107 protein-coding genes, 1 tRNA gene and 1 pseudogene (2 of these 109 running past the window's edge) are annotated in these 109,321 nt (G+C 69.3%); 50 read left to right on the top strand and 59 right to left on the bottom strand.

Annotation, left to right across the window (positions count from 1 at the left end; genetic code table 11):
* The 3 genes in view from pgeF to lgt are tightly spaced (each overlapping or abutting the next) and all read right to left on the bottom strand, a layout consistent with a single transcriptional unit that may run on beyond the window.
* Positions 1–761 carry the 5' portion of a peptidoglycan editing factor PgeF gene (gene pgeF, locus NJQ99_RS13760; protein ID WP_269333445.1) on the bottom strand. Its footprint begins 34 nt before the window's first position, so the window shows 761 of its 795 coding nt (coding positions 1–761); the start codon lies at positions 759–761; its stop codon lies off the left edge, out of view.
* On the bottom strand, positions 758–1,894 hold the full coding sequence (locus tag NJQ99_RS13755; RefSeq protein ID WP_269333444.1) for a class I SAM-dependent methyltransferase: 1,137 nt from the start codon (positions 1,892–1,894) through the stop codon (positions 758–760). The genes pgeF and NJQ99_RS13755 overlap by 4 nt, the downstream gene beginning before the upstream one ends.
* Positions 1,891–2,727, bottom strand: coding sequence for a prolipoprotein diacylglyceryl transferase (lgt, locus tag NJQ99_RS13750; protein ID WP_269333443.1), 837 nt, complete (start codon positions 2,725–2,727; stop codon positions 1,891–1,893). Before lgt ends, NJQ99_RS13755 begins: the two co-directional genes overlap by 4 nt.
* 177 nt (positions 2,728–2,904) lie before the next feature.
* Here lgt and NJQ99_RS13745 point away from each other — a divergent pair, with 177 nt between their 5' ends.
* The 5 genes from NJQ99_RS13745 to NJQ99_RS13725 all read left to right on the top strand — a co-directional run bounded on the left by NJQ99_RS13745 (position 2,905) and on the right by NJQ99_RS13725 (position 5,956).
* Positions 2,905–3,213 (top strand): accessory factor UbiK family protein, encoded by a 309-nt coding sequence (locus NJQ99_RS13745; protein WP_269333442.1) that lies wholly within the window; start codon positions 2,905–2,907, stop codon positions 3,211–3,213.
* 215 nt (positions 3,214–3,428) lie between these two features.
* Positions 3,429–3,944: a type III secretion system chaperone family protein gene (locus NJQ99_RS13740; protein ID WP_269333441.1), complete on the top strand. Its 516-nt coding sequence runs from the start codon at positions 3,429–3,431 to the stop codon at positions 3,942–3,944.
* 7 nt (positions 3,945–3,951) lie between these two features.
* The gene (gene proC / locus NJQ99_RS13735) at positions 3,952–4,821 is read left to right on the top strand and encodes a pyrroline-5-carboxylate reductase (protein ID WP_269333440.1); all 870 of its coding nucleotides are present in this window, start codon (positions 3,952–3,954) and stop codon (positions 4,819–4,821) included.
* Positions 4,822–4,886: 65 nt separating this feature from the next.
* A complete protein-coding gene (locus NJQ99_RS13730; protein WP_269333439.1) occupies positions 4,887–5,594 on the top strand; it encodes a TetR/AcrR family transcriptional regulator in 708 nt (235 codons plus the stop codon).
* Complete coding sequence (locus NJQ99_RS13725) at positions 5,591–5,956, top strand: tRNA-binding protein (RefSeq protein ID WP_269333438.1); 366 nt, start codon at positions 5,591–5,593, stop codon at positions 5,954–5,956. Before NJQ99_RS13730 ends, NJQ99_RS13725 begins: the two co-directional genes overlap by 4 nt.
* A gap of 6 nt (positions 5,957–5,962) precedes the next feature.
* Here NJQ99_RS13725 and NJQ99_RS13720 read toward each other — a convergent pair whose 3' ends face one another.
* Positions 5,963–7,306: an ATP-binding protein gene (locus NJQ99_RS13720; RefSeq protein WP_269333437.1), complete on the bottom strand. Its 1,344-nt coding sequence runs from the start codon at positions 7,304–7,306 to the stop codon at positions 5,963–5,965.
* Between the two features lie 163 nt (positions 7,307–7,469).
* On the opposite strand from NJQ99_RS13720, the gene NJQ99_RS13715 reads away from it, so the two are divergent.
* On the top strand, positions 7,470–8,381 hold the full coding sequence (locus tag NJQ99_RS13715) for an MBL fold metallo-hydrolase (protein WP_269333436.1): 912 nt from the start codon (positions 7,470–7,472) through the stop codon (positions 8,379–8,381).
* Here NJQ99_RS13715 and NJQ99_RS13710 read toward each other — a convergent pair.
* From NJQ99_RS13710 to NJQ99_RS13695, 4 genes are all read right to left on the bottom strand, one after another.
* Positions 8,378–9,919: a lipopolysaccharide biosynthesis protein gene (locus NJQ99_RS13710; RefSeq protein WP_269333435.1), complete on the bottom strand. Its 1,542-nt coding sequence runs from the start codon at positions 9,917–9,919 to the stop codon at positions 8,378–8,380. The genes NJQ99_RS13715 and NJQ99_RS13710 overlap by 4 nt on opposite strands.
* A gap of 100 nt (positions 9,920–10,019) precedes the next feature.
* Positions 10,020–11,657 (bottom strand): long-chain-fatty-acid--CoA ligase, encoded by a 1,638-nt coding sequence (locus NJQ99_RS13705; RefSeq protein WP_269333434.1) that lies wholly within the window; start codon positions 11,655–11,657, stop codon positions 10,020–10,022.
* An 84-nt stretch (positions 11,658–11,741) separates the two neighbouring features.
* Positions 11,742–12,689, bottom strand: coding sequence for a sulfotransferase family protein (locus NJQ99_RS13700; protein ID WP_269333433.1), 948 nt, complete (start codon positions 12,687–12,689; stop codon positions 11,742–11,744).
* 300 nt (positions 12,690–12,989) lie between these two features.
* Entirely contained in the window at positions 12,990–13,649 is a 660-nt protein-coding gene (locus tag NJQ99_RS13695) for a hypothetical protein (RefSeq protein WP_269333432.1), read from the bottom strand.
* Positions 13,650–14,028: 379 nt separating this feature from the next.
* Here NJQ99_RS13695 and NJQ99_RS13690 point away from each other — a divergent pair, with 379 nt between their 5' ends.
* The gene (locus NJQ99_RS13690; protein WP_269333431.1) at positions 14,029–15,417 is read left to right on the top strand and encodes an aminotransferase; all 1,389 of its coding nucleotides are present in this window, start codon (positions 14,029–14,031) and stop codon (positions 15,415–15,417) included.
* An 85-nt stretch (positions 15,418–15,502) separates the two neighbouring features.
* On the opposite strand, the gene NJQ99_RS13685 is transcribed toward NJQ99_RS13690, so the two are convergent.
* Entirely contained in the window at positions 15,503–16,246 is a 744-nt protein-coding gene (locus NJQ99_RS13685; RefSeq protein WP_269333430.1) for an SDR family NAD(P)-dependent oxidoreductase, read from the bottom strand.
* 152 nt (positions 16,247–16,398) lie between these two features.
* On the opposite strand from NJQ99_RS13685, the gene NJQ99_RS13680 reads away from it, so the two are divergent.
* On the top strand, positions 16,399–17,538 hold the full coding sequence (locus NJQ99_RS13680) for a hypothetical protein (RefSeq protein ID WP_269333429.1): 1,140 nt from the start codon (positions 16,399–16,401) through the stop codon (positions 17,536–17,538).
* A 203-nt stretch (positions 17,539–17,741) separates the two neighbouring features.
* Here NJQ99_RS13680 and NJQ99_RS13675 read toward each other — a convergent pair whose 3' ends face one another.
* Together NJQ99_RS13675 and pdxH are read right to left on the bottom strand one after the other, a co-directional pair.
* Positions 17,742–18,698, bottom strand: coding sequence for a cation diffusion facilitator family transporter (locus tag NJQ99_RS13675; protein ID WP_269333428.1), 957 nt, complete (start codon positions 18,696–18,698; stop codon positions 17,742–17,744).
* Positions 18,699–18,806: 108 nt separating this feature from the next.
* The gene (gene pdxH / locus NJQ99_RS13670; RefSeq protein WP_269333427.1) at positions 18,807–19,454 is read right to left on the bottom strand and encodes a pyridoxamine 5'-phosphate oxidase; all 648 of its coding nucleotides are present in this window, start codon (positions 19,452–19,454) and stop codon (positions 18,807–18,809) included.
* A 249-nt stretch (positions 19,455–19,703) separates the two neighbouring features.
* Between pdxH and NJQ99_RS13665 the strand changes: the two genes are divergently transcribed.
* The 7 genes from NJQ99_RS13665 (at position 19,704) to NJQ99_RS13635 (ending at position 27,114) form a co-directional block, all read left to right on the top strand.
* Positions 19,704–20,180 (top strand): RT0821/Lpp0805 family surface protein, encoded by a 477-nt coding sequence (locus NJQ99_RS13665; RefSeq protein ID WP_269333426.1) that lies wholly within the window; start codon positions 19,704–19,706, stop codon positions 20,178–20,180.
* 274 nt (positions 20,181–20,454) lie between these two features.
* Positions 20,455–22,794 carry a hypothetical protein gene (locus NJQ99_RS13660; protein WP_269333425.1) on the top strand — a complete coding sequence of 780 codons (2,340 nt, stop codon included), beginning with the start codon at positions 20,455–20,457 and terminating at the stop codon, positions 22,792–22,794.
* A 138-nt stretch (positions 22,795–22,932) separates the two neighbouring features.
* Entirely contained in the window at positions 22,933–23,751 is an 819-nt protein-coding gene (gene fabI, locus NJQ99_RS13655; RefSeq protein WP_269333424.1) for an enoyl-ACP reductase FabI, read from the top strand.
* 141 nt (positions 23,752–23,892) lie between these two features.
* On the top strand, positions 23,893–24,900 hold the full coding sequence (locus tag NJQ99_RS13650) for an NADP-dependent oxidoreductase (protein WP_269333423.1): 1,008 nt from the start codon (positions 23,893–23,895) through the stop codon (positions 24,898–24,900).
* A 44-nt stretch (positions 24,901–24,944) separates the two neighbouring features.
* Positions 24,945–26,045: a chorismate synthase gene (aroC, locus tag NJQ99_RS13645; RefSeq protein ID WP_269333422.1), complete on the top strand. Its 1,101-nt coding sequence runs from the start codon at positions 24,945–24,947 to the stop codon at positions 26,043–26,045.
* Between the two features lie 60 nt (positions 26,046–26,105).
* On the top strand, positions 26,106–26,606 hold the full coding sequence (locus NJQ99_RS13640) for a hypothetical protein (protein WP_269333421.1): 501 nt from the start codon (positions 26,106–26,108) through the stop codon (positions 26,604–26,606).
* Positions 26,596–27,114, top strand: coding sequence for an ImmA/IrrE family metallo-endopeptidase (locus NJQ99_RS13635; protein ID WP_269333420.1), 519 nt, complete (start codon positions 26,596–26,598; stop codon positions 27,112–27,114). The genes NJQ99_RS13640 and NJQ99_RS13635 overlap by 11 nt, the downstream gene beginning before the upstream one ends.
* Before the next feature lie 261 nt (positions 27,115–27,375).
* On the opposite strand, the gene NJQ99_RS13630 is transcribed toward NJQ99_RS13635, so the two are convergent.
* Both NJQ99_RS13630 and NJQ99_RS13625 read right to left on the bottom strand, forming a co-directional pair.
* Positions 27,376–28,239, bottom strand: coding sequence for a DUF3800 domain-containing protein (locus tag NJQ99_RS13630; protein WP_269333419.1), 864 nt, complete (start codon positions 28,237–28,239; stop codon positions 27,376–27,378).
* Positions 28,236–29,756: a class I SAM-dependent RNA methyltransferase gene (locus NJQ99_RS13625; RefSeq protein WP_269333418.1), complete on the bottom strand. Its 1,521-nt coding sequence runs from the start codon at positions 29,754–29,756 to the stop codon at positions 28,236–28,238. Before NJQ99_RS13625 ends, NJQ99_RS13630 begins: the two co-directional genes overlap by 4 nt.
* 130 nt (positions 29,757–29,886) lie before the next feature.
* Here NJQ99_RS13625 and NJQ99_RS13620 point away from each other — a divergent pair, with 130 nt between their 5' ends.
* Positions 29,887–30,279 carry an MAPEG family protein gene (locus NJQ99_RS13620; protein WP_269333417.1) on the top strand — a complete coding sequence of 131 codons (393 nt, stop codon included), beginning with the start codon at positions 29,887–29,889 and terminating at the stop codon, positions 30,277–30,279.
* On the opposite strand, the gene NJQ99_RS13615 is transcribed toward NJQ99_RS13620, so the two are convergent.
* From NJQ99_RS13615 to NJQ99_RS13595, 5 genes are all read right to left on the bottom strand, one after another.
* Entirely contained in the window at positions 30,255–31,016 is a 762-nt protein-coding gene (locus NJQ99_RS13615; RefSeq protein ID WP_269333416.1) for a TlyA family RNA methyltransferase, read from the bottom strand. The genes NJQ99_RS13620 and NJQ99_RS13615 overlap by 25 nt on opposite strands.
* 82 nt (positions 31,017–31,098) lie before the next feature.
* The gene (gene dxs, locus NJQ99_RS13610; protein ID WP_269333415.1) at positions 31,099–33,030 is read right to left on the bottom strand and encodes a 1-deoxy-D-xylulose-5-phosphate synthase; all 1,932 of its coding nucleotides are present in this window, start codon (positions 33,028–33,030) and stop codon (positions 31,099–31,101) included.
* Between the two features lie 224 nt (positions 33,031–33,254).
* A complete protein-coding gene (locus tag NJQ99_RS13605; RefSeq protein ID WP_269333414.1) occupies positions 33,255–34,166 on the bottom strand; it encodes a polyprenyl synthetase family protein in 912 nt (303 codons plus the stop codon).
* Positions 34,163–34,429 (bottom strand): exodeoxyribonuclease VII small subunit, encoded by a 267-nt coding sequence (locus NJQ99_RS13600; protein ID WP_269333413.1) that lies wholly within the window; start codon positions 34,427–34,429, stop codon positions 34,163–34,165. Before NJQ99_RS13600 ends, NJQ99_RS13605 begins: the two co-directional genes overlap by 4 nt.
* Before the next feature lie 53 nt (positions 34,430–34,482).
* A complete protein-coding gene (locus NJQ99_RS13595) occupies positions 34,483–35,412 on the bottom strand; it encodes a histone deacetylase family protein (RefSeq protein WP_269333412.1) in 930 nt (309 codons plus the stop codon).
* Positions 35,413–35,613: 201 nt separating this feature from the next.
* On the opposite strand from NJQ99_RS13595, the gene NJQ99_RS13590 reads away from it, so the two are divergent.
* Positions 35,614–36,492, top strand: coding sequence for a mechanosensitive ion channel family protein (locus NJQ99_RS13590; RefSeq protein WP_269333411.1), 879 nt, complete (start codon positions 35,614–35,616; stop codon positions 36,490–36,492).
* 112 nt (positions 36,493–36,604) lie between these two features.
* Here NJQ99_RS13590 and NJQ99_RS13585 read toward each other — a convergent pair whose 3' ends face one another.
* Both NJQ99_RS13585 and NJQ99_RS13580 read right to left on the bottom strand, forming a co-directional pair.
* Entirely contained in the window at positions 36,605–37,324 is a 720-nt protein-coding gene (locus NJQ99_RS13585; RefSeq protein WP_269333410.1) for a response regulator, read from the bottom strand.
* Entirely contained in the window at positions 37,321–37,851 is a 531-nt protein-coding gene (locus NJQ99_RS13580; RefSeq protein WP_269333409.1) for a MarR family winged helix-turn-helix transcriptional regulator, read from the bottom strand. Before NJQ99_RS13580 ends, NJQ99_RS13585 begins: the two co-directional genes overlap by 4 nt.
* A 171-nt stretch (positions 37,852–38,022) precedes the next feature.
* On the opposite strand from NJQ99_RS13580, the gene NJQ99_RS13575 reads away from it, so the two are divergent.
* On the top strand, positions 38,023–38,907 hold the full coding sequence (locus NJQ99_RS13575; protein ID WP_269333408.1) for a branched-chain amino acid aminotransferase: 885 nt from the start codon (positions 38,023–38,025) through the stop codon (positions 38,905–38,907).
* A 99-nt stretch (positions 38,908–39,006) separates the two neighbouring features.
* Here the strand turns inward: NJQ99_RS13575 and NJQ99_RS13570 are convergent, their stop codons facing one another.
* The 11 genes from NJQ99_RS13570 to NJQ99_RS13520 all read right to left on the bottom strand — a co-directional run bounded on the left by NJQ99_RS13570 (position 39,007) and on the right by NJQ99_RS13520 (position 49,100).
* On the bottom strand, positions 39,007–39,903 hold the full coding sequence (locus NJQ99_RS13570; protein ID WP_269333407.1) for a HupA family protein: 897 nt from the start codon (positions 39,901–39,903) through the stop codon (positions 39,007–39,009).
* 218 nt (positions 39,904–40,121) lie between these two features.
* Positions 40,122–41,018, bottom strand: coding sequence for a HupA family protein (locus NJQ99_RS13565; RefSeq protein WP_269333406.1), 897 nt, complete (start codon positions 41,016–41,018; stop codon positions 40,122–40,124).
* 92 nt (positions 41,019–41,110) lie between these two features.
* Positions 41,111–41,581 carry a molybdopterin synthase catalytic subunit MoaE gene (moaE, locus tag NJQ99_RS13560; RefSeq protein ID WP_269333405.1) on the bottom strand — a complete coding sequence of 157 codons (471 nt, stop codon included), beginning with the start codon at positions 41,579–41,581 and terminating at the stop codon, positions 41,111–41,113.
* Positions 41,582–41,585: 4 nt separating this feature from the next.
* Positions 41,586–41,837 (bottom strand): molybdopterin converting factor subunit 1, encoded by a 252-nt coding sequence (gene moaD / locus NJQ99_RS13555; protein ID WP_269333404.1) that lies wholly within the window; start codon positions 41,835–41,837, stop codon positions 41,586–41,588.
* A gap of 5 nt (positions 41,838–41,842) precedes the next feature.
* The gene (pgsA, locus tag NJQ99_RS13550) at positions 41,843–42,439 is read right to left on the bottom strand and encodes a CDP-diacylglycerol--glycerol-3-phosphate 3-phosphatidyltransferase (protein ID WP_269333403.1); all 597 of its coding nucleotides are present in this window, start codon (positions 42,437–42,439) and stop codon (positions 41,843–41,845) included.
* A 159-nt stretch (positions 42,440–42,598) separates the two neighbouring features.
* A complete protein-coding gene (locus NJQ99_RS13545) occupies positions 42,599–43,822 on the bottom strand; it encodes an OmpA family protein (RefSeq protein WP_269333402.1) in 1,224 nt (407 codons plus the stop codon).
* 171 nt (positions 43,823–43,993) lie between these two features.
* Positions 43,994–44,359, bottom strand: a complete 366-nt coding sequence (locus tag NJQ99_RS13540) for a hypothetical protein (RefSeq protein ID WP_269333401.1) — start codon at positions 44,357–44,359, stop codon at positions 43,994–43,996.
* A gap of 150 nt (positions 44,360–44,509) precedes the next feature.
* On the bottom strand, positions 44,510–46,420 hold the full coding sequence (gene uvrC, locus NJQ99_RS13535; RefSeq protein ID WP_269333400.1) for an excinuclease ABC subunit UvrC: 1,911 nt from the start codon (positions 46,418–46,420) through the stop codon (positions 44,510–44,512).
* 372 nt (positions 46,421–46,792) lie between these two features.
* Positions 46,793–47,212: a dihydroneopterin aldolase gene (gene folB / locus NJQ99_RS13530; protein ID WP_269333399.1), complete on the bottom strand. Its 420-nt coding sequence runs from the start codon at positions 47,210–47,212 to the stop codon at positions 46,793–46,795.
* 131 nt (positions 47,213–47,343) lie between these two features.
* The gene (locus tag NJQ99_RS13525; RefSeq protein WP_269333398.1) at positions 47,344–48,102 is read right to left on the bottom strand and encodes an SDR family oxidoreductase; all 759 of its coding nucleotides are present in this window, start codon (positions 48,100–48,102) and stop codon (positions 47,344–47,346) included.
* A complete protein-coding gene (locus NJQ99_RS13520) occupies positions 48,099–49,100 on the bottom strand; it encodes a calcium/sodium antiporter (RefSeq protein WP_269333397.1) in 1,002 nt (333 codons plus the stop codon). The genes NJQ99_RS13525 and NJQ99_RS13520 overlap by 4 nt, the downstream gene beginning before the upstream one ends.
* Before the next feature lie 365 nt (positions 49,101–49,465).
* Here NJQ99_RS13520 and NJQ99_RS13515 point away from each other — a divergent pair, with 365 nt between their 5' ends.
* Positions 49,466–50,434, top strand: a complete 969-nt coding sequence (locus tag NJQ99_RS13515; protein ID WP_269333396.1) for a DMT family transporter — start codon at positions 49,466–49,468, stop codon at positions 50,432–50,434.
* A 112-nt stretch (positions 50,435–50,546) separates the two neighbouring features.
* Positions 50,547–51,752 carry an MFS transporter gene (locus NJQ99_RS13510; RefSeq protein WP_269333395.1) on the top strand — a complete coding sequence of 402 codons (1,206 nt, stop codon included), beginning with the start codon at positions 50,547–50,549 and terminating at the stop codon, positions 51,750–51,752.
* A 6-nt stretch (positions 51,753–51,758) separates the two neighbouring features.
* Here the strand turns inward: NJQ99_RS13510 and NJQ99_RS13505 are convergent, their stop codons facing one another.
* The 3 genes and pseudogenes from NJQ99_RS13505 to uvrB all read right to left on the bottom strand — a co-directional run.
* Positions 51,759–52,385: a glutathione S-transferase family protein gene (locus NJQ99_RS13505; protein WP_269333394.1), complete on the bottom strand. Its 627-nt coding sequence runs from the start codon at positions 52,383–52,385 to the stop codon at positions 51,759–51,761.
* 44 nt (positions 52,386–52,429) lie between these two features.
* The gene (locus NJQ99_RS13500) at positions 52,430–53,125 is read right to left on the bottom strand and encodes a ribonuclease T2 family protein (protein WP_269333393.1); all 696 of its coding nucleotides are present in this window, start codon (positions 53,123–53,125) and stop codon (positions 52,430–52,432) included.
* Positions 53,126–53,168: 43 nt separating this feature from the next.
* Positions 53,169–55,547: pseudogene (gene uvrB, locus NJQ99_RS13495) on the bottom strand (excinuclease ABC subunit UvrB); the annotation flags it as partial.
* 220 nt (positions 55,548–55,767) lie between these two features.
* Between uvrB and NJQ99_RS13490 the strand changes: the two are divergent.
* The gene (locus NJQ99_RS13490) at positions 55,768–56,346 is read left to right on the top strand and encodes a CAP domain-containing protein (protein ID WP_269333392.1); all 579 of its coding nucleotides are present in this window, start codon (positions 55,768–55,770) and stop codon (positions 56,344–56,346) included.
* Between the two features lie 9 nt (positions 56,347–56,355).
* Here NJQ99_RS13490 and NJQ99_RS13485 read toward each other — a convergent pair whose 3' ends face one another.
* Positions 56,356–56,895, bottom strand: coding sequence for a DUF1499 domain-containing protein (locus NJQ99_RS13485; RefSeq protein WP_269333391.1), 540 nt, complete (start codon positions 56,893–56,895; stop codon positions 56,356–56,358).
* Positions 56,896–56,910: 15 nt separating this feature from the next.
* Positions 56,911–57,831 (bottom strand): hypothetical protein, encoded by a 921-nt coding sequence (locus NJQ99_RS13480; RefSeq protein WP_269333390.1) that lies wholly within the window; start codon positions 57,829–57,831, stop codon positions 56,911–56,913.
* Between the two features lie 171 nt (positions 57,832–58,002).
* Here NJQ99_RS13480 and NJQ99_RS13475 point away from each other — a divergent pair, with 171 nt between their 5' ends.
* The 5 genes from NJQ99_RS13475 (at position 58,003) to NJQ99_RS13455 (ending at position 61,977) form a co-directional block, all read left to right on the top strand.
* On the top strand, positions 58,003–58,698 hold the full coding sequence (locus NJQ99_RS13475) for a pyridoxamine 5'-phosphate oxidase family protein (protein WP_269333389.1): 696 nt from the start codon (positions 58,003–58,005) through the stop codon (positions 58,696–58,698).
* 138 nt (positions 58,699–58,836) lie between these two features.
* Positions 58,837–59,283, top strand: a complete 447-nt coding sequence (gene lysM / locus NJQ99_RS13470; protein ID WP_269333388.1) for a peptidoglycan-binding protein LysM — start codon at positions 58,837–58,839, stop codon at positions 59,281–59,283.
* A 222-nt stretch (positions 59,284–59,505) separates the two neighbouring features.
* Positions 59,506–60,003 carry a GNAT family N-acetyltransferase gene (locus tag NJQ99_RS13465; protein ID WP_269333387.1) on the top strand — a complete coding sequence of 166 codons (498 nt, stop codon included), beginning with the start codon at positions 59,506–59,508 and terminating at the stop codon, positions 60,001–60,003.
* Positions 60,004–60,108: 105 nt separating this feature from the next.
* The gene (locus NJQ99_RS13460; protein ID WP_269333386.1) at positions 60,109–60,711 is read left to right on the top strand and encodes an FMN-binding negative transcriptional regulator; all 603 of its coding nucleotides are present in this window, start codon (positions 60,109–60,111) and stop codon (positions 60,709–60,711) included.
* Between the two features lie 63 nt (positions 60,712–60,774).
* Positions 60,775–61,977, top strand: coding sequence for a pyridoxal phosphate-dependent aminotransferase (locus NJQ99_RS13455; protein WP_269333385.1), 1,203 nt, complete (start codon positions 60,775–60,777; stop codon positions 61,975–61,977).
* A gap of 97 nt (positions 61,978–62,074) precedes the next feature.
* On the opposite strand, the gene NJQ99_RS13450 is transcribed toward NJQ99_RS13455, so the two are convergent.
* The 3 genes from NJQ99_RS13450 to NJQ99_RS13440 all read right to left on the bottom strand — a co-directional run bounded on the left by NJQ99_RS13450 (position 62,075) and on the right by NJQ99_RS13440 (position 63,897).
* Positions 62,075–63,103 carry a magnesium transporter CorA family protein gene (locus tag NJQ99_RS13450; protein WP_269333384.1) on the bottom strand — a complete coding sequence of 343 codons (1,029 nt, stop codon included), beginning with the start codon at positions 63,101–63,103 and terminating at the stop codon, positions 62,075–62,077.
* Between the two features lie 211 nt (positions 63,104–63,314).
* On the bottom strand, positions 63,315–63,521 hold the full coding sequence (locus NJQ99_RS13445; RefSeq protein ID WP_269333383.1) for a cold-shock protein: 207 nt from the start codon (positions 63,519–63,521) through the stop codon (positions 63,315–63,317).
* Positions 63,522–63,687: 166 nt separating this feature from the next.
* Positions 63,688–63,897 (bottom strand): hypothetical protein, encoded by a 210-nt coding sequence (locus tag NJQ99_RS13440; RefSeq protein WP_269333382.1) that lies wholly within the window; start codon positions 63,895–63,897, stop codon positions 63,688–63,690.
* Between the two features lie 188 nt (positions 63,898–64,085).
* On the opposite strand from NJQ99_RS13440, the gene NJQ99_RS13435 reads away from it, so the two are divergent.
* Positions 64,086–66,176 carry an elongation factor G gene (locus tag NJQ99_RS13435; RefSeq protein ID WP_269333381.1) on the top strand — a complete coding sequence of 697 codons (2,091 nt, stop codon included), beginning with the start codon at positions 64,086–64,088 and terminating at the stop codon, positions 66,174–66,176.
* Positions 66,177–66,344: 168 nt separating this feature from the next.
* Here NJQ99_RS13435 and chrA read toward each other — a convergent pair whose 3' ends face one another.
* Positions 66,345–67,655: a chromate efflux transporter gene (chrA, locus tag NJQ99_RS13430; protein WP_269333380.1), complete on the bottom strand. Its 1,311-nt coding sequence runs from the start codon at positions 67,653–67,655 to the stop codon at positions 66,345–66,347.
* A 170-nt stretch (positions 67,656–67,825) separates the two neighbouring features.
* Between chrA and msrP the strand changes: the two genes are divergently transcribed.
* The 3 genes from msrP to NJQ99_RS13415 all read left to right on the top strand — a co-directional run bounded on the left by msrP (position 67,826) and on the right by NJQ99_RS13415 (position 69,944).
* Entirely contained in the window at positions 67,826–68,836 is a 1,011-nt protein-coding gene (gene msrP, locus NJQ99_RS13425) for a protein-methionine-sulfoxide reductase catalytic subunit MsrP (RefSeq protein ID WP_269333653.1), read from the top strand.
* Positions 68,837–68,914: 78 nt separating this feature from the next.
* Complete coding sequence (locus tag NJQ99_RS13420; protein ID WP_269333379.1) at positions 68,915–69,229, top strand: hypothetical protein; 315 nt, start codon at positions 68,915–68,917, stop codon at positions 69,227–69,229.
* A gap of 43 nt (positions 69,230–69,272) precedes the next feature.
* Positions 69,273–69,944 (top strand): HAD family hydrolase, encoded by a 672-nt coding sequence (locus NJQ99_RS13415; RefSeq protein WP_269333378.1) that lies wholly within the window; start codon positions 69,273–69,275, stop codon positions 69,942–69,944.
* Positions 69,945–69,953: 9 nt separating this feature from the next.
* Here NJQ99_RS13415 and NJQ99_RS13410 read toward each other — a convergent pair whose 3' ends face one another.
* The 3 genes from NJQ99_RS13410 to NJQ99_RS13400 form a co-directional block, all read right to left on the bottom strand.
* Positions 69,954–71,297, bottom strand: coding sequence for a DUF2264 domain-containing protein (locus NJQ99_RS13410; protein ID WP_269333377.1), 1,344 nt, complete (start codon positions 71,295–71,297; stop codon positions 69,954–69,956).
* Positions 71,294–72,214, bottom strand: a complete 921-nt coding sequence (locus NJQ99_RS13405) for a glycosyltransferase family 2 protein (protein ID WP_269333376.1) — start codon at positions 72,212–72,214, stop codon at positions 71,294–71,296. The genes NJQ99_RS13410 and NJQ99_RS13405 overlap by 4 nt, the downstream gene beginning before the upstream one ends.
* Before the next feature lie 137 nt (positions 72,215–72,351).
* Positions 72,352–74,463 carry a PAS domain-containing sensor histidine kinase gene (locus NJQ99_RS13400; protein ID WP_269333375.1) on the bottom strand — a complete coding sequence of 704 codons (2,112 nt, stop codon included), beginning with the start codon at positions 74,461–74,463 and terminating at the stop codon, positions 72,352–72,354.
* Positions 74,464–74,718: 255 nt separating this feature from the next.
* Between NJQ99_RS13400 and trxB the strand changes: the two genes are divergently transcribed.
* Positions 74,719–75,681, top strand: coding sequence for a thioredoxin-disulfide reductase (trxB, locus tag NJQ99_RS13395; protein ID WP_269333374.1), 963 nt, complete (start codon positions 74,719–74,721; stop codon positions 75,679–75,681).
* A gap of 152 nt (positions 75,682–75,833) precedes the next feature.
* Positions 75,834–76,724 (top strand): LysR family transcriptional regulator, encoded by an 891-nt coding sequence (locus tag NJQ99_RS13390; RefSeq protein WP_269333373.1) that lies wholly within the window; start codon positions 75,834–75,836, stop codon positions 76,722–76,724.
* A gap of 171 nt (positions 76,725–76,895) precedes the next feature.
* Here the strand turns inward: NJQ99_RS13390 and NJQ99_RS13385 are convergent, their stop codons facing one another.
* Positions 76,896–77,945 (bottom strand): mitochondrial fission ELM1 family protein, encoded by a 1,050-nt coding sequence (locus NJQ99_RS13385; protein WP_269333372.1) that lies wholly within the window; start codon positions 77,943–77,945, stop codon positions 76,896–76,898.
* A gap of 107 nt (positions 77,946–78,052) precedes the next feature.
* On the opposite strand from NJQ99_RS13385, the gene NJQ99_RS13380 reads away from it, so the two are divergent.
* On the top strand, positions 78,053–78,550 hold the full coding sequence (locus NJQ99_RS13380; RefSeq protein WP_269333371.1) for an Lrp/AsnC family transcriptional regulator: 498 nt from the start codon (positions 78,053–78,055) through the stop codon (positions 78,548–78,550).
* A 20-nt stretch (positions 78,551–78,570) separates the two neighbouring features.
* Here NJQ99_RS13380 and NJQ99_RS13375 read toward each other — a convergent pair whose 3' ends face one another.
* The 4 genes from NJQ99_RS13375 to carA form a co-directional block, all read right to left on the bottom strand.
* On the bottom strand, positions 78,571–79,455 hold the full coding sequence (locus NJQ99_RS13375; RefSeq protein WP_269333370.1) for a VOC family protein: 885 nt from the start codon (positions 79,453–79,455) through the stop codon (positions 78,571–78,573).
* Positions 79,456–79,517: 62 nt separating this feature from the next.
* Complete coding sequence (greA, locus tag NJQ99_RS13370) at positions 79,518–79,991, bottom strand: transcription elongation factor GreA (protein WP_269333369.1); 474 nt, start codon at positions 79,989–79,991, stop codon at positions 79,518–79,520.
* A gap of 122 nt (positions 79,992–80,113) precedes the next feature.
* Positions 80,114–83,419, bottom strand: a complete 3,306-nt coding sequence (gene carB / locus NJQ99_RS13365; protein ID WP_269333368.1) for a carbamoyl-phosphate synthase large subunit — start codon at positions 83,417–83,419, stop codon at positions 80,114–80,116.
* A gap of 220 nt (positions 83,420–83,639) precedes the next feature.
* The gene (gene carA / locus NJQ99_RS13360) at positions 83,640–84,845 is read right to left on the bottom strand and encodes a glutamine-hydrolyzing carbamoyl-phosphate synthase small subunit (RefSeq protein ID WP_269333367.1); all 1,206 of its coding nucleotides are present in this window, start codon (positions 84,843–84,845) and stop codon (positions 83,640–83,642) included.
* 235 nt (positions 84,846–85,080) lie between these two features.
* Between carA and NJQ99_RS13355 the strand changes: the two genes are divergently transcribed.
* Together NJQ99_RS13355 and NJQ99_RS13350 are read left to right on the top strand one after the other, a co-directional pair.
* Positions 85,081–85,539 carry a GatB/YqeY domain-containing protein gene (locus NJQ99_RS13355; protein ID WP_269333366.1) on the top strand — a complete coding sequence of 153 codons (459 nt, stop codon included), beginning with the start codon at positions 85,081–85,083 and terminating at the stop codon, positions 85,537–85,539.
* Positions 85,540–85,543: 4 nt separating this feature from the next.
* The gene (locus tag NJQ99_RS13350) at positions 85,544–86,176 is read left to right on the top strand and encodes a pyridoxamine 5'-phosphate oxidase family protein (RefSeq protein WP_269333365.1); all 633 of its coding nucleotides are present in this window, start codon (positions 85,544–85,546) and stop codon (positions 86,174–86,176) included.
* A gap of 7 nt (positions 86,177–86,183) precedes the next feature.
* Here NJQ99_RS13350 and NJQ99_RS13345 read toward each other — a convergent pair whose 3' ends face one another.
* The 3 genes from NJQ99_RS13345 to NJQ99_RS13335 are packed head-to-tail and all read right to left on the bottom strand — an operon-like array spanning position 86,184 to position 87,474.
* Complete coding sequence (locus NJQ99_RS13345; protein ID WP_269333364.1) at positions 86,184–87,056, bottom strand: pirin family protein; 873 nt, start codon at positions 87,054–87,056, stop codon at positions 86,184–86,186.
* The gene (locus NJQ99_RS13340) at positions 87,053–87,316 is read right to left on the bottom strand and encodes a hypothetical protein (RefSeq protein WP_269333363.1); all 264 of its coding nucleotides are present in this window, start codon (positions 87,314–87,316) and stop codon (positions 87,053–87,055) included. Before NJQ99_RS13340 ends, NJQ99_RS13345 begins: the two co-directional genes overlap by 4 nt.
* 11 nt (positions 87,317–87,327) lie before the next feature.
* Positions 87,328–87,474, bottom strand: a complete 147-nt coding sequence (locus tag NJQ99_RS13335) for an entericidin A/B family lipoprotein (protein WP_269333652.1) — start codon at positions 87,472–87,474, stop codon at positions 87,328–87,330.
* A 125-nt stretch (positions 87,475–87,599) separates the two neighbouring features.
* Between NJQ99_RS13335 and dnaG the strand changes: the two genes are divergently transcribed.
* Positions 87,600–89,609 (top strand): DNA primase, encoded by a 2,010-nt coding sequence (dnaG, locus tag NJQ99_RS13330; RefSeq protein WP_269333362.1) that lies wholly within the window; start codon positions 87,600–87,602, stop codon positions 89,607–89,609.
* A gap of 151 nt (positions 89,610–89,760) precedes the next feature.
* Positions 89,761–91,785: an RNA polymerase sigma factor RpoD gene (gene rpoD / locus NJQ99_RS13325; RefSeq protein WP_269333361.1), complete on the top strand. Its 2,025-nt coding sequence runs from the start codon at positions 89,761–89,763 to the stop codon at positions 91,783–91,785.
* Between the two features lie 82 nt (positions 91,786–91,867).
* Here the strand turns inward: rpoD and NJQ99_RS13320 are convergent, their stop codons facing one another.
* Positions 91,868–92,623, bottom strand: a complete 756-nt coding sequence (locus NJQ99_RS13320; RefSeq protein ID WP_269333360.1) for a class I SAM-dependent methyltransferase — start codon at positions 92,621–92,623, stop codon at positions 91,868–91,870.
* A gap of 118 nt (positions 92,624–92,741) precedes the next feature.
* The gene (locus NJQ99_RS13315) at positions 92,742–93,503 is read right to left on the bottom strand and encodes a hypothetical protein (protein WP_269333359.1); all 762 of its coding nucleotides are present in this window, start codon (positions 93,501–93,503) and stop codon (positions 92,742–92,744) included.
* A 167-nt stretch (positions 93,504–93,670) separates the two neighbouring features.
* Here NJQ99_RS13315 and NJQ99_RS13310 point away from each other — a divergent pair, with 167 nt between their 5' ends.
* Positions 93,671–94,258 (top strand): GNAT family N-acetyltransferase, encoded by a 588-nt coding sequence (locus NJQ99_RS13310; protein ID WP_269333358.1) that lies wholly within the window; start codon positions 93,671–93,673, stop codon positions 94,256–94,258.
* 71 nt (positions 94,259–94,329) lie between these two features.
* Here the strand turns inward: NJQ99_RS13310 and NJQ99_RS13305 are convergent, their stop codons facing one another.
* Both NJQ99_RS13305 and NJQ99_RS13300 read right to left on the bottom strand, forming a co-directional pair.
* Positions 94,330–94,800: a DUF2852 domain-containing protein gene (locus NJQ99_RS13305; protein ID WP_269333357.1), complete on the bottom strand. Its 471-nt coding sequence runs from the start codon at positions 94,798–94,800 to the stop codon at positions 94,330–94,332.
* 121 nt (positions 94,801–94,921) lie between these two features.
* Positions 94,922–95,566: a TetR/AcrR family transcriptional regulator gene (locus NJQ99_RS13300; RefSeq protein ID WP_269333356.1), complete on the bottom strand. Its 645-nt coding sequence runs from the start codon at positions 95,564–95,566 to the stop codon at positions 94,922–94,924.
* Positions 95,567–95,666: 100 nt separating this feature from the next.
* On the opposite strand from NJQ99_RS13300, the gene NJQ99_RS13295 reads away from it, so the two are divergent.
* The 6 genes from NJQ99_RS13295 (at position 95,667) to NJQ99_RS13270 (ending at position 99,447) form a co-directional block, all read left to right on the top strand.
* Positions 95,667–95,742 (top strand) — tRNA-Ile (locus NJQ99_RS13295).
* A gap of 104 nt (positions 95,743–95,846) precedes the next feature.
* A complete protein-coding gene (locus tag NJQ99_RS13290) occupies positions 95,847–96,629 on the top strand; it encodes an SDR family oxidoreductase (RefSeq protein ID WP_269333355.1) in 783 nt (260 codons plus the stop codon).
* A 93-nt stretch (positions 96,630–96,722) separates the two neighbouring features.
* The gene (locus NJQ99_RS13285; RefSeq protein WP_269333354.1) at positions 96,723–97,049 is read left to right on the top strand and encodes a hypothetical protein; all 327 of its coding nucleotides are present in this window, start codon (positions 96,723–96,725) and stop codon (positions 97,047–97,049) included.
* Positions 97,050–97,191: 142 nt separating this feature from the next.
* Positions 97,192–97,977, top strand: coding sequence for a DUF169 domain-containing protein (locus tag NJQ99_RS13280; RefSeq protein WP_269333353.1), 786 nt, complete (start codon positions 97,192–97,194; stop codon positions 97,975–97,977).
* A 39-nt stretch (positions 97,978–98,016) separates the two neighbouring features.
* Entirely contained in the window at positions 98,017–98,631 is a 615-nt protein-coding gene (locus tag NJQ99_RS13275) for a LysE family translocator (RefSeq protein WP_269333352.1), read from the top strand.
* A 12-nt stretch (positions 98,632–98,643) separates the two neighbouring features.
* Positions 98,644–99,447, top strand: coding sequence for an enoyl-CoA hydratase/isomerase family protein (locus NJQ99_RS13270; protein WP_269333351.1), 804 nt, complete (start codon positions 98,644–98,646; stop codon positions 99,445–99,447).
* Here the strand turns inward: NJQ99_RS13270 and NJQ99_RS13265 are convergent.
* Complete coding sequence (locus tag NJQ99_RS13265; RefSeq protein WP_269333350.1) at positions 99,444–100,664, bottom strand: CaiB/BaiF CoA transferase family protein; 1,221 nt, start codon at positions 100,662–100,664, stop codon at positions 99,444–99,446. The two genes, NJQ99_RS13270 and NJQ99_RS13265, sit on opposite strands and share 4 nt — an antisense overlap.
* 160 nt (positions 100,665–100,824) lie before the next feature.
* Here NJQ99_RS13265 and modA point away from each other — a divergent pair, with 160 nt between their 5' ends.
* The 4 genes from modA to NJQ99_RS13245 all read left to right on the top strand — a co-directional run bounded on the left by modA (position 100,825) and on the right by NJQ99_RS13245 (position 104,379).
* Positions 100,825–101,571, top strand: coding sequence for a molybdate ABC transporter substrate-binding protein (gene modA / locus NJQ99_RS13260; RefSeq protein ID WP_269333349.1), 747 nt, complete (start codon positions 100,825–100,827; stop codon positions 101,569–101,571).
* 17 nt (positions 101,572–101,588) lie between these two features.
* Positions 101,589–102,272 carry a molybdate ABC transporter permease subunit gene (gene modB, locus NJQ99_RS13255; RefSeq protein ID WP_269333348.1) on the top strand — a complete coding sequence of 228 codons (684 nt, stop codon included), beginning with the start codon at positions 101,589–101,591 and terminating at the stop codon, positions 102,270–102,272.
* The gene (modC, locus tag NJQ99_RS13250) at positions 102,269–103,384 is read left to right on the top strand and encodes a molybdenum ABC transporter ATP-binding protein (RefSeq protein WP_269333347.1); all 1,116 of its coding nucleotides are present in this window, start codon (positions 102,269–102,271) and stop codon (positions 103,382–103,384) included. The genes modB and modC overlap by 4 nt, the downstream gene beginning before the upstream one ends.
* Before the next feature lie 425 nt (positions 103,385–103,809).
* Positions 103,810–104,379 (top strand): thermonuclease family protein, encoded by a 570-nt coding sequence (locus tag NJQ99_RS13245; protein WP_269333346.1) that lies wholly within the window; start codon positions 103,810–103,812, stop codon positions 104,377–104,379.
* A 4-nt stretch (positions 104,380–104,383) separates the two neighbouring features.
* Here the strand turns inward: NJQ99_RS13245 and NJQ99_RS13240 are convergent, their stop codons facing one another.
* Positions 104,384–105,118: an SDR family oxidoreductase gene (locus tag NJQ99_RS13240; protein ID WP_269333345.1), complete on the bottom strand. Its 735-nt coding sequence runs from the start codon at positions 105,116–105,118 to the stop codon at positions 104,384–104,386.
* A gap of 144 nt (positions 105,119–105,262) precedes the next feature.
* Between NJQ99_RS13240 and NJQ99_RS13235 the strand changes: the two genes are divergently transcribed.
* Both NJQ99_RS13235 and NJQ99_RS13230 read left to right on the top strand, forming a co-directional pair.
* Positions 105,263–106,552 (top strand): chondroitinase-B domain-containing protein, encoded by a 1,290-nt coding sequence (locus NJQ99_RS13235; RefSeq protein ID WP_269333344.1) that lies wholly within the window; start codon positions 105,263–105,265, stop codon positions 106,550–106,552.
* Positions 106,553–106,656: 104 nt separating this feature from the next.
* Positions 106,657–107,433, top strand: a complete 777-nt coding sequence (locus tag NJQ99_RS13230) for an SDR family oxidoreductase (RefSeq protein WP_269333343.1) — start codon at positions 106,657–106,659, stop codon at positions 107,431–107,433.
* A 36-nt stretch (positions 107,434–107,469) separates the two neighbouring features.
* On the opposite strand, the gene NJQ99_RS13225 is transcribed toward NJQ99_RS13230, so the two are convergent.
* Positions 107,470–108,666, bottom strand: coding sequence for an MFS transporter (locus NJQ99_RS13225; RefSeq protein WP_269333342.1), 1,197 nt, complete (start codon positions 108,664–108,666; stop codon positions 107,470–107,472).
* A gap of 16 nt (positions 108,667–108,682) precedes the next feature.
* On the bottom strand, positions 108,683–109,321 hold the 3' portion of the coding sequence (pcaD, locus tag NJQ99_RS13220; RefSeq protein WP_269333341.1) for a 3-oxoadipate enol-lactonase. The gene runs 180 nt beyond the window's last position; only the last 639 of its 819 coding nucleotides appear in the window; the start codon falls outside the window, past its right edge; the stop codon is at positions 108,683–108,685.

The raw sequence follows: 109,321 nt of genomic DNA, 5'->3' as shown, positions 1-109,321 counted from the left end.
TAATCGGGCTCTCCCCGGTGCGTCGCGCGGCGGTAGCTGTAGAAGAGCGCGTCCTCGCCATAGGTGCAATCGGTCAGGCGGTCGACGCGGGGAAGGCCCAGCGCCTCGAGCTGCCAGAGGACAAGCTCCGGCAGGTCGAAGAGGAAATGTCCCTCGCGCGCGGACGGGCGGAAGAAGCGGGCCGCGCCCGCCGCGTCGCCGGTGAAGGCGTCGCGCACCTCTGCGCCCACCTCGTAGGCCGGGCCGGAGATCGCGGGGCCGACCGCGGCGTGGATGCGGGCAGGGTCGGCGCCGAGCGCGGACATGGCCTCCACCGTCGCCTTGAGCACGCCGGCCTTCGCGCCGCGCCAGCCCGCGTGCGCCGCGCCGATCACGCGGGCCTCCGCGTCGGCGAACAGCACGGGCACGCAGTCGGCGGTGAGGATGCCGAGCGCGATCCCGGGCGTCGCGGTGACGGCGGCGTCGGCGCGGGGTGCGTCCTCGCGCGCCCAGGGGGCGGTGACGGTCGCGACGTCGGCGCCGTGCACCTGGTAGACGGTCAGCAGGTTGGCGGGCGCAACACCCATCGCGGCGGCGACGCGGGCACGATTCTCCGCCACGTGGATCTTGTCGTCGTTCGAGCCGAAGCCGCAGTTGAGGCCCGCGTAGAGGCCCTGCGACACGCCGCCTGCGCGGGTGAAGAAGCCGTGGCGGATGCCGGCAAGGCCCGACAGCGCGCTGGCGGTGCGGGGCGAGGGGCGCGGGGGGGCGGGGGCTGTCATGCGGGGTCTCCGAAACCGGGAGGCGGGGGGGAACCTGGCGGCAGGATGGCGAGGGCCTTGAAGGCCTCGCCCATGTCCGCGGCATCGGTCAGGCGGGCAAGTCCGCTGCGCAGCTTCCCGGCTTGCGCGGGCGTGGCGCGGGCGCAGAGCGCAGCGGTGCGTGCCTCCGCCCCCAACGCCAGCAGCAGGTCGCGCTGCGTCACCGGGCCGAAGGCGGCGGCCCCGGCGGCGCGGGCCGTCTCCGCGAGCGCGGCGAAATCGACCGAGGCGGTAAGGTCCGCCGTGCCGGGCGCGGCAAAGGGGTCGGCGTGGTCGTGGCCGCGATAGGCGCGGAACGTCGCGCGGCCCGGCCTCTCCCCATAGCCATAGTCGACGAGAAGGGCGGCCCCTCCGCCTGCGGCGATGCGGGCGGCGATGGCGGCGACGGCGGCCTCGGCCGCGGGGCACCGCTCGACCACCGCGCCGCCGGCCGCGGGAAGGGGGGCGGTGCCGGGCGCGCGGACGGCGCTTTCGGGCACAGGGTCGGGGGCGAGGACGGGCGCGAGTGCGCCGTTAGGGGCCAGTCCCACCAGAACCTCGTGCCAGCGGTCCCCCTCGCGGCGGAACTGGCGGATGGGCAGGGCGTCCAGGAACTCGTTGGCGAGCAGGAGGAGCGGGCCGCCGCCCGCGTCGAGCGCGGCGTCGAGCGTTTCTGCCCAGCCGAGGTCGATGCCGGCGGCAAGGGGGGCGAGCGTCGCCTCCTGAACTGTACACAGGCGCGGGCTCGCCTCGACGAGACGGACGCGCAGCCCCTCGCGCAAGGGGGGCACGGCCTTCAGAGCGCGCAAGGCATCCGCCATCAGCGTGCCGCGCCCGGGGCCGGGCTCCACCAGCAAAGGCGCGGCAGGCGCGCCCTGGTCGAGCCAGCATTGCGCGAGCCAGAGGGCCATAACCTCCCCGAACACCTGGGAAATCTCCGGCGCGGTGATGAAGTCGCCGCGCGCGCCGAAGGGTTCGGCCGTCGTGTAATAGCCGCCACGCGGGTCGAGCAGCGCGCGCGCCATGTAGCGGGCGAGCGGCATCGGCCCGTCGGCCGCGATCTCCGCCGCGATACGGTCGTGCAGGGCGGGCACCGCGGTCGCCGCCCGCGTCATGCCTGCCGCGGCGCCCGCAGCGCGAACCACAGGCCGATCAGCACCATCGGCAGCGACAACACCATGCCCATGGTCACGCCGGTCCAGCCGAGCGGTACCAGATAGCCGATGTGGGCATCCGGCTCCCGCACCGTCTCGACGACGATCCGGGAGAGCCCGTAGCCGATGAGAAAGACGCCGGTGACGAGGCCCGGCCGCTCCAGCGCCTCGCGCCGGTGGGTGAGAAAGCGCAGGACGAGGAAGAGCAGGAGACCTTCGAGTGCCGCCTCGTAAAGCTGGCTCGGATGGCGCGCCTCCAGACGCCCGTCGGGCGCAACCGGAAACAGCACCGCCCACGGCACGTCGGTCGCGCGGCCGTAAAGCTCGGCATTGATGAAGTTCGCGATGCGCCCGAAGAAGAGGCCGATGGGGGCGGCGGCGGCGATGGAATCGCCCAGCGGAAACAGCGGGATGCCGCGTTTTCTTGCAAAGCCGAAAATGGCGAGGATCACGCCCAGGAACCCGCCGTGGAAGGACATGCCCCCCTCCCACAACACGGGGATCTGCAACGGGTTCGCGAGATAGTAGCCGGGGTTGTAGAAGAGCACATAGCCGAGCCGCCCGCCGAGGATCACACCCAGCGCTACCCAGGTGAGCAGGTCGTCGATGTCGTCGGCGGTCGCGGGCGCGCCCCGGCGGCCCCACAGATCCTCGCGCCGCATCAGCCGCACGACATACCGCCACCCGAGCACCAGCCCGGCGATATAGGCGAGCGCGTACCAGCGAATCGCGAGCGGCCCGATCTCGATCAGCACAGGATCGATCGCGGGGAAGGGGATCGCGGCGGCGTACATGGGCGGCCCTGCCTGCTTCGAGGAGAATGTCCGGGCCGGAGAGTGGGCGGGGCGCGCGGCGGCGTCAAGCGGACGGAAGGGAGGCGGGCGCGACGGGCACGGACACTTGAAAGGCGGGCGAAGGGGTGTCATGTCCTGTCACCTGGCCCTTGTTCCCCTGTCGCGGAGGCGTCGCCCATGCAAACGAGAAACCGCCTGCTCGACGATCTGGCGAAACTCGCCACCAATGCGGCGGGCCTGGCGCAGGGCGTACGCGACGAGGCGGAAACCGCCATCAAGGCGCAACTGGAGAGCCTGATGGGCGAGATGGACGTGGTGAACCGCGAGGATTTCGACGCCATGGCCGAACTGGCCCGCAAGACGGCGGAGCGCAACGCGGAGCTCGAGGCACGGCTCGCCCGGCTCGAGGACGCCTTCGCAAAACTGCCCCATCACCTGCGCCATCCCGCGCAGAGCGGCACCGACGGCGACCCCGGCGGGCCGTAAGCCCGCGCGCACATTGGCTTTCGCCAATTCCTCCACAGATGCCTGAAGCGTGCGTCCGGAGCCCCGCTTGCAGCGCCCCGATTCTTGCGTCACCCTGCTAGGGCTCGTGTGCCTCTAAAGGGGTTTCCCCAACATGTGCCATGGCACGCAAGATCTGGTGTCCGGGCGGCCTCTTTGGCCGACACCGGGCTTTTTTCTTTCCGGAGGGCAGGTCCATGACGGTCGTCACGTTCGACAGTACGCCTGAGCGCACCAATCCGCTCGACATGATCGAGGAGACGGTGTTCGGGGAGGATTGGCCGTGCGAACGCACCGCCGACGACGAACTGCTCGTGACGGTCAAGGGGAACTGGTGCGACTATCAGATCGCGATCACCTGGCGCGACGACATGGGCACGCTGCACCTCGCCTGCGCGTTCGACGCAGGCCTGCCGAAGAACGGGCTGGGGCCGGAGCGGACGGCGGAGCTTTACGTGCTTGCGGGCAAGATCAACGAGCAACTGCTGCTCGGCCACTTCGACATGTGGCAGGAGGAAAGCTCCATCGTCTACCGGCAGGGCGTGCTGGTGCACGGGGGCGCGACGGGGCCGGAACAGTGGGAGTGCCTGTTGCACATCGCGGTCGAGACGTGCGAGCGGTACTATCCGGCGTTTCAGTTCGTGCTGTGGGGCGGGAAGAGCGCGAAGAACGCGCTGGACGCCGCCATGGTGGAGACCGTCGGGGAGGCGTAAGGAAGACTTGCAGGAACAGGGCTCAGACAGGCAGGGCGGCGTCGGTCCGGACGCCCCCCTCGTGCTCGTCGGCGCGGGCCGCATGGGCGGCGCGATGCTCGAAGGCTGGATCCAGAACGGCGTGGCAGGCCCCGCGGGCGTGGTGATCGACCCCGGGGTGGGCGACCGCATGGCGGGGCTGGTGCGCGAGGCCGGGCTGCTGCTCAACCCGGAGGTGGGCAAGGTGCCCGCGCCGCGGGTGATCGTGCTCGCCGTCAAGCCGCAGATGATGGACAAGGTGCTGGCGGACGCCGTGCGGATGGCGGGGCCGGGCACGCTGATCCTCTCGGTCGCGGCGGGCAAGACGGTCGCGGGCTTCGAGGCGGCGTTCGGGGCGTCCCAGCCGATCATCCGGGCGATGCCGAACACGCCCGCCGCCATCGGGCGCGGCATGACCGTCTGCTATCCCAACGCGGCTGTGAGCGGCGACGACCGCGCGCTCGCCACGATGCTGCTTCGCGCGGTGGGCGAGGTCGCGTGGGTCGAGGACGAGGGGCTGATGGATGCGGTCACCGCGGTCTCCGGCTCCGGCCCGGCCTATGTCTTCCACCTGGTCGAGGCGATGACCCGCGGCGGGATCGACGCCGGGCTGCCGGAGGAGCTTGCGGTGAAGCTGGCGCGCGCGACCGTCGCGGGCGCGGGCGAGCTGATGCGCCGGTCGGGCGAAGACGCGGGAGAGCTGCGCCGCAACGTGACGAGCCCCAATGGCACGACGGCCGCAGCGCTCGACGTGCTGATGGGCGACCACCAGGGCGATCCGGACGCCGGGCCGATGGCGAAGCTGCTGAGCGAGGCGATCGCCGCGGCGACGCGCCGCTCCCGCGAGCTGGCGGGATAGGTCGACAGGGGCCTGCCGCGCGCCTATCTCCTCAAGAACGGCAGATACGGAACGGGAGACCGGCCATGGCCAGCAAGGACAGCGGAACGAAGGCGGCGGGGACGGGCACGCGGGCGAAATCGGGCGCGCGTGCGAAGGCCGCGCCGCGCGTCGCGGACCGGGTGGTGGACGCGGCGATGCGCCTGATCCCCGAACGTGGCTGGCGTGCCCTCACGCTGCCCGAGATCGCGGAGGAGGCGGGCGTCACGCTCGCCGACATGCGCCGTGCGGTCGCGGGCAAGGACGCGATCCTCGATCATTTCCGCGCGCGGATCGATGCGCAGGTGCTGGAGGCGGCGGAGGATGCCGACCTCGCGGGCGAAACCGCGCGCAACCGCCTGTTCGACGTGACGATGAGCCGGTTCGAGGCGCTGGAGCCCTATCGCCCCGCCATCGCCCGGCTGCGCGAGGAGTGGGGGCGCGATCCGCTGGCGGCCCTGTGCGCGGCGCGCGGTGCGGTCACCTCCATGCGCTGGATGCTGGCGGCGGCGGGGATCGAGGCGGGCGGCCTGAAGGGGGCGGCACTTGCCCGCGGGCTGCTGCTGATCCAGGCGCGCGTCCTGCCGGTCTGGCTCTCGGAAACGGAGGAGGGGATGCCGCGCACGCTCTCCGCGCTCGATGCGGAGCTTGCGCGCGCGGACCGCATCATGCGCGGGCTGGAGCGGGCGTGCTGCGGCGGAGCGAGGCGGGGACGCGAGGACGCCGCGCCGGAGATGCAGGAGGCCGGTGCGTGAGCGCCGACGGCGAGGGCGGTCCCGCGCCGCAGATCGGGTTCGGGGATTTCCTGAAGGTTGACGTGCGTGTCGGAACGATCCTGGAGGCCGAGGCCTTTCCGGAGGCGCGCAAGCCCGCCTTCAAGCTGAAGATCGATTTCGGGCCGGAGATCGGCGTGCGCAAGTCGAGCGCGCAGATCACGAAGCACTACGCGCTGGACGAGTTGCCGGGGCGGCAGGTGCTGGCGGTCGTCAATTTCCCGCCGCGCCAGATCGGCAAGTTCATGTCGGAGGTGCTGACGCTCGGCGTGCCCGACGCTGATGGCGAGGTGGTGCTGATCCAGCCGCAGCAAGGGGTTCCGGACGGCGGAAGGCTCTATTGACCCCTCTCAGGCGGGGAGGCGGACGGTTGCCTTGAGGCCGCCCATGGCGCTCTCGCCCAAGGTCACGTCGCCGCCGTGGGCGCGCGCGATGTCGCGGGCGATGGTGAGGCCGAGGCCGACGCCGCCGCGTTCCGGCGTGCGGGCCGGGTCGAGGCGGTTGAAGGGCTTGAAGGCGTCCTCGCGCACCTCCGCCGGGATGCCGGGGCCGTCGTCCTCCACCACGATCTCCACCGCGCCCGCCGCGGGTCCGCCCGCGCGCAGCGTCACCCGCACCCGGTCGCCGTGCCGGGCCGCATTGTCCACGAGATTGGTCAGGAGCCGCGTGATCGCACCGGGCCGGACATGGGCGCGCGCGGTCGAAGGCCGCATGATCTCAGTCGCGAGGCTGACGTCGGCACCCTTGCGCCGTGCGTTCTGGCAGATGTCGGAGGCGAGCCGTTCCAGATCGGTATCCTCCGGCTCCTCGGCACGCTCGCCGCGCGCGAAGGCGAGATAGGCGTCGAGCATCTGCTGCATCTCGGAGACATCGCGCTCCAGCTCCTCCACCTCCTCCGACCGCGGCAGAAGGGCGAGGCCGAGCTTCATGCGGGTGAGCGGCGTGCGCAGGTCGTGGCTGACGCCCGCGAGCATGGTCGTGCGCTGGTCGATCTGGCGGCGGATGCGGTCGCGCATGTCCATGAAGGCGATGGCGGCGCGGCGCACCTCGGTCGCGCCGGAGGGGCGAAAGTCGTCGACCTGGCGGCCCTTGCCGAAATCCTCGGCCGCCTGGGCAAGCTGGCGGATCGGCCGTACCTGGCCGCGCAGGAACAGCACCGAGACGGTCGTCAGCACGATGGAGGCAATGACCATCCAGACCAGCAGGAAGTGCCATTTGGAACTGATGAAGCGCTTGCGCGGGGCGAGCACGCGCAGCACGCCGTCGTCGACCTGGATGCGGATGTCGACCACGTCCTCGAACCGCGCCGTGTCGAGCCGGATCGGACGTCCGACGGCGCGCGCCACCTCGCGCGCGAGCGTCTGGCCGACGATGTCGTAGAAGGGCCGCTGGGTGGGCGGCGGCAGCGTCTCGCCCGGCAGGAACGCCACCTCGATCGACATGGTCTCGCGCGCGATCTCGGCCAGGTCCTGCTCTGCATCGGGAAACTCCCGGTAGGCCTCGACCAGCATGGAGATCTCGCCCGCGACCGAGAGCGAAAGACGGCGGGTCATCTCCTCGAACTGGCGCTCGAAGAAGACCCAGGTGACGACCGCCTGCAAGAGGACGATGGGCGTGACGATGATCAGGATGGAGCGGGCGAAGAGACCCCGCGGCAGCAGCCGCTTGAACCGAACCCGTATCCAGCGCCACATGGCGGGCCTCTCCCCCGACAGCATCGGACGGTTGCGTGCGCACGGCCTTGCGGGGCCGCGCGCCCGTCTCTAGCCTTGAATACGCGATCCGCGCGCGGCGCGCCATGCCCGGCGGCGCCGGAAGTCGCGGCGGACAATGCGGGCAGGGTGCGGGAGAACGATCTTGAGCGGCATTCCCTTCGACCAGACGGCAGACCGCGACTATGAGGTGCTGAAACCCGTGGGGCCGAAGCTGCGCCGCATCCAGGCGCACAATCCGGGCCCGTTCACCTTCACCGGGACCGGCACCTATGTGATCGGCGAGGGGGAAGTCGCGGTCGTCGATCCCGGCCCGCGCGACGAGGCGCACGTGGCCGCGATCCTGAAGGCGCTGAAGGGCGAACGGATCACGCATATCCTGGTGACGCACACGCACCTCGACCATTCGCCGGCGGCCGCCCTGCTGAAGGAGGCGACGGGGGTTGCGACCTATGGCTTCGGGCCGCACGGGTCGGGCGCGGGGCCGGACACGCCGGTCGAGGAGGGCGGCGACATGGACTTCCGCCCCGACGTCGAGGTCCGGCACGGCGACACGGTCGACGTGGGCGGCGTGCGGGTGAGCGCGGTGCACACGCCGGGACACACCTCGAACCACATCTGCTTCGCGCTGGACCGGGAGGGCGCGCTGCTGTCCGGCGATCACGTCATGGCGTGGTCGACCAGTGTGATCTCGCCGCCGGACGGGGACATGGCGGCCTACAAGCGCTCGCTGCGGCTGCTGCTGGAGCGCGAGGACCGCGTCTACTACCCCGCGCACGGCGCGCCCGTCACGGACCCGCACGGCTTCGTGCAGGCCTTCCTCGACCACAGGGAGGCGCGTGAGCAGGCCATTGCAAAGGTGCTGGCGGACGGCGTGGAGACGATCCCGGAGATGGTGCGGCGGATCTATGTCGGCCTCGACCCGCGGCTTCACGCGGCGGCCGCGCGCTCCGTCCTCGCGCATCTCGCGGAGATGGTGGACGAAGGCCGCGCCAGCGCCGACGGGCCCGCGACCTTGCGCGCGCGCTATGCCCCGCCGGGCGGGTCGATCGGCTAGCTGGCCGGGCCGCTTGCGCCCGGGCCGGTCGCTGTGAAGCTGCGGGTGCGGAGCGCGCGCAGGGTGAAAGCCTCGACCCCCGGCGGGCGGCCGGCGGCGGTCCACAAGCCCAGCAGCACGACGGCGAAGACCACAGCGCCGAGCAGGGAGTCGCCTATCAGCCGCACGAGCGGCGAGGCCGACCAGTCCGGCGGCACGAGGAAGACGAGCACGCCCGCCATCACCGCCGAGGCGACGACGGGGCGCCACAGCTCCATGACCATGTGGCCCCAGGTGAGCGGCAGGGCGCGCGTGATCGCGAGGAAGCTCATCGGTACGAACAGCACCATGACCGCCATGCGGCCGAGCGCCACCCCCTCGATCCCGCCCATCATGCCGCCGAGCGGCAGGGCAACCGCCATCATGGCGAGCGTGACGTATTGCAGGATCGTCGTGTAGGCGGGCCGGCCCACTGCCTGCATCAGGGTCGCCGTCATGTTGCCCAGGACCTGCAGGCCGCCGGCGAGGGCAATCCAGGGGATGACGGTCGCGAGTTCGATCCATTTCTCCCCGAAGGCGACGAGGACGAGGTCGCGCGACACCAGCGCGATGCCGGTGCCGACGGAGGTGCAGATCAGCGCGATTACCGCGAAGCTCTGCCGGTAGTGGACGACAAGCTCGCGCGGGGTGACGGACAGCTTGGCGAAGATCGGGAAGAGCGCGCGGCGCAAGGGGGCCACAAGCTCGGCCGTGGCGAACTGGCCTACGTCGCTGCCGACCGCGTAGATGCCCATGGCTTCGGTCGAGAACATCCGGCCCACAACGATCTGGTCGACCTTCGCGTTGAACCAGAGCGCATAGTTCTGGAGGATCATCAGGGTGGAGAAGCCCAGAAGCTCCCGCGTCTTCGAGAGGTTCGGCCGCGGCAGGTAGGGCACCAGCCAGTAGGACAGGACCGTGCGGATCGCCGAGGCGCCGATCAGGCCGATGACCAGCGCCCAGTAGTTCCTCAGGATCACGGCCACCGTGACCGTCAGGACCGCCGAGATCAGCTTGGTCGCCACGTTGAAGCGGAAATCGCGCGCGTAGGCGAGATCGCGCATGAAGTTCACGGTCGCGATGTTCTCCAGGCCCAGCAGCAGCGTGCGGAAGGCAAGCAGCTTGATCAGAAGCTCCGCCGCGGGCGCGTCGAAGAAACGGGCGAGCGGGGCCGCGAGCGAGACCTGTGCGGTGAAGAGCACGAGCGCGACGAGGAAATTGAGCGTGAAGGCCGTATCGTAGTGCGCACGCTCCGGCGCCTCGTGCCGGATCAGCGCCGAGCGCAGGCCGGTGTCGGTCATCACCTCCAGGAAGGCGACCGACAGCATGGCGATGGCGACGAGGCCGAAATCCTCCGGCGCCAGAAGCCGCGCGAGGATGATCGTGGAGATGAGGCCGATGCCCCGGATGCCCCAGCGCAGCGCGGTCATCCATGCCGTGCCCACCACCATGTGATGGCGCGTGGACTTTCCCTTGAAAGGATCGGGCGCCGGGGGAGCGGGCGGAGGGGTGTCGGTCATGGCCGTCTACAGGTGAACCGTACGGGGGATGGCCCCGTCTATAGGCCATCGGCACGAAGAACGCATTAACGGCCTTGGGGCACCCACCCCCGGCGCGCCGTCATTCGGCGGCGTCGACGGTCGGCAGCTTGTAGTCCGAGAACTGCTCCCTGAGCGTCATCTTCTGGATCTTGCCGGTGGCGGTGTGCGGGATCTCGTCCACGAATACGACGTCGTCCGGCATCCAGAGCTTCGCCACGCGGCTTGCGAGGTGATCCAGCACCTGCTCCTTGGTCACGTCGGCCCCCTCCTTGCGCACGATGACGAGGAGCGGCCGCTCGTCCCACTTCGGATGCGCGACGCCGATCACCGCGGCTTCGGCGACGCCGGGGCAGCCCACGGCCTCGTTCTCAAGGTCGATGGAGGAAATCCACTCGCCGCCCGACTTGATCACGTCCTTGGCCCGGTCGGTGATGTGCATGTAGCCGTGCGGGTCCATGGTGGAAACGTCGCCGGTGTCGAAGAAACCCTGCTCGTCGAGGATCTCGCCCCCCTCGCCGCGGAAATAGGAGCGCGCGACGCACGGGCCCCGAACCTTGAGCCGGCCGAAGGTCTTGCCGTCCCATGGCAGCGGCTTGCCCGCGTCGTCGGTGATCTTCATCTCGACCGTGAAGGGCGGGTGGCCCTGCTTCAGTTGCAGGTCGACCTTCGCCGCGCCGGTGAGGTGCCGGTACTCCGGCTTGATGGTGCCGCCGGAACCGATGGGGCTCATCTCCGTCATGCCCCAGGCGTGGATGACCTCGACCCCGTAATTGTCCTGGAACTTCTCGATCATGGCGCGCGGCACTGCAGAACCGCCGATCGCGACCCGCTTCAGATGCGTGAGGCGCAGATCGTGCTTCTCCATGTGCTGCAGCAGCATCAGCCACACGGTCGGGACGGCGGCGGTGAAGCTAACCTTCTCGGTCTCCAGAAGCTCGTAGATCGCCTCGCCGTCCATGCGCGCGCCGGGCATGACGAGGGCGGAGCCGTTAAGCGGCGCGGAGAAGGCGAGCGACCAGCCGTTCGCGTGGAACAGCGGCACCACGGGCATCACGACGTCGTTCATCGAGAGGTTCAGCATGTCCGGCACGCTGACCGCCAGCGCGTGCAGCACGTTGGAGCGATGGGAGTAGACCACGCCCTTCGGATTGCCCGTCGTGCCGGAGGTGTAGCACATGCCGGCGGCCGTGTTCTCGTCGAAGGCCGCCCAGGCGAAATCGCCGTCGCCGGGCGCGATCCAGTCCTCGAAGGAGACGAGGTCGAGGCCGGAGGCCGGCAGGTCCTCCGGCCCGCACAGCACGACGACCTTCTCGAGTTTGGGAAGCTGGTCCCTGTTCGCCTCGATGATCGGCACGAAGGGCGCGTCGACGAGAAGGATGCGGTCCTCCGCATGGTTCATGATGTAGACGATCTGGTCGTGGAAGAGACGCGGGTTGACGGTGTGGTAGACCGCGCCGATGCCGAGGATGCCGTACCACGCCTCGAGATGGCGGTAGGTGTTGGTCGCCATGGTCGCCACCCGGTCGCCGAAGCCGATGCCGTCGCGGACGAGCGCCTGGGCGACCTTGCGCGCGCGCAGATGGATGTCGGCATAGGTGGTGCGGTGGATCGGCCCCTCGACCGTACGGGTCACGACCGGACGACCGCCGTGGTAGGTGGCGGCGTGGTCGAGGATCTTCGTGCACAGAAGCGGCCAGTCCTGCATCAGCCCGAGCATGGGCATCCCTCCCTGAAAGCGTGTTCTTGTCCTCTTGGGCCTGATTTAGGCCCGGAACGCGCCGATGTCCAAGGGGGAAGGGGATCAGAGTAGCTGGCGGTCCTCATAGAGCGCGGCGGCCCTGGAGCCCGCGACGATCTCCCGGATGCCGGCGACGTCCGCCTCGGAGAATTCCTTGCGCCATTTCAGCGCTTCGTCGCGCGAGACCCGGTTCACGCCGAAATAGCGGGAATCGCTGCTCGTCGTGCTCTCGCCCAGGAAGGCGGCAGTCTGCTCGGACCACGGGAGGCCTGCAAAGGCGAAGAGGTCTTTCGCCACGCTCACGGGATCGGCGCACAGATCCTCGTAAACGACGGTGCGGGCGTTTGGATTGCCCTCGATCTCGGCCATCGCCTTTTCGTTCTTGATGGCCCAGGCGACAGCCATCCTCTGGGGCTGGCTCATTTGAGAGACCCGTTCGCTCGTGAAGCCGAGCGCGCGCGCCTCGGCAAGGCCGCACAGGGCATCGAGATAGTTCCGGTCCGACATCAACCCGAGCTTCGCGCCGCGAATACGAGAGCCGATGTGCCCGCACGGGTGCCGAACGATGTGAATGAGGCGCATCTCCGGCATGGCATGGAGGAAGAGACCGGCACGGCCCATCGAGTTGACGGACTTGACCACCGGGACGGCCTGGGCCGTGCGGGCGAGGTCGGGGATGCGCAGGCCTCCGAGGCCCGGCAGACGGCCAGCCGCCTTGCAGGCCATGACGGCCCAGCGGTGCGGCACCTGAAGGAGCCCGGGCCGGTAGGATTTGGGAAAAACGGGCAGGCTGCCCGCCGACTTCAGATCGCGTTGGTGCGGCAGCGCGTGCAGATAGGCCGCGGCGCGTGCGGCGTGGGTGTCAAATTCTTCCCGTGCAGGAAGAAATGGCAGGAGAGGGTCGAGAAAACTTGCGTCCGGTTCGTGCCTGTAAAGCGTATCGGGGTGGCTGTCGAAAATCTTCGCCAGCCATGTGGTGCCGGAGCGGCCGCTACCGAGAACGAAAATCATGGCGCAAATGGAACCCCGTGCTGAGTGCGATCTGCGTTAATTCGGTCGCCTGCGGGCGGCGGAATCTCACAGTACGTGCAGGCGGAGGCTATCCAGGCAAATTGAAGAAATCATTTATTGCATGAATGAGGGTTTTTGTCTGCGCGCCATGCGCTTGCAGGTCTCCGGTACTGAAGCCATGGGGTGCGGTGCGATCGCGTTCAACTCGCAGCAAAAGCAAACCGGCCCGGGCGGAAGGCGCCGGGCCGGTCGGTGGTTCTCGGGAATGCAGGGCGGCGGCGGGGCGGACCCCACCGGCCGTCAGTGCTGGTAGCTGACCGTGGAGGCGTCGAGCGGGTAGTAGGTCCCGCCCGCATAGACCTGGGCTTCCATGACGCTGTTGCCGCCGAAGCTGTCGGCCGACGTGCGCGCGATGTCGATCTGCACGCCCGTCTGGGACGTGCCATTGACAGAAACCGCATCGTTGAAGCGCATGGTCATGCCACCGTCCCGCGAGCCGCCGTAGAACGATGCGTCGACGGGGGACAGGGTGCCGTCCTCGGCGATATGCACCGCGGCGCCGATGGTCTGCGGGTCGTACCGGCCGATGCCGTCGGGCCTCTGCTGGCTGTCGAAGATCGCGATGTGGCCGTTGTCGCCGCCGAGCGACACGACGGAGTTCAGGGTCAGGTCCGTGCCCGGAGCCTGGCCTTCAGCCATGCTCACGACGTCGACCACCTGTGCCGGAGACAGGGTGAGCACCACGTTTCCGGCCGCCGATCGCAGGTCGTCCGCGTTGTCGCCGGTGAAGGTGAACTGATTGTTACTCGGCACGCCTGTCCGCGTGGTAAGGCCGATACCGTCGCTGCCGCCCGCAGTGTTTCCGAGCGCGACCTGGAAGTCGGCGCCGCCGACCGGGGCGATGTCCGCGCCCGAACTGAAGTCATCGATCCCGCCCGTATTGAAGTCGGCGAAAGCCATGTTCCCTTCCTCCGTGTCAAGGCAACCCTGTGTAACGCAACCCGCCAGAGGGAGCCTTGCGGCGGGGGCATGGGATCCGGGCAGCGATGTCTTTGAGGAGACGTGGCTGGACGCTGACCGGATCGCATAAGCCCCGCGCCGGTCAGACATCCGTTTCGCACGAGTGTCCCTTTTTGTAACAATCAAATTAACCATGTGCAAGGGATTATTTACAGTCTGGCGGGCCGCATCCCGATGTGCGGAGGCCGTGGCGGGAGGGGCGGCCCCAAGCGCCCCGCGCAGGGCTGATGGCGCGCCCCAAGCGGCTTTACAGGGGACGGGGCCAGCGGAGTAGGATGTCGCCCGCGTCAATTTCACAAAAAAGACCGGAGTGCGTGCGATGCCGCTCACCAACATGCAGGTCCGCGACCTGGAAAACGTGGTCCACCCCTATACGCCGCTGCACAAGATCCGCCAGACCGGCCCGATGATGCTGGACAGCGGCAAGGGCATCTTCGTGCGCGACGACCAGGGCAAGGAATATATCGAGGCCATGTCGGGCCTGTGGTGCACCGGCCTCGGCTGGGGCGACGAGGAACTGATCGAGGCGGGCATCGAGCAGCTGAGGAAGCTCGCCTACTACCACAATTTCGCGGGCAAGGGGACGGAGCCGCAGGTCGCGCTCGCCGAGAAGCTGAAGGAGGTCGCGCCGGTGCCGATCTCCAAGGTCTTCTTCACCTCGTCCGGGTCGGAGGCGAACGACACGCAGATCAAGCTCGTCTGGTACTACAACAACGCCATCGGGCGGCCGAAGAAGAAGAAGATCATCAGCCGCATGAAGGCCTATCACGGGGTCACGATCGCGTCGGCCTCGCTGACCGGGCTGCCCTACAACCACATCGACTGGGATCTGCCGCTCGACTTCGTGAAGCACACGACGTGCCCGCACTTCTACCGCTTCGGGGAGCCGGGCGAGACGGAGGAGGACTTCGTCGCCCGCCTGGTCCGCGATCTCGAAGAACTGATCGCGCGCGAAGGCCCGGACACGGTCGCGGCCTTCATCGCCGAGCCGATCATGGGCGCAGGGGGTGTGCTGGTGCCGCCGGAGACATATTTCCCGGCAATCCAGCAGGTGCTCGACCGCCACGACATCCTGCTGATCGACGACGAGGTCATCAACGGCTTCTGCCGCACCGGCAACTGGTGGGGCGCGCAGACCATGAACATGAAGCCGCACACGATCTCGTCGGCCAAGCAGCTGACCTCGGCCTATGCGCCGCTGGGCGCTGTGATGATTCCCGACTTCATGTACGAGGCGATGGAGCAGGCGTCGGCGAAGATCGGCCTGTTCGGCCACGGCTTCACCTATGGCGGGCACCCGCTGGGCGCGGCCATCGGGGCGAAGACGCTGGAGATCTACCAGAAGCGCAACATCCTGGATCATGTGCGCGGCGTGACGCCCACCTTCCTGAAGCGGCTCCACGCGCTCGCCGACCATCCGCTGGTGGGCGAGGCGCGCGGGCGCGGACTGCTCGGCGCGGCGGAACTGGTCGCCGACAAGACGACGCGGCGGCCGTTCGACCCGAAGGCGGGCGTCGGCGCGCAGTGCGCGAAGTTCATGGAGAAGCACGGCCTGATCGTGCGCGCGATCGGGGAGTCCATCGCGCTCTGCCCGCCGATGATCATCACCGAGGACGAGGTCGGCGAGCTGTTCGACCGCTATGAGCGCGCGCTCGACGAGACCGAGGCGTGGGTGAACAAGGAAGGCCTGCGCGCGGCGGCGGCGTAACCCGCAGGCAAAACGGACGCATCGGGAGCGGGCGGGGGCTTGGCAGGCCACCCGCCCGTTTCGCATGGAGGAGAGGCGGGCAGCGTCAGACGTGCTGGCCGCCGTTGATGTGCAGCTCCGCCCCGTTCACATAGGAGCTTTCGGCGGTGCAGAGATAGTAGATGGCGCGCGCCACCTCCTCCGGCTTGCCGAGGCGGCGCAAGGGGATCTCGTCCACCAGCTTCTCGGTGCCGGGGGAGAGAATCGCCGTCTCGATTTCGCCCGGCGCGATGGCGTTGACGCGCACGCCGTGCGGCCCGAAATCGTGCGCCATCTCGCGCGTGAGCGCCGCCAGCGCGGCCTTCGACGTCGCATAGGCCGTGCCCGCGAAGGGATGGACGCGCACGCCCGCGATGGACGTCACGTTGACGATGGAGCCCTTCGCGGCCTCAAGCTCCGCCAGCAGGCCGCGGGCGAGCGTCACGGGCGCGAAGAAATTGACCTGGAAGACGGCAGCCCACGTCTCCATCGGCGTGGTGATCGTGTTGAGACGCGCGCCGCCGTCGCCCTTGGGGCTGATCGCGGCATTGTTGACGAGCGCGTCGAGCCGCCCGCCCTTCAGCCGCGAGCGCATCTCGCCCACGGCGTCGGCAAGGTTGCGCGGATCGGAGAGGTCGACCTGGATGTGATCCTCCGGCCCCGCCTCCCACGGGCAATCCTCGGGAAAGGCATGGCGCGAACAGGTGATGACCCGCCAGCCAGCCGAGGAGAAGCGCTTGACGGTTGCGTGGCCGATGCCGCGCGAGGCACCGGTCAGAATCATCGTCCGCTGGGGTTGGTTGCTGCTCATCGGGGCTCACCTGTGCCTGTTTGGGATTGTTGGGGGCCGAAATCCGGCGGATTCTCTGCTTTTGACACCGATGCGCACAAAACTGTTTCACAACGGCACGAACTGGGTTAATCTGATCGTACGCAGTCTTGCGTTGCTTGAGGAGACAGACAATGGCTCACGTGAACGGTCACTATGCCGGTGGGTCAGGTGTGGGAACGGGTTTCCAGCCTGGCGTCGGCGGCAACGATTTCAACAATGCATACGCCCTGGCCCAGAATGCCGCAGCGAACGGGTCCACCGTCGTCATCATGACGCCGGGCAATGGCCTCGGCGGTGCGGGCGGCTTCGGGGCTGCCGGGATTGGCGGACCGGCGACGGTCGGCCAGGCCCACATGCTGGGCATGCAGGGCGGGTTCGGGGCGGCGGGCGCCACCTCGGAATGTTGCGGGCCTGCCCCCGCGACGGCGGCGGCGACGTCCGAATGCTGCGGTCCGTCGAGCGGCGCCGGCGGCCACAGCCACGGTGCGGGCGGCCACGGCGGCGGCGCCCACATGCTGGGCGGCAGCGGTGCGGGCGGCGGCGCGCACGGTGCCGGCGGGCATGGCGGCGGCGGCCACAGCCACGGTGCGGGCGGCCACGGCGGCGGCGCGCATGGTGCGGGTGGCCACGGCGGCGGCGGGCATGGCGGCGCCAACCACGGCACCCACGTCGGCGAGAACGAGTTCGGCGCGATGGGCATGCCGCTGGGTGCCAACCAGGCGTTCGACGCGGCCGCCGCGATGGACAACGGCTACCAGCTCTCCATGGGCGGGCTCGACTTCCTGGCGCAGAAGTACCTCGGCATGTCCGGGCAGGAGGCGATGGGCCTGATCCAAAGCGGTGCCCTGGGTTCGGGCGAAGGCGCCGAGGAAGTGGGTCTGCAAGGGCAGATCACCGGCCTCGAAGCCGGGATCGCCATGGCGATGGACCCGCGGCTTGCGAGCGGCGACGAGGCACTCGTCGACGAGGCGAGCGCCGAGTGGTACGCCGCCGCCAACGACCCGGCGGCCCGTGCGCAGCTGGCGGCCAAGCTGGGCGTGGACCAGGACGACCTCGCGGCCATCATGGGGTCGCTGGGCAACAACCACTCCGCCGCGCACAATCTGGACGATCAGGGCGAGGGCAACAATCCCTTCACCTGGCGTCACTTCGGCAACATGCGTCTGGATGGCGTCAACGCCTTCCACGCCGGTCAGGACAACCGGCAGGATCAGAACGGTGTGCACAACGGTCTGGCCGCACTGGCCGGCTACCTGGGCATCGCCGCCTGATACAGGTCTTGCGTTTCGCACTCGAGATGGGGGAGGCCCGGCACTGCCGGGCCTTTTCCTTTTCCGGGGGGCGTGGCGAGGGCGAGGGTGCGCGGACCGGCCGGAGGTGGGGCCCCGTCGCGGACAACTGACGGGCGCGTCCGCAGCGAGGTGCGCGCAAGCCCCCAGACAGGCAAGTCAGACAGGCAAGTCAGACAGGCAAGTCAAACCGGCAGGCGGGGCGGGGCGTCGGGGTCGGGCGCGCTTTCGGAGCCCGCGGGGTCCTGGTGGATGAAGATGTCGGCGTCGGGGAACGCCTCCTGCAGCATCTCCTCCACCTCGTCGCTGATCCGGTGGGCGCGCGCCAGCGTCATGTGCGGATCGAGTTCCAGGTGGAACTGGATGAAGCTGTAGGTGCCGGACGACCGGGTGCGCAGGTCGTGGATCTCCTCCACCTCCCGGTGCGAGGTCGCGATCTGGCGGATGCGGGCGCGGTCTTCCTCCGGAAACTCCTTGTCCATCAACTGGTCGAGGGATTGCCGCACGATGGACCACGCGCTGTTGGCGATGTAGCCCGCGATCATCAGCGCGATGATCGGGTCGGCGATGGGCATGTCGAAGACGCCTGCCAGCACGAGCGCGAGGATCACGCCCGCGTTCATCAGCAGGTCGCCCTTGTAGTGGAGCGAATCCGCCGCGATCGCCACGGATTTCGTCACGCGGACCACGTGGCGCTGGAACAGGACGAGGCCGAGCGTCACCGCAATCGACACGACGATCACCACGATGCCGAGCGTCGATTGCGTCACCGGCACGGGCGCGAAGAGCCGTCCGCCCGCCTCGAACACCAGAAAGAGGGCCGAGCCGAAGATCAGCGCCGCCTGGCCGAGGCCCGCCAGCGGCTCCGCCTTGCCATGGCCGAACCGGTGTTCGTGGTCCGCGGGCTCCAGCGCGTGGCGCACCGCCACGAGGTTCACGATCGACGCCGCCGCGTCGAGCACGCTGTCGATCAGCGAGGACAGCATGGCGAGCGAGCCCGTCGCGATCCACGCCCCCAGCTTGATGAGTATGAGGAAACACGCGCTCGCCACCGAGGCATAGGTGGCAAGCCGCATCAGCCGCTCCCGCCGCTTGCGGTTGGCCGGGCCGGTGCGGGCGTCGGCCGCGTCAATTTCCGTCATGCTGCTCATCGTCCGTTGATTTGGGCACGGTCGCCGGGAAAGGCAAGAAAATCCAAGACTTGCAAAGGCTTCGCAATCGCGCTGCGTCCAGCCGGCCGGCCCGGGGCCTCACGGATAGAGGCGCACGGCGGTCCAGGGCGACGCGGCGTCCGGCCGGCGGAATACGAGACGGTCGTGCAGGCGGAACGCGCCGTTCTTCCAGAACTCGATCCGGGTCGGCACCACGCGGAACCCGGACCAGAAGGGCGGGCGCGGGATCTCGCCCACGGCATAGCGCGCGGCGGTCTTCGCCACCTCCGCCTGCAGGGCAAAGCGGCTTTCGAGCGGGCGCGACTGCTTCGACGCCCAGGCCCCGATCCGGCTGCCGCGGTCGCGGCTGGCGTAGTAGGCGTCGGCTTCCTCCGCACTCACCGGCACGACGGGCCCCTGCACGCGGACCTGGCGCAGCAGGCTCTTCCAGTGGAAGCAGAGCGCGGCCTTCGGCGTGGCGGCCAGTTCCTCTCCCTTCTCGCTGTCGAGGTTGGTGTAGAAGACGAAGCCCGCCGGGCTCGCCTCCTTCAGCAGCACCATGCGCACGTTCGGCATGCCGCCGGGCCCGACGGTCGCGAGCGACATGGCGTTGGGGTCGGCAGGTTCGGCGGAGCGCGCCTCCTCGAACCACTCCTCGAACAGGCGGAAGGGGTCGTCGCCCTCGATCGGCGGCGCCTCGTTCAGCGCGGGATCGTGCTGGCGCGGGTCGGCCTTGGGGATCTTCATGGCGCGGGCCCTCCTTACCTGTTCGGCCACAGGGACCGAGATATACCGGGCAGGCGTCCGATGCCAGTGCGCGCGGCCGCCAAGAGAGCGCGCGTCATAATTCCGCCCTCAAGGAACGGAATCTGGTCCCCGGAACGTTGTTATAGTCGGAAGGACCGATTCGCGCCGGCGCAAGAAGGTGTTTGACGCGCGCGGATCGGGACGGGGCGGGCCTTCGGGCTCTCGTGCTTAGGGAAGGATGACAGACCCATGATGCTGAAACCGGTGATTGTCGTCGCGGCGCTGGGCCTTGCGGTCGCGGGCTGCGAAACGGGCGCGGGGCCGAAGGAAACCGCGGGCGTGCTTCTGGGGGCCGCAGGCGGTGCGCTGGCCGGTCAGGCGATCGGCGGCGGCTCGGGCCGGATCGTGTCCACCGCGGTCGGCACGATCGCGGGCGCCTATCTCGGCCAGCAGATCGGCCGCTCGCTCGACGAGCAGGACCGCCTGCTCGCGCGGCGCACGACCTACGACGCGCTGGAGAGCGGCCGCTCCTACGAGCCGGTAAGCTGGCGCAACCCGGACTCGGGCCACTCCGGCGAGGTGACGCCCGGACCGTCCTACAAGTCGGCGCAAGGCTACGACTGCCGCGAGTACACGCAGACGGTCTATATCGATGGCCGGCGCGAAACCGCGAAGGGCACCGCCTGCCGCGAGCCGGACGGCACCTGGCGCGTCGTGAACAACTGAGGCCCGCGCGCAGCCGGAGTACGATCCGGCCGCCGCAGGCAGGAGAACAAGGGGGGCGGCTGCCGCGCAGGCGGGGCCGCCCCTTGCGCATCAAATCTCCCGGAGGTTGTTTTCTGGAGGCTGTGGCACGCTTCTTGCGGGTAATTTACCCATGTGGAGCGCAAGCCAATCTTTACGGCCCTCTGGCAAAGTCGACCGGCGCGGCGGTGCGCGCGCGCAGTGCGGAACGGTAGGCATGGTGCAGTCGAGGTCAAATTTGCGGACGCAGGCGCGGATGCGTGCAGCCCTTGCGGCGGGCGCGGCGCTGGGCGTGCTCGTGCTCGCCCTGCAAGCCCCGGCGCATGCGCAGCAAGCCACTTCCATCCGCGAGCAGGCGGTGCAGGGAAGCCCGCTGGAACTGCTGACGCCGGCGGAGCGGGCGGAACGCTTCGCCCGCGGCGTCGACGCCTACGAGCTTGGCGAATACCGCAAGGCCTACGACATCTGGCTGCCCTTCGCGCGGGCGGGCGACCCGACGGCGCAGCACAATCTCGGGCTGATGTGGCTCTTGGGCAAGGGCGTGACGCAGGACCCCGAACAGGCGGCGCTCTGGTTCGCGCAAGGGGCGGAGAACGGGTCGGCGTCGGCTGCGACGCAGCTTGGCCTGCTGCATGTCCGCGGCCTCGGCGTGGACAAGGATTACGACCGCGCGGCGGTCCTGCTCGACCAGGGTGCGCGGGGCGGAGATTCGCTCGGCCGCTACAATCTCGCGCTGATGTACGAGAACGGGCTCGGCGTGCAGCAGGACATGGCCCGCGCGCTCGACTGGTACCGGCTCGCGGCCCGCGACGGACATCCGCAGGCCCGCGCGCGTCTTGCCTATCTCGCGGCGGCGGAGGCGCTCGACGGCAGGACGCAGGCCGGGCGCCTGCCGCCCCCCGACCCGCAGATCGCCGCGCTCGTGCAGGCGCTCGAGGAACGGGCGCGGGCAGACGGTGCGTCGACCCGGACCGAGGAGGCGCCCCAGGGCGATCCGCTGATCGCCCGGCTGGCGGCGCGCCTGCAGGGCGAGGAGGCCGCACCCGCGACCGGACAGCCGGGCGCACCGGCCGCAGCGCCCGTCCCCACCGCGCCGTCCCCTGCGGCACGGGAGAGGGTCCCACCCGAGACGGGCGCCCCGAAGGGCGATCCGCGCATCGCGGCGCTGGCCGGGAGGATCGCCGAGAGCGCCCGCGGTCCCGCCGAAACCATGCAGAGCGTGCCCGTGATCGGCCGCCTGGAGCCGCCAGAGGAACTGCCCCGCCAACTGGCCGTTCCTCTGCCGCAGCCCAAGCCCGACACCCGCGAGCGCGCGCCGGTAGAACTGACCGCGCGCACGGGAACGGGCCCGCTGGTGGCCGCCGACGGCGCGCCCGCGAGCGCAAGCGCACAGGTCGCGATCACCCCGCCCGAGGCGCGCGTGCCCGCGGGCGGCGTGCGGACAGCCTCGTCCGGAGGCCCCTCACCGGCGGCAGTGCCGGGTGAACGGGCGCTTGCCGCAGCCCTCGACACGACGCCGCCCGCCATCGCGGCGCAGCCCGCGTCCGCCGGGGCGCTGGTCCGTGCGACGGACTTCGCGGCCCGCGAAATGCGCGAAGTGCCGCCCGAAGGCCGCGCCGTCGCCGCGCGCACGGCAGGCGGAGCGGGCAGCGAGCGGGAAGCCGTGGCCGCCCCCGGCGCCGGGACGCCTGCGCTTGCCGGACCCGCGGCCCCGTCGGCGGAGGCAGCCGAAACGGGCCGCCCGACACCGACGCTTGCAACCGAGATCGCCCGTGCGCTGGCCGCCGCGACCGGCGCCGCGCCCGCCACCCGCGCCGAGGAGGTGGCCCGCGCCGAAGGCCCCGCCGCAGACCGCACACGGGTCATGGTTCCGCCCGCCGCCGAGGCGCGACCGGAGCCGCCAGAGATCGTGCGCGGTGCGCCGCGCGTCCTGCCGCTGGGAGAGGACCCGGGCGGCATGCGCGTCCTGCGGCTTCCGGGCGCCGAGGACCCCGGGGAGCGCGGCCTGCCGATCCCCGATACGATCCAGCCGGGCGAGACGGACGAGGGCTTTCTCACCTCCCGCTACGATGCCGATGCCATAATGGGCGTGGCACGGTCCGGAAACGTGGTCTTCGCCCTGCCGCGCGCAAAGCCCGATCCCGGCCCGCTGCCGAACGGCGCGGAGCCGCATGGCACGCGCGTGAGCGCGGCCGGTGCGCCGCTGCCGCTGTCCCCGCAGCAGGAATCGCGCGTGAGCCCGGCGCCGAAAGCCCCCGGCACGGCGGTGGCGGTGGTTCCGAAACCCGACCGGGGCGATGCCCTGGCGCTGGGCCGCGAGGCGGCGCTGCGGGCCTATCGCGGCGGCGACATCGGCCGGGCGGCGGAGCTTTGGGCGCGCATGGCACGCGCCGGGGATGCGGAATCGCAGTTCTGGCTCGGCCGCCTCTACAACCGCGGCGAGGGCGTGCCGCAGGACCGCGGCTTCGCCTATGCGCTGTGGATGGAGGCCGCAGGACAGGGCTATTCCCGCGCGGTAACCGCACTCGCCAACCTGCGTGCGCTGATGTCCGACGCGGAGATCCGCGCCGCCGAACAGCGCGGGATGCCGAAATAGGCCCGCCCGCGCGCGTTTGACCGCACCCCGGCATTGTGTAGGATGCCCGCCACCCGCGGAACGGGCACAATGGCCGCCTGAAGGCTGGCCTGATTCGCCATGCGGGAAGCCGGGAAAGCTTGGGGGACGGGAACGCGGATGAACCGGGATCTGATGAAGGGCAAGCGCGGCCTGATCATGGGCGTCGCCAACGACAAGTCGATCGCTTGGGGTATCGCGCAGTCGTGCGCGGCGGCAGGCGCGGAGATGGCCTTCACCTACCAGGGCGACGCGCTGAAGAAACGGGTGATCCCGCTGGCCGAACAGCTCGGCTCGACGCTGGTGCTGCCGTGCGACGTGACCGATGCGGCATCCGTCGACGCGGTGTTCGCCGAGCTCGAGAAGACGTGGGGGCGTCTGGACTTCCTCGTCCACGCGATCGCCTATTCCGACAAGGATCAGCTGCGCGGCCGCTACGTCGACACGACCTACGACAATTTCGCGATCACGATGAACGTCAGCTGCTATTCGTTCACGGCGGTGGCGCAGCGCGCCGAGAAGCTGATGACCGAGGGCGGCTCGATGGTCACGCTGACCTATTACGGCGCCGAAAAGGTCATGCCGCACTACAATGTGATGGGCGTCGCCAAGGCGGCGCTGGAGGCGAGCGTGCGCTACCTCGCCATGGACCTCGGCCCCAAGAACATCCGCGTCAACGCGATCTCGGCCGGGCCGATCCGGACGCTCGCGGCCTCGGGCATCGGGGACTTCCGCTATATCCTGAAGTGGAACGAGTACAATTCCCCCCTGCGCCGCTCGGTGACGCTGGAGGACGTGGGCAAGACGGGGATGTATTTGCTGTCCGACCTCGGCTCCGGCGTGACGGGCGAGGTGCAGCACGTCGACTGCGGCTATCACGTGGTCGGCATGAAGGCCGAGGACGCGCCCGACATCTCCGTCGTCAAGCCGGGCGCCTGAGGCGGCACTGGCGCGGCGGCCATTCTACACTCAGCCATGCGGATATGACGGTGGTCGGCGGCTGCCGCTGCCTCTAGGCTTTTTTGCGAAACGGCCGCCGGAAACCGGCGCGGCGAGACGAGGCGAGGAAGGAGAACCCGCATGACCAACCGTGTCTGCCGGCTGAAGAGCCGTCCGTTCGGAATGTCGACGCGCGAAAATTTCGAGATCGCCGACGAGCCCATGCCGACGCCCGGCCCCGGCGAGTTCCGGGTGAAGGTGCATGCGGTCTCGCTCGACCCCGCCATGCGCGGCTGGATGGCGGAGGGGCGCTCCTACGTGCAGCCGGTCGCGCTGGGCGACGTCATGCGCGCCTATGCCGCCGGGATCGTGGAGGAGAGCAACCACGAGGCCTTCCGGCCCGGCGACGCGGTCATGGGCCTGTTCGGCGTGCAGGAGCACGCGGTCAGCGACGGCACCTTCGTCCACAAGATCGACCCCGCCCAGGCGCCGATGGAGCGCTGGGTGGGCGGCCTCGGCATGCCGGGGTGGACCGCCTATTTCGGAACGATGGAGATCCTGCATCCGGAGGCCGGGCAGACGCTGGTCGTCTCGGCGGCGTCGGGCGCGGTCGGAAGCCTCGTCGGGCAGATCGGCAAGCTGCGCGGCGCAACCGTCATCGGAATCGCGGGGGGCGCGGAGAAGTGCCGCTACGTCACCGAGGAGCTGGGGTTCGACGCGGCCATCGACTACAAGGCGGAGGACGTGGAGAAACGGCTCGTCGAGCTGGCGCCCGATCGCGTGCACATGTATTTCGAGAACGTCGGCGGCAAGATCGGCAACGCGGTCATGCACCGGATGGCGACGTTCGGGCGGGTCGCGGTGTGCGGGCTGATCTCCTCCTACAACGAGACGGATCCGGCCAAGGTCGGCTACGACGCGGGCGCGCAACGCTCCATCCTCGTCAACCGGCTGAAGATCCAGGGCTTCATCGTGTTCGACTTCGCCAAGCAGATGCGCGAGGCAATCGGCCACCTCGGCAAGTGGCACGCCGAGGGCAAGCTGAAGATGCGCGAGGACGTGCGCGAGGGCGGCGTGGACGCCTTCCCCGAGGCGCTGAACATGCTCTACACGGGCGAGAACTTCGGCAAGCTGGTGCTGAAACTCTGAGAGGCTTTGACGGGCGGCGGGCCGCGGCCTAAAACCCCAAGGTCATGACACACAACACCTTCGGCCATCTGTTCCGCATGACGACCTGGGGCGAGAGCCACGGGCCCGCGCTCGGCTGCGTCGTCGACGGATGCCCGCCCGGCATCGCGCTGACGGAAGACGACATCCAGCCCTGGCTCGACCGGCGCAGGCCGGGCCAGTCGCGCTACACCACGCAGCGGCGGGAGCCGGACCGGGTGCGGATCCTCTCGGGTACCTACGAGGGGGTGACGACGGGCACGCCGGTCTCGCTGATGATCGAGAACACGGACCAGCGCTCGAAGGACTATGGCGACATCGCCGACAAGTTCCGCCCGGGCCACGCGGACTACACCTATTGGGCGAAGTACGGCCTGCGCGACCCGCGCGGCGGCGGACGGTCGAGCGCGCGGGAAACCGCGGCCCGCGTCGCGGCGGGGGCGGTCGCGCGCAAGGTGATCGCGGCGGCGGGGATGGAGGTGCGCGGCGCGATGGTCCAGATGGGCGCGCGCGGCATCGACCCCGAACGCTGGGACTGGGCGCAGGTGGCGGAAAATCCGTTCTTCTGCCCGGACGGCGAAACGGCGGAGGCGTGGGCCCACGACCTCGACCGCATCCGCAAGGCCGGATCGTCGGTCGGCGCGGTGATCGAGGTGCGGGCGATGGGCGTGCCGGCAGGTCTGGGCGCGCCGGTCTACGGCAAGCTCGACAGCGACCTGGCCGCGGCCCTCATGTCCATCAACGCGGTCAAGGGCGTGGAGATCGGGGCGGGCTTCGCCAGCGCCGCGCTGACGGGGGAGGAAAACGCCGACGAGATGCGCAAGGGCGCGGACGGCGCGCCCGAATTCCTGGCGAACCACGCGGGCGGCATCCTGGGCGGCATCTCGACGGGGCAGGAGGTGGTGGCGCGCTTCGCGGTGAAGCCGACGTCGAGCATCCTGACGCCGCGCCGCACGCTCGACCGCTTCGGGCAGGAGACGGAGATCGTCACGAAAGGCCGCCACGACCCGTGCGTCGGCATCCGCGCCGTGCCGGTAGGGGAGGCGATGCTCGCGCTGGTCCTCGCCGACCATCTGCTCCGCCACCGCGCCCTGGGGCAGGGCGACGGCGGGAGAGGGTGGGATTAGAGTTTAGCGAAGTGCAGATTTCCGGATAAACTCGACGTCGTTCGTGGTGTCGAGGTGTATATGTCCGGGAAAAAGCGCGCGTCCTTCGGAATTGGAGGCGCAGCCAACATTTTCTTCCATTGCTTTTGGGCCGCCGCGCTCGGCTACCTTTATTGGATTGCGTGGCAGGGCGGCTATTTCGACAGGGCTGCCCGCGCCGACGCCGAAGGTGTCGATGCGCTTTGCGAGCTTAGCGGAGACGCGATCTCCGTCGCGTCGCAGTTGGGACGACTTGATTTTGTTTCCATAAGCCTTACCATTCTTGGCGTTACATTGGCAGTCGGTGCGCTTATCGGATTCGTCACAGTCCGGCGTGACGCCTTGGAGGCGGCGCGCGAAGCTGCGCAGGAATGCGCAGATGTGGTAGCTAGAGAAGTCGCTCCGCCCGCCGCGCGAGGGGCTGCAGAGGCGTGGCTGGAGAAGAACGGACGGCCTGTGCGGTCGGAGGGGGCCGAAAGTCCCATCGGCATAGAGGCCGAGAATCAAGAACTCGATTCCCTGGACAAGAACGATGACCGCTGATTTCAAAGGGGAAATGGGAAAGCTCGCCGCCTTCTTCAGCACGGAGGAGGCGCGGGATGTCGTTGGGCTGATCCGGGCGCTCGGCATCGACTACGAGGAAGCGACGATGCCCGCGGGGGATTCGGGCAAGATCATCCGCAGCGGGCCCGGCGAATACCGCATCGTCGTGAACCGGAACGAGGGGCCGCAGCGCAAGCGCTTCACGGCGGCGCACGAACTCGGCCACTATCTGCTGCACCGTCACAAGCTGGGCGTGGGGGAACACCTCGACCGCCTGTTCGACGAGGCGCGCAACAGGAACGAGGCGAACCCGCTCGACTACAAGGACGAGGTGCAGGCGAACCGCTTCGCCGCCGACGTCCTGATGCCGCGCAAGGTGATCGAAAAATACGCTGCCCCAAACGGCAGCAATTACGCGGAACTGGCCCAGCGCTTCGACGTCTCAAGGCAGGCGATGAAATACCGGCTGATCAATCTGGGCCTGCGGCAACCCGACCCGGCGGGGTGATGGGGCGATGGCCCTCGCCGACCATCTGCTCCGCCACCGCGCCCTGGGGCAGGGCGACGGCGGGCGAGGGTGGGATTAGGGGGGGGGCATCTACTAACTAATTGATAATTATATAAAGTTTGGACCATCTATCTCCATGGTCTTGACGGAATAGCGGATTCTGCTACATTGTGTATTGGGTGGTCATGCGCCGGAATCAGCCAGAGCGTTCGAAAGTTCGCAGGCACGTTCGTGCAATCATGGCCCGGGGGGCCACCTGCCTTACCTCAAAAGATTTATGCTGCAAATTTGATCTTCACTAAGGTCAATTCCCTGAAAATTGGGGAATAATTTAAATCCGTAGCTCAAAAAATTTCCGTTCTTGCTATAAATGTTTCTCTTTAGGATCGCCAAGTATTGGCTTTCCACGTTCCCGAACGTATCAGGCTCCAGTGCGCATGAAAATGCACTGGCGCCGCAATCTGCAAGCTGAAGGCCTGCGACACGCGAGTGATCCTCAGCCTTTATCGATTCAATATCAATAACTGGCCAATGTATCGAGTTTTGAGGGCTTTGCTTAAGTATTTCAAGGTATTTTTTGAAATCTTCGTAAGACATTCCTCCCCGCCTGGAAAAAACAATTTTTACACGGCCATCTCCTTCGCGAACTGTAGGGCGCATGTCTCTACAAAACCAAGAAATTCGCTCAATCACATAACGAGTCATGTAAAAATATAGAGCATTCTTCGTATTGTAGGTGCCTTCTGGTATCGATGGTTTGTGTGATATGGCTGCAATATATCTCAAAGGTAGGCTTTGTATTTTTTGGCACGCAAAACGCTTTTGCGCGTGATTGAAGTCTGCAAAGTGAATGTCTCTTCCTTTTGAGCGCTTGCCCGAGCCTTCTTTGATTTCGTCACGCCATTGTACGGTTTCGACATCGTTTGTGGCCCTTATTAAGCAGGCGCAAATTGTTAGGAAAGTGGATGCGCCGCCTGCGACACCAGGCCTCCGAAAATTCCGCAGGCCATCGTCCCCCGACTCATCAATGAAGGCAATAAAACTGTGCATGAAGCTACGATAAACTGTGACAAGTGTGGCTGCAACTAGTCTAGTGGTGCTTGCGTCCACATATTCGCCTTTCAAGTCCCAAACACCCCGACGACCTCCACATGGGCGGACCAGACGAACTGGTCGATGGGTGTGACTCGGGTGAGGGTGTAGCCGGCGTCGAGCAGGATGCGCGCGTCGCGCGCGAACGTCGCGGGGTTGCAGGACACCGACACGATCCGGGGGATCAGGCCGGTCGCGCGGGCGGCGGCAAGCTCGCGAAACTGCGCCTCGGCCCCCGCGCGCGGCGGGTCGATGACGACGGCGGCCGTCTCCAGATGCGAGGCGCCCGCGTGCGGACCGCCGGACAGCAGGCCCGCGCCCGTGGCGGCAGAGGCGCCCCCCGATACGCTCCCGGATTCCGGCCCATAGACGCCACCGGAGGCATCCTGGCCCGCGCCTTTGGGCACCCCCCTGGGCACTTGAGCGGATAGCGGCCTGCCGAGGGTCGCGCCCGCCAACTCCTCCACCCGCAAGGGGCTGCGAAACAGGTCGCGGCGGGCGAAACTCAACCGCTTGGCGGCGGCACTCGCGCCCCCACGCTCCCGATCCAGCGCGCGGATGCCGCCTTCGAACGCGGCCAGCGCATCCGCATCGCCCTCCACCCCATGCACAGGCGCAATCGCGGCCAGCGGAAAGGCGAAGGTGCCGACGCCGCAAAACAGGTCGAGGATGCGGTCCGGCGGCGGGTCCATCCCCTCCAACCCCGCCAGAACCGCGGCGATCAGGGCGGCCTCTCCCTCCGCACTCGCCTGCGCGAAGACGCGCGGCGGCACGGGCACGGGCGCACCGCCCACGCGCAACACGGGCGGACGGCGCAGCGCCACCACCTCCCGGTCCAGCGTCAGACGGGCGAGGTCGTGCGCGCCCGCGAACTCCGCCAGGTCCATCAGCAGGGCGGCGTCGGGCGCGCGGCCGCCCGCAAGCTCCAGATCCACGCCCGCCCCGGTCAGGAGGAGATGGGCGCGCATCTCCGACTTCGGCTTGAGGAGACGCGGGGCGAGCGCCTTCAGCGGCGCGATCAGGGCCGACAGCGCCGGGTGCAGCACGGGGCAGGCGTCGAGATCGACCACCGCGTTCGTGCCGCGCGCCTGAAAGCCAACGGCGGCGGTGTTCCTCTCCCGCGGCCTGAGCGTCAAGGCCGCGCGCCGCCGGGTGCCGGGGGGCGTGGCGACGGTCGCGTCCACCACGGCCTCGATCCCGTGGGCGGCAAGCGCGCCGAGGACCGCCTGCCGCTTGAAATCGGCCTGCGCGGGGGCGGAGAGATGCTGCACGCTGCACCCGCCGCAGGTGCCGAACGCGGGGCAGGGGGCGGGGACGCGGTCGGGGCCTTCCTCCAGCACCTCCAGCACCTCGGCACGGGCGCCGGCGACGCGCGCGCGCACCAGATCGCCCGGCGCGGTCAGGGGGACGTGGACCGCGCCCCCCTCCAGATGCGCGACGCCGTCGCCGAGGTGGCCGAGGCCCACGATCCGCAAGGTCTCGACACGCGAGGGCGCGGGCGCGGAGGCCGCGGGCTTGCGGGGGCGGGCGGGGCGGCGGGGACGGCTCATGCGGGGCTTTCGTGCGGTTCGCGTTGGGGTCATGCTCATGGCGCAAGGCCGCGGGCAGGGATTCGCCGCCGTGCGCATCCGGGGGCGCGTCTCATCCGTATAGCAGACGCCAGCAAGGGGGGGATATTTCTTGATTACCGGGCTTTATGCGGGCGCGCTCGCGCTCCTCCATCTCGTGCTGACGTTTCGGGTCATCAACGCGCGGGAACGGTTCGGCGTGGCACTGGGCGACGGGGGGCAGGGTCCGCTCGTCCGGCGGATCCGGGTGCAGCAGAACTTCGCCGAACACGTGCCGTTCGCCGTGCTGCTGATCGGGCTGGCGGAATTGCAGGGCGCGCCGTGGTGGATGGTCCATGCGGCGGGGGCGGCGCTGCTGCTCGGCCGCATCGCGCACGCCTGGGGCATGAGCCAGGATCCGGAGCCGATGCGGTTCCGCCTCGTCGGCATGACGACGACGATCACGATCCTGGCGCTCGCGGCGGCGGCGAACGTGGTGCTCTACGCGATGGGCCTGGCGGGCTGAGGCTCCTTCGCCGCGGCGACCAGGTACTCGATATTGCCGTCGCCGCCGGGGATCGGGCTCTCCATCTCGCCCAGAACGCGCCAGCCGTGGGCGGCCAGCATCTCCCGCACGCGGGCCAGCGCCGCGGCGCGGGCAGCAGGATCGCGCACGATGCCGCCCCTGGCCAGCGCGTCGCGCCCGGCCTCGAACTGCGGCTTCACCAGCGCGACGAGGCGGGCGCCGGGCAGGCTGAGCGCGAGCGCCGGCGGCAGCGCCAGCGTCAGCGAGATGAAGGAGAGGTCCGCGACGATCAACTCCGGCGGTTGGGGTAGGTCGGCGGCGGTCAGGTCGCGGGCGTTCACCCCCTCGCGCGAAGTCACGCGGGGGTCGGCGGCGATCTCGGGCGCAAGCTGCCCGTGGCCGACGTCGAGGGCGAGGACGGACGCCGCGCCGCGCTCCAGCAGCACCTGCGTGAAGCCGCCGGTCGACGCGCCGAGGTCGAGGCAGGAAAGCCCCGCGGGCGAAATGCCGAAGCGGTCGAGGGCGGCGTCGAGCTTTCGCGCGCCCCGGCTCACCCACCGGTCGGCGGGGTCGGGCGCGAGGACGAGGACGTCCGGGTCGACCTGCTGGCCGGGGCGGGTGACGGGGGCGCCGGAGACGCTCACGCGCCCCTCCGCGATGGCGGCCTGGGCGCGCGCGCGGGTCGGGCAGAGACCCGCCCGGACGAGCGCGAGGTCGGCGCGGAGCCGGTCGCTCATGCGCGCAACATGGGCGCTTGCATGGGCATTCTCATGCACTTTCCCCATGGGTTTCGTGCATGGGCGCGCATGGGGAATTGCCTCAGGCCGAGAGGCGCTTGCCGCCCCGCGCAGCCACGAGGGAGCGGGCGAGGCGGACGATGTCGTCGCATGAAAGCCCCGCCTCAACATATTGTTTTTCCGGCGTATCGTGGTCGATGAACCGGTCGGGAAGTGTCATCGTCCGCACCTTCAGGGCGCCGTCGAGCAGGCCCTCTTCGCTCAAAAAGTGCAGCACATGTGCGCCGAAACCGCCGGTTGAGCCTTCCTCGATCGTGATGAGCGCCGCATGGGACGACGCAAGGCGGCGTATGAGGTCGTGGTCGAGCGGCTTGGCGAAGCGCGCGTCTGCGACGGTGGCGCTAACCCCTTGATCTGCAAGGGTCTCGGCGGCCTTCTGCGCTTCGCCTAAGCGGGCGCCGAGGGAGAGGATGGCGACGTCCGTCCCCTCGCGCACGATGCGCCCCTTGCCGATCTCAAAAACCTCAGCAATTTCAGGGAGTTCCACGCCAACCCCCTCGCCGCGCGGATAGCGGAAGGCGATGGGCCCGCTGTCGTGCCGGGCGGCGGTCGCGACCATCCGGGCGAGTTCCCGCTCGTCCGCGGCCGCCATCACCACGAAGTTCGGCAGGCAGCAGAGATAGGCGAGGTCGAAGGACCCTGCGTGCGTCGCGCCGTCCGCGCCGACGAGGCCCGCCCGGTCGATGGCGAAGCGCACCGGCAGGTTCTGGATCGCGACGTCGTGCACCACCTGGTCGTAGGCGCGCTGCAGGAAGGTCGAGTAGATCGCCGCGAAGGGCCGCATCCCCTCTGCAGCCAGCCCCGCCGCGAAGGTCACGCCGTGCTGCTCCGCGATGCCGACGTCGAAGCAGCGGTCGGGATGCGCCTTGGCGAAAAGATTGAGGCCCGTGCCGTCCGGCATCGCCGCCGTGACCGCGACGATGCGGGTGTCGCGGTCGGCTTCCTTGATGAGGTAATCTGCGAAGACTCGCGTGTAACTGGGCGCGTTTGCGATGCTTTTTTTCTGCGCGCCGGTCGCGGGATCGAACTTGGAGACGCCATGGTACTTGTCGGCGGAGGCTTCCGCCGGCGGATAGCCCTTGCCCTTCTGCGTGACCACGTGGACGAGGATCGGGCCGTTCTCCTGCTCCCGCACGTTCTGCAGCACGGGCAGCAGCACGTCGAGGTCGTGGCCGTCGATCGGGCCGAAATACTGGAAGCCCATCTCCTCGAACAGGGTGCCGCCGAAGGCCATGCCCTTTGTGAACTCCTCCACCCGGCGCGCCACGCGCTCCAGCCCGCCGGGCAGGCGGTGGGTGATGGACTTCATCTGCTCGCGGAAGCCCTGGTAGGTCTGGCCGGACCAGAGCTTGGTGAAATAATGGCTCATCGCGCCGACGGGCGGGGCGATGGACATGTCGTTGTCGTTGAGGATGACGATCAGCCGGCTGTCCATCGCGCCGGCGTTGTTCATCGCCTCGTAGGCCATGCCGGCGGACATCGCGCCGTCGCCGATCACCGCGACGACGTTGCGCCGCTCGCCCTTCAGGTCGCGCGCCACCGCCATGCCGAGGCCGGACGAGATCGAGGTGGAGGAGTGCGCCGCCCCGAACGGGTCGTATTCGCTCTCGTCGCGCTTGGTGAAGCCGGAAAGCCCGCCGCCCTGGCGCAGCGTGCGGATGCGGCCGCGCCGCCCGGTCAGGATCTTGTGCGGATAGCACTGGTGGCCGACGTCCCAGATCACCCGGTCGTGCGGCGTGTCGAAGACATAGTGCAGCGCGACCGTCAGCTCGACGACGCCCAGCCCCGCGCCGAGGTGCCCGCCGGTCACGGAGACGGCGTCGATCGTCTCCGCCCGCAACTCGTCGGCAAGCTGGCGCAGCTCCTCCGGCCGCAGCCGGCGCAGGTCGGCGGGGATGGTCACGGTGTCCAGCAGCGGCGTCGCAACGCCCGGGCGCGCACTCTCGTCCGTCAACTCCGGTTCCTCTTCACTTGCTGCCGGTCCGCCACGGAGGGCGCCGGCCACGCGCACCGACGGGAGACGATGGCTCCCGAAAGCGCCTTTCTACCCCATATGGGCCGCAGGGGCGCAATGGGCAAAGATGCGGATGCCGCGGGCACGAGGACGCCCCCGCGCGCATGGCCGCATCGCCTAGCACGCCCGAACGCGGAACGAAAGCGGAAGGGCGCGCGCGTGACCTAGTGCTCCCGCTCGACCGTAAAGCGCGCAGCGGCGCGAAGGCTCTCGGCGCGGCCGTCGAAGTGGGCGAGGTGCTCCACCGCCTGGTCGACCAGCAGCCGGGCGCGCGCCTTCGCGCCCTCGACGCCCAGAATGTCCACGAAGGTGGTCTTGCCGGCGTCTGCGTCCTTGCCCGTCGCCTTGCCGACCTTGTCCGCCTCGCCCGTCACGTCCAGCAGATCGTCGGCGATCTGGAAGGCGAGGCCCAGGTCGTGCGCATAGCCCGCCAGCGCCTTCATCGCCTGCGGTCCCGCCTTGCCCAGCAGGCCGCCCGCCTCGCACGCCACCGCGATCAGCGCGCCGGTCTTCATGCGTTGCAGGCGCGTCACCTGCGTCTCGTCGGCAGCGCCCCGCTCGGCCGTCAGGTCCAGCATCTGGCCGCCCACCATGCCGGCCCAGCCCGCCGCCTGCGCGATCTTGAGCGCGAGTTCCGCGCGGACGTGCGCGTCCTCGTGCGTGCGCGGGTCGCAGACGATCTCGAAGGCGAGCGTCAGCAGACCGTCACCCGCCAGGATCGCGGTCGCCTCGTCGAAGGCCCTGTGCACGGTCGCCCGGCCCCGGCGCATGTCGTCGTCGTCCATGGCGGGCAGGTCGTCGTGCACCAGCGAATAGGCGTGCACGCACTCGATGGCCGCGGCGGCGCGGACGGCCCGCGCGGGGTCGACGGCGAACAGGTGGGCCGTTTCCAGCACCAGGAAGGGCCGCATCCGCTTGCCGGGTCCGAGCGCGGCATAGCGCATCGCCTCTGCCAGCCGGCCGCCGCCGTCGTTCGCGTCCGTGCGCGGCAGCAGGCGGGCGAGGGCCGCGTCCACCTCTTCCGCGCGGGCGGCGAGACGCGCGGCGAAGTCCCCGGCCCCGGCGGGCGTGCTCATTTTTCGCCGTCTCCGTCGAGAGGCTGGGCCGACAGCGACCCGTCGGCGGCGACCAGGATCTTCTCGATGCGCGCCTCGGCGTCCTTCAGCTTGGCCTCGCAATGGGCGCGCAACTGGCTGCCGCGGGTGTAAAGCTCGATGGAATCCTCCAGCGCGACGCGCCCCGATTCCAGCCGCTGCACGATCTTCTCAAGCTCGCCCAGCGCTTCCTCGAAGCTCATGGCGCGCACATCCTCCGGCAGCGCCCGGGTGTCCTCGGCCATCGGCGTGTCTCCCTTTGCGTTCTCGTTCGCGTCCCCGCAAGCCTGCCCCGGCCTCAGCCCAGGCGCATCAGCGCGGCGACATGGGCGGCGGCGCTGCGGGCCAGCGCGTCGAGGTCGTAGCCGCCTTCGAGCGCGGAGACAAGCCGCCCGCCGCAATAGCGGTCCGCGACCTCCATGATCTCCCGCGTGGCCCAGGCGAAGTCCTCCTCGGACAGCGCCATGTCGGCCAGCGGGTCGTCGGCGTGCGCGTCGAAGCCCGCCGACAGCAGGATGAATTCCGGCTCGAACCGCTCCAGCCGGTCGAGCAGCGTCTCGAACGCCTCGCGGAACTGGTCGGAGCCCGCGCCCGGCGGCAGCGGCACGTTGACGATATTGCCCGCGACGCCGCGCTCCTGCGCGGCCCCGGTTCCGGGGTAGAGCGGCATCTGGTGCGTCGAGCCGTAGAACAGCGCGTGATCGTGCTCGAAGATCGCCTGCGTGCCGTTGCCGTGGTGCACGTCCCAGTCGATCACCGCGATCCTGTGCAGCCCGTGCACCATCCGCAGGTGGTGGGCGGCGACGGCCACATTGTTGAACAGGCAGAAGCCCATGGCTGTGCGCGGCTCGGCATGGTGGCCGGGCGGGCGGATCGCGCAGAAGGCGTTGTCGGCCTCGCCCGCCATCACCGCGTCCGCCGCCGCGATTCCCGCGCCCGCGGCTCTCAGCGCCGCCTCGCCCGTGCCGGGGCAGGCGATGGTGTCGGCGTCGAGCGGGGCGAACCCCGTCTCCGGCACGCGGGCCAGCAGTGCGGTCACATGGTCACGCGGATGGGCGAGCGCGATCTCGTCCACGCGGGCGAGCGGCGCCTCGCGGCGGAGAAGCCCCTCGAACCGCGGATCGTCGAGCGCGCGCAGCACGGCCTGAAGCCGCGCCACGCGCTCCGGGTGGCCGGGCGGTGTCTCGTGCGCGAGGCAGGCAGGATGGGTGAAGAGTGCCGTGGTCATTTGCCTGCGATCCTGACGCGCCGGGCTGGGGCGCGCAAGACGGCTTTCGGCGGAGAGTGCCTGCCGCCGGCGACGAAGGCGGGGCGGGTGGTGAACGCGGGCTGTGGCAGGGCGGGCCTTGCCCCGGCCCGGCTCCCAACTTATCCCTCAAGGGAACTGCCGGGGTATACTCGGCCGCAAAAGCCAAGGAGTTCGTGTTTCATGGACAGCATCACCAACGCCCTGAACCTTCAGGAGATGGAGGCGCTCACCGCCCGTCTCGTCGAGATGGGTGTGCAATACGGGCTGAGCATCGTCGGCGCCGTCCTGATACTGATCGGCGGCTGGATCATTTCCGGCTGGGCCAAGCGTGGCGTGCAGCGCGCGCTGGCCCGCGCGGGCCTCGACGAGACGATCCGCCCCGTGCTCGGCTCCGTGGTGCGCTACGGCGTTCTGCTCGTCACGCTGATCGTGGTGCTCAACCAGTTCGGCGTGCAGACCGCCAGCCTCATTGCCGTCCTCGGCGCCGCGGGCCTCGCTGTCGGCCTCGCGTTGCAGGGCACGCTGTCGAACGTCGCGGCGGGCGTGATGCTGCTGATCCTGCGGCCGATCAAGGTGGGGGAGTTCGTGGAAGCCGCGGGCACCTCCGGCACCGTGAAGTCCATCGACCTCTTCACGACCGAGCTTGCGACCGCCGACAATGTCTACATCTCGGTCCCGAACTCCGCGATCTTCGGGCAGGTCATCACCAACTACTCGCGCAACCCGACGCGCCGGCTCGACCTCACGCTCTCCATCGACTACGAGGACGACATGGACAAGGCGATCGCGCTCGCCCGCGACGTGATGGAGGGCGACCCGCGCATCCTCGCCGAGCCTGCGCCCGTGGTAGCCGTGAAGGCGCTGGGCGCGTCCTCCGTCGACATCGCGGTGCGCGGGTTTGCAACCACGGCGGACTATTGGCCGGCCTACTTCGACATCACCAAGCGGCTCAAGGAACGCTGCGACGCCGCCGGCATCTCGATCCCGTTCCCGCAGCAGGTGCTGACCGTGCGCGGCGGCCGGATGCCGGAGCCGGAGCCGGAGGCGACCTCTTCCTGAATCGGCCGGAGGCGACCTCTTCCTGAATCGGCCGGAGGCGACCTCTTCCTGAATCGGCCGGAGGCTACCTCCTCCTGAATCAGCCGGAGCCTGAGGGCGCGGGTTCCTGGTCCTAGTCCGGCACCAGCACATAGCCCTCGCCGCGCTGCGTCTTGAGATAGCGCGGGCGGCGGGGATCGGTCTCGATCTTCCGGCGCAGGCGCGTGACCTGCACGTCCACGGCGCGGTCGTCGCGTGCGTCCGCGCCCATCCTCTCGATCAGGGCGGCGCGGCTGAACACCGCCCCCGGGCGGCTCGCCAGCGCGGCCAGCAGCGCGCGTTCGCCGTCGGTCAGGTGGATTTCTTCCGCGCCGCGCGTCAGGCGCCCGCTTGCGGGCTCGAACGCCATCGGCCCCAGCGCCACCCGCTCCCCGCGCGGCGGGCCCGCCGCTTCCGTCCGGCGCAGGATCGCGCCCAGCCGGAGCAGCAGTTCGCGCGGCTCGAACGGCTTTGCGAGATAGTCGTCCGCCCCGTGCGAGAGGCCCTCGATCCGGTCCTCCACCTCGCCGCGCGCGGTCAGCAGCAGCACGGGCACGTCGCGCGCCGTCCCCGTCGCGCCGGCCCGGATCGCGCCCGTCAGCGCGAAGCCGTCCTCGCCCGGCATCATGACGTCGAGCACGATCAGGTCGAAGGCCAGCGCCTTCATCAGCGTGCGCGCCTCCGCGGCGTCGGCGGCCGCGCTCACCCTGTAGCCCTTGTCGCGCAGGAAGCGTTCCAGCAGCGTGCGGATGCGCCGGTCGTCGTCGACGACGAGGATGTGCCGCTCGTCCAGGCCCGCGCTCACCGCGCTCACCGCCGGTTCACGAAGTCGAGGATCGTCTCGCGCTCCTCCTCGTCGAGGAGGCCCGCCAGCACCTTGCGCCAGCCCGCGACCGCCTCGGGCCCCGCCTGGCGGTAGGCGCGGGCGACACGCTCGCGCTGGATCGCGGCGACGCGCGCGGCCAGCGTCTCGCCCGCGGGCGTCAGCCGCAGGATGCGCTTGCGCCGGTCGTCGCGGCCCTGGCGGCTTTCGATCATGCCGTCCTCGACCAGTTGCTTCAGCACGCGCGAGAGCGATTGCTTCGTGATCTTAAGGATCTGCAGAAGTTCCGCCACCGACAAGCCGGGTCTTGCCTTCACGAAATGGATGACGCGGTGATGCGCGCGCCCGTAACCGTGCTCTGCAAGAATCGCATCCGGGTCCGAGGTGAATGCCCGGTATGCGAAATACAGAAGTTCGATCCCCTGCCGCAGCTCTTCGTCCCGTAAATACAGCAAATTCTGTCCCGCGGCGTCGGTGCGGGAGGAGAAAGGGACGGGCGGTTTCTTTAAGTCAGCCATGTTGACTTATTTTCCTCGGAATGTTACCGATTGCAAGTGTCCGGCGACATAAACGTTCGTGACACGGCGTTGGCAGGAAACAAACGTAAACCTTATCGGAAACGCCCAAGGCGCCCGCAGCGCAGTTGTTCTGCGGGTCCGCGGCTTGGAAAGCAAGGGGGAAACCCGAAAATGTCGCTCGTTCCCTTCGATGATCGGGACGGCCAGATCTGGCTGAACGGCGCCCTCATTCCCTGGCGGGATGCGAAGGTGCATGTGCTCACGCACGGCCTGCACTATGCGAGTGCCGTATTCGAGGGCGAGCGGGTGTACGGCGGCGTCGTGTTCAAGAGCCGGGAGCATACGGAGCGTCTGTTCCGCTCTGCCGAGTTGATGGGCATGTCCGTTCCCTACACGGTCGACGAGATCGAGCGGGCGAAGGCCCAGACCGTCGCGGCGCAGGGCTTCGCCGACGCCTATGTCCGCCCCATCGTCTGGCGCGGGTCGGAGATGATGGGCGTTTCCGCCCAGGTCGCACGGATCAATGTTGCCATCGCGGTGTGGCAGTGGCCGTCCTATTTCGATCCTGAGCAGCGGATGAAGGGCATCCGTCTCGACGTCTCGCAGTGGCGCCGTCCGGCTCCCGACACCGCGCCGTCGGCGGCGAAGGCGGCGGGGCTCTACATGATCTGCACGCTGTCGAAGCATGCCGCGGAGGCGAAGGGCTTTGCCGACGCGCTGATGCTCGACTACCGCGGCCGCGTGGCTGAGGCGACGGGCGCCAACATCTTCTTCGTGAAGGACGGCGTCATTCACACGCCGACGCCGGACTGCTTCCTCGACGGCATCACGCGCCGCACGGTCATCGGGCTTGCGAAGGCCCGCGGGATCGAGGTGGTGGAGCGCGCAATCATGCCGGAGGAGCTTGAGGGGATGCAGCAGTGCTTCCTGACCGGCACCGCGGCGGAAGTGACGCCCGTCTCGCAGATCGGCCCCTACAGCTTCGAGGTGGGGGAGATCGTCCGCGCCCTCGTCGCCGACTATGACGGCGCGGTGCGCCAGCGCATGGCGGCCTGACGCTTTCCGTCCTCGCGGCCAATCCCGTTCCGCGCCCCCGTCCGGGTCTCCGGGCGGGGGCGTTGGCGTTTTGCGGCGAAGGCACCGGGGGGTAGGGGGCTATTGCTCCGCGATGAAGGCGCCCTGCGCGAAGGCGTTGCCGTCGGTCACGCTCCAGACGCCGCCCACTTCCTCCGGTCCCGTCTGGGCCGGGTCCGCGCGGCCATAGAAGTTCGCGTTGAACGTGCCGGTGTAGGTGCCGCTCGCGAGCGTGCCGCTGAAGGCGTTGTTGCGCGCCGCGACATTGGTCGACGCGCCGGTCAGCGCGCGTGCCCAGGGCGTGGCGCTGAAGTCCAGCGTCAGCGCCGCGGTGCCGAGTCCGAAGTCCACGTCCACGGTCGAGGTGCCGGTCAGGTCGGTCTCCACGCCTGCGACGTCCAGCAGGCCCTCGGCCACGCCCGTATAGGTCGCCGTGCCCGCGCCCGGCACGTCGATGGCCGGGGCCAGCAGACCGAATGCCAGGTAGCCGCGGTCCCGGCTGCCCGTTGACCGTTCGACCCGCGACCAGCGGCCGAAGGCGACATGCTCGGGCAGGGCGTCGACGTCGCGGCCGGGCAGGCGCACGATCCATTCGAAATCGAAGGCGGCGTTTGCGTCCGTATAGGTCCGCCGCGTGCCGTCGTCGGCCACCAGGTCGCCCGCCAGGAAGGTGCGGTCGATGGCGCTCGACGCGATCAGCGTGCCGGGCGTTTCCGCCTCGACCCGGAAGCCGCTGTAGTTGGAGAAGACCGTCACCCGGTTGTTGCCGCCGCTCGCCGATTGCGCTGTCCGGAAGGTCGTTCCCGCCTGGTCGCGGCTGAAATAGACCGCGGCCGGCGTATAGATCTGGATCGTTCCGATCTGGTCGAGCGGTGTCGTCAGGTTGACGAAATCACCGGCGCTCCCGCCGCCGCACGCGGTCAGAAGAAGCGGTGCCGCAACCGCGGCAATTGCGTGAACGGCTCTGCGATGTCCCATGTTTTCCCCCCCGACCGGGCTTTCGCCCACCGATTCGAGACCGTTTTCATAAAACTATTCGAAATTTTGGAGTTTTGCGCGGGGGAAGTTGGTGTCGGGGTGGCCGGAACAGGGGGAGGACATCGCGCAGCTTCGCCGGCGGATCGTGCATGACAAGAAAAAGGGGCGCCAACCTTGCCGGCTGGCGCCCCGTTTCCGGTATTCCGGTTCTCTGCGGCTTATTGCTCGCCCGCGAAGCCGCCATAGACGAAGTCGGTGGCGTTGATCAGGCGGAACACGCCGCCCACTTCCTCCGGCCCGTCGATTCCGACGTCGGTGCGTCCGAAGAAGTTGCCGGTGAAGCTGCCGCTATAGCCGCCGCCCGCCGCCGTGCCGGAGAACACGCTCGACCCCGCGGTGACGTCGTTCGACGTGCCGGTGATCGTCGCGCCGAAGGGCGAGCCGGTGAAGTCGATCGTCAGGTTGGCGGTGCCCGTGCCGAAGTTGACGGCCACGGTCGACGTGCCAGTCAGCGCTTCCGCGGCGAAGCCCGCGCGGTCGCGGACGCCTTCGGCGACGCCGGTGTAGGTCGCGGTGCCCGCCGCGGGCACGTCCGTGCCGGGTGCCACCTGTCCGAACACCAGGAAGCCCGTGTCGCGGTTCCCCAGCGCATCTGCGCGGGTCCAGCGGCCGAAGGCCACATGCTCCGGCAGGGCGTCCGCGTCGCGGCCGGGCAGGCGCACCCGCCATTCGTAATTGAGCGTGCCGTCGGTGTTCTGGTAGACGCGGGTGTCGCCAACCGTGGCCACCAGGTCGCCCGCGAGGAAGGTGCGGTCCATCGCACCCGGCGCGGTGAACGAGCTCACCGTCTCCGCCTGCACGCGGAACTGGCTGTAGTTGGCGCCGACCGTCACGCGGTTCGTCGTGTTCGGCGAGGAGATCGTCGACTGGAACCCGCCGCCGGCAGAGCGCGACAGATAGGTGTTCGACGAGTTGTAGATCTGCAGGAAGGTGACCTGGTCGAGGGGCGTGTTGACCCCAAGGCCGCCCCCGCCGCCGCCCCCGCCGCCACAGGCTGCGAGGAGAAGCGGCGCCGTCAGCGCGGCGGTCGTGGCAAGCATGCGGCGGATGGACATGGCACAATCTCTCCCGAATCGGGTGTCATTCTGACGCTCTGGAATTCATTTCCCAGATTTATGCAATTCTGTGCAAGAGATGGGCCAGCGCGTCATGCACTTTCCGGGGGTGTGTTGCGCCAACGCTCCGCTGCGGTGTCGTCGCTGTCGCGGGCGGCGACCCAGGTCTGGCCATCCTCCCGGTCTTCCAGCTTCCAGAACGGCGCGCGCGTCTTCAGATAGTCCATGAGGAAATCCGCCGCCTCGAAAGCCGCCGCCCGGTGTGCCGAGGCCGTCACCACCAGCACGATCCGGTCGCCGGGGTAGAGCGTTCCGTAGCGGTGGATCACCCGCACGCCCTGCAGCGGCCAGCGGTCTTCCGCTTGCGCCACGATCCGCTCCAGTTCCCGCTCCGTCATGCCGGGATAGTGTTCGAGCGTCATGGCCGCGACGCCCGCCGCCTCGTTGCGCGCCCGCACAAGGCCGGTGAAGCTGACCACCGCGCCGATGTCAGTCCGCCCGTCGGTCAGCGCCGCGATTTCCGCGCCAGGATCGAAGTCCTCTCTCTGCACGCGCACGCGCATCGCCTCAGCCTCCCGTCACGGGCGGGAAGAACGCGACCTCGTCGCCCGGCGCGACGGCGGCGTCGGGGTCGGCGTGCGTCTGGTTGACGGCGGCGCGGATCAGGGCCGGGTCGGCGAAGGCTTCCGCGTATCCCGGGCCTTGCTCCGCGAGCCAGGCCGCGAGCTGGCCCACCGTGCGCACACCGGCGGGTGGCGAGACGGTCTCCTCGCCGGTGCCGATCTTCTGCCGCAGCCATGCGAAATAGAGCACGCGCATGGGTCTCACTCTCCTGGTGTGCCTTGCGGTCTCGTGGCCTCGTCCTGCGCGAAGACGTGGGCGAGACCCGACCGCATGTAATCATAGCCCGTGTAGAGCGTAAGGGCAGCGGCGACCCACAGACCCGCGATGCCGGCATCGGTCACCCCCGGCACCAGCCGGTCGCCCTCCGGCCCCGCGACCAGCAGGCCCAGCGCCACCATCTGCACCGCGGTCTTCCACTTTGCGAGCCAGGTCACCGGCACGCTGACCCGTGTGCCGGCCAGGTACTCCCGCAGGCCGGAGACGAGGATCTCCCGGCTGAGGATCAGCACGGCGGCGAACACGTCGGCGCCCGCGATGGTCCTGTCATGGACCAGCATGATCAGCACCGCACCCACCAGCAGCTTGTCCGCGATCGGGTCGAGCATCCGGCCGAGTGCGGACGTCTGGTTCCAGGCCCGCGCCAGGTAGCCGTCGAAATAGTCGGTGATGCACGCCGCGACGAACAGCGCGAGCGCAGCCCAGCGCGCCGGTCCGGTGCTCCAGTAGAGCAGCACGGCAACCGCCGGGACGGCCAGGATGCGGCCATAGGTCAGGAGGTTTGGCAGGCTGTAGAGCATCTTGCCTGCGGTTCTCGCACGGAACGCCCGGCCTGTCACGCCGTCCGAAGGGCGCAAAAAAGAAACCGGCGCGGGAAATATCCCGCGCCGAGGTGCGGCGGAGCCCTGCGACGAGGTGGGAGAGGGAACGCTCCGCCGGGGATGGATGAAAGGGGTCGTCTAGAGCAGCACGATGTCCACCCGCCGGTTCAGGATTTCGGCGACGCCGTCGCGGGTATTGACCGCCGGGTTGCTTTCGCCGAGGCCCTGCACGTCGGCCTGCAGACCGCCCGCCATGGCCGCGAGCACCGCCCGCACATTGTAGGCCCGGCGCAGCGACAGCGCGTAATTGTAGATGTCTGCCCCCACGCGGTCGGCGTGACCGCGGATCTGGATGCGCGCATCGGGGCGTTCGCGCAGGATCCGCGCGATCTCGCTCAGCACCTCCTCGGCCTCCAGCGTCACCGTGTCGGCGTCGAGGTCGAAGAACACCGTGAAGCGCTTGCCGCCCGGCGCCGCGGTCTGCCGCGCTACCTCCTCGAGGCCCAGGCGCGTGCGTTCGCGCGCCGAGGCGACGAGGGGGGCGGGGGCGCCCGCCGCGGGGCCGGTCTCTGCCATGCGGCGGGCATCGCGCGCCGGCATCATGCCGGGAAGTGCCTCGGGCAGCGGTTTTTGGGGCATTGCATAGCCCGGCATCGGGGCGCCGAGCGGCGGCAGGCCCGCGCGCACGTCCCGCGCCTCGGTGATCCGGCCCGTGCGCACGATGGGCGAGAGCGCGTCGGCCACGCGCCAGTTCTCCTTTGCGAGCGTCTCCATGGCCGTCTCGAAGCGCGCCTTGCAGGCCGCGATCTTCTCCGGCTGCCGGTTTTCTTCCGCCTCTTCCTGCCAGCATTCGAAGGCGGTCTGGGCATCCGCGGCGAGCGCGGGATTGTCCTTGCGGGCGCCTGCGTCGATGGCGGCGATCAGGCGCTTGCGCATGCCCTCGGCCTCGGCGATCTGCTCGCGCGAGAGGGCGCGGGCGAACACTTCCTCCGGCAGGCCGGGCTTGCCGAAGCCCGCGGCGATGGCGCGATTGGCGAAGATGTCGCTGTCGAAATAGTCGCCGCGCTGGAATTCGGCTTCCGAGAGCGCGAGATAGCGTTCCTGCAGCGCGCGTCCGAACGGGTCGCTGGCGATGACGGTGTTCATCCGCGGGTCGCTCAGGCCCATGCCGGCGCAGGCGGTCACGAAGATGCCGGAGAAGGCGAGCAGGAAGGCCCGGCGGGCATCTCGCGCCAATGTCGCGCCCGTGCCCTGTGCCTGGGGTGCGCGCCTCCGGGTGCCCTTCGCGGCGTAGTGGGCCGCCACACGCTCCTGGAACTGGCGTTCCAGACGCCACGTCTTCATCCAGTGCGACCTGTCCATGATCAACTCCATCCGCAACGCAACAACGGTCGTCTCGCGGAAGAAACAATCAAGAACCGTGCCAGCTGTCCGGCCCGGAATCCGGGCGGTCCGATCGGGATGGGGGCGGACGCCCTGGCGCAAAACGGGACAGTGCGGGCGAAGCTGTGCTGAAAAGTGCTGGCGTCGGGCTCAACCCGCCCAGAGCCGCAGGATCAGGCCGTCGGTGTCCAGCTCGACGCTGATCCGCTCCGGCCGGTAGTCCTGGCTCAGCGGTTCGCCCTTCGTGTAGATGCGCAAGGGACGGCCTGTCAGTTCGCTGACGAGCATCGGCTGCCTGACCATGCCCCCCGGTACGAGCCGAAGATATTCCGGCAGCGGGGGCGTACAGTTCTCCGCGATCCAGACCGTGCACTCGGCCTCGGTGGCCGGACCGAACACCCGCTCGAAGATTGCCGGCACGATCTGCCCCTCGGGTACGGACATGCAGCCGATGTACTTCGGCAGATGGCCGGTCAGGGCATAGACGAGATGCAGTTTCCCCTCTGTCGCGTCCATCGTTCGCTCCCAATTTCGCAAAACCTCGTCGGATTCGGTTCGCGGATCGGAAGAAAATATAGGTCATGTATCGGCAAGGGGAGTCCGTAACACGCCGGAACTGTCACCCAGGATAGGGTAAGTGAAAATAAGTATCCAAGTGACGTAACGTCAACTTCTCTGGTGGAAGAAGTCGTAGATGCGCTTCGCGACCGTCTGGGAGATGCCCTCGACCGCTTCCAGGTCGGCGAGGCCTGCCCGCGAAACCGCGCGCGCCGATCCGAAATGATTGAGCAGCGCCCGCTTGCGGCGCGCGCCGATCCCGTCGATTTCGTCGAGGGGCGTGGCCCCGATCCCCTTCGACCGCTTCTGCCGGTGTGCGCCGATGGCGAAGCGGTGCGCCTCGTCGCGCAGGCGTTGCAGGTAGTAGAGGACGGGGCTCTTCGGCTCCAGCATGAAGGACGGGCGGTCCGCCATGAAGAAGCGTTCCCGGCCGGCGTCCCGGTCGGGGCCCTTGGCGACGCCGACGACGGTCACGTCCTCGACGCCCAGGTCGGCCATCACCTGCGTGGCCACGCCCAGTTGCCCCTGTCCGCCGTCGACCAGCACCAGGTCCGGCCAGAGGCCCTTGTCGCGCGCCTCGTCCTCCTTCAGCAGGCGGGTGAAGCGGCGCGTCAGCACCTCGCGCATCATGGCGTAGTCGTCGCCGGGCGCCGTGGCCGCGTCCTTGATGTTGAACTTGCGGTAGTGCTTCTTCTCGAAGCCGTCGGGTCCGGCGACGATCATGCCGCCGACCGCGTTCGTGCCGGAGACGTGGGAGTTGTCGTATACCTCGATCCGGCGCGGCGCGGTGTCGAGGCCGAACGCCTCGGCCACGCCGTCGAGCAGGCGCGCCTGGCTTGCGCTTTCCGCCAGCTTGCGGGCCAGCGCCTCGCGCGCGTTCTGTGCGACCTGCGCCACCACCTCGCGTTTCTCGCCGCGTTTGGGGGCGGCGAGCGCGACCTTGTGGCCCGCGCGCAGGCTCAGCGCCTCCGCCATCAGGTCCGCGCCCTCGATCTCGTGCGACAGCAGGATGAGTTTCGGTGCCGGCTTGTCGTCGTAGAACTGGCCGAGGAAAGCCTCCAGGATCTCTGCCGCCTCCTGCTCCTTGTCCGCGCGTGGGAAATAGGCGCGGTTGCCCCAGTTCTGCCCGGCGCGGAAGAAGAACACCTGCACGCACGCCTCGCCGCCGTCCTGCGCGATGGCGAAGACGTCGGCCTCCGCCAACCCCCGCGGGTTGACGCCCTGGTGTGCCTGGATTGCGGTCAGCGCGCGGATGCGGTCGCGCAGCGCGGCCGCCCGCTCGAACTCCAGCGTCTCTGCCGCGGCCTCCATCTCTTCGGCCAGCGCCGCCTGCACCTGGCTGTTGCGCCCGTCGAGATAGTCGCGCGTCTCCTCGACCAGCCGGGCGTAGTCCTCGGCGCCGATCTTGTCGACGCACGGCGCCGCGCACCGCTTGATCTGGTAGAGCAGGCAGGGCCGGGTGCGGCTCTCGAACACGGCGTCCGTACAGGTTCTCAGCAGGAACGCCTTCTGCAGCGTGTTGAGCGTGCGGTTGACCGCGCCCGCGCTTGCGAAGGGCCCGTAGTAGTCGCCGGGCACCGAGCGCGCGCCGCGGTGCTTCAGGATCTGCGGGAAGGGGTGGTCCTTGCGCACGAGGATATAGGGGAACGACTTGTCGTCGCGCATCAGCACGTTGAAGCGGGGCTTCAGCCGCTTGATGAGGTTCGCTTCCAGCAGCAGCGCCTCGGTCTCCGTCTGGGTCGTGACGAATTCCATCGAGGCGGTCTGCGCGATCATCCGCGCGATGCGGTTGTTGTGTCCGCCGAAGCGGGCGTAGTTCGACACCCGCGCCTTCAGGTTCCGTGCCTTGCCGACATAGAGGACCTGGCCCTTCGCGTCGAGCATCCGGTAGACGCCGGGCGCCCCCGGCAGGCGCGCCAGATAGTCCTTGATGACCTCCGGCCCGGTGGGCGCAGGCGCTGCGTCTGCACCCTTTGCGTGTGGCGTCCGGGTGGTCTTTTCGGGGCTGTCCTGAACCATCGTCCCGGTCAAGTCCGTTGCACGAATCGGGTTAAAACGATGTAGGCGCGAGGCTTTTTCGCGCCATCCACGATTCCTGTGGAAAACTCTGTGGGCAATCGCCCGGACAAGTGCGAGACCGCCCGGATTCATTGGCTGACGAGCGGATTGCACAAAAATTAGTCAAAAACCAAGGCATTGATTTCACGATACAAAATGCTGTCCCGAGTCACGGTGCCTTGCCGATCCGCGGCTGTCGGGCGGAGGTGTGACGGTTTCATGTCGGGTTGCGGCCATGTGTACAAGTTGTGTCATGAATCGCACGGAATCGCACGTGCTGCGTCCCGGAACGGGTCTTGGTGCGGTTAACGGGCCGGCCGCGCGCGGGGCGGGTCAGAGCGGGCCCGTGCGGCCGGTCCGGCGGCGTTCGATCTCCACGCCGACGCTCGCGGCTTCCGCGATGGCAGCGGTCTTTTCCACGCGCACGCGGGCCACTTCGACGCGGGCGTCCTCCAGGCAGCGATGCGCGATCGCCTCCGCCATGGTCTCGACCAGGTGGATGTGGCCATCGGCCAGCACGGCTTTCACCTTGTTCACGACCGTCTCGTAACAGACCACGTTGCGGATGTCGTCGTCTGAAGTCGTGACGCCTTCCTGCACCGTCAGGTCGATGTTGATGACGACCGGCTGGGCGTTCTGCTTCTCGTGGGCGTAGACGCCGATGCTGGCGTCGAGCCGCAGGTCGCGGACGAAGACATGCCGGATCGCGCGGTCGGCGTCTGCGATCTTCAGGTGGTGCACATTACTCGTCACGGATGGTGCCCGCCTCGTGGCCGTTGGCGTCGAGGGCCTGCCCTGCCCGGGTGCGGCCTGCTCCTATGTGACCCCGCGCGCGCGTCTGCGCAACACTCAAAAGCGGCCATGCGCGCACGATGTGCGGCGTTCTACTCGGTCACGTCCTTCACGTCGGGCGTTTCCCAGCCCAGGTGCTGCCCGCCGTCCAGCGCCAGCATCTGCCCCGTGAGCGAGGGCGTGGCGATCAGGAAGCGCACGGCGTTGGCGATCTCTTCCGGGTCGGTGGCGCGCTTCAGCAGGACGCCCTCGACCTGTGCGGCGAAGTCTTCCTCCGACTGGCGCGCGTTGCGCAAGGTGGGGCCAGGGCCGATGCCGTTCACCCGGATGCGGGGGGAGAGAGCCTGCGCCAGCGTCTGCGTCAGCGTCCACAAGCCCGCCTTGGAGAGCGTGTAGCTCAGGAACTTCGGCGTCAGCGCCCAGACCCGCTGGTCGATGATGTTGACGATGTTGCCTTCCGCGGTCTCCGGAAGCTGCGCGGCGAACGCCTGCGCCAGCATCAGCGGCGCATAGAGGTTCGCGTCCATGTGCAGGGTCCACGTCTCGCGCGTCACCGTGCCCGCGCGGTCGTCCTCGAACACGCTCGCATTGTTGACGAGGCAGGTGAGGGGGGTGCCCAGCGCCTCTGCCGCCCGCGCGACCAGCGTGTCCACGTCCGCCGGATCGCCGAGGTCGCCCTGTACGGTCGCGGCCCTGCCGCCGGAGGCGCGGATCGCCGCCGCCGTGTCCTCCGCCGCGTCCGCCGACCCGCGATAGTGCACGGCGACCGCGAAGCCGTCGCGGCCCAGCGCCTCTGCGATGGTGCGCCCGATGCGGACGCCCGCGCCGGTGACGAGTGCCGCGCCGCTCACGTCATGCCCCCGGTCGCCAGCAGGAACCAGACATAGGCCGCATAGACCGCGGACATGCCGACGCCCGCCACGCGCCCGATCGGGCGGCGGATCAGCACGGCGCCCACGACGATCAGGGCCGCGCCGAGCATCACCCAAAGGTCTATGGTCAGCATCTCCGGCGTGACCGGGATGTCCTTGCCGCCCAGCGGGGCTGCGACGCCCGCCGTGCCCAGGATCAGCAGGATGTTGAAGATGTTGGACCCGATCACGTTGCCGATCGCCATTTCCGTGTGTCGCTTGATGGCCGAGATCAGGGTGGCCGCGAACTCCGGCAGGCTCGTGCCGACCGCGACCAGGGTCAGGCCGATCACCGCGTCGCTCATGCCGAAGGCGCGCGCGATGTCGGCCGCGCCCGTGACCAGCAGTTCCGCGCCGATGGGCAGGCCGATCAGGCCGGCGAGCGTCAGCGCCCAGATCTTCGGCCAGCCTTGCGGCAGGCTGTCGGGGTCGACGTCGTCGCCCAGCTCGTCCTTCGCGTTGCCGTTGGCCAGCGCCGCCTTCTTCTCCCGCCGGTGGGCGAGCGATGTCGCGATGGTCCAGCCGACGAAGGCCGTCATGGCCAGCAGCAGGACGAGGCCCTGCCACAGGCCGATCGCGCCGGTGAACGCCAGCGCGATCAGCAGCAGGCTCGCCGCCAGCATGACCAGCGCATTGGCCGTGACTCCCGCCTGGTGGCAGGCGATGGGCATGATCAGCGCCGGCACGCCCAGCACCAGCAGCACGTTCGCGATGTTCGACCCGATGACATTGCCCATGGCGATGCCGGGATAGCCGCCGAGCGCGGCGCCCACCGACACGAACAGTTCCGGGGCCGAGGTGCCGAACGCGATGACCGTCAGGCCGACGATCAGGGGCGGAATATGAAGCTTCAGGCTCAGTGCTGCTGCACCGCGCACGAGGAAGTCGCCGCACAGGGTAAGCAACACAAGGCCGCCGGCAACCATCAGGTAGGACATTTGGGTGTCGTGCTCCGTTGTTCGGGGCTCGTGCGGGATGGCGGTCTTGGGTCGGCTATATAGGCGCGCGGGTCCGGGGGGGAAAGCCCTCGGGCCGCTTCTTCCGCCGTCGCTGCCCCCGTCGTTCCCGGCCTCCGTGCCGGGGACCCATGCCCGGGGGATGATGGAATCGAAATTTGTGTCGCCCTCGGGCTTGTCCCGAGGGCCCATGACCGGGGCGTCGGCAAGCACACGCGAAGGCGGCGCCACGCCCCCTCGCATGGCTGTCCGCCCCCGCGCGTGCGTTTACTTGCCCCCGCGCAACCGGCTAGAGGAAGGCGCCCGCGCTTTGCGTGGGAAGCGAGGAAGGGAAGGCGCGACCCGGCATGCGCAGCGCAGAGGATCGGACACCGCCCGCGGGCGGAGGCACGGCGGGGGACGGCCAGCCCCCGCGCCGCGGTCTCGCGCGCATTGCCGACATGCCCTATCTGCTGCTGTCGCTCGCAACCCTCTTCTGGGCGGGAAACGCGGTGATCGGCCGGGCGGCGCGGTTCGACGTGCCGCCGGTGACGCTCGCCTTCCTGCGCTGGTCGCTGGCCGCGCTGCTCGTCTGGCTCGTGATCCGGCCGCCGGTCGCGCGCGACTGGCCCGCGATGAAGGCGCGCTTCGGCACGGTGCTGCTGCTGGCAGCCCTCGGCGTCGGGCTCTTCAACACCATGCTCTACCGCGCGCTTCAGACCACGACGGCGCTCAATGTGACGATCACGCAGTCGGCGACGCCCGTCTTCATCGGCCTTGTCACCTTCCTCGTGTTCAGGGAGCGGATGACGCTGCGCCAGGCGTTCGGCTTCTGCGTTTCCTTCACGGGCGTGCTCGTGATCGTGTCGGACGGCGACTGGTCGCGGCTTGCCGCGCTGGAGTTCCGCGCCGGCGACCTCTGGATGCTGGCAGCTGTGGTGATCTATGCCGCTTACACTGCGCTCCTTCGGCTCCGGCCTGCCGTCGACCCGTGGAGCTTCATGCTCGTCACCTTCGTGATCGGCGCCATGCAGCTTTTCCCCGTCATGCTGTGGGAATGGTCGACGGGGCTGGTGATCGCCGCCTCGACGGGGGCGGCGCTGACCGTCCTCTATGTCGCGGTCTTTCCCTCGGTCGTATCCTATTATTGCTACAACCGCGGGGTGGAGATGGTGGGGGCGAACCGCGCGGGCGTCTTCTTCCACCTGATTCCGCTCTATGGCTCCTTCCTCGCGGTGGTCTTCCTGGGGGAGCGGTTCCTGCCTTCGCACGGGATCGGCCTCGTCCTCGTGATCGGCGGCATCCTCATCACGACGCGCCGAAAGCGCCTGCGCTGACGCCTCTTCTCGCCGCTTGCCGGGGAGTGAGGCTTGCGGCATCGTCGGTCGCGCGCACCCGGCGTGTCGGGCGCGCCGGCCCCGTGCGCCGCCTTCAGGATCGTCTCACGCCATGTGGCTTACGCTCGTTCCCGTTCTCGCCTCGGCGGGCATCCTTCTCGCGGGCTCCGGCCTGCTCGGCACGCTCGTGCCGATCCGCGGCCGGATCGAGGGGTTTTCGCCCGCGCTGATCGGTCTTTTCGGCTCGGCCTTCTTCATCGGCTACATGGGCGGCTGCGTCTTCGGCGCGCGCATCATCAAGCGCGCGGGCCACATCCGCGCCTTCGCCGCGCTCGCGGCCATCGCCGCCTCCGCTGCGCTCTTCCACGCGCTGTCGCCGGTTCCGGCCGTGTGGCTCGCGGCGCGGTTCGCGGTGGGGTTCTGCAGCGCCGGGCTTTCCATGGTGATCGAAAGCTGGCTCAACGCGCGCGCCGAGCCCGGGCGTCGCGGCCGCGTCCTCGGCGTCTACCGCATGGTGGACCTCGGCTGCGTGACGGCGGGCCAGCTTCTGCTGCCGCTGGTGGGTCCTGCGGGGTTCGAGCTTTTCGCCATCATCGCCATGCTCTACTGCCTCGCGCTGGTGCCCGTGGCGCTGACCCGCGAGATCGCGCCCGCCCCGCCGGAGGATACGCGCCTCGATTTGCGCAAGGTCGTGGCCATCTCGCCGCTCGCCGCGGCGGGGTGCGTGACGCTCGGCCTCACGAACGGTGCGTTCCGGCAGGTCGGCCCGCTTTATGCGGAGGGGATGGGGCTCGACCTCGAAGGCATCGCCGTCTTCATGATCGCGGCGATCGTCGCGGGCGCGCTGACGCCCATTCCGCTCGGCTGGCTGTCGGACCGCTTCGGCCGCCGCCGCGTGCTGGTGCTGGCGACGGGGGCGACGATGCTCGCGGGGCTGTGGCTCTCCTTCGCCGTGCCGGGCGAGGTGCTGCTGCTCTACGCCGGCTCCTTCGCGTTCGGCGCGTTTGCCATGCCGCTCTATTCGCTCTCCATCGCGCACGCCGCCGACCGGGCGACGCCGGCCGATTACGTGATGGTGTCGGCGGGGCTTCTGTTGTGCTTTTCCATCGGCGCGTCGGTGGGGCCGCTGGTCGCCTCGCTGGTGATCGAGCGGTTCGGCGCGCCCTATTTCTTCACCTATACAAGCGTGCTGCACGGGCTGCTGCTCGTCTACGCTGCCTGGCGCATGGCGACGCGGGCCGACCCTGAGGCCCGCGCGCCGTTCCGCGTTTTCAACCGGACGAGCCCGGAGGTCTTCCGCCTCGGCAAGAAGAAGTAGGCATCCTCACGCCTTTGGGGGCGCGGTTTCGGCGAACGCCGGCACCGCCTTGTCGAAGCGGTCGAGCCAGCTGACCAGCGTCGGATAGACCGTGCGCCACGCCCCCTCGAACCGGAAGTCGAGGTAGCCCAGCGTGCACGCCGTCGTGATCTGCCCGACGTTGGGCAGACCCTCGACCTCGCCCACGCGGCCCAGGTTCTCCGAGAGGTAGTCGAGCCCGCGCGTCACCTTGTCCGCCTGGTAGCCGACCCACGGCGCGTGGCGGATTTCTTCCGGCCGGAACCGCTTCTCGTAGACCTGCAGGATGGCGGCGTCCATCATGCCGTCGGCCAGCGCCTCCAGCGTCAGCACGTCCCACTTGGAGGCATCCGCCGGGATGATCTTCGCGCCGCCCGCGCGCGCGTCGAGATAGGCCATGATGACCGCGGAATCGTAGATCGGCGCGTGTCCGTCCGGGATCAGCGTCGGGATCTTGCCGAGCGGGTTCTGCTTGCGCAGGTCGTCCGCCGGGTCCGTCGTGTCGGCCAGCTTCAGGTCGATCTCGTCCCACAGGCCCAGCACCTTCGCCGCGATCTTCACCTTGCGGCCGAAGGGCGAGGGCAGGGCGGAGCGCAGGATCATCGTTTTCGTCATGCTCGGGTCATCCCTGTTTCATCTGTTGGCTGGCTGCCCGCGCCTCAGCGCACGGGCGGCAGGATCAGCGTGTCGGCCCGGCACGACGTCCGCTCGGCCCGCGTGCAGGCGCGGGGGGCGAGCGATCCGTCGAGGCAGAACCGCACCTCGCGCAGTCTGGCCTGCCCGGTGCGGTTTCCGCAATCCAGCACGATGGCGTTGGCGGGCAGGTCCGGGTTGACGCGAACGAAGGCCTCGACCGCCTCGCGCTGGCTCATCACAACCGGGGCCGTCGGGCGCTGCATCGCGTCGGGGATGCGGATGCGGGCGCGTGCCGTCTCCGTCAGGTCGAAATAGGCCGCCGCGTCCAGCCCGCTGCACGTCCCGTGCTTGCGCCACTGGTGCAGCGCCAGCCGCCGCGTCGGGATGGTGTCGAGCACCTCGGCGATCACGTCCTCGCCGACCCAGGGCGCGGGCTTCTCGCAATATGCGAGCCGCGCATTGCCCCCGTCGCCCTGCGGCCAGAGCCCGTGCGTCACGAAGCTGTAGGCGCGCGGCCTGCGCGTCCCGCACTGGTCGCGGTCGTCCGCCCCCTCGTCGAGGCAATAGGACGGCGACCAGGAAAGCGCGAGCACATAGGCGTCGGGCCGTTCCGCCTTCGCCTCCTCCGTGCCCGTCTCGAAAAGCGCGCCCGCAACCGCCAGCACCAGCGCCAGCACGCCCGCAACCCCCGCCAGCGCCCGCTTGCCCCGCCTCGCCATGTCGCTTCCCCCCAAACGCTACTTCAGACGCGGCGCGCCCCGCTCACCGCCGCCGCGCGGGGCGACCCTTGGCGCCCTTCGGCTTGCCGGCGGAGGAGCGCTTGCCTTCGGATGCCGCCGCCTCCACCGACGATTGCCGCGCGAACGGGTCGGCGGCGATGGCAAGCTCGGTCGCCTCAAGCCGCTTGATCTCGTCGCGCAGGCGGGCCGCCTCCTCGAACTCCAGGTCGGCGGCGGCCGCGCGCATCCGCTTTTCCAGCTCCTCGATGTGGGCGCGCAGGTTGTGGCCCATCTCGCCCGGTTTCGGCGTCTTGCCCTTGGCGCCCTTGCCGCCCGCGATCTCCTTCACCGCGTCGGCGAAGGGCAAATCCACCTGCACGTGGTCGCGTTCGTAGACGCTGTCCATGATGTCGGCGATGGCGCGGCGCACCGACTGCGGCGTGATGCCGTTCTCCGCGTTGTAGGCCACCTGCTTCTCGCGCCGCCGGTTCGTCTCCGCGATCGCGCGCTCCATGGAGCCCGTCACCTTGTCGGCATACATGATCACGCGCCCGTCGACATTGCGCGCCGCGCGCCCGACCGTCTGGATCAGCGAGGTTTCCGACCGCAGGAAGCCTTCCTTGTCGGCGTCGAGGATGGCGACCAGCATGCACTCCGGGATGTCGAGGCCCTCGCGCAGCAGGTTGATCCCGACCAGCACGTCGAACGCGCCCAGCCGCAGGTCGCGCAGGATCTCGATCCGCTCCAGCGTGTCGATGTCGGAGTGCATGTAGCGCACGCGCACGCCCTGCTCGTGCAGGTATTCCGTCAGATCCTCCGCCATGCGTTTGGTCAGCGTCGTGACCAGCACGCGCCCGCCGTGCGCCGCGACCTCGCGCGCTTCGGCCAGCAGGTCGTCGACCTGGCTCGCCACCGGGCGGATGTCGATGGGCGGGTCGATCAGGCCGGTGGGGCGGATCACCTGCTCGGTGAAGACGCCGCCCGTGCGCTCCATCTCCCACGGCCCCGGCGTCGCCGACACGAAGACGGAGCGCGGGCGCATCGCGTCCCACTCCTCGAACTTCAGCGGCCGGTTGTCGATGCAGGACGGCAGGCGGAAGCCGTATTCCGCGAGCGTCGCCTTGCGCCGGAAGTCGCCCCGGTACATGCCGCCGATCTGCGGCACGGTCACATGGCTTTCGTCCACGAAGACGATGGCCTCGTCGGGAAGGTATTCGAACAGGGTGGGCGGCGGCTCGCCCGGCTTGCGGCCCGTGAGGTAGCGCGAGTAGTTCTCGATCCCCGCGCAGGACCCCGTCGCCTCCATCATCTCCACGTCGAAATTGGTGCGCTGCTCCAGGCGCTGGGCTTCCAGCAGCTTGCCGTCCGCCTCCAGTTCCGCCAGCCGCTGCTTCAGCTCGACCTTGATCTGCTTGATCGCCTGCTGCAGCGTCGGGCGCGGCGTGACGTAGTGCGAGTTCGCATAGATGCGCGTGCGCTCGAAACTGCCGTATTTCTTCCCCGTCAGCGGGTCGAATTCCACCATCTCCTCGATCTCGTCGCCGAAGAGGGAGAAGCGCCACGCCGCGTCCTCCAGGTGCGCCGGCCACAGTTCGATCACGTCGCCGCGCACCCGGAAGGTGCCGCGCTGGAAGGCTGCGTCGTTGCGCTTGTACTGCAGGCTGACGAGGCCCGCGATCAGGTCGCGCTGGCCGATGGTCTCGCCCGTCTTCACGTCCAGCGTCATGGACGAATAGGTCTCGACTGAACCGATGCCGTAGATGCACGACACCGACGCCACGATGATCACGTCGTCGCGTTCCAGCAGCGCCCGCGTGGCCGAGTGGCGCATCCGGTCGATCTGCTCGTTGACCGAGGATTCCTTCTCGATATAGGTGTCCGTGCGCGGGACATAGGCTTCCGGCTGGTAATAGTCGTAGTAGGAGACGAAGTATTCGACCGCGTTTTCGGGGAAGAAGCGCTTGAACTCCTCGTAGAGCTGCGCCGCCAGCGTCTTGTTGGGCGCGAGGATCAGCGCCGGGCGCTGCGTCGCCTCGATCACCTTGGCCATGGTGAAGGTCTTGCCCGAGCCGGTGACGCCCAGCAGCACCTGGTCGCGCTCCTCCGCGCCGATGCCCTCCACAAGCTCCGCAATCGCCGCCGGCTGGTCGCCTGCGGGCTGGTACTCGGTCTGCATGACCAGCCGCTTGCCGCCCTCGATCTTGTCGGGGCGTTCCGGGCGGTGCGGAATCCAGAGCGCGGGGTCCACGTGCGGTGCGAGATCGGCCATGGCCCGCAATATGGCCGCCCGCTGGCGCGAAGGGAAGGGCGGGGGCGTCCCCGTCAGCGCCGTCGCCCTCGGGCTTGTCCCGAGGGCCCATGCCCGGGGCGTCCGCTTCGTGAGGGAGGCGGCCGCGACCGTTCGGCCCCCTTCCGCAACCCTTTGTGTTCATGGATCCCCGGGACGGGCCCGGGGATGACGGGAGAATGAGAAGACGGCAAACGCGCGGGGATGACGGGGGTTGGAGGCAAGGTCCCGCGCACACCGCAAAAATTCATATAAAAATTTAGGTAAATAAGAATTTATACTAACGCATTTTCACAAAAACGCTTAACCAGTTCTGTAAAGCGCCAATTAAAACCTCACTGGCACGCTCTCTCCCATGAGCGTGATCCAGAAGACATTCATCGCCGGTGCCCTTGTCCTGTCTGTCCTGTCGCTGGGGTCGGGCGACGCCGGGGCCCGGCCGAGCGAAATTCCCGTGGCGAGCCCGGCACATTGCGCGCAGCCGGCCGTCGATCCCGCGCTCGCCCAGGCCGTCGTGGACGAGATCAATGCATACCGTGCCGCACAGGGTCTCGGCCCGGTGCATCTCGAGCCGCGCCTGACTGCGGCGGCGATGATGCACGTGGCCGACCTCGCCCAGCGCAGCGTGCTCTCGCACTATGGCGCGCAGGGCGAGACCTTCGTCGACCGGATCGAGAAGGTGGGCTATTCCGGCTATGCGCGCGCCGAGAACGTCGGCTGGAACTACGCCACCCCCGCCGGCATCGTGCGCGGCTGGATCGAGAGCCCGAGCCACCGCCGCAACATGGAGCTTGCCGACGTGACCGAGGCCGGCATCGGCTATGTCTGCGACCCGGACCGCGGGCACTTCTGGGCGCTCAACCTCGGCACCGACAATCTGCGCATGGTCCAGCGCGTCTCCAGCCGCATCGGCCGCCCGGCCTGGCGCCGCTGAGGGGAGCCTTCACTCCTCCGCCACCGGCAGCGCTTGCTTCAGGCGCGCGAGCCAGCGTCCGGCGCGCCTGGCGTTCGTGCCGAAATCGCTGCGCCCGATCTGCGAGCGGCTGTAGAGGGCGAGCGTCGACCGCTCCGGTCCCAGGTCCAGCACCTCCACGCTCACCGTGTCAGGATAGTGCATCAGCGGCGTGCGCGTGACGAAGCGCAAGGTGCCCGCGGCCTCGTCCGCCGCCACCTCCCGCGTCAGCGGTTCGGCCCGCGCGGCCTCCCGCACGGCGGCGAACAGCACCGGCGCCGCGACCGCGAACACCGGCGCCGCCGCATCGGCCTGTGCGGCCGGGCAATGATCCTTCGGGCAGACGAGCCAGGCGTTGGGCGTCCCCGGGCGTTCGAGCGTCCTGAAGTCTACCGCGCCCAGGTCCGGCGGTCCGAACAGCGCGGCCCATATCCAGGCGCGTGCGCCGGGCGTCACGGCCACGATCCCGGCTGCAAGCAGCATGGCCGCGAGCGCCAGCCCGCCCGCCCGCAGGAACCGCCGCCTTTGCATTGCTCCGCTCCCATCTCAGCGCGCCGCGGCGAGCAGGCGCGGCAGCAGGGACGCGCGCGCCTCCCGGTATTCCGTCTCCGAATAGCCGAGGAAGAGCGCCACACGCCCGCCCGCACCCGAGAGGAGCGCCGCACCATAGGGCCGCCCGTCGCGGAAGCCCTCGACCCGCATGTCGCCCGTCAGGCGTCCGCCGAGATCGGGGCAGTCCAGCGCGATCTTCGCCTCGCCCGGTGCGCCGTCCGTCATCTCGCCGGTGCACACCGTCTCGCCGCGCGCGGTGGAAAGCCGGATCGCGTGTGCCGGGGGTTCTGTCGTCACGCTCGCGATCAGCACCTGGCGGTTCAGCATCCCGCCGTTGCGCGCCTGGCGGACGAGGTGCGCCTGCAGCCGGTCGCGGTAGGGCAGGGCCTCCGGCTCGACCAGCAGCGCCGTGTCGATCGCCACCACCTCGCAGCCGCAGTCCGTCCCGCGCGCCCGGTTGAGCGGCGCGACCGCCGCAAGGCACTGCGACAGCGCCGTGCCGACCGCCGCGCGCGGGCTTTCCGCGCCGGTGGAGACGGCGATGACGGGGCACGTCTCGGGCGGTTCGGCCACGGCGAGCGCCTTGTGGAACGGCTCCTCCCGGTAGCGGCGGCCTTCCGGCGAGGCCAGCAGCAGGTCGACCTCGTTCACCCGCACGCGGCGCAGGATTTCCGGCTCCAGCCCGTCGAAGCGGCGCATCATGCCTTGTACCTGGCCTGCGTCGGCGGCGTAGAGGCGGCTCACCCTCACCCGGTCGATCTGGCCCGGCGGCGGGACTGCGGGGCTTTCCGCGCGCGGGGCGGGGGCTTCCGGCAGGGCCAGGCTCCCTGGCTGTGTGCAGGCGGCGGCCAGCACGGCGGCCAGAACGGCGGCAAGGCCGGCGAGGCGGGCAAGAGGGGTGTGGCGCATGGTCATGGATGCCAGCCTAGGGCAAGCCAGCGGCGGGAAAAAGACCTGCAGGATGCGCCCGGGCGCACATGCGCCGGTGGGGGTTCCGGCGGGCGGGCCCTTCGCGCATAGTTGCGCGCGAGAGAGAGGGGGGCGGAGTGCCGCATGACCCCCGGATATGCAAGGGGGCATCCCGCCATGACCGATCAGCCCGAAACCGGCGCTACGCCGCCCGAAGCCGGCGGTAGCTATCCCGTAAGCCGCCGCAACCGGGTCCGCGTCGACAAGCGCGCGGTCTACGACCGGGATACGGTCCACGCGATCCTCGATTCCGGTCTCGTGGCGCATGTCGGCATCGTGGAGGACGGACGGCCCGTCGTGATCCCGATGATCTACGCCCGGGACGGAGAGACGCTCTATCTCCACGGCGCGCGCACCACGCGCCTCATGCGCGTCTTTCGGGAGCCCGCGCCCGTCTGCGTGACCGTCACCCATGTCGACGGCATCGTGGCCGCGCGTTCCGCCTTTCATTCCAGCATGAACTACCGCTCCGTCGTCGTGCACGGCAGCGGGACGGTGATCGAGGACGAGGAGGGGCGCACCCGCGCCATGACGCTCCTCACCGACCATCTCATTCCCGGCCGCTGGGACGAGTTGCGCGCCCCCTTCGATACCGAGCTGAAGCAGACCGCCGTCGTCGCGGTGGAGATCGAGGCGGCCTCCGCCAAGGTTCGCGCGGGCGGGCCTGTGGAGGACGAAGCGGACTACGGCACGCAGGCCTGGGGCGGCGTGATTCCCGTCGTCACCGCGCTCGGCCAGCCTCTCGACGACGGCCGCCTGGTCGAAGGGGTGGAGGTTCCGCCCTCCATCCGCCGCCTGCTTTCGGGGCGCTGACCGCGGCGCGGAAGCTCTCCCACAGGGAGAGTTATCCCCTTTTCATGCGCGCAATGAGCGTTGTAGCCTCGCCACCGTCGTGTTCATGACGCGGGCGGCGCTGCGGCGTGTCCGCATGTGCTGGGAGGATATGCGTCCATGGGTCTGTTCAGCTTCATCAAGGAAGCCGGTGCGAAGCTTTTCGGCGGGTCGGCGGAGGCCGCGACGCCTGAGGATCTGAAGAAGTCCGTGGCCGACCACGGGCTTGCCGCCGACGGGATCGAGGTCGCTGTCGAGGGTGACACGGTGAAGCTGGCGGGCCGCGCGCCGACGCAGGAGGAGGCGGAGAAGATCGTGCTCGCGCTGGGCAACACCGCCGGGATCGCGGCCGTCGACACCTCCGCGCTCGCGGTCGAGGCGCCGGCGCCGGAGGCTGTGTTTTACACCGTGCAGAAGGGCGACAGCCTCTGGAAGATCGCCGAGGCGCATTACGGCAAGGGCAAGGGCGCGAAATACACCGAGATCGTGAAGGCCAACACGCCGCCCGTGAAGAACCCCGACCTCATCCAGCCGGGCTGGGTGCTGCGCATCCCGCCGCTCGGCTGAAGGTACCGATCGTCCCATCACACTCCGTCGTCCGCGGGACAAGCCCGGGGATGACGGTTCAATAACCTCTGTCGCCCTCGGGCTTGTCCCGAGGGCCCATGCGCGGGGCGGCCGTGTTTATGGCGAGGCCCCGGCAACGCCTCGCCCCCGTCCTTGCGCCGCCTCCGCCGCACGTGCTTCAAGACGGCCGAGACACGAACCGGCACAAGGGGGCGAGGGGGCATGGCGGCACCGGCGATCCGGGAAATCGGGGAGGGCGACCTCGACGGCCTGCTCGCGCTCAACAATGCGTTCGAGGCGGAAACCTCCCGCCTCGATACCGGCAGCCTGCGCGCCCTCGTCGCCACCGCCGCCTTTGCGCGCATGATCGGCGCGCCGGGGCAGCCGCCCGACGCGCTGCTGATCGGCCTCGACGAACATGCCGACTACGACAGCGTGAACTACGGCTGGTTCCGCGCGCGCGAGCCGCATTTCCTTTACATCGACCGCATCGTGACCGCGCCCCATGCGCGCGGGCAGGGGCTTGCCCGGGCGCTTTACGAGGCGTTCTTCGCCTGGGGCCGCGCCAACGGCCACCATCTCGCGACCTGCGAAGTCAATCTCGTGCCGCCGAACCCGAAGTCCGACGCCTTCCACGCGGCCCTGGGCTTTGCCGAGGTCGGGCGCGCGACCATCAAGAACGGCGCGCGCACCGTGCGCTATCTCGCGCGGGCCCTCTGAGGGCGCGTCCTCTCCGCCTTCGGGGCGCGCTCGCCCCGCTTGATCGCGGGCGGACTGAGCGCATACTCGCTCCTTGCGCCAGCGCGCGCAAAGAGGGGGGTGCCCATGTACGTACCTGAACATTTCCGGCTCGAGGACCGCGCGGAGATCGCGGCCCTCGTCGCGGCCAACGCCTTCGCCATGCTGGTCACCGCGGGCGAGGGCGGCGTGCCCGTCGCCACGCACCTGCCGCTGATGCTGGACGGCCCGCTGGACGGCGGGCGCCTGCTCGGCCATTTCGCCCGGCCCAATCCGCAAGGGGCGCACGCCGACGGGCGGCCCGCGCTCGCGATCTTCGCCGCCGAGCATGCCTATGTGAGCCCGCTCTGGTACCCGAGTTTCCGGGAGACGCGCCGCCAGGTGCCGACGTGGAACTATCGCGCCGTGCACCTCACGGGCCATCTCGAACCGCTGACCGATCCGGCGGACGTCGCGCGGATGATGGAAGGCTTCGCTGCCATGTTCGAAGTGGAGGGCGGCTGGACCCCCGCCGCCACCGACCCGGACTATTACAGCCGCCTGCTGCGCGGCATCGTGCCCTTCGCGCTTCGGATCGAGCGGGTGGAGGCCAAGGCCAAGCTTGGCCAGAACAAGAGCGCGGAGGACCGGGCCGCCGTCAACGCCCGCCTGCCCGAACTTGCATCGCCGGGTCCCGGCAAGGGCGCTTGAAGCGCCGCGCCAGCGGGCGTACAACGCCCCCGGCTTTTCCTCTTCAGAAGCGGAGCAATCTCCATGTCCTTCCTGTCTGACGCCCTCGGCCGCGTGAAGCCGTCCGCCACCATCGCCGTCACGCAGAAGGCGCGCGATCTGAAGGCGCAGGGGCGCGACGTGATCTCGCTCGGCGCGGGCGAGCCCGATTTCGACACGCCCGAGAACGTGAAGCAGGCGGCCATCGCCGCGATCGAGCGGGGGGAGACCAAGTACACCCCCGTCTCCGGCATTCCCGAACTGCGCCAGGCCATCGCCGCGAAGTTCAAGCGCGAGAACGGCCTCGACTACACGCCGGACCAGGTAATCGCCTGCACGGGCGGCAAGCAGGTGCTGTTCAACGCCTTCCTCGCCACGCTCAACCCGGGCGACGAGGTGGTGATCCCCGCGCCCTACTGGGTCTCCTACCCCGAGATGGTGGCGCTGTGCGGCGGCACGCCCGTGACGGTCGACACGAAGCTCGAGAACGACTTCAAGCTCGCGCCGGAAGACCTCGACCGCGCGATCACGCCCAAGACCAAGTGGTTCCTGTTCAACTCGCCGTCGAACCCGTCGGGCGCGGCCTATTCGCGCGCGGAACTCAAGGCGCTGACCGACGTTCTGCTGCGTCATCCGCACGTCTGGGTGCTGACCGACGACATGTACGAGCATCTCTGCTACGGCGATTTCGAGTTCGTGACGCCCGCGCAGGTCGAGCCGAAGCTCTACGACCGCACGCTGACCATGAACGGCGTGTCGAAGGCCTATGCCATGACCGGCTGGCGTCTCGGCTATGCTGCGGGTCCCTTGTCGCTCATCAAGGCGATGGACAAGGCGCAAGGCCAGCAGACGTCGGGCGCGTGCTCGATCACCCAATGGGCGGCGGTCGAGGCGCTGAACGGCCCGCAGGACTTCCTGGCCGAGCGGCGGAAGATCTTCGAGGACCGGCGCAACCTTGTCGTCTCCATGCTGAACCAGGCGCCCGGCATCTCCTGCCCGACACCGGAGGGGGCGTTCTACGTCTACCCGTCGTGCGCGGGGCTGATCGGCAAGAAGACGCAGGCCGGCAAGGTGATCGAGACGGACGAGGACTTCGTGACCGAGCTTCTGGAGGCCGAGGGCGTCGCCGTCGTCCACGGCTCGGCCTTCGGCCTCGGCCCGAACTTCCGCATCTCCTACGCGACCTCGACCGAGGCGCTGGAGGAGGCCTGCACCCGCATCCAGCGTTTCTGCAACACGCTGCGCTGACGCGGACGCACCGGCATCGAAAAGGTGTGTCGTCCCCGGCCCCCGTGCCGGGGACCCATGCCCGGGGCGTTCGCGGAGTGAGCGAGGCGGTGGCCCCCTAAAGCCACCCCTTGTGCTTGAACCACGCGAGCGGCAGCACCGCGGACGCCGCCATCGCCAGCAGCGCCAGCGGATAGCCCCAGGGCCAGGCAAGCTCCGGCATGACATCGAAGTTCATGCCATAGACCGTGCCGATCAGCGTCGGCGGGAAGAACGCCATCGCCACGACGGTCAGCACGCGCACGACCTCGTTCTGCTCGACCGAGATGAGGCCCAGCGTGGCGTCGAGGAGAAAGGTCGTCTTTCCCGCGAGGAAGCCCGCGTGATCCTCCAGCGAGCGGATGTCGCGCATCAGCAGCTTGAACCGCTCGCGCAGGGGCGCGCCGGTCCTGTGATCGCCCTTGGGCGGGGCCAGCACCGCGCCGGCGAATGAGGCCAGCCGCTCCTGCGAGACGAGGCTCTCGCGCACCTTGGCGATCAGGTCCGCCTCGCGCCCGATGTTCTCGACCGCTGCGGCGAGCCTGCGTCCGCGCCGCCGCACGTCCTTGCGCCGCACGAACACCTCCCTGTGCAGCGTGTCGATGCGCGCGCTGAGGTGCTCCAGCACGTCCGCCGTGCGGTCGGTGATCGCCTCGAGCAGGCCGAGGCACGTCTCTCCCGCCGTCTCCGGCGCGTTTCCGGGGCGGGAGACGCGCGCCAGGAACTGCGGGATCGCCTTGGGCGTCTCGGTCCGCACCGTGACGAGCCGGTTGCCGTGCAGGATGAAGGTGAAGGGGGTCAGCACCGGGTTCGGGCTGTCGGCATGGGCCAGCACATCCGCCGTCATGTAATGCGTGCCGCCTTCGGCATAGAGGCGGCTTGAGAACTCGATCTCCGCCAGGTCCTCGTGCGACGGGATCGGCGCGCCGAGCCACATGCTGGCCGCCCCGCGCATGGCTGCGTCCGGGTGCAGCAGGTCGAGCCAGATCGTCCCCTCCGGCACCTCGCCACCGGTCACTGCCGCACCGCCGAGGCCCTCTCCGGCCGGACGGTAGGCGGTGAGAAGGGGGGCGGGGGGCGGCGGATCCTTGTGATGTGCTGCACTCATGGCTTCAGCTTCGCCGGACCCCGGTGCTTTCGCAAGCCCACCCGGCCCGTTGTCCCCGTCCGCCCTTGCCGGGGACCCACGCCCGAGGCGTTCGCGGAGTGAGCGCGGCGGTGGCCGCCGCCTCTTCACCGGCCCTGCCGGAAAGGAAAGACCCCGGCGCCTTTCGGGGCCGGGGCCGATCCGTCTCGATGCTGTTCGAACCGCCGATGGTTCAGAGCAGCTGCAATGCGTCAGCCGCTTCCTTGCCGTTACGGCCCTGGCGAAGCTCGTAACCGACCTTCTGGCCCTCATCGAGGGACATCAGGCCGGCCGCCTTGACGGCCGTGATGTGAACGAACACGTCCGCCCCGCCGGCGTCCGGTTTGATGAAGCCATAGCCCTTCTCGGGGTTGAACCACTTGACGGTTCCGGTAGCCATGAAATCCGCGTCCTTCTCTGCGCACTAAGGTCAGCCCGGCGCCTCCCCTCATGGAACGGGGCCGGTCTGTCGGGCCAGCGGCACTTTGGGAACGAATGGTCCGGACAGGCCCGAGGGACTGCCGCACCATCCGGCCGTCTCGAGCCGAGGCTCCGCAGAGAATGGCTCAAAACGCGCGGGTTTGCACGCGATTTTGAAGAGCTGGGTTGCTGTCGGCGCATGTCCCGGCGCCAAGACGGGTCTCCTCGGCCCGCAACAGGCGCACGCAGGCATCTGCAACCATGGCAGAAAGTCGCTGGGCCGCCTGCACGTCTGCCGTGTCCGCGGCCTTTCGCGCGGCGTCGGCAAGGGCGCGGTCCTCGAAGCTGTCCTGCATGGCGCGTCGTCCTGTCTGCGCTCCGGCAAACCGCAGCCTCCCCCTGTGCCGCTTAAGGTCCGGTAAAGCACGCCGATTGCGCGCACGCGCCATTCGTGGAACGCTTTGCGGACCGGGAGGGCGTGCCATGGCCCCCTGACGACAGAGGGCTCGCGCCCTTCCCAAGACACCTTGCGGGAGGACGGCCCATGACTGCATCCGGAGATACCGAAGGCGGCAGAGGGGCGGGCGGCGGCGCCCATGTTCGTGGTGCGCCGCGCTGCATCGCCATTGTCGGCACCTATGGCAGCGGCAAGACCACGCTGCTGGAGAGTATCCTCGCGCTCACCGGCGCCACGGGGCGCAAGGGCGCGGTCGACCAGGGCACCAGCGTGGGCGATGCGGGCGCCGAGGCCCGCGCCCACGGCATGGGGCTTGAGGTGAACGCCGCGCGCGCCCGCTTCATGGACGAGGACTACGTGTTCCTCGACTGTCCGGGCTCGGTCGAGACGGCTTGGGAGGCGGAAGGCCCCCTCGCGGTCGCCGACGCCGTGATCGTGGTGGCCGAGGCGGACCCGTCCAGGACCGCGCTGCTGCAGCCGCTCCTGAAGACGCTCGACGCGCGCGGCCTGCCGCATCTCGTCTTCATCAACAAGATCGACAAGTCCGACGGCGGCCCGGGCGAGGGACGGGTGCGCGACCTGCTGGAACACCTCCAGCCCCTGTCGGAGCGGCCGCTGCTTCTGCGCCAGGTGCCGATCTGGGAGAACGGCATCGCCACCGGCTATGTCGACCTCGCGCTCGAACGCGCCTTCGTCTACCGCGAGCATGCGCCGTCGGAAGTCGTGCCCGTGCCCGACAGCCTCGCCGCCCGGGCGGAGGAGGCGCGCTACCAGATGCTGGAACGTCTCTCCGACCACGACGACCACCTGATGGAGGAATTGCTGGAGGACATCCCGCCCCCGCGCGACGAGGTGTTCGACACCCTCGGCCGGGAGATGCGCGACGGCCTCGTGGTGCCCGTCTTCCTCGGCTCGGCCCTGCACGACCACGGTATCCGCCGCCTGATGAAGGCGCTGCGGCACGAGGCGCCCGACGTGGGCGGCGTGCGTGCCCGCCTCGGCGCGGGCGAGGGCGGCACGGTCGTCGGCGTGGTCAAGACCTGGCACACGGCGCACGGCGGAAAGCTGTCGCTCGCGCGCGTGCTCTCCGGCACGGTGAAGGAGGGCGACACGCTCGTCACCGCCGACGGCAGGCAGCACCGCGTGGGCGGCCTCTACGACATGACGGGACTTCAGACCGCCAAGCGCACCTCGGCGGGGGAGGGGGAGACGGTCGCGCTCGCCCGCATGGAAGACGTGGCGACGGGTGACGTGCTGGCGTCCTCCCCTGCGCTGGCCAATCCCGCCCGCCTGATGGGCGACCCGCCCGCGCCGGTCTATGCGCGCGTGATCGTGCCCGCCGACCGCAAGGACGAGGTCAAGCTGTCGGCCGCCCTGCACAAGCTTGTCGAGGAAGATCCCTCCGTCCGCGTCGACCATGCGGAGGGAGGGGCGCTGCTGCTCGGCGGGCAGGGCGAGATGCACCTCAAAGTCGCGGGCGAGCGCCTATCGGGCCGCTTCGGCGTGCGCGTGGACATGTACGCGGCCCCCGTTCCCTACCGCGAGACGATCCGCAAGGCGGCCACCGCGCGCGGCCGGCACAAGCGCCAGACCGGCGGCCACGGCCAGTTCGGCGACGTGGTGGTCGACGTGGCGCCCCTGCCGCGCGGATCGGGCTTCGTGTTTGCCGAGAAGATTTCGGGCGGCGTCGTGCCGAAGCAGTATTTCCCGGCGGTCGAGGCCGGGGTGAAGGATGCGTTGCTGAAAGGTCCGCTCGGGTTCCCGGTCGTGGACCTCTCCGTCACGCTCACCGACGGCTCCTACCACACGGTCGACAGTTCCGAGCAGGCGTTCCGCACCGCGGGCCGCATCGCCATGCAGGAGGCGCTGCCCGATTGCGCCCCCGTCCTGCTGGAGCCGATCATGGACGTGGAACTGTTCGTGCCCAACACCGCGACCGCGCGCGTTACCGGCATCGTCACCGGGCGGCGGGGCGCGCTGATGGGGTACGAGCCGCGCGAGGGATGGCCGGGTTGGGACGTCATCCGCGCCCAGATGCCCCAGGCGGAGATCGGCGACCTCATCCTCGAGGTGCGCTCCGCGACGCAAGGCTGCGGCAGTTTCGCCGCCACCCCCGCCCATCTCGCCGAATTGAGCGGGCGGGAGGCCGAGCGCATCGTTTCGGCCCATGCCGCCTGACGGGCCGCACCGAAAAGAGCCCCGGCAGCGTTCGGGCTGCCGGGGCGACAGGCAGGCGCGGTCATCGGGTCGAGGGGCAGGGCTCTCCTCCCGCGCCGTCCCAAGACAGGGATACCCGATGGACGCCGCAGGGCCTGAAAACTTCCATCGCGGCTTCGTCCCGGCCTCTCACATCGCCGCCAGCGCGATGCCTGCGCCCGCGCACAGGCTGAGCGTCGTGAGCACCCCGCGCCTCGCCACGAAGACGAGCGCGAGTGCCAGCGCCGACAGCGCAGCCGCCGTCCAGTCGACGCTCGCCAGCACCGGCACGTCGACACCGCCCGCCTGCGTGATCTCACCGAACAGCACGCGGCTCCCGAACCAGAGCGCGAGGTTGGCGACGACCCCCACCACCGCCGCCGTGATCGCGGCCAGCGCCGCCGACAGGATGGGCCGCCCGCGCAAGCCCTCCACATGCGGGGCGAGCGCGAAGATCCACAGGAATGAGGGCGCGAACATCACCCACAGCGTCAGCCCGGCGCCCAGCAGCCCGCCCAGGATCGGCGCGCCCGCTATCCCCTCGCGCGCTGCGGCGAGGAAGCCCACGAACTCCGTCACCAGGATCAGCGGCCCCGGCGTCGTCTCCGCGAGGCCGAGGCCGTCCACCATCTCCGCCGCGCTCAGCCAGCCGTGCGTCTCCACCCCCGCCTGCGCCAGGTAGGCGAGCACCGCATAGGCGCCGCCGAACGACACCGCCGCCAGCGTCGCGAACACGCGCGCGATCTCCGCATAGATGTTGGCGGGACCGAGTGCTGCATTGAGGATCGCCACGGGCGCGAGCCAGATCGCGGCCCAGAGCAGCGCGGTGCGCAGCGTGCCGCTCCACCTTGTCCGCCCCGCGCCCGTGTGCGCCCCTTCCGCTGCCGCGACCGGCAGCAGGGCCGGCCGCATCCGCCCCAGCGCAAGGCCCAGCGCGCCCGCGCCCAGCACGATCAGCGGGAAGGGCACGCCCAGCGCATGGATCGCGACGAACGCCGCCGCGGCGATGGCGATGGCCGCCGGGCCTTTCAGCGCGCGCGTTCCGATCCGCACGACCGCCTGCGCGACGATGGCCAGCACCGCCGCCTTCACGCCCAGGAACGCCGCCGCCACCAGCGGCTGATCGGCGTGCAGCAAATAGAGCGCGGCAAGCCCCGCGATCACGGCCGCGCCCGGCAGGATGAACAAGAGGCCCGCGGCCAGGCCGCCGCGCACCCCGTGCAGCATCCAGCCGACATAAGTCGCAAGCTGCTGCGCCTCCGGCCCCGGCAGCAGCATGCAGAAATTGAGCGCGTGCAGGAACCGCGCCTCGCCGATCCAGCGTTTCTCCTCCACCAGCACCCGGTGCATCAGCGCGATCTGGCCCGCCGGTCCGCCGAACGACAGCACGCCGATGCGCGCCCAGGTCCTGAGCGCCTCGGCGAAGCCGGGCGGGGGAGGGGGCGGATTGCGATCGCTCATGCGCTCGTGGCGCTCCTGACAGCGGTGCGGAGGTCGTGACCTTGTCGCACGTCCGCCCCGCGCTTGGCGAGGAGATCACGTGAGGGTGATTTGGGCGCGGAGCCCGCGCGCCCTATCTCACTCGGTACGATGACGGGACGATGACGGGCCTGAAGACTGGAGACCATGCCATGCTGATCCGCCGCCGGAAATCCTGGGAGGTGCGCGAGGCCGACGCGACGCCGGAAAGCGCCTATCTGAACCGCCGCGCTCTGTTGGCCGGGCTCGGCCTGGGGGCCGCGGGCGCGGGGCTCGCCGCCGCGGCGCCGGCGCGCGCCAACGTGCTGACGAGCCTCTTCGGCAAGCCCGGCGACCCGCTGATGCGGCCGGTGACGCCGACCGACGATCTTTACCCCGCGCCGCGTAACGAGGCCTTCACCCTCGACCGCGAGCTGACGCCGGAGAAGATCAACGCCACCTACAACAATTTCTACGAATTCGGCTCCCACAAGGAGATCTGGCGCGCCTCCCAGGATCTTCCCGTGCGTCCCTGGACGGTCACCATTGACGGCATGGTGGAGCAGGAACGGACCGTGGACGTCGACGCGCTGATCCGCGAGATGGAGCTGGAGGAGCGTCTCTACCGCCACCGCTGCGTCGAGGCGTGGTCGATGACCATTCCCTGGTCCGGCTTCCCGCTCGCGCGCCTTGTCGCGGCGGCGAAGCCTCTGTCGGGCGCGAAATATGTGCGCTTCGAGACGTTCGAAGACGCAAGCATCGCCCCCGGCCAGAAACAGAGCTGGTATCCCTGGCCCTATGTAGAGGGCGTGACCATGGCCGAGGCCACCAACGACCTCGCCTTCATCGCGACCGGCACCTACGGCCACTCCATCCTGCAGCAGCACGGCGCGCCGCTGCGCCTCGTCCTGCCCTGGAAGTACGGCTTCAAGTCGATCAAGTCGCTCGTTCGGATCAGCTTCGTGGAGGAGCGTCCGGTCAGCTTCTGGGAGGAGCTTCTGCCGCAGGAGTACGGCTTCTGGGCGAACGTTAACCCGGAGGTGCCGCATCCCCGCTGGTCGCAGGCGGAGGAACGCATCCTGCATACCGGCGACAAGGTGCCGACGCTGCTCTTCAACGGCTATGGGGAGCAGGTGGCGGGGCTCTACGCCGACATACCCGACACCCGTGCGCTCTACATGTGAGGCAAGGCACCCCGGTTAAGCGCCCGTTAAGCGCGCCCGGCGATACTCTGCCCGTTGAAGTTCGCCGGGGACACGCCGATGGTGTACGACCGCAGACGGGTTAGCCGCTACGACCGCCGCTTTTACATGGGCGTGGCGGGCATTTTCGCTCTTCTGACCCTGTTCGGGATCGTGTCGTGCCTCCTCTATGGCGTCTCCGAAATGCGGCTTCTGGTGGCCTTCGCGGGCGGCTGGTATCTCGTCTACACGATGGACCTGATCGAGCGGCGCTTCCGCCGGTCGGCCGACGGCATCTTCTGGCGCCGGTGGTTCTCCTTCCGGGGCAGCGCCGGCTTGCCGGAGGAGGACGAGGAGCAGGCCGGGCGCGGCGACAAGGCCCGCCCAGCCCACTGATCCGCGGCCGTCTCGCGGCGCGCCCTGTCCTGCGGGCGCGCGCATGAGCACCGTTCACTCCCCCGACCTCGTGATTTTCGATTGCGACGGCGTGCTCGTGGACTCAGAGCCGCTGGCGAACGCGCTCCTTGCCGAGGCCGTGGGGGAGCTTGGCCTCTCCATGACCGTGGAGGAGGTGGTCCACACCTATGTTGGCCTCTCAATGAAGAGCGTGATGTCGGACCTCGAATGGCGCACCGGCAGGCCCGTCCCGCCTGGCTGGCTCGATGCGTTGCAGGCCCGCACCTTCGACGCCTTCCGCCGCGAACTGCTCCCCGTGCGCGGGGTTGCTGCCGCCATCGCCGCGCTGCGGGCCGCTGGCCTTTCGGTCTGCGTCGCCTCCTCGGGCAGCCACGAGAAGATGGGCGTCAGCCTCGGCGTGACCGGTCTCGCGCCGCTCTTCCGGGGCGCGATCTTCTCTGCCTCGTCCGTGCCGCGCGGCAAGCCGCATCCCGACCTCTTCCTTTACGCCGCCGCCCGGATGGGCATCCCGCCGGAGCGCGCCGCCGTCGTCGAGGACAGCGTGCCGGGCGTCACCGCGGCGCGTGCGGCGGGCATGCGCGCGCTGGGCTATGCCGAACGCACTGCGCCGGATCGCCTTGCCGCGGCGGGTGCCGTCGTCTTCGGTGACATGGGCGCGCTTCCCGGTCTGCTCGACGTTGCGACGCCGGTCTGACGGGCCCTCTCAGTCCAGGAAGAACGGCCGGTCGCTGACGTAGCGTGCCCGGCCATAGCGTGCGGCATCGTTGTCCGGGCGGTAGAGCGTGCCGCGGAACCGCGCCTTCAGCTTTTCAAGCGGCCCCGGTCTGCGGAACGGCCTGTCCGGGCCCTCGTTCGTTGTGACGAGCGTAACCCGCCCGCTTGCGTGTTCGCCGACGATCCGCCAGCCGGTCTCGCCGAACGGGACCTCGTAGTCGTCCTGCTCCACGGGCAGGGGGACCGGCGGCGCCGCCCACACCGCGTGGCTTGCCGGCAGCGCCAGAAGGGGAATGAGCGAGCGTAGCGACCATAGCGGGCTCGCGGGGCCCGAATACCCCTCGACAAGGTCCGGATCGTCGCCCCAGTAGCCTTGCGTCAGCCGCCTCCCCTTGAGTGCGCCCTTCGCGGCGAAGTGCGACCAGAGCGCGTCCGCCGCGCGGCGCGCCAGCCCCGGCGCCAGCCCCGGATCGCCCAGCATCGCGCCCATGCTCAGCGGCGCGCTCAGCCCCATGCGGTAGTGGAGGGAGCGCCCGAACGCCGGCCAGCCCTTGGGTCCGATCATGTGTGCCCACGCCGGTGCGGCGGCGTGGCGGTCCTCCGCGATCCAGCCCGGCGCCTCCGCCCCCAGTACATCCTCGAGGAACCCGAGATTATAGGCGAACCCCCAGGCGCTGTAGCTGTCGACCGGCCCCTCCGGCCCGTCGCGGTAGAGCCCGCCGCCCGCCCGGAACAGCGCGATCCGGGCAAGGCGCAGGTCCGCTTCCGCCGCGTGGTCTCCCCAGCCGATCCGGGTCAGAACCGCCGCGAGCGTGGCCGGGAACAGGTGCCAGTTGTTGTCCTCGACCGGTGCGCCGATCCCGCCCGCCAACCAGTCCGCGAGGTGGGTGCGCGCCTCGGCGCCCAGCGCGTCCGGCAGCCAGTCCCGGCCGAGCCACAGCGTCAGCGCGATGTCGGACGCCTCGCACAGCACCTGCCCGCCGTCCTGCAGCGGGCCCCAATATCCGGGCGAGGCCGGGTCGGTGCCCGCCGCGATTCCGCGCACCAGAACCGCCCGTACGCCATCCGCATCGTGTCCGGGCAGGGAAGCGTCATGGCCCACGCGGCTTGCGTGCACGGCGGCAAGCGCGGGCGCAAGGCGCGAGAACGCCTCCATCCGGTCGGCGCGGCGTCCGTTACCGCTCGGCCAGCCTGGAAGGTCCGCGCCCGACCCCTCGGGCCTCGCGGCCTCCAGAAAACCGTCGAGAAGGTCCGCGGTCAGCGCAAGATAGACGTCGCGCCCCGGGCCGTCCGGGGTGGCGAAACGCTCCGTCACGTGGCGGCTACCGCTCACGTCTTGCCGACGAGCGGATAGACATATGCCTTGGCAAGGGACAGGAGCGTCCCTGCATCCGCCGGCCGCCGCTTCAGCGCCGTCCACAGGTCGCGCCGGGCTTGCGGGAAGTCCCGTGCCACCATGGCGGCGGTTCCGAAGCTTCGATAGGTGTCGGTCAGGGTTTCCTCGATCTCCGAACTGATGTCCCGACCTTCGCTGCCGTAATCTCGGGCAAACTTCCTTACGACTGCCAGGGCATATGGGCGCAGGCGTTCATGGTTCCAAGACACATTGCTCGCGTGCAGTCTGTAAAAGGTCAGAGGCTCATTCAGGTATATCAAGGGAAACCGGTGCGCGATCCTCACCCACATTTCCCAGTCCCCGCGATAGCGAAAACTCTCATCGAAACAGCCTACCACTTCGAAGACCTGCTTCGGAACCACGACGGAACTGTTGCCAACGCCGTTTCTTCGGAGCATTTGGCGGAAACAGTCTCCCTGGAAATCAGACATGTCGATCAGACGCTCGGGAATCGGCTTTCCATCCTCGGTTATGTCCTGAACCAGCGTGTGGCAGAGCCCAGCCTCTGGATGCGCTTCGAGCGCGGCGACCTGCCGCTTCAGCTTGTCCGGGTGCCAACAGTCGTCGGCGTCGAGAAAGGCGATGAGGGATCCGCGCGCCATGCCGATCCCACGATTCCGCAGCACGAATGGCCCTTCGGAACTGCCGGAACGAACGATGCGCACCCTGGGGTCGTCAGCAAGGGATTGCACTGCCTCCTGGCTGCCGTCGGTCGACCCGTCGTCCAGCACGATCAACTCGACGTCTGGAAAGGTCTGGCCCAGGGCCGATCCGATGCTCTCGGCAATGAAGGGCGCCGCGTTGAAGACCGGCATGATGATCGAAACTCGTGGATCGCCGGTACCGGAAGTCATCGCGGATTGTTCCATCGCCGCCTGGACGGTTTGTCCGCGTACGGATCTGTCAGGCCCGTTCGTCGCAGCCTTTGGAGTGTTCAGTCTGGCGCTTTCCGGCGGGCTGTCAATGTCGGGCGCAGCCGTTACCGCCCGCGTCACACGGCCACCTCGAACACCTGGTCGTTGCCGCGGTCGCTCTTGCGCGTCCGATAGGCAGGGAACTCCACGATGGCCGTGGTTCCGAGCCCCGCCATGCTGGCGAGCGTCAGCTTGCCGCCGTGCTGCTCCATCAGCGACTTCGCCAGGGGAAGGCCGAGGCCCGTGCCCGTGGTGGAGGTCATCGAGCTGGTGCGCGTCTGCACGAAGGGTTCGAGCACGCGCGGCAGGTCCTCCTCGGCGATCCCGATCCCGGTGTCGGCGATCGTGATCCGCAGGCTCTCGTCCGGCCGCAGCGAGGCCGTGATCGAGATGCGGCCCTGTTCGGGCGTGAACTTGGTTGCGTTCGACAGCAGGTTCAGCACGATCTGCTTGACCGCGCGGGCATCGCAATAGAGGTCGGGCAGGTCGTCGGGCACGTTCGTGACGACATGCAGCTTGCGCTTGTCGGCGCTGGGGCGGGTCAGGCGGACGATGGCGTCGATCAGTTCGGCCACATTGACCGTGTCCTCGTACATGTCCCATCGCCCGGCCTCGATCTTCGACAGGTCGAGCAGGTCGTTGATGAGGGAGAGCAGGTGCTTTCCGCTCGTCTGGATGTTGTCCAGGTACTCCTCGTACTGCTTGCTCCCTACTGGGCCGAAGATCTTCAGCTGCATGACCTCGGTGAAGCCGAGGATCGCGTTGAGCGGCGTGCGCAGTTCATGGCTCATGTGGGCCAGGAACTCCGACTTCGACTTCGAGGCCATGACGGCCTCGTCCTTGGCCTGGCGCAGTGCCACCTCGATCCGCTTCTGTGCGGTGATGTCCTGCACCGTGCCCTCGTAGTAGAGCGGCTGGCCCCGGCTGTCGCGCACCAGGCGCGCGGTTTCCGAGATCCAGATGCGCTCGCCCGTCCGGTGGCGGTAGACCTCCGAGGTGAAATCGGTGACCGAGCCCTGTTCGTTGAGGATCTCCAGCAATTGCCGGCGCCGGTCGGGATCGACGAACCACTCCTTGCCGATGTCAGTGACGGCGTTGATGAATTCGTCTTCCGTGCGATAGCCGTTCAGCGCGACCAGCGCCGGATTCGCGCGCAGCCACTTGCCGTCCAGCGAGGTCCGGTAGATGCCGACGCCCGCGTTCTCGAACAGCTCGCGGTAGTCACGCTCGGCTCCGCGCAGCTGGCTTTCGGCCTCCGCCCGGGCGCGGATCTCTTCCGCCAGCCGCGCGTTGCGCTCGGCCAGCTCCAGCGTACGCTTGTCGACCCGGCCTTCCAGCTCGCGCGAGACCATTTCCAGGTCCAGCGCCGCCTTCTTCAATTGCGTGAAGTCGCTGATGATCAGCACGGTAGAGCCGTCGGGCGCGCGGCGTTCGCGCACCCGGACCCAGTTGCCGTCCTTCAGCTCGAACTCGACCTCGACCTGTCCGCGCCGGTGGCTTTCCATGCGCCGCGCGACGAAGGCTTCCAGGTCGCCGTCGACCCTCAGCAGGCCATCGGGTCCGCAAAGGGCGCGCAGGATCTCCTCGAACGTCGCGCCCTTGGCGATGACGTCGCTGTTGTCGTCCAGCATCCGCCGGTAGGGTTCGTTGAACACCACCAGCCGGTCTTCGGGATCGAACACGGCAAAGCCGTCGGCCAGCGCCGAGATCGCCGACTGCAGCCGTTCCTCAGCATGTTCGGCGCGCTCGCGCGCCACCACCATCTCGGTCTCGTCGGTCGTGGTGCCGCGGTAGCCGTAGAAGTGCCCGTTCTCGCCGAAGATCGGCACGCCGCTGATCCGCAGGTGGCGCACCCGTCCGTCGGCCAGTTCTCGTGTCACACGGAAGTCGCGGAACGCCCGGTGGGCCAGCAGATCCTCGCGATGCCTTCGCCACGCCGGATGCCGCTCGGCGTCGGCTTCGGCCACCTCCCACGGCGTCTTGCCGACGATGCCGGCGTCGTCCATGCCATAGGCGCGGCGCAGCCCGTCGGTCATGCCCACGAAGCGAAGCTTTTCGTCCAGTTCCCAGAACCAGTCCGACGTCGACCGCGTGAAATCGCGGAACCGCTGTTCGCTGAGCCGCAGCGCGCGCAGCTCGTCGAGCAGCTTCTTTTCCGTCGAGCGGGAGATGTTCCGTGAAGTGGTCACTGTGTCTCGGCTGTAACGGTCGCGGGGTGTCGCCAGGTCCGCCTATCAGTGTGGCCGCGAATGTTGAAGAAGCTCCTAATGCGATACCAAACGAAACGTAAACGCTCCCTGGCGTGCCGGGCGCCGAATTGGCGGGGCTTGGCGCCCGGGCTTGGCGGAAGGGCTTGGCGGGAGGGCTTGGCGGGAGGGCGCTGGGCCGTTAAGTATCTGTCCGGACACATCACCCCCGAACGCCCACACCAAGCGAGGCATGCGATGGCCGAGTACCGCACCAAGCAGCTCATTATCGGATCCGGGCCTGCCGGATACACCGCCGCGATCTATGGCGCGCGGGCGATGCTCGAGCCGGTGCTCGTGGCCGGCATCCAGCCCGGCGGGCAGCTGACCATCACGACCGACGTCGAGAACTACCCGGGCTTTGCCGAGGCGATCCAGGGTCCGTGGCTCATGGACCAGATGCGGGCGCAGGCCGAGCACGTGGGCACGAAGATCGTCTCCGACACCATCGTGGACGTCGACCTGTCGAAGCGGCCGTTCAGGGCGGTGGGGGACAGCGGCGACGTCTATTACGGCGAGACGCTGGTGATCGCGACCGGCGCGCAGGCGCGCTGGCTCGGCCTGCCGTCGGAGCAGAAGTTCCAGGGCTTCGGCGTGTCGGCATGCGCGACCTGCGACGGCTTCTTCTACCGCAACCGCGAGGTGGTGGTGGTCGGCGGCGGCAATTCCGCGGTCGAGGAGGCGCTCTTCCTGACCAATTTCGCAAGCAAGGTGACGCTCGTCCACCGCCGAGACTCGCTCAGGGCCGAGAAGATCCTGCAACAGCGCCTGTTCAATCATCCGAAGGTCGAGACCGTCTGGAATCACGTGGTCGAGGAGATCCTCGGCGGCGACAACCCGCCCGGCGTGACGGGCGTCCGGCTGCGCAGCACGGAGACCGGCAAGACGAAGGAGCTTGCGACCGACGGGGTGTTCGTCGCCATCGGCCACGTTCCGGCGACCGCCCTCTTCAAGGGCAAGCTCGACATGGACGAGGGCGGTTACATCCTCACCGCGCCCGATTCCACCGCCACCAGGGTTCCCGGCGTGTTCGCGGCGGGCGACGTGAAGGACAAGGTCTACCGCCAGGCGGTCACGGCGGCGGGCATGGGCTGCATGGCCGCGCTGGAGGCCGAGCGCTTCCTCGCCGGGCATGGCCAGGCGGCCGATGCGGCGGCCTGAGACGTCCGCACGGTATTCACCATCGGAAAAAAGTCGTCCGGATGACGAAAGACTCTTGCTTTGCAGCATCCTGCGGGTCGAAAAGATTGTCGGCTGTGCTAGTTTTGCAGCGCAATAACAACGAGAAGGCCGGGGGAGCGTAGCGGGCAACCATGGATTGGGACAAACTTCGCGTCTTTCACGCCGTGGCGGAGGCGGGCAGCTTCACGCACGCGGGCGAGAACCTTGGGTTGAGCCAGTCGGCGGTCAGCCGGCAGATCAGCTCGCTGGAGGATTCGCTCGGCGTTCACCTGTTCCACCGCCATGCGCGCGGCCTGATCCTGACAGAGCAGGGAGACCTCCTCTACAAGACCGCCCATGACGTGTTCGGCAAGCTCGCGCTGACCGAGGCGCTGCTGCGCGACAGCAAGGAGAAGCCGCGCGGCGACCTGCGTATCACCACGACGGTCGGCTTCGGCTCGACGTGGCTCACGCCGCGCATGAAGCAGTTCGTGGACCTCTATCCGGACATCCGCGTCCAGCTCATCCTGGACGAGCGCGAGCTGGACCTCGGCATGCGCGAGGCCGACGTCGCCATCCGCATGTGGAAGCCGGTTCAGCCCGACCTCATCCAGCGCAAGTTCATCGAGGTCAATCACCACATCTACGCCGCCCAGTCCTATCTGTCGCAGCACGGTGCGCCGCGGTCGCTGGACGAACTCGACAAGCACCAGGTCATCATCTACGGCGAGCAGGTGAGCCGGTCGCTGAAGGATCTGAACTGGCTGCTGACGGCGGGCCTTCCTCCGGGCCAGCGGCGTGACCCCATCCTGCGGGTCAACAACATCTACGGCGTGCTCCTTGCCGTCGAGAGCGGACTGGGCCTTGCCTCGCTCCCGGATTATCTGGGCGCGAACAACCCCAATCTGGTCCGTGTGATGCCGGAGGTTGAGGGGCCGTCCTTCACCACCTATCTCGCCTATCCCGAGGAGCTCAGAAACTCCAAGCGCGTCGTCGTGCTGAGGGATTTCCTGCTTCAGCAGACGCGCGACTGGCGGTTCTGACCCGGCTCATCTTTACCGCAATGCGGCATGAAAACTGGCGCCATGCGCAAATCGCATGGCTGCCTGCCCGTCGCGCGCTTGATCTTTGGGCAATTGAGGCATATTTCATCAGTCGAACGATGTTGCGCCGCAGCATCGCTCCAGGTGCCGGTCCTTCCTCCCTGTTGGCCGTCATCTGACGTCTCCCAGACGTGAATCCTCCCTGTTAGACTTGCCGGGCCCGCGTGGCCCGGCATTTTTTTTGCGCAGGATGCCCAGAACCGCGTCGGCGGCGCGTGCCGTCTCGTCGAACGGCGGCGGTGTCCAGGTCTCCAGCCGCCCTGCGAAGGGCCGCGTCAGGCCAAGATCGCGCATCCGCGCATGGAAGCGCGCCATCTTGGCCGATCCGCCCTCCAGCGCCGCGACGAGCGCCGGCTTTCCCGCGCTTGCCGCCTCCGAGACCATGTTTACGCTGTCCTCCGTCACCACCACTGCGTCCGCCGCGCCCAGCATGGCGGGGTAGGGGTTCGGGCCGGTGCCGTCCCAGACGAACGTGTCCGGTCCGGTCAGCGCCTTGCGGATGCGCGCGGCATTATCGTCCCCCGTGCGGCGCGAGAGCGTGACGGCCAGGCCCGCGCCCGCGTCACGCTGCAGCGCCTGCAATCCCTCGATCAGCCGGTCGGTGGCGGCCGCGCTCATCCGGTGCGCCTTGCTGCTGCCGCCGATCAGCACGGCGACCAGCGGCCGGGGCAGGCGCGCGAAGCGCTCCGCCTGCTCTGCGGCGGCGGCGGCCACGCTTTCCGGCGTGATACGGGTCAGCGATCCTGTCACGCTCAGCACGCGCGCGCCTTCCCGCCCGTCATGCTCCGGCACGACCAGCAGGTCGAAGCAGCGCTCCGGCACATGCGGGTCGAGGATCTGCACCGTCGCCGTGCCGGCCGACAGCCGGCCGATCGCCGCCACGAAGGGCGCCGCCAGCCGCCCGCAGCCGATCGCGAGGTCCGGCCACGGGGGCGCGAGGGCCGCGCGCTGTTCCCCCGGCAGCGTCGTGAACGGGAATCCGCCTGCGCGTGCCCCGCGCACCTGCCACAGCGCCGGCGGCAGGCGCCGCCAGATGCCGCCGGGCGCAACCCGCTTCAGCACGATCTCGCAAGGAGTGCGCTCCGCGACGCGCCCGGCGAGACCGCGGGCCGGCATCTCGTTGCCAGCCTTGTCGTCCGTAACGATCCAGACCCGAATCATGGTGCTTTCGAAACTTCTTCGGCGCGCTGTTTGAAATAATCTTGCGCAAATGCCTCCCGGATCGTACAAGCCGGGACAGGTTCCCGTCCCCGAATTTCCGGAGCACCATGTCCCGTTCCAAGCTCGACGCCGTCGACATGAAGATCCTCGCCATCCTGCAGGAGGATGGGCGCATCACCAATGTGGAGCTGTCGCGCCGGGTGGGCATTTCCGCGCCGCCGTGCCTGCGCCGGGTCCGTGCGCTGGAGGAGGCGGGCTACATCCGCGGCTATCACGCGCGCATCGACTCCCAGATGCTGGGTTTCGACGTGACCGTGTTCGCCATGGTCGGCCTGTCTAGCCAGGCGAAGGCCGACCTCGATGCGTTCGAGGCGCTGGTCCGCGGCTGGCCGCTGGTGCGGGAGTGTCACATGCTCAACGGCGAGATCGACTTCCTTCTGAAGTGCGTCGCGCCCGACCTCGGCACCTTCCAGCGCTTTCTGGAAAGCGATCTCGTCGCCGCCCCGAACGTGGAGAGCGTGAAGACCTCGCTCACCATCCACCAGTCGAAGTGGGCGCCGGGCGTGCCCTTCGCCGGGACGGGGGAGACGTCCGCGAAAGGCTGAGCCGCGGCCCCGCGTCCGCCTCACTTGGCGTCCCTGAAGGCGAGCGTGAGGCCGAACGCCGCGCTCGCGGGCACGAACATGCCGCCGCTCGTGTGCACCAGGTCGATGCGCGCCGCGCGCAGCGTGTTCTCCACAACGCCCAGCGAGGCGGCCCGCACCTCCAGCGCCGCGAAGCGCGGGCCCTGTCCGGCGGGGCGTTCTCCGGGGAAGAGGTCGGCGAACGCCCGCGGCGTCACGACGCGCAGCCGGTGCGGCCCCATGTGCACCGAGAGGTGCCCGTCGGCGTGGCGCGCAATAGCTTCCGCCCCCATCAGGCCCTTGAAGAATTCCGCCGTTTCCGCGGGCTCGTCCGCCACCATCACGACGCCCGCGATTCCGCCCGCGCCATTGGCGTGCGCCTGGTAGCCCGGCTGGAAGAACAACTCCGGCGCCTTGTGGCGGCAGCTGAAGAACGCCGCCTCCGGCATCCCCGGATCGGTGGCGAAGGCAAGCTCGAACCCGACGGTGCCCTCCCGCCCGTCGGGCGTTTTCGCCGCGCGCTCGAAGGAGAAGGGCGCATGGGGCTGAAGCCCCGCGGCCTTCCAGCGCGCGCGGTCGGCGTCGGCGTCCTTGCCCTTCAAGACCAGCATCGACATGCCTTCCCGGCGTTCCAGGAAATCGCGGTTGAACGCGCCGAAGCTGAACTCGGGCGGATCGGCAGCCGTGTCGGGCTCTGCGATCAGGTGCGGCCTGTCGACCTCCAGCAGCTCGATGAAGCTCTCGTCGGCGAACTGGATGACATGATTGGATGTGCCCCACCCATGCACGCCGCGCGGCGCGCAGGTGAAGCCCATGGCGGCGAAGCGCTCCGCGGCCCCGTTCAGGTCGCGGGTGGCGAGTACGATGTGGTCGATCTGGGGCGTCATGGGGGGACGTTGGCAGCAGCCGCGCCGCCGATCAAGACCGGCGGCGCATCCGCGCGCCCGCCTCAGCCGAAGCGGACGTCAATGATTTCGTAGGAGCGACCGCCGCCCGGCGTCATGACCTCGACCGTGTCGCCCACTTCCTTGCCGATCAGCGCGCGCGCGACGGGGGAGGTGATGGAGATCTTGCCCTGCTTCACGTCGGCCTCGATCTCGCCCACGATCTGGTAGCGGGTTTCCTCCTCCGTCTCCTCGTCGACGAGGGTGACGGTCGCGCCGAATTTCACCGAATCGCCCGAGAGCTTGCTCGGGTCGATCACCTGGGCGCGGCTCAGCATGTCCTCCAGCTCGAGCACGCGGCCCTCGATGAAGCTCTGGCGCTCCTTCGCGGCGTGATACTCGGCGTTCTCCGAGAGGTCGCCGTGCGCGCGCGCCTCGGCGATGGCCTTGATGATGTTTGGGCGCTCCACGCTCTTGAGCTGCTTCAGCTCGGTCTCGATCCGCGTGTAACCCTCAGCCGTCATCGGCAGCTTGTCCATGGCCGGGCCTCAGTCCTCTCCTCGTTGCAACCGGTCCGTCAACGCAAGACACCGGCTCCCCGGGAACATGTGTCCCGGGTGCCGGTCCTGCCGGACATTCGGCAAAGAAGAAGCGAGCGCCGCTATCCTTCGGCGGCGCTCACCACGTCTTCGATGTTGAGAGCGTAAGACTGAAGCGGCATCACATCAAGCCCGCCTTTCGCCTGCGCGGCGATGGCGCGGGCCGTCACTCGCGCGCCCGCAATGGTGGTGTAGTAGGGGATCTTCATCATCAGCGCCGTGCGGCGGATGGAGAAGCTGTCGGCGATGGCCTGCGCCCCCTCCGTCGTGTTGACGACCAGCTGCACGCGGCCGTCCTTCATGGCGTCGACGATGTGCGGTCGGCCTTCCAGCACCTTGTTGACCCGCTCCACCTGAAGCCCGTGCGCCGCGAGATGCGCCGCCGTGCCCGATGTGGCGATCAGCGAGAAGCCCTGCTTCGTCAGAAGCTGCGCCACCTCCACGACATGCGCCTTGTCGGCGTCGCGCACCGAGATGAACACGCAGCCCTTTTCCGGCAGGTCGGTGCCCGCACCCATCTGGCTCTTCAGGAAGGCGCGGTGGAAGGAGGTGTCGAGGCCCATGACCTCCCCGGTCGAGCGCATCTCCGGGCCCAGCAGCGTGTCGACGTTCGGGAAGCGCGCGAAGGGCAGGACCGCTTCCTTGACCGCGATGTGCCTGAGCTTTGGCTCCTTCAGGTCGAAGCCCGACAGCGCTTCGCCCGACATCAGGCGCGCGGCGATCTTGGCGATCGGCAGGCCGATGGTCTTGGCGACGAACGGCACGGTGCGCGAGGCACGCGGGTTGACCTCCAGGATGTAGATCTGGTCGGCGCCCGCCTCGTCCTTCTGCACGGCGAACTGCACGTTCATCAGGCCGGTGACGTTGAGGCCGCGGGCGAGCGCCACGGTCTGCGTCTTCAGCTCCGCGATGGTCTCGGGCGTGAGCGAGTAGGGGGGCAGCGAGCAGGCGCTGTCGCCCGAATGGACGCCCGCCTCCTCGATGTGCTCCATGATGCCGGCGACGAACACGTCCTTGCCGTCGGCCAGCGCGTCCACGTCCACCTCGATCGCGTCGCGCAGGTAGCTGTCGATCAGCACCGGGCTCGTGCCGGACACTACGACCGCGGTCTTGATGTAGCGTTCGAGCTGCGGGGTGTCGCGCACGATCTCCATGGCGCGCCCGCCCAGCACGTAGGAGGGGCGGATCACGACCGGGTAGCCGATCCGCTCGGCGATCTCGCGCGCTTCCTCCGCCGAGTGCGCGATGCCGTTTGCGGGCTGGCGCAGGCCGAGCGTGTGCAGAAGCTGCTGGAACCGTTCCCTGTCTTCGGCCAGGTCGATCATGTCTGGCGAGGTGCCGAGGATCGGGATGCCGTTCTCCTCCAGCGCCTGCGCGAGCTTCAGCGGCGTCTGGCCGCCGAACTGCACGATCACGCCGACGAGGCGGCCCTTCTCCTGCTCCTTCTCGAGGATTTCCAGCGTGTCCTCGATGGTCAGCGGCTCGAAATAGAGCCGGTCGGAGGTGTCGTAGTCGGTCGACACGGTCTCCGGGTTGCAGTTGACCATGATCGTCTCGAAGCCCGCTTCCGTCAGCGCGAAGCAGGCGTGGCAGCAGCAATAGTCGAACTCGATCCCCTGGCCGATGCGGTTCGGCCCGCCGCCGAGAATGGCGATCTTCGGCCGGTCGGAAACGTTGGCCTCGCAGTCCGTCTTGCCGCCCGCCGGCATCTCGTAGGTCGAATACATGTAGGGGGTGCGCGCCTCGAACTCCGCCGCGCAGGTGTCGATGCGCTTGAAGACGGGTCGGACGGAGAGCTTCTTGCGCAGCGCGCGCACCTCCTCCTGCGTGACGCCGGCGAGTTTCGCCAGCCGGCCGTCGGAGAAGCCGAGGCTCTTCACCAGGCGCAGCTCGTCCGCGCTCTTCGGCAGGCCGTGTTCCGCGATCTCGCCCTCGATGCGCACCAGCGCCTCGATCTGCTCCAGGAACCAGGGGTCGAACTTGCAGGCGTTCTGGATCTCCTCGGACGTCAGGCCCTGCCGGAAGGCTTCCGCCACCACCAGGATCCGCTCCGGCGTCGCGCGCGTCAGGCCCGCGAGGATGGCGTTGCGGTCGTCGCCCTCGCCAAGGCCGGGGATCTCCGGCGTGTCGAGCCCGTCGAGGCCCGTCTCCAGCGAGCGCAGCGCCTTCTGAAGCGATTCCGGGAAGCTGCGGCCGATGGCCATGGCCTCGCCGACCGACTTCATCGCCGTGGTCAGCACCGGCTCGGCGCCGGGGAATTTCTCGAAGGCGAAGCGCGGGATCTTGGTCACGACATAGTCGATGGACGGCTCGAACGAGGCGGGCGTGACGCCGGTGATGTCGTTGTCCAGCTCATCCAGCGTGTAGCCGACGGCGAGCCGCGCCGCGACCTTGGCGATGGGGAAGCCCGTCGCTTTCGACGCGAGCGCCGACGACCGCGACACGCGCGGGTTCATCTCGATCACGACCATGCGGCCCGTCTTCGGGTCGACGGCGAACTGCACGTTGGAGCCGCCCGTCTCCACCCCGATCTCGCGCAGCACCGCGATCGAGGCGTTGCGCATGATCTGGAATTCCTTGTCCGTCAGCGTCAGCGCCGGCGCGACCGTGATCGAATCGCCCGTGTGAACGCCCATCGGGTCGATGTTCTCGATGGAGCAGATGATGATGGCGTTGTCCGCGCGGTCGCGGACCACCTCCATCTCGTACTCCTTCCAGCCGAGCACCGATTCCTCGATCAGCACCTCGTTGACCGGCGAGGCGTCGAGGCCGCGCGCCACGATCTCCTCGAACTCCGCGTGGTTGTAGGCGATGCCGCCGCCGGTGCCGCCCATCGTGAAGGAGGGGCGGATGACCGTCGGAAGGCCGACGAACTCCAGCGCCTCGCGCGCCTGCTCCATCGTGTGCGCGATCTTGGAGCGCGGGCTCTCCAGCCCGATCCGGTCCATCGCGTCGCGGAACTTGATGCGGTCCTCGGCCATCTCGATGGCGTCGCGGTTCGCGCCGATCATCTCCACGCCGAACTTCTCCAGCACACCCATGTCGTCGAGCTTCATGGCCGTGTTGAGCGCGGTCTGCCCGCCCATGGTCGGCAGCAGCGCGAAGCCGCCCTTCGACTTCGGCCGCTCCTTCTCGATGATCTTCGCCACCACCTCCGGCGTGATCGGCTCGACATAGGTCGCGTCGGCGATCTCCGGGTCGGTCATGATCGTCGCCGGGTTCGAGTTCACCAGCACGATCCGGTAGCCTTCCGCCTTCAGCGCGCGGCAGGCCTGGGTGCCGGAATAGTCGAACTCGCACGCCTGGCCGATGACGATGGGGCCGGCGCCGATGATGAGGATGGTGTCGATGTCGGTGCGTTTGGGCATGGGTGTCCTGGCCGCTGTCCGGTGTCGGTGGGTCGGGGCGCTTCCCCTCGGGCGTTCGGGCAAAAAGAAAGCGCGCCGGCTACTCCTGCGCGCTTGTCTCGCTCTCCAGCCTGTCGGGTGTCATGCCTCGTCCCCTGGGTCGGATGTGCGGGGCTGTTTAGTCCCTTTCGGGAACCAAGGGAAGCCCCGCGGGGGTGATTGCGGAAAGCGCCGCGCCCTTTCAGGCGCCGCGCCGGGTGTCGATCGCCTCGACGAACTGCTCGAAGAGGTAGTGGCTGTCCTGCGGACCGGGGCTCGCCTCAGGGTGGTACTGGACCGAGAAGACCGGGCGGCCCTCCACCTTCAGGCCGCAGTTCGACCCGTCGAAGAGCGAGCGGTGCGTCTCCACCACGCCCGACGGCAGGCTGTCGCGCGCGACCGCGAAGCCGTGGTTCATCGAGGTGATCTCGACGCGGCCCGTCTCCACGTTCTTGACCGGGTGGTTCGCGCCGTGATGGCCGAACTTCATCTTTTCCGTCTTCGCCCCCAGCGCCAGCGCGAGCATCTGGTGGCCGAGGCAGATGCCGAACACCGGCACGCCTGTCTCCAGCACCTTTCGGATCGCCGGTACCGCGTAGACGCCGGTCGCCGCCGGGTCGCCGGGGCCGTTCGACAGGAACACGCCGTTGGGTTCATGGCGCAGGATGTCGTCCGCGCTCGCCTGTGCGGGAACGACCGTCACCTTGCAGCCGAGGTCGGCGAGGCAGCGCAGGATGTTGCGCTTGGCGCCGTAGTCGATGGCGACGACGTGGCGGACCGGGGTGTCCTGCCGGCCATAGCCTTCCGGCCAGCGCCAGCGCGTCTCGTCCCACTCATAGGTCTGCAGCGCGGAGACGTCGCGCGCCAGGTCCATGCCGACGAGGCCTGGCCACGCCCTGGCCTTCGCCTTCAGGTCGGCCATGTCGAACTGTCCGTCCGGCGCATGGGCGACGATGCCGTTCTGGAAGCCGCGTTCCCGGATCAGGCGGGTCAGCGCGCGCGTGTCGATTCCCGAGATGCCGATGAGGTTGCGCGCCTTCGCCCAGCCGCCCAGCGCCTCGGCCGCCCGCCAGTTCGACGGCATGGTGATGTCGGCGCGGATCACGAAGCCGCGGGCGAAGGGCGTCTGCGCCTCGATGTCCTCGCCGTTCGTGCCGACATTGCCGATGTGGGGGAAGGTGAAGGTGATGATCTGCCCGGCATAGGACGGATCGGTCAGGATCTCCTGGTAGCCGGTCATGGAGGTGTTGAAGCACACCTCGCCCACCGCCTCCCCGGTCGCACCGACGCCGTAGCCCTCGAACACCGTGCCATCCTCGAGGACAAGCACCGCCGTGATCGTGCGCCCGCCCGCGTAGAGCCGTGCGCGCGGTGCCGGGGCCGCTGCTGCTTCGCCCGCCGTCGCCATGCCGAACCTCCTCAAGGATGTGGCCGCGTGCCCGCGCGCCCGCCCTATCAGGCTGGCGCACTGGGCCCTTGCGTTTCCTGTTCGCAAACGGCGGCATAACTAGGCATCGGGCGCCCCCCCGTCAAGCGGCTGAGGACGGAGGGCGCCAGCAAGTGTGTTTGCCCCGGCGGAGGCACTTATGTATGGTGCGCGCCATTTTGAGCGACCGGACCCGGTCCCCAGGGGGCTTAACCTCATGCGTGACGAGATCAATTCCGCCTTGAAGACGGCCATCAAGGCCAAGGAGCCGACGCGCGTCAGCACGTTGCGCCTGATCATCGCGGCCATCAAGGACCGTGACATCGCCGTCCGGTCCGAGGATCGCACGACCGGCATCACCGACGAGGAGATCCTCGGCGTGCTTCAGAAGATGGTGCGCCAGCGGCAGGAATCGGCCTCCATGTACGAGGAGGGCGGCCGCCTCGAACTGGCCGAACGGGAGCGCGCGGAAATCGCGATCATCGAGGAATTCCTCCCGAAGCCGCTGTCGGAGGAGGAGGTCGAGGCCGCGATCCGCGACGCCATCGCCGAGGTTGGCGCGTCGGGCGTGAAGGACATGGGCAAGGTCATGGCCCTGCTGAAGCAGAACTTCCCCGGACGTCTCGACGTCGGCAAGGCGAGCGGGCGGGTGAAGTCGATTCTCTGCGGCGCCTGAGCCGATGGCGGACGCAGTGCCCGGCTACCGCCGGCAGCCCGCGCATTATTCCGACCTGCGCGCCGTCCTGGACGCGGCGTGGGACATGATGGGGCAGGGCGTGCGCAACCGCCGCCACGGCTTCCATCACCCGTCGGTCGGCACGCTCACGCCCTCGGGGCCGGAGGTGCGGACCGTCATCCTGCGCGGGGTAGACCGCGGGGGGCGCACCGTGCGCTTCCATACCGATACCCGCTCGCACAAGGTGGCGGAGATTGCAGCCGACCCCCGCGTCGCGATCCACTTCTACGATCCCGCGGCAAAGGTACAGGTGCGCCTGACGGGCACCGCGCGCGTGCACGCCGACGATGCGCTGGCCGATGCGGCATGGGAGAACACGGCGGTCTTTTCGCGCCGCTGCTATCTCGCGGTCGACGGGCCCGGCACGCCCAGCGACGTCCCCACACCCGGCTTCCTGCCGCAGTTCGAGACGAACGAGCAGACCGCCGAGGAAACAGACGCGGGCCGCGCCCATTTCGCCGCCGTGGTGATCGAGGCGGTGCGCCTCGAATGGCTCTATATCGCCTTCACCGGGCACCGGCGCGCGCGCTTCGATTGGGACGGGTCGGACTGGCAGGGCCGCTGGCTGGTTCCCTGAGGCGCGCTCAGGCCTCGGGCAGGGGGATGGCGTCCGTCTCGCCCGGCACCTGCGGAAAGGTGCCCGCGCGCCAGGCGTCCTTCGCAGCCTCGATCTTCCCGCGGTCCGTGGCGACGAGGTTCCACCAGATGTGCCGGCCTTCGGGAAACGCCGCGCCGCCCAGCACCATGACGGTCGCGCCGGGGCCGTCTGCGGGGGCCGTGAGCGTGTGCGCCCCCTCCGTCAGCACCGCCAGGTGTCGCGCCTCGACCCTCTCGCCGCCGATCGCCGCCGCGCCCGCGACGACATAGGCCGCCCGTTCCTCGGCTTCCGGCAGGGGGAGAGACGCGCCCGGTTCCAGCGTCACGTGCGCATAGAGAATCGGTGCCGGGAAGGCCACCGGGCTCGTCTCGCCGAACGCGCGGCCCGCGATCAGCACGGCCCGCGCGCCCGCTTGCGCGATCCGGGGCAGGGTGGCTGCCGGGTGGTGGACGAAGGCAGGCGCGCAGTCCTCCTCCGCCGCCGGCAGCGCCACCCAGGACTGCAGCCCGTGCAGCCGGTGCCCAGCGCCGCGTTCGGGCGCGGGCGTGCGTTCGGAATGGGCGATGCCGCGCCCCGCGGTCATCCAGTTCACGTCGCCCGCCGCGATCCTCTGTTCGACGCCCAGGCTGTCGCGGTGCATCAGCACGCCGTCGAGGAGATAGGTCACCGTCGCCAGCCCGATGTGCGGGTGCGGGCCGACGTCGATGCCCCCGCCGGGCGCGAAGTCCTTCGGTCCCATGTGGTCGAGGAAGAGGAAGGGCCCGACCATTCGCCGCTTCGCGAAGGGCAGCACGCGCCCCACCGCGAAGCCGCCGATGTCGCGGGCGCGCGCCGGGATTGTCAGCGCGATGGCGCTCACGGCCCCCGCCGCGTCATCCGCAGGGCGAGGCGGATCAGCACCACCGGGATCACGATGCCTGCGCCGAGCAGGATGTAGCCCCAGGCCCAGCGCGCCCAGTCGCCGAAATTCTCGAAGATGTCGGTGACCGCGCGCATGATCCGGCCCCAGACCTCCCACGGGTCGTCGAGGCCGAGGAAGGCCAGCACCAGACCGACGACGAGGCAGAGCGCAAGAAGTTTCGCGCCCTGGACCAGCAGGCTCGGCAGGTCGACCTTCACGCCGGGCGCCTTCAGAGCTTCTTCTTCACGGACGACGCCGCGTCCTCGACGGCCTCGCCGCCCTTCTTGATGTCCTGGCCCAGCCCCTCGACCGTGTTGCAGCCGCCGAGCGCCAGCAGCACCGGCAGCATCAGCGCCAGAAGACCGGTCCGCACCATGCGTTGCGCCATCGTCCTCGCACTCCTTGTCGCAAGCGATCCCGAGGACGATAGATGGAAGATCGCACGGGCCGAGGCAAGCGTTTCGCGTTGCGGGCGGCGGTCCGGTTCGCCATCTTGAGGCCATGAGCCTCAGTCCCGCCTTCCTCGACGAACTGCGCGCGCGCGTGTCCCTGCACGACGTGATCGGGCGGCATGTGCAATGGGACCGGCGCAAGTCGAACCCGCGCAAGCAGGACTGGTGGGCGTGCTGCCCGTTCCATGGCGAGAAGACGCCGTCCTTCCACGTGGACGAGCGCAAGGGCTTCTACCATTGCTTCGGCTGCGGGGTGAAAGGCGACGCCATCACCTTCCTGATCGAGAAGCAGGGCATGGGCTTCCGCGAGGCGGTAGAGCAACTTGCCGCCGAAGCGGGGCTCGAGGTGCCCGCCGAAAGCCCCCGCCAGCGGGAGGCGGAGCGGCAGAAGGCGGGCCTGGCCGAGATCATGGAGATGGCGGCCGCCTTCTACGAGGGGCAGTTGCGCACGGCGTCCGCATCCCACGCCCGCACCTATCTGTCCGAGGGGCGGGGGCTGACGGACGCGACCGTCGCCCGCTTCCGCCTCGGCTTTGGGCCGGGCACCCGCACCGCGCTCACCCAGCACCTGCAGGCGAAGGGCGTGGAGGTCGCGCAACTCGTCGAGGCCGGGCTCTCCATCGTGCCGGAGGGGGGCGGCAATCCCTTCGACCGGTTCCGCGACCGGATCATGTTCCCCATCCTCGACGCGCGCGGCCGCGTCATCGCCTTCGGCGGGCGCGCCATGCGGTCGGACGCGCAGGCGAAATACCTCAACAGCCCCGACACGCCGCTCTTCCACAAGGGGCGCGTCCTCTACAATTTCAACACCGCGCGCGCCGCCGCCGCCGACGCCGGGACCGTGCTGGTGGTCGAAGGCTACATGGACGTGATCGCGCTCGCCCAGGCCGGGATCGACCACGCGGTCGCCCCACTCGGCACCGCGCTGACGGAGGACCAGATGCGCCTGCTCTGGCGCGCGGCGGCCGAGCCCGTGCTCTGCCTCGACGGCGACGCGGCGGGCCTGCGGGCGGCGAGCCGTGCGCTCGACCGCGCGCTGCCGCTGCTGGAGCCCGGGCGCTCCTTCCGCTTCGCCTTCCTGCCGGGCGGGCAGGACCCGGACGACCTGATCCGCGCGGAAGGCCGTGCGGCCATGGAGTCCGTGATCGCGGCGGCCCGGCCTCTCGTGGACGTGCTGTGGGAGCGGGAGCGGGATCTGTCTCCGCTCGACACGCCGGAGCGGCGCGCGGACCTTGCGAAACGGCTCGACCAGGCCGCGGGCCAGATCGCGGATACAAGCGTGCGCGGCTTCTACCAGTCCGACCTGCGCGCCCGTCTCGACAGCCTGTTCCGGCCGCAGCGGCAGGGCGATGGCCCCCCGCGTGGCAAGGGCGCCGGCGCGGGCTGGGGGCAGGGGGGCAGGGGCGGAGGGCCCGGCAGAAGCAGACCTGGCGGCATGCGTGGCCCAGGCGGTTACAGGCGGCAGGGCACGGGACCGGCAACGCTCTGGCCCGATGCGAGCCCGTCGCTGCGGGCGAGCCGCCTCGCGCTCTCGGGCGCGAATCCCGATGCCCCCCGCGAGGTGCTGATCCTCGCGACCTTGCTCGATCATCCCCAACTCGTCGAGCCGCTGGCGGACGACCTCGCCGCGCTCGACCTCTCGGTGCCTGACCACGGTGCCCTGCGCGATGCGCTGCTGTCGGTCGCGCTGGAGGCCAGCAGCGCGTCCGACGGACACCGCGGCTTGCAGGAAAGTGCAGGCGAGGGGGGCGGAGACCTTGACGCTCCCGGTCTTTTGCGCCATCTGACACGGTTGGGAGTGGCCGGCCTTGCGGAGCGTGTGTCGGCAGCGGGACATGCATTGGGGGCAAGACGATCGGGGCCTGTCGACCTTGACGGTGCGGAGCGGACGGTGCGGCGGACAATCGCCCGGCACAAGCAGGCTCAGATGCTTCGCGCGGATCTCAGGGAGGCGGAGGCGCGGCTGGCGGAAGACATGTCCGACCAGAACTTCGCGCGTCTGACCGCGTTGCAGGCGCAGATCAGGGCGATGGAGATCGAGGATGCGGGTCGTACGTGACGAGGTGGCACGTCAGCGGTACGCATCATAGGTAGACAAGGTACGCGGCCCTCGGGCTCCGGCAGGAAGCTCGGGGGCGCGTTCGTTCAAGGGATCGGACGGTCCGCGGTGCGGGGCGGTTCCGGGTCCGGCGAGTGTGGAGAAGGCGTTTATGGCTGTGAACGCGGCGAAGGATGTGAAGGTCAAGGCCCCGGCGCCCGACAAGGGCGCGGCGGCGAAGGTGAAGGCCAAGGCGAAGGAAAAGGCCCGCGACGGCGAAGTGGCGCCCGAGGGTGACGCGGCCGAGGGTGCGAGCCCGATCCTGGACCTCAGCGTCGCGAACGTGAAGAAGATGATCGCCCGCGCGAAGGAGCGTGGCTACATCACCTATGACGAGATCAACAACGTCCTCCCCTCCGACCAGGTCTCGTCGGAGCAGATCGAGGACGTGATGGCCATGCTCTCCGACATGGGGATCAATGTCGTCGACGGCGACGAGGCCGAGGAGGAGGAGAGCGGCGACGAGGCCGAGGAGGCGCGTCCCCGCGGCAAGGCGGTTGCCACCAAGTCCTCCGAGACGGCGCTCGACCGCACCGATGACCCGGTCCGCATGTACCTGCGCGAGATGGGCTCGGTCGAGCTTCTGTCGCGCGAGGGCGAGATTGCCATCGCCAAGCGCATCGAGGCCGGCCGCGACACCATGATCGGCGGCCTCTGCGAGAACCCGCTGACGTTCGAGGCGATCATCGTCTGGCGCGACGAACTGGCCGAGGGCCGGGTGCTTCTGCGCGACATCATCGACCTCGACGCGACCTTCGGCAAGGAGATGGTCGGCGGCGACGGCGAGGGCGAGGAGGACGAGGACACCGAGGAGGAGACCGCCGAGGGCGCTCCGGGTGAGGAGGACGAGGACGACGGCGACGAGAACAACCTCTCGCTGTCGGCCATGGAAGCCGCGCTGAAGCCCAAGGTCGTCGAAACCTTCGACCAGATCGCGACCATCTACCAGGAACTGCGCCAGCTCCAGGAGGAGCGGATCGAGGCCGCGCTCGAGGGCGAGAGCAAGCTCCCGCCCGAGAAGGAGGAGCGTTACCTCGCCCTGCGCAAGGAAGTGGTCGAGCTCGTCACCTCCCTGCACCTCAACAACGCCCGGATCGAGGCGCTGGTCGAGCAGCTCTACGCCATCAACAAGCAGCTGATGAGCGCGGAAGGCAAGCTCCTGCGCCTCGCCGACGCGCACCGCATCGACCGCCAGCAGTTCCTCGACGCCTATTTCGGGTCCGAGCTCGACCCCACCTGGAACGAGCGGATCGCGGAGAAGGGCACGCGCTGGAAGGCCTTCATCGAGAGGGAGGCCGACAAGATCGCCGAGCTGCGCGAGACAGTGGCGACGGTCGGCCAGGCGACCGGCATCCGCATCTCGGAGTTCCGGCGCATCGTCCAGACGGTCCAGAAGGGTGAGCGGGAGGCGCGTCAGGCCAAGAAGGAAATGGTCGAGGCGAACCTGCGTCTCGTCATCTCCATCGCCAAGAAATACACGAACCGCGGCCTGCAATTCCTCGATCTCATTCAGGAAGGCAACATCGGCCTGATGAAGGCGGTCGACAAGTTCGAGTACCGGCGCGGCTACAAGTTCTCCACCTATGCGACGTGGTGGATCCGGCAGGCGATCACGCGCTCGATCGCCGACCAGGCGCGCACGATCCGCATCCCGGTGCACATGATCGAGACGATCAACAAGCTGGTGCGCACCTCGCGCCAGATGCTGCACGAGATCGGGCGGGAGCCGACGCCGGAGGAACTGGCGGAAAAGCTCCAGATGCCGCTGGAAAAGGTCCGCAAGGTCCTGAAGATCGCCAAGGAGCCGATCTCCCTCGAAACGCCCATCGGCGACGAGGAGGACAGCCACCTTGGCGACTTCATCGAGGACAAGAACGCGGTCCTGCCCATCGACTCCGCGATCCAGGGCAATCTGCGCGAGACCTGCACCCGCGTGCTCGCCTCGCTCACCCCGCGGGAGGAGCGTGTGCTGCGCATGCGCTTCGGCATCGGCATGAACACCGACCACACGCTCGAGGAAGTGGGCCAGCAGTTCTCGGTCACGCGCGAACGCATCCGCCAGATCGAGGCGAAGGCGCTGCGCAAGCTGAAGCACCCCAGCCGGTCGCGCAAGCTGCGCTCGTTCCTGGACAACTGAGCCTCGTCGGGATTCGTCGAACGCGAAAAGGGGCGGCTACCGGGCCGCCCCTTTCTCGTTGCGGGTCTTGGCGCCCCCTGCCTCAGTCGCCGGTCTTGCGCGCCACGTAGAAACCATAGCTGACGAAGGCAGCGTTGCGTTCGTAAAGCGCGATCTCGGCCTCTTCCGCCGCCACGATCGCCGCCGCGGCGTCCGAGTGCGCGTGGCGCGCGAGAAACCGTCCGAAGCGCGCCTGTATCGGGCGGTAGTAATTGTCGAGCCAGCACGTCCGGGGCAGGGCGAAATAGCCGGCGGGCGTGTAGCCGTTCTCTTCCAGAAGCGCGATTTTTGCCGATGCCACATCGACTTGCGGGTATTCCTGCATCCAGTGCGCGGTCAGCTCGTCCGGCCGCTCCCGCGTGAGCCAGGTCAGTTCCGAGACCGCCAGCACGCCCCCCGGCTTGAGGAAACGGCGCCACGCGCGGATCCCGGCCGCGAAGCCCATGTTGTAGATCGCTCCCTCCGACCAGATCGCGTCGAGCGAGGCGTCGTCGAACGGCAGCGCGTCCATCGAGGCTTCCAGCGTTTCGATCCGGTCGCCCAAACCCTCCCGCACCGCGGCGGCGTCGAGTTCCGCAAGAAACTCTGGCAGGAAATCTACCGCCGCGACCGTCGCATCGAGGTCGCGCGCGAGTATGCGCGCCGATGCGCCCGTGCCGCAGCCGATGTCGGCGATCTTCAGGTTCCGGCCTGACCGCAGGCCCGACAGCGCGATGGCAAGGCGCGTTTCCGCGTCTCCGCCGGGTCCCTGGCGCGCGCCCTCCCGGTGCAGGTCGACGAGAAGGGCGAGGTCGTCCATGCTCCGGCTCCTGGTCGTGTGCGGTCCTGCTGCCTCATAGCGCAAGCGCTGGCAGCCCGCAAACGCAAGCAGGGGCGGCCCCTGGGGGCCGCCCCGTTCTGTCGGATGAGGCAGGGGGTTAAGTGCCCGCGTTCGCCCCCTGCGCGAGGAAGGGGGTGGAGGCGGCCGGCTCCCCGAACTTCTGCGTCCAGATGTCCACATAATCGCCCGCGGTGATCGTGGCGGTCTGGTCGCGCACTTCGGGCGGCAGATTGCGGCGGATGGTCGCCTGCGCCTGTTCCGCGGTCATCAGCGGTCTGCCCCATTCCCGGCGCAGGTCGTTCACGCCCTCCTGCAGCACTTGCCATGCGGGGCGCGGATCGTCGGCGTTCGCCGCATTGATCAGCAGCGGTCCGCCGGTCGCGCCCTGCTGGTGCGACAGGTAGACGTGCACGGCCGTCAGTTCGTTCTGCGGGATGCCCGTCGCCGCAGACAGGGATGGCAGCACGTCGCCGGTGATGAAGTCGAGGCCCGCCCGCAGGTTCGTGTGCGCGTCGAAGCCGTCGCCCGCGCCGTATTTCGCGCGGATCGGCGGGGTCAGCTGCGTCAGGCCGCGGGCGTCGGTGCCGGTGTTGTGCGCAGCCGGATTGCCGGTCGATTCGATCATCACCAGCCGGCCATAGGACTCCGGGTTCACGCCATATTGCCCGGCAAGCTGGTGCGTCATCGTGCCGATATTGCCCGGCGGCTGGCCGGGGTTCATCACCGTGAGCCCGGAAAACCGCGAGGTGCGCGTGGGCGCCTCCGGTTCCGCCGGCGGAAGTGTGAAGTCCGCGCCATCCGTTCCGTTCGTGAAATCCGGTCCCGCCGGTGCGGGCGCGATATCGCCAAGCTGTGCCATGGAAAACTCCCCAGTACGCCAATAGCCACCGGCCAGTTAACACCATACCGTCGTATGTGTGCAAGAATGAAACAGTCGGGGTTGGCTTCCCGCACTGGGGCTTTCGCCGCCCGGCCTGTCGGGTTATGCGGAACTGGCAGGGGATGCGAAGAGAGGGAGGGCTGCCGATGAGCCTGCGCGTCGAGCCACTGACGGGTGCGGACCTCACCGCCGCGCTGCCCGCCCTGGCGCGCCTGCGGATCGAGGTTTTCCGAGACTTTCCATATCTGTACGAGGGAACGCTCGACTATGAGGCGGGCTATGTGGCCCGTTTCGCCGCGGCGGATGGCGCGGTGATCGTCGGCGCTTTCGACGGCGACCGGATCGTGGGCGTGGCGACGGGGGCGCCGATGGCGGGCCAGTTGGACGCCTTCGTGCAGCCGTTCCGGGAGCGTGGCCACGACATCGAGGGGATCTTCTATTTCGGCGAGTCCGTGCTGCTGCCCGCCTACCGGGGACGCGGCATCGGCCATGCGTTCTTCGACCGGCGGGAGGCGCACGCCCGCACGCTCGGTTGCTCCGTCGCGACCTTCTGCGCCGTGGTGCGGCCCGACGATCACCCGATGCGGCCAGCGGACTATACCCCGCTCGATGCCTTCTGGCGAAAGCGTGGCTATGCACCTGTGGCGGGGCTCGCCGGCCAGTTCGGCTGGCGCGATGTGGGCGATGCGGAGGAAACGCAAAAACCCATGCAATTCTGGATGCGCACGCTCTGATCCTTCCACCGCACATGAAGACCCCCGGCGCCTGGGTCAGGGCCGGGGGCATCGCTGCGAAGGGGTGAGCGTCAGGCCGGCTGCGGTGCTGCGCCCGGGTAGCCCCGGTCCTCGCGGCCCCAATCCTCGCGGCCCGTATCGTCGCGCGGCTCCTCCCGGCGCGGGGCAGGCGCGGTTCCGGCGCGGCGGGCGGCCATGAACTGGTCGAACTCCGCCTGGTCCTTCGCCTTGCGCAGCTGGTCGAGGAAGGCCTCGAACGCCGCCTGCTCCTCTTCGAGCCGCTTCAGCGTCTCCTCGCGGTAGGTGTCGAAGGCCACGTTGCCGGTGTTCTGCATCCGCATGCCCCGGCGCTCATGGCGCCACGCGCGCCGTTCCTTGCTGCAAGACCACATCCGATTTGTCCCCATCATGTAGACCAGAAGTGCAAGCCCGATCGGCCAGAACAGGACGAAGCCCAGAACCATGGCGCCGATCCACGCCAGTTTCCCGTGACCGTCGAGCCAGTCCCGCGCCTGTATCAGAACCTCCTTTGGCGAGCGCATTGGTATCCCTTTCCCTTGTGGTTCTATGTGAATGTTATTCACATTAACATAGGTAGCCGCTGCAAACCGCTTCGCAAGGGGGTGCTGGAGAATTTTTCCGCCAGCGGCCCGCGGGGGCCGTTCAGTCCGACGGGATGAGACCCAGCCCGCGCAGATAGATCGCGACGCCGCTTTCCAGCAGGTGCTCGGGCGAGAAGGGCGCGCGCGTGCCAGGCGCACCGCGGGCAAACAGTTCCACGACGCCGTGGCTCATCGCCCAGATGTGATAGCCGACCATGCTCGGCGGCGGGCGCTTTCCGGGCGGCAGCCGCTCCGACAGGCGCGCGGCGGCCCGCGTCAGCACTGACAGCGCGCGGTCCGCCACCGGCTGCAGTTCGGGGTTCCCGGCGATCTTCACGCCCGATTCGAACATCGCGATGTAGTGGCCGGGATGGGCGCGCGCGAAGGCGAGATAGGCATCGCCCAGCCGCGTGAAGGCCGACAGCGCGCTCGGCTGGCCGTCATTGTAGGCCCCTTCCAGCGCCTCTGCGAAGATCGCGAAGCCGCGCCGGGCCACCTCCGCGATCAGGTCCTCGCGGCCTGCGAAATGGCGATAGGGCGCGGCGGGGGAGACGCCGGCCTGTCGCGCGGCCTCCGCCATGGTGAAGCCCGACGGCCCCTTTTCCTCGATCAGCGACAGCGCCGCCTCCACCAGGGCTTCCCGCAGGTTGCCGTGATGGTAGCTCTTGCGCTCGCCGCTGCGCTCCTCGCCGTCGGTGCCGCTCATGGCGCCGAGACTTAGCCGCGCACCGCCCGGCCCGCAAGCGGCAGGGCGCCCGAAGCCGGTTTGCGCGCGCGCGCGCTTCTGCTATCGAAACGTTCCGGTGGGGTCCGTAGCTCAGCGGTTAGAGCTGGCCGCTCATAACGGTCTGGTCGCAGGTTCGAATCCTGCCGGACCCACCAGTTCCCTTCCGCTTTTCCATGGACAGGCCCGCCGCCGGGCAGGCACCCTCGCAACGTGCGGGGCCCGCGTGCGCCTCCGCGGAAATCGACAGGGGAGGGGGCACATGAAGGCCAGTTTCGACTATACGGGCGCGAACGTCTTCGTCGCGGGCGGGACGAGCGGCATCAACCTCGGCATCGCGCAGGCGTTCGCGCGCGCCGGTGCGCATGTCGGCGTCGGCAGCCGCAAGGCGGAGAAGGTGGAGGCCGCCGCCGCGAGCCTCGAAGGCCCCGCCGGGCCCGGCCTCGGCTATGTCTTCGACGTGCGCGACCCGGACGCGGTGAAGGCCGCGCTCGACGCCTTCGCCGCGACGGCGGGGCCGGTCGACGTGCTCGTCTCGGGCGCTGCCGGAAACTTCCCCGCGCCTGCGATGGGGATCAGCCCGAACGGCTTCAAGGCGGTCGTCGACATCGACCTCCTCGGCACCTTCCACGTGATGCGCGCGGCCTACCCGCATCTCAGGAAGCCCGGAGCCAGCGTCATCAACATCTCCGCCCCGCAGGCGGTGATCCCGATGGCCTTCCAGCTTCACGTCTGCGCGGCGAAGGCGGGCGTCGACATGGTGACGCGCACGCTCGCGGTGGAGTGGGGGCCGGAGGGGGTGCGCGTCAACAGCGTGATCCCGGGACCCATCGACGGGACCGAGGGCATGGCCCGTCTCGCCCCGACCGAGGAGGCCCGCCAGAAGGCCGCCAATGCCGTGCCGCTGAAGCGCATGGGCTCGCCCGACGACGTGGCGAACGTGTGCCTGTTCCTCGGCTCGCCCGCCGCGTCCTATGTCAGCGGCTCCATCGTGATGGCGGACGGGGGCTGGTCGCAGGTCGGCGCGCAGCTGGGGCTGGCGTGAGCGCGGGGGATTGAAACGCACGGCGTGCGCGACAGTTTCCCCGGAGATCGCGGCGGTGCCGCAGGCAAGGCCAGGCAGAGCAGGGAGACCGGAATGACGAGGATGCCCTATCGCGCCCGCACGGCGACGGGCGACGTGTTCGACATCGAGTTTCCGCTGCACGAGGAGACGGGCGACCCCGTGCGCGTCTCGCAGCTTGTCTCGCTCATCCTCTCCGCGCTCGACCGCGACCTCGCGATCGGGGGCGAGACGAGCAATGGCGACGTGCTGCAGGCCATGGCGATGGCAACCGCGATCCGTGCCGCCATGATCCACGCGCCGCAGCCTGTGACGGCGCGTCTTGCCCGCGAGCTTCTGGACGATGCGCTCGACGCGATGGAGAGCGCCCCGCGCCGCTCCCCCCAATCCGGCCACGCCTGAGCCCGCGCGGTCCGCATGACAGCCGCGCGGGGGGCATACTCCATCGGGGGATTGGAGAACCGCGGCCCCGCGCGCTAGGCTTTCCGCGGAGACAGGACAGGGGCGGGCCAACCGCCCGTCAGAGGTGGGAGGCAAGGGCCAGGTGACCGTCGACATCCGCAAGCTCGCCCAGGATCTGGAGCGGCTTCTGAAGCTGCGCTCCATTCCCTTCGGCATGAAGCTGTTCGAGGACCGCGCGGAGATGGAGGCGATCCCCCGCATCCGCCGGCCGAAGTCCGTGCACACGCTCGACCAGGTGGTGGCGCAGGCCTCCCGCCTCGGCTGGACGGTGGGCATCACGGCAGACGATCTCGTCGGCGCGCAGTGCCGCGCGGTCGTCGGCCTCGGCAACGCCAAGACGGACGAGTGGCGCTCCGGCCAGCACATGAAGGGCGTGTGGTTCGAGACCGTGGAGGACGCGACCGCCCACCAGGCCGCGATGCACTGCGTTCCCGACGGCCGGTACGAGGCGCTGGCCGTCTCGCCCGTCGCCAGCGGACGGCTCGACCCCCCGGACATCGTGCTGTTCTACGCCACCCCCGGCGCGATGATGTACCTCATCAACGGCATGCAATGGTCGGGCTACCGCAACTTCAACTGGGGCGTGGTGGGCGAGAGCGCCTGCGCCGACAGCTGGGGCCGCGCGCTCAGCAAGCGGGAGCCGTCGCTGTCGATCCCCTGCTTTGCCGAGCGGCGCTACGGCGGCGTCCTCGACGACGAGATGCTGATGGCCTCGCCGCCGGAGTATCTCGCAAAGGCCGTCGAGGGCATGGAGGCGCTGGCGAAGAACGGCTTCCGCTACCCCTTCCCGCAATACGGCATCCAGCAGGACGTGCGCGCCGGCATGGCCGCGAGCTATCCCGACCGTGCGCCGCCCGCGGGCACGTGAGAACGGGGCGCGTTCCCCCGGTCTGAAAGGCGCATTGCAATGAGCGTCGAGCTTTACCTGACCTATCTGCTGACCGTCGGCCTTCTGGTCATGGTGCCCGGACCGGTCGTCGGCCTCGTGGTCGCGGTCGGCGGGACGCAAGGGGTGCGCGCGGCGCTCTCCGTCACGGCGGGGGCGAGCCTTTCCATCGCGCTGCAATTGTGCGCGGCCGCCTTCGGCCTCGCCTCGGTGCTGGCGCTGATGGGCGAGGCGTTCGAGGTGCTGCGCTGGCTGTGCGCGGTCTATCTCGTCTGGTTCGCGATCCGGCTGTGGCGCGCGGCCCCGGGGGAGGAGGGAGCTGCCGTCCCGCCCGCGCGCGGGGCCGCGGGCTTCCTGCAGGGCTTCCTCGTCTCCTCCACCAATCCGAAGAGCCTCGTCTTCTTCGCGGCCTTCTTCCCGCAGTTCATCGACGCCTCCGCCCCGGTCGCGCCGCAGCTTCTGATCCTGACGCTGACCTTCCAGGCGGTGTTCACGACGGGCGTCGCGGGCTACGGGCTCGCGGCCTCGCGCCTCGGGCGGCTGGCGGCGAGCCTGCGCTTTGCGCGCGTGCGCAACCGGGCGCTGTCGCTGATCCTCGGCGGGGCCGCCGTCGGCCTTGCCGTGCTGCGCCGCTGAGGGGGGGCGCCGATGACACGGGCCGGAGGTTCGCCGCTGCTGGAGACCCGCGAGGACGGGATCGCCGTTCTCACCCTCAACCGCCCGCAGGTGTTCAACGCCTTCGACGCCGCGCAGCGGGCGCATTTCCGCGATCGCCTCGCCGCGCTCGCCGCGGATGCGGAGGTCCGCGCCCTGGTGCTGACTGGCGCCGGAAAGGCCTTCTCGTCGGGCCAGGACCTGGGCGAGCTGGAGGCGCTGGACGCCGCGAGCGCGCCGGCATGGATCCGCGACGTGGGCGCGATCTACCAGGCGGTGCAGGCGTTCTCCAAGCCCTTCGTCGTCGCCCTTAACGGGATCGCTGCGGGCGCAGGCTTCCAGGTCGCGCTCCATGCCGACCTGCGCTTCGCCTGCCCGGAGGCAAGGCTTGCCCAGACGGAGGTGAACGTGGGCATTCCGAGCATCCTCGGCCCCTGGGTAATGACGCGGGCCATGGGCCTCGGCCCGGCGACGGAGATGAGCCTGACGGGCCGTCTCGTCGGGTCGGAGGAGGCGCTGGCGCTGGGCCTCGTCCATCGCGTCGTGCCCCTGGAGCAGCTTCTGCCCGCGGCGATCGAGGCCGCCCGCGCCCTTGCGGCAAAGCCGCCGCTGGCGCTCGCGCTCAGCAAGCGCTGGATGCACGCGCTGCCGGGCAAGACCTTCGTGGAGACGGTCGCGGCGGCGGAAGGCTTCGTGGCCGAAGCCTTCGCGAGCGGGGAGCCGCAGGCGGAAATCGCCCGCTTCAAGGCCGAACGCGCGGCGCGCACGGCCCGGAAGGGGGGCAAGGACGGCGGCTAGATCGCGCCCTTGGCCTTCAGTGCCGCGCGCTCCTCCGCGCCGAGGCCGAGCAAGTCTTCCAGGATCGCGTCCGTATCGGCGCCCAGTTCGGGGCCGAGGCTCTCGATCTCTCCCGGCGTGCCCATCAGGCGCGGCACCACGTTCGGCACCGCGACCTCGCCCAGCACTGCGTGCGCCATGCGCGCGATGTTGCCGCGCGCGGCATATTGCGGGTCCTCGAAGATTTCCGCGATGGAGAGAAGCCGCCCGCACGGCACCTGCCCGCCCTCGCACATCTCCAGAAGTTCGGCGGCCGTGTAGCGCGCGGTCCAGTCTGCGACGAAGGCGTCGACCTCGCTCCGCGCAGCCAGCCGGTCGGCCGTCTTGCCCCATTTGCCCTCGCCCGCAAGCTCGGGATGGCCCATCAGGGCTGCGAGGCGGGCGAATATCTTGTCGTTGGTGCACGCGATTGCGATCCATTTCCCGTCCGCCGTCGGGTAGTGGGAGTGCGGGCAGACATTGACCGTGCCGGGACCCATCCGCTCGCGCACCGTGCCATTGTAGGCATAGGCCGGCGCCAGCTCGTCGAGGATGCGGAAGATCGATTCGTAGAGGCCGAGGTCGACCACCTGGCCTTCGCCCGTCCGCTCCGCCACGCGCAGCGCCATCATGGCGCCCAGCGCCCCGTAGAGGCCCGACATGTAGTCGGGCAGGGTGGCGCTGCCGGGCGTCACCGGCGGCCGGTCGGGATCACCCGCAAGGTAGGAGATGCCGCCGAACGCATTGGCGATGCGCCCGAAGCCCGGCCGGTCGCGATAGGGCCCCGTCTGGCCGTAGGCCGTGATCCGCACCATGACGAGGGCGGGATTGACCGCCTTCAGGTCCTCCCAGCCCAGCCCCCAGCCCTCCATGGTGCCGGGCTGGAAATTCTCGATCAGGATGTGGCTTTGCGCGGCCAGTCTCTTGAGGATGTCCGCGCCCCCGGGCGTGCGCAGGTCGAGCGTGAGGGACTTCTTGTTCCGCGATTCCGACAGCCACGGCAGGCTCGCGCCCACTTCCGTCATGGTGCCGAACTTGCGCAAGGGGCAGCCCGTGCCCGGCAGTTCGACCTTGATGACCTCGGCCCCGAACTCGCCCAGCAGCGTCGCGCAGGTCGGCCCCGCGATGAAGGTCGCGCAGTCGAGCACCAGCACCCCCGCCATCGGCTTCGCCTTGTCCGCCGCGCCCGTCGCTGCCATGTCTGTCACGCTCCCGTCCGGTCTTGCCGCCTTTGCGCCGCAGAGAGTGGCCGGGAGCGCACGCCGGGGTCAATGCACCGCGGGCGCGCCGAAGGGGACCCGTGCGGTCCCCGCATGGCTGGGCGCGGACGCCGCGCGCGAAATCCGCTAGGCTGCATGCATGAGACACGATGCGATGAAGGCCGCCCTTCTCCTGTGCGCCGCGCTGCTCCTTCCGGCGGCGCCCGCGGCGGCGGGCGAGGTGCGCGCGGCGGTCGCGGCAAACTTCACCTCCGCGGCGCAGGAAATCGCGCGCGCGTTCGAGGCGGCGAGCGGCCATCGCGTGATCCTGAGCTTCGGCGCGACGGGGCAGCTGTTCACCCAGATCACGCAGGGCGCGCCGTTCGACGTCTTCCTCGCCGCCGACCGGACGCGGCCCGCGCGCGCGGTGGACGAAGGCTACGCCGTCGCGGGCACCCAGCGGACCTATGCCACGGGCCGCCTCGTGCTCTACAGTCGGGAGCCGGGCGTGGTGACCGGGCCGGAGAGCTTGAGGCAAGGGCGGCTCGACCGGATTGCCATCGCCAATCCGCTGACTGCACCCTATGGCGCCGCGGCGGTGGAGGCGATGGAGGCGCTCGGCGTCATGGAGGCGGTGAAGGACCGGATCGTGCAGGGCACCAGCATCACGCAGACCTACCAGTTCGTCGCCACGGGCAACGCGGCGGCGGGTTTCGTCGCGCTCTCGCAGGTGGCGGGTGTGGAGGGCGGCTCGCGCTGGCTCGTGCCGGCGGAACTTCATGCGCCCATCGCGCAGGACGCGGTGCTGCTCTCCGGCGCCGCCGATCCTGGGGCCGCGCGCGCCTTTCTCGACTTCCTGGTGGCGCCGGAGGGCCGAGCGATCGTGGCCCGCTACGGCTACGACTAATCCGGACGCCAGGACCGATGCCACTCCTCGCCGACCTCTGGCCGACGATCCGCCTGACCCTCGCGCTGGCCCTCGTGACCACGGTCGCGCTGCTCATCCTCGGCACGCCCATCGCGTGGTGGCTCGCCCGGTCTCGCGCGCGGTGGAAGGAGGCGGTGGCGACCCTGGTCGCGCTGCCGCTGGTGCTGCCGCCGACGGTCCTGGGCTTCTACCTGCTGATTCTGCTGGGGCCGGACGGACCGGGGGGATGGGTCGCCGGGCTTTACGGCGCCCGCTCGCTCGCGTTCACCTTCGAGGGGCTGGTGATCGGCTCCATCCTCTACTCCATGCCCTTCGTCGTGCAGCCGATCCGCAATGCGTTCGAGGCGGCGGGCGACCGTCCGCTGGAGGTGGCGGCCACCTTGCGCGCTTCGCCCTGGGACAGCTTCTGGACGGTCGCGGTGCCGCTCGCGCGCCCCGGGTTCCTGACCGGTGCGGTGCTCGGTTTCGCGCATACGGTGGGCGAGTTCGGCGTGATCCTGATGATCGGCGGCAACATCCCGGGAGAGACGCGCGTGCTCTCCATCGCGATCTACGACTATGTCGAGACGCTGCAATGGGGCCACGCGCATGTGCTGGCGGGGGGCATGCTGATCTTCTCCTTCCTCGTCATCTTCGCGGTGATGACTCTCGAGCGGCGCTTCGGGAGGCGGCGCGCATGAGCGGGGAGGGGAGTGTCGCCGTCAGCCTGGCGGGCCGCATCGGCGGCTTCGCGCTCGACGTTGCGTTCACGGCGCCGGCCCGCGGCATCACCGCGCTGTTCGGTCCCTCCGGGTGCGGCAAGACGACGATCCTGCGCTGCATGGCCGGCCTCACGCGCCTCGGCGGCAGCGTGCGCGTCGGTGCGGAGACCTGGCAGGACGATGCCGCCGGCGTCTTCGTGCCCCCGCACCGGCGTGCGGTCGGCTATGTCTTCCAGGAGGCGAGTCTCTTTTCCCATCTCAGCGTGCGGCGCAACCTGCTTTACGGTTGGCGGCGGGCCGGGCGCGCGGCATCGGAGGCCCGCCTCGCGCCCGACGACGTGGTGGACCTGCTTGGTCTTGCCCCCCTCATGGACCGGACGACCGAGGCGCTGTCGGGCGGCGAGCGCCAGCGGGTGGCGGTGGGGCGCGCGTTGCTCGCCGCGCCGCGCCTGCTCCTGATGGACGAGCCCATGTCGGCGCTCGACCGCATGTCGAAGGAAGACATCCTCCCCTATATCGAGAGCCTGCCGTCACGTCTGAAACTGCCCATCGTCTATGTCAGCCACGACATCGCCGAGGTCTCCAGGCTGGCCGACCGCGCGGTCCTTATGGGTCGCGGCAGCGTCGTGGCCGAAGGGGCGCTGGACGTGCTGCTGGAGCGTCTCGACCTCGGTCCTGCGGCGGGCCGGTTCGAGGCGGGCACGATCCTCACCGCGACCGTCGCGGGGCACGACGCCGGCTATCACCTGACGCTGCTCGACCTCGCCGGCCAGCGCATCGTCATTCCGCGCGCGCCGGTACCGGTGGGGGAGACCGTTCGGCTGCGCATCCGGGCCCGCGACGTGGCGCTGACGCTCGGCCCGCCGCAGGGCATCAGCATCCGCAACGTGCTGGGCGGCACCGTCATCCAGCTGGTCGAGGAGCCGGGCACCGCCTATGCCGAGGTGCTGGTCGACGTGGGCGGCGGGCGGCTGCGCGCCCGTCTGACCCGCCTTGCCGTGGCAGAGCTTGGCCTGCGGACGGGCATGAAGGTTCACGCCCTGATGAAGAGCGTCGCGTTCGAGAGCAGGTCGCTCGCATCCGGGCGCTGACGGCGAAGGTTCCGCAAAGAAAGGCCGGCCCCGGCGAACCGGGACCGGCAGTTTGCAGGGATGCGGCGTGACGCCTCCGGCGCATCGCGGCGGGCGAATCCCTTTGCTCCAGCGCAGCCCGCGGCGTTCCGGATGTGGTGCACCGGGCAGACCCTGTGCGCACACGCGCCCGATGGCGCAGCGTGGGCGGGTTGCTGCCTGGCGCGAACGCGGCAAATGCCTCCCCCGACGGCCCGTTTCTGGATCTTCCTTGCGAGCCTCGCCGGCGAGTCTACCGCGCAATGCGCTGCCCGCGAACGGGTGACGCAACGTCATACGTGTTTGCGCGAGGGGTGGAGAGGCCGCAATAACCATACACGTTAAAAGTGCAGTATGGTTAGACTGCAATCTTGACGATCAGGATTGCAGCTGGCGGAGCGGTGAGGATGCGCAAGCGCAGCAGGAATGTCGTGCCCTTCGCACGGCAGGGGCCGCGCCGGGTGCGTCCCCGCGGGCGCCTCGGGCGGCGGCTTGCCCGTGCGCTCTTCGCGCCGACGGTGCGCAGCGTGGCGATCCTCGGCGTGCTGTTCGCCGGGCTGACGGGCGCAGGCCACTTCTGGGGGCCGCAGATCCAAGACGCGGTGCAGCCCGCGGCCGAGACATTCTCCGGCCGTGCCCGCGCGGTCGACGGCGATACGCTGGTGGTTGCCGGGCGCCGCGTGCGTCTCGACGGGATCGCCGCGCCGGAACTGGACGAGGCGCGCGGGGCGGCGTCACGCGCGCGCATGGCGGCCTTGGTGCAGGGCAAGACCGTCACCTGCGAGGATCGCGGGCGCGACCGCTACGGCCGCACCGTCGGCCGCTGCTTCGTCGAGGAAGAGGACGTCGCCCGCCTGATTGTGGCGGCGGGTCTCGCCCGCGACTGCCCGCGCTACAGCCGCGGGCGCTATGCCGGCGACGAGGTGCCGGCCTCCCGCATGCTGCCGTTCCCGGGCTATTGCGAGACCCGGCTCTGACGCCTCAGCCGACCTCGCTCAGCGTCGTCACAGGATCGGCTGCGAAGCGCCCGCCCAGCATGTAGGCGACGAGCCGTTCCCCGCAGGCTTGCGCGCTCGCAAGCTGGCCTTCCTCCTTCAGCGCGACGAAGCGCTGGCGCATGACGAACTGGTCCTCGGTCGTGGAGCGGATCTGCGCCTGCATGTCGGTGTCGATCACGCCGGGGGCGAGGCTGGTGATGCGCAAGCCCGGCAGCGCGTCGGCGGCCACCGTGCGCGCGTGGTGGTCGAGTGCCGCCTTGGTCGCGCAATAGACGCTCCAGCCGGGGATGGCGCTGCGGGCCGCCCCGCTCGACACATGGAGGATGCGCCGGTCGGCAATCCCGTCGGCCGCGGCGATGAAGGCCTGCGCCAGCATGATCGGCGCCGCGACGTTCAGGCTGACCGCGTGCGCGGTCTCCATGGCGTCCTGCGTGCCCGCCGGGCCGATCGGGCTAACCACGCCCGAATTGTTGATGAGCAGGGCCGTTTCCGCGCCCTTGAGGAAGCGCGCAAGCTCCGGCGTCGCCAGCCAGTCCGCCGCCGCGCCGAGGTCGGAGAGGTCGAGCGCCACCTCGTGCAGCAGGTCGCCGTGCCTGGCCTTGGCGTCCGCCGCGGCGCTGCGCGCGATGCCCATGACCGCGGCGCCGCGGGTGAGCAGCGCCTCCGCGATTCCTGCGCCCAGTCCCTTGCTGTGTCCGGTCAGTACCGCCTTGATCATGCCGATGGCCTCGCGTCCGATGTGTGCGTTTGTCCCATCACCTACACCGATTTGGCGCGCCGTGCACGGCCCGCGGGTCTCGCGCCGGGGCCTGCGATCTGCAATGCTCGAACGGGTTTTGTGCGTGGCCGGAAGGAGGCGACGATGCGAGGTGCCATGCAGAAGCGCGTGTTCCGGCGTGTGCGCGTGCTCTTCTGTCTTGCCGCGCTCGCGATTCCTGCCGCCGCCTGCGCGGCGGAGACCGCGGTGGACGGGCCGAACGAACTTGCGCGCGTGCTGGCCCGCACCGGACCCGGCGACGTGATCGAACTTGCACCCGGCCGCTACGAGACGCGGGGCCTGCGCGCCTCCTCCTCCGGCACGGCGGATGCGCCCATCGTCCTGCGCGCCCGCGTGCCCGGCCAGACCGTTCTGGCGACGGGGGGCGTGACGCTGCTCAAGATCACCGGCGCCCATTGGGTGATCGAGGGGATCGATTTCGAGGGCGGTCCCGACAGCCACCATGCCTTGCACATCGCGGGCGGGGCCGACGGCACGGTCGTGCGCGGCAACCGCTTCCGCAACTTCCACGCCGCGATAAAGGGCAACGGGGAGGGCAGCCCCCGCCGCTTCCCCGACGCCGTGCGCATCGAGCGCAACGTGTTCCTGAACGATACCCCGCGCGCGACCGACGCGCCCGTCACTCCCATCGACATCGTGGGCGGTCAGGACTGGCTGGTGGCGGAGAACGTCATCGCCGATTTCGCCAAGGACGGCGGCAACCGGGTCAGCTACGCGGCCTTCCTGAAAGGCGGCGCGCGGAACGGGGCCTTCCTGCGCAATCTCGTCGTCTGCGCCTCCCTCCATGGGGGCGGCATCCGGGTCGGTCTGTCGCTCGGCGGCGGCGGCACGGGCGGCGGGGTGGAGGATCCGCGCACGCCCTGCAACACCGGCAACTGCCCGGAGGCCGTGGACATGACGGTCGCCGGCAACATCGTGCTGCACTGTCCGGGCGAGCCCGGCCTCTATCTGAACGAGGCGGAGGGCGCTCTCGTCGCCGGCAACACCTTCCTGGGTACCGCGGGCATCGATGCGCGTTTCCCCGAAACCTCGGCCCGGATCGAGAACAACCTGATCGGCGGGCGCATCGCCCGGCGCGACGGCGGGCGGGCCGAGGCACGCGGCAACCTCGTCGCGGGTGGGGCGGCGGGCCTCGGCGCAACGCGCGTCGATGCCTGGTTCCCCGGCTGGCGGGAGGGCGATTTCACCGTCTCCGAGGTTCTGCCGCGCCCGGCGGGGGCGCCCCCGATGCCGGTGGGCTCGCGCGATTTCTGCGGCCATCCCTACACGGACGCCTCGCCGCCGGGCGCCATTGCCGGCACCGGGCGCTGCATCGTCGCCGAGGAGCTCATCCGCCGTCACGGCCCCTTCGCACCCAGCCTTCCCATTCGCTGAGGCCGCACGGGGCCTGCCTCCCGCGATTCGCAGGTGCGCGGCGGGTTCCCGCGCGCTAGTTAAGGGCCATGCGGCAATCACCCGAAAGCGGGAGGGAGACGGGGATGGATCTGGGTCTTGAGGGCAAGCGCGTATTGGTTACCGGCGGCAGCAAGGGCATCGGGCTCGCCTGCGCGCGCGCCTTCCTCACCGAGGGGGCGAAGGTCGGCATCGTCTCCCGCTCGCAGGCGAACGTCGACACGGCACTCGCGGATCTGCCCGGCGCGGTGGGCCACGCCGCCGACCTGACCGACGCGGCCGCCGCCCTCGACACCGTGCAGGCGATGGAGGAAAAGCTCGGTCCCCTCGACGTGCTGGTGAACAGCGCCGGTGCGGCCAAGCGCACGCCCGCGCCGGAGCTGACGCCCGAGGCATGGCGCGGCGCGATGGACGCGAAGTTCTTCAGCTACATCAACGTCATCGACCCGCTCATCAAGCTCATGGCGGCGCGCGGCAAGGGCGTCGTCGTCAATGTCATCGGCAATGGCGGCAAGGTCGCCTCGCCCACGCACCTCGCGGGCGGCGCGGCGAACGCGGCGCTGATGCTGGCCACCGCGGGCCTCGGCAGCGCCTATGCCGCGTCGGGCGTGCGGGTTCTGGCGGTCAGTCCCGGCCTCACCAACACAGGCCGCGTGGCGCAGGGGCTCGCGTCCGAGGCGCGTCTCCAGGGCATCACGGTGGAGGAGGCGGGCGCGCGTGCCGTGGCCCGCATCCCGATGGGCCGCTGGGCGGAGCCGGAGGAGATCGCGAACGCCGTCCTCTTCCTCGCGTCGGAGAAGGCGAGCTACCTCACCGGCGTCTCGATCCCGATGGACGGGGCGAGTGTGCCTGTCGTGATCTGAGCGCGCCGGGGGTGCGCGGGGCGCGGGGTGCTCCGCTCACTCCTTGGCGGGCGGCGGGTCGGCGGGCAGGAACATGACCGCGAGGAAGGTCACGCACGCAAGCCCCGCCAGCAGCGTCAGCATCGTCGGGAAGCCCGCGAGTTTCACGCTGGGGCCGAGCAGGGCGACCGCGGCCGAGCTGACGCCATAACCGATGGCGAGCCGCATCCCCGTCACGCGCGAGCGCATCCGGTCGTCGACATAGCGCACGATCATCGCGTCGGTGAACGGCACCGCGCCGAAGACCAGAAGCATGAAGCCGATGGCGACGACGAACAGCGCCCAGCCCTCGACCTGCGCGGCGATGAGGAAGAGAGGCACCTGCAACGCGGCCACGCCGAGGAAGACGCGCTTCAGCGGATAGGCGTCGATCAGCTTGCCCACGACGATCTGGGCGAGCGAGGCGGCGGCGAAGATCGCGAACAACATGGTGGCGAGCAGGGCGGGGTCGGCGGCGGCCTCGGCCACGTGGGCGCGCAGCAGCTCCCCGTTGCCGCTGGTGGTGAAGTTGAAGATCACACTGCCGGTGATGGCGGTCAGCGTCATGATCGCGAACACCCGCGCCATGGTCGCGCGCGGCATGTCGAGCAGCTTGTTCGCGCGACGCGCCGGGGCCTCCGTCTCGCGCGGGACCAGCAGGACGAACGCCACCGCGCAAATAAGGCAGATCACGCCCGGCAGGATGAAGGCCATCTGCCAGCCGAACCGCTCCGCGATGAAGACGGAGACGCCCGCCGCGATCGCGATGCCCATGTTCCCCGCAAGCCCGTTGACGCCGATCACGATGCCCGCCTTGCGCGCCTTCTGCACCAGCATCGGGATGCCGACCGGATGGTAGATCGAGGCGAACGCGCCCATCAGCGTCAGCGCCGCCCCGATCTGCCAGGCATTGGTGCAGAGCGCGATGACGAGGGCGGATGCGCCCATGCCTGCGAAGAAGATCACCATCATCACCCAGCGCCCCCACAGGTCGCCGAGCCTGCCCGACACGATGGAGCCCCCGCCGAACATCACCAGTGCGCCATAGTTGTAGGGCGTCAGTTCCGTCCACTCCGTCCCCCACACGCCCGCAATCACGCCCCAGGTGTAGGCGAAGACCACCATCATCCAATGGTCCATCGCGTGCCCGATGTTCAGAAGGATCGCCGTCGGGCTCAGGTGGCGCGTGTCGAGGTCGGGAGCCAGTGCGGTCATGGGGCGGCGTCCGTCCTCAGCGGGCCTGCACGGGCGGGCCGTCGACGCCCGCCTCGCGCACGAAGGTGCGGATGATCTTCGCCAGCGCGTCCGGCTGCTCGATGCAGGGCAGGTGGCCCGCGTCCGCGATCACCTCGTACCGCGCGCCCGGGATCAGCGCCGCCGTCTCCGCCATCAGCGCGGGCGGGGTGGAGCCGTCCTGCTCCCCCACCACGCAGATCGCGGGCACCTTCACCTTCGCGCAGGCCGCGGTGAAGTCGCAGTCGCGGATCGCCGCGCTCGTGCCGGTGTAGCCGTCGATGGTCGTCCGCTCCAGCATGTTGCGGTAGCCGTGGAAGTCCGGGTTGTCGGCGCGGCGGAAGTGCGCGGTGAACCAGCGTTCCAGGATGCCGCCGGAGATCGCCTTCACGCCATCCTGGCTCACGGCGGAGATGCGGGAATTCCAAAGCTCGTCGGTGCCGATCTTGTGGCCCGTGTCGCACAGGACCAGCGCCCGCACCATGTCGGGGCGCGCGGCGTAGAGGCCTTGCGCGATCAGCCCGCCGACCGAAAGCCCGCAGACGATGGCGTCGCGCACCTTCAGGTGTTCGAGCAGCGCGACGAGGTCGGCCACGTGGTCGTCCATGGAATAGGGCGCCGGCGTCGCGTCCGACAG

The sequence above is a fragment of the Futiania mangrovi genome (genome assembly GCF_024158125.1).
GTDB lineage: Bacteria > Pseudomonadota > Alphaproteobacteria > Futianiales > Futianiaceae > Futiania > Futiania mangrovi.
The sequence above is the reverse complement of the archived record's forward strand: the minus strand, read 5'-3'. Positions and strand labels throughout refer to the sequence as shown.

Excerpts from the sequence above, each read along its gene's own strand:
- NJQ99_RS13755 (WP_269333444.1), bottom strand. The coding sequence starts at position 1,894 with ATGACGCGGGCGGCGACCGCGGTGCCCGCCCTGCACGACCGTATCGCG.
- lgt (WP_269333443.1), bottom strand. The coding sequence starts at position 2,727 with ATGTACGCCGCCGCGATCCCCTTCCCCGCGATCGATCCTGTGCTGATC.
- NJQ99_RS13745 (WP_269333442.1), top strand. The coding sequence starts at position 2,905 with ATGCAAACGAGAAACCGCCTGCTCGACGATCTGGCGAAACTCGCCACC.
- NJQ99_RS13740 (WP_269333441.1), top strand. The coding sequence starts at position 3,429 with ATGACGGTCGTCACGTTCGACAGTACGCCTGAGCGCACCAATCCGCTC.
- NJQ99_RS13730 (WP_269333439.1), top strand. The coding sequence starts at position 4,887 with ATGGCCAGCAAGGACAGCGGAACGAAGGCGGCGGGGACGGGCACGCGG.
- NJQ99_RS13720 (WP_269333437.1), bottom strand. The coding sequence starts at position 7,306 with ATGTGGCGCTGGATACGGGTTCGGTTCAAGCGGCTGCTGCCGCGGGGT.
- NJQ99_RS13710 (WP_269333435.1), bottom strand. The coding sequence starts at position 9,919 with ATGACCGACACCCCTCCGCCCGCTCCCCCGGCGCCCGATCCTTTCAAG.
- NJQ99_RS13705 (WP_269333434.1), bottom strand. The coding sequence starts at position 11,657 with ATGCTCGGGCTGATGCAGGACTGGCCGCTTCTGTGCACGAAGATCCTC.
- NJQ99_RS13700 (WP_269333433.1), bottom strand. The coding sequence starts at position 12,689 with ATGATTTTCGTTCTCGGTAGCGGCCGCTCCGGCACCACATGGCTGGCG.
- NJQ99_RS13695 (WP_269333432.1), bottom strand. The coding sequence starts at position 13,649 with ATGGCTTTCGCCGACTTCAATACGGGCGGGATCGATGACTTCAGTTCG.
- NJQ99_RS13690 (WP_269333431.1), top strand. The coding sequence starts at position 14,029 with ATGCCGCTCACCAACATGCAGGTCCGCGACCTGGAAAACGTGGTCCAC.
- NJQ99_RS13685 (WP_269333430.1), bottom strand. The coding sequence starts at position 16,246 with ATGAGCAGCAACCAACCCCAGCGGACGATGATTCTGACCGGTGCCTCG.
- NJQ99_RS13680 (WP_269333429.1), top strand. The coding sequence starts at position 16,399 with ATGGCTCACGTGAACGGTCACTATGCCGGTGGGTCAGGTGTGGGAACG.
- NJQ99_RS13675 (WP_269333428.1), bottom strand. The coding sequence starts at position 18,698 with ATGACGGAAATTGACGCGGCCGACGCCCGCACCGGCCCGGCCAACCGC.
- pdxH (WP_269333427.1), bottom strand. The coding sequence starts at position 19,454 with ATGAAGATCCCCAAGGCCGACCCGCGCCAGCACGATCCCGCGCTGAAC.
- NJQ99_RS13665 (WP_269333426.1), top strand. The coding sequence starts at position 19,704 with ATGATGCTGAAACCGGTGATTGTCGTCGCGGCGCTGGGCCTTGCGGTC.
- NJQ99_RS13660 (WP_269333425.1), top strand. The coding sequence starts at position 20,455 with ATGCGTGCAGCCCTTGCGGCGGGCGCGGCGCTGGGCGTGCTCGTGCTC.
- fabI (WP_269333424.1), top strand. The coding sequence starts at position 22,933 with ATGAACCGGGATCTGATGAAGGGCAAGCGCGGCCTGATCATGGGCGTC.
- NJQ99_RS13650 (WP_269333423.1), top strand. The coding sequence starts at position 23,893 with ATGACCAACCGTGTCTGCCGGCTGAAGAGCCGTCCGTTCGGAATGTCG.
- aroC (WP_269333422.1), top strand. The coding sequence starts at position 24,945 with ATGACACACAACACCTTCGGCCATCTGTTCCGCATGACGACCTGGGGC.
- NJQ99_RS13640 (WP_269333421.1), top strand. The coding sequence starts at position 26,106 with ATGTCCGGGAAAAAGCGCGCGTCCTTCGGAATTGGAGGCGCAGCCAAC.
- NJQ99_RS13635 (WP_269333420.1), top strand. The coding sequence starts at position 26,596 with ATGACCGCTGATTTCAAAGGGGAAATGGGAAAGCTCGCCGCCTTCTTC.
- NJQ99_RS13625 (WP_269333418.1), bottom strand. The coding sequence starts at position 29,756 with ATGAGCCGTCCCCGCCGCCCCGCCCGCCCCCGCAAGCCCGCGGCCTCC.
- NJQ99_RS13615 (WP_269333416.1), bottom strand. The coding sequence starts at position 31,016 with ATGAGCGACCGGCTCCGCGCCGACCTCGCGCTCGTCCGGGCGGGTCTC.
- NJQ99_RS13605 (WP_269333414.1), bottom strand. The coding sequence starts at position 34,166 with ATGAGCACGCCCGCCGGGGCCGGGGACTTCGCCGCGCGTCTCGCCGCC.
- NJQ99_RS13600 (WP_269333413.1), bottom strand. The coding sequence starts at position 34,429 with ATGGCCGAGGACACCCGGGCGCTGCCGGAGGATGTGCGCGCCATGAGC.
- NJQ99_RS13595 (WP_269333412.1), bottom strand. The coding sequence starts at position 35,412 with ATGACCACGGCACTCTTCACCCATCCTGCCTGCCTCGCGCACGAGACA.
- NJQ99_RS13590 (WP_269333411.1), top strand. The coding sequence starts at position 35,614 with ATGGACAGCATCACCAACGCCCTGAACCTTCAGGAGATGGAGGCGCTC.
- NJQ99_RS13580 (WP_269333409.1), bottom strand. The coding sequence starts at position 37,851 with ATGGCTGACTTAAAGAAACCGCCCGTCCCTTTCTCCTCCCGCACCGAC.
- NJQ99_RS13575 (WP_269333408.1), top strand. The coding sequence starts at position 38,023 with ATGTCGCTCGTTCCCTTCGATGATCGGGACGGCCAGATCTGGCTGAAC.
- NJQ99_RS13570 (WP_269333407.1), bottom strand. The coding sequence starts at position 39,903 with ATGGGACATCGCAGAGCCGTTCACGCAATTGCCGCGGTTGCGGCACCG.
- NJQ99_RS13565 (WP_269333406.1), bottom strand. The coding sequence starts at position 41,018 with ATGTCCATCCGCCGCATGCTTGCCACGACCGCCGCGCTGACGGCGCCG.
- moaE (WP_269333405.1), bottom strand. The coding sequence starts at position 41,581 with ATGCGCGTGCGCGTGCAGAGAGAGGACTTCGATCCTGGCGCGGAAATC.
- moaD (WP_269333404.1), bottom strand. The coding sequence starts at position 41,837 with ATGCGCGTGCTCTATTTCGCATGGCTGCGGCAGAAGATCGGCACCGGC.
- pgsA (WP_269333403.1), bottom strand. The coding sequence starts at position 42,439 with ATGCTCTACAGCCTGCCAAACCTCCTGACCTATGGCCGCATCCTGGCC.
- NJQ99_RS13545 (WP_269333402.1), bottom strand. The coding sequence starts at position 43,822 with ATGGACAGGTCGCACTGGATGAAGACGTGGCGTCTGGAACGCCAGTTC.
- NJQ99_RS13540 (WP_269333401.1), bottom strand. The coding sequence starts at position 44,359 with ATGGACGCGACAGAGGGGAAACTGCATCTCGTCTATGCCCTGACCGGC.
- uvrC (WP_269333400.1), bottom strand. The coding sequence starts at position 46,420 with ATGGTTCAGGACAGCCCCGAAAAGACCACCCGGACGCCACACGCAAAG.
- NJQ99_RS13520 (WP_269333397.1), bottom strand. The coding sequence starts at position 49,100 with ATGTCCTACCTGATGGTTGCCGGCGGCCTTGTGTTGCTTACCCTGTGC.
- NJQ99_RS13515 (WP_269333396.1), top strand. The coding sequence starts at position 49,466 with ATGCGCAGCGCAGAGGATCGGACACCGCCCGCGGGCGGAGGCACGGCG.
- NJQ99_RS13510 (WP_269333395.1), top strand. The coding sequence starts at position 50,547 with ATGTGGCTTACGCTCGTTCCCGTTCTCGCCTCGGCGGGCATCCTTCTC.
- NJQ99_RS13505 (WP_269333394.1), bottom strand. The coding sequence starts at position 52,385 with ATGACGAAAACGATGATCCTGCGCTCCGCCCTGCCCTCGCCCTTCGGC.
- NJQ99_RS13500 (WP_269333393.1), bottom strand. The coding sequence starts at position 53,125 with ATGGCGAGGCGGGGCAAGCGGGCGCTGGCGGGGGTTGCGGGCGTGCTG.
- NJQ99_RS13490 (WP_269333392.1), top strand. The coding sequence starts at position 55,768 with ATGAGCGTGATCCAGAAGACATTCATCGCCGGTGCCCTTGTCCTGTCT.
- NJQ99_RS13485 (WP_269333391.1), bottom strand. The coding sequence starts at position 56,895 with ATGCAAAGGCGGCGGTTCCTGCGGGCGGGCGGGCTGGCGCTCGCGGCC.
- NJQ99_RS13480 (WP_269333390.1), bottom strand. The coding sequence starts at position 57,831 with ATGACCATGCGCCACACCCCTCTTGCCCGCCTCGCCGGCCTTGCCGCC.
- NJQ99_RS13475 (WP_269333389.1), top strand. The coding sequence starts at position 58,003 with ATGACCGATCAGCCCGAAACCGGCGCTACGCCGCCCGAAGCCGGCGGT.
- lysM (WP_269333388.1), top strand. The coding sequence starts at position 58,837 with ATGGGTCTGTTCAGCTTCATCAAGGAAGCCGGTGCGAAGCTTTTCGGC.
- NJQ99_RS13465 (WP_269333387.1), top strand. The coding sequence starts at position 59,506 with ATGGCGGCACCGGCGATCCGGGAAATCGGGGAGGGCGACCTCGACGGC.
- NJQ99_RS13460 (WP_269333386.1), top strand. The coding sequence starts at position 60,109 with ATGTACGTACCTGAACATTTCCGGCTCGAGGACCGCGCGGAGATCGCG.
- NJQ99_RS13455 (WP_269333385.1), top strand. The coding sequence starts at position 60,775 with ATGTCCTTCCTGTCTGACGCCCTCGGCCGCGTGAAGCCGTCCGCCACC.
- NJQ99_RS13450 (WP_269333384.1), bottom strand. The coding sequence starts at position 63,103 with ATGAGTGCAGCACATCACAAGGATCCGCCGCCCCCCGCCCCCCTTCTC.
- NJQ99_RS13445 (WP_269333383.1), bottom strand. The coding sequence starts at position 63,521 with ATGGCTACCGGAACCGTCAAGTGGTTCAACCCCGAGAAGGGCTATGGC.
- NJQ99_RS13440 (WP_269333382.1), bottom strand. The coding sequence starts at position 63,897 with ATGCAGGACAGCTTCGAGGACCGCGCCCTTGCCGACGCCGCGCGAAAG.
- NJQ99_RS13435 (WP_269333381.1), top strand. The coding sequence starts at position 64,086 with ATGACTGCATCCGGAGATACCGAAGGCGGCAGAGGGGCGGGCGGCGGC.
- chrA (WP_269333380.1), bottom strand. The coding sequence starts at position 67,655 with ATGAGCGATCGCAATCCGCCCCCTCCCCCGCCCGGCTTCGCCGAGGCG.
- msrP (WP_269333653.1), top strand. The coding sequence starts at position 67,826 with ATGCTGATCCGCCGCCGGAAATCCTGGGAGGTGCGCGAGGCCGACGCG.
- NJQ99_RS13420 (WP_269333379.1), top strand. The coding sequence starts at position 68,915 with ATGGTGTACGACCGCAGACGGGTTAGCCGCTACGACCGCCGCTTTTAC.
- NJQ99_RS13415 (WP_269333378.1), top strand. The coding sequence starts at position 69,273 with ATGAGCACCGTTCACTCCCCCGACCTCGTGATTTTCGATTGCGACGGC.
- NJQ99_RS13405 (WP_269333376.1), bottom strand. The coding sequence starts at position 72,214 with ATGACTTCCGGTACCGGCGATCCACGAGTTTCGATCATCATGCCGGTC.
- trxB (WP_269333374.1), top strand. The coding sequence starts at position 74,719 with ATGGCCGAGTACCGCACCAAGCAGCTCATTATCGGATCCGGGCCTGCC.
- NJQ99_RS13390 (WP_269333373.1), top strand. The coding sequence starts at position 75,834 with ATGGATTGGGACAAACTTCGCGTCTTTCACGCCGTGGCGGAGGCGGGC.
- NJQ99_RS13385 (WP_269333372.1), bottom strand. The coding sequence starts at position 77,945 with ATGATTCGGGTCTGGATCGTTACGGACGACAAGGCTGGCAACGAGATG.
- NJQ99_RS13380 (WP_269333371.1), top strand. The coding sequence starts at position 78,053 with ATGTCCCGTTCCAAGCTCGACGCCGTCGACATGAAGATCCTCGCCATC.
- NJQ99_RS13375 (WP_269333370.1), bottom strand. The coding sequence starts at position 79,455 with ATGACGCCCCAGATCGACCACATCGTACTCGCCACCCGCGACCTGAAC.
- greA (WP_269333369.1), bottom strand. The coding sequence starts at position 79,991 with ATGGACAAGCTGCCGATGACGGCTGAGGGTTACACGCGGATCGAGACC.
- carB (WP_269333368.1), bottom strand. The coding sequence starts at position 83,419 with ATGCCCAAACGCACCGACATCGACACCATCCTCATCATCGGCGCCGGC.
- carA (WP_269333367.1), bottom strand. The coding sequence starts at position 84,845 with ATGGCGACGGCGGGCGAAGCAGCAGCGGCCCCGGCACCGCGCGCACGG.
- NJQ99_RS13355 (WP_269333366.1), top strand. The coding sequence starts at position 85,081 with ATGCGTGACGAGATCAATTCCGCCTTGAAGACGGCCATCAAGGCCAAG.
- NJQ99_RS13350 (WP_269333365.1), top strand. The coding sequence starts at position 85,544 with ATGGCGGACGCAGTGCCCGGCTACCGCCGGCAGCCCGCGCATTATTCC.
- NJQ99_RS13335 (WP_269333652.1), bottom strand. The coding sequence starts at position 87,474 with ATGGTGCGGACCGGTCTTCTGGCGCTGATGCTGCCGGTGCTGCTGGCG.
- dnaG (WP_269333362.1), top strand. The coding sequence starts at position 87,600 with ATGAGCCTCAGTCCCGCCTTCCTCGACGAACTGCGCGCGCGCGTGTCC.
- rpoD (WP_269333361.1), top strand. The coding sequence starts at position 89,761 with ATGGCTGTGAACGCGGCGAAGGATGTGAAGGTCAAGGCCCCGGCGCCC.
- NJQ99_RS13320 (WP_269333360.1), bottom strand. The coding sequence starts at position 92,623 with ATGGACGACCTCGCCCTTCTCGTCGACCTGCACCGGGAGGGCGCGCGC.
- NJQ99_RS13315 (WP_269333359.1), bottom strand. The coding sequence starts at position 93,503 with ATGGCACAGCTTGGCGATATCGCGCCCGCACCGGCGGGACCGGATTTC.
- NJQ99_RS13310 (WP_269333358.1), top strand. The coding sequence starts at position 93,671 with ATGAGCCTGCGCGTCGAGCCACTGACGGGTGCGGACCTCACCGCCGCG.
- NJQ99_RS13305 (WP_269333357.1), bottom strand. The coding sequence starts at position 94,800 with ATGCGCTCGCCAAAGGAGGTTCTGATACAGGCGCGGGACTGGCTCGAC.
- NJQ99_RS13300 (WP_269333356.1), bottom strand. The coding sequence starts at position 95,566 with ATGAGCGGCACCGACGGCGAGGAGCGCAGCGGCGAGCGCAAGAGCTAC.
- NJQ99_RS13290 (WP_269333355.1), top strand. The coding sequence starts at position 95,847 with ATGAAGGCCAGTTTCGACTATACGGGCGCGAACGTCTTCGTCGCGGGC.
- NJQ99_RS13285 (WP_269333354.1), top strand. The coding sequence starts at position 96,723 with ATGACGAGGATGCCCTATCGCGCCCGCACGGCGACGGGCGACGTGTTC.
- NJQ99_RS13275 (WP_269333352.1), top strand. The coding sequence starts at position 98,017 with ATGAGCGTCGAGCTTTACCTGACCTATCTGCTGACCGTCGGCCTTCTG.
- NJQ99_RS13270 (WP_269333351.1), top strand. The coding sequence starts at position 98,644 with ATGACACGGGCCGGAGGTTCGCCGCTGCTGGAGACCCGCGAGGACGGG.
- NJQ99_RS13265 (WP_269333350.1), bottom strand. The coding sequence starts at position 100,664 with ATGGCAGCGACGGGCGCGGCGGACAAGGCGAAGCCGATGGCGGGGGTG.
- modA (WP_269333349.1), top strand. The coding sequence starts at position 100,825 with ATGAGACACGATGCGATGAAGGCCGCCCTTCTCCTGTGCGCCGCGCTG.
- modB (WP_269333348.1), top strand. The coding sequence starts at position 101,589 with ATGCCACTCCTCGCCGACCTCTGGCCGACGATCCGCCTGACCCTCGCG.
- modC (WP_269333347.1), top strand. The coding sequence starts at position 102,269 with ATGAGCGGGGAGGGGAGTGTCGCCGTCAGCCTGGCGGGCCGCATCGGC.
- NJQ99_RS13245 (WP_269333346.1), top strand. The coding sequence starts at position 103,810 with ATGCGCAAGCGCAGCAGGAATGTCGTGCCCTTCGCACGGCAGGGGCCG.
- NJQ99_RS13240 (WP_269333345.1), bottom strand. The coding sequence starts at position 105,118 with ATGATCAAGGCGGTACTGACCGGACACAGCAAGGGACTGGGCGCAGGA.
- NJQ99_RS13235 (WP_269333344.1), top strand. The coding sequence starts at position 105,263 with ATGCGAGGTGCCATGCAGAAGCGCGTGTTCCGGCGTGTGCGCGTGCTC.
- NJQ99_RS13230 (WP_269333343.1), top strand. The coding sequence starts at position 106,657 with ATGGATCTGGGTCTTGAGGGCAAGCGCGTATTGGTTACCGGCGGCAGC.
- NJQ99_RS13225 (WP_269333342.1), bottom strand. The coding sequence starts at position 108,666 with ATGACCGCACTGGCTCCCGACCTCGACACGCGCCACCTGAGCCCGACG.